A 112,707-nucleotide genomic window follows, 5' to 3' on the forward strand; every position below is an offset into this window, starting at 1 on the left:
CGAAGACATCGCCCGACTCGATGCGCTGGAATCCGGCAAGCCGATCGCCCAGGCGCGCGGCGAGATCGGCGGCGCCATCGACATCTGGCGCTATGCCGCCTCGCTCGCCCGCACGCTGCACGGCGAGAGCTACGCCAATCTCGGCGACGCCATGCTGGGCGTCGTCCTGCGCGAGCCGATCGGCGTCGTCTCGATCATCACCCCGTGGAATTTCCCGTTCTTGATCGTCAGCCAGAAACTGCCCTTCGCGCTCGCCGCCGGCTGCACCGCGGTGGTCAAGCCGAGCGAAATGACCTCGGCCTCGACCTTCGTGCTCGGCGACATCCTGATGCAGGCCGGCCTGCCCGCGGGCGTCGTCAACATCCTGGCCGGCCTCGGCGCCGATGTCGGGGGGCCGATGGTCAGCCATCCGCTGGTGGAAATGGTGTCGTTCACCGGCTCTACCCGCGTCGGCAAGATGACCATGGCTTCCGCCGCGCAGTCGCTGAAGAAAGTCTCGATGGAGCTCGGCGGCAAGAACGGCCAGATCGTCTTCCCCGATGCCGATCTCGAGGCGGCCGCTGACGCAGCAGTGTTCGGCGGCTTCTTCAACGCCGGCGAATGCTGCAATGCCGGCAGTCGGCTGATCGTGCATGAAGCCATCGCCGACGATTTCCTCGCCACTGTCAAGGCCCTGACCGCCAAGGTAACGGTCGGCGACCCACTCGACGACCGAACCAAGGTTGGCGCGATGATTTCCGCCGACCATCTGACCAAGGTGGCGGATTACGTCGTGGCGGCAGCAAAAGACGGCAGCAATGTCTATAGCGGTGGCGGCCAATTGGCGTCCAATGCCGGCCACTACCTCGATCCGACCATCATCCGCGGCGTTACCGAAGACATGGCTATTGCGCGCGAGGAAGTGTTCGGCCCGGTGCTCTCCGTGCTGACTTTTGGATCGATTGAAAAGGCGTTGCACATCGCCAACAACACGCCCTATGGTCTGTCGGCAGGGGTGTGGAGCGCCAGCATCGACACTTGTATGTCGGTGGCGCGTGGTGTGCGTTCGGGGACCGTTTGGGTGAACACATTCATGGAAGGCTTTCCCGAGTTGCCATTCGGGGGCTACAAGCAGTCCGGCATCGGACGCGAACTCGGCAAACGCGCTGTCGAAGATTATACCGAGGAAAAGACAATCCAGTTTCATCGCGGCCAGCGCACCGGTTGGTGGGTCGGCTGAGTTTGGAAGAACCCGGTGGGCTTCCACCGGTCATGTAATGCAACAAGGGAGGTAGAACATGTTGCGCAAACTGCTTATCGGAACGGCTCTGGCGACGGCCTTTGCTTTCTCGGCCCATGCCGAGGACGTCAAGGAAGTGCAGATGCTGCATTGGTGGACGTCGGGCGGCGAAGCGGCTGCTCTCAACGTCCTCAAGGGCGACCTTGCCAAGGAAGGCTATGCCTGGAAGGACGTGCCGGTGGCCGGTGGTGGCGGCGACGCCGCCATGACTGCGCTGAAGGCGATGGTCGCGGCCGGCAATTACCCGACCGCGTCGCAGATGCTCGGCTACACCGTGCTCGACTATGCGGCGGCCGGCGTCATGGGCGACCTGACCGAGACGGCGAAGAAGGAAGGCTGGGACAAGTCGGTTCCGGCAGCCCTGCAGAAGTTCTCCGTCTATGACGGCAAGTGGGTCGCTGCTCCAGTCAACGTCCACTCCGTCAACTGGCTGTGGATCAACAAGGCGGTGATGGACAAGATCGGCGGCACCGAGCCAAAGACCTTCGACGACTTCGTCGCCCTGCTCGACAAAGCCAAGGCGGCTGGCGTCATTCCGCTCGCCCTTGGCGGCCAGAACTGGCAGGAAGCCACCATGTTCGACTCGGTTGTGCTGTCGACCGGCGGACCTGAGTTCTACAAGAAGGCCTTCAACGACCTCGACGACGAGTCCCTCAAGTCGGACACGATGAAGAAGTCGTTCGACAACCTCGCCAAGCTCGTCACCTATGTCGACCCGAACTTCTCGGGCCGCGACTGGAACCTTGCCACCGCCATGGTCATCAAGGGCGATGCCCTGGTGCAGGTGATGGGTGACTGGGCCAAGGGCGAGTTCAACGCCGCCAAGAAAACGCCGGGCACCGACTTCCTGTGCTATCGCTTCCCGGGCACGGAAGGCTCGGTGGTCTACAACTCCGACATGTTCGGCATGTTCAACGTTCCGGAGGACCGCAAGGCCGCCCAGGTCGCGTTGGCTACCGCCACCCTGTCGAAGAGCTTCCAGTCGGCCTTCAACGTCGTCAAGGGTTCGGTTCCCGCCCGTACCGACGTTCCGGACACCGACTTCGACGCGTGCGGCAAGAAGGGCATCGCCGACCTGAAGGCTGCCAACGAAGGCGGCACACTGTTCGGCTCGCTTGCCCAGGGCTATGGCGCGCCTCCGGCGGTCGCCAATGCCTACAAGGACGTCGTTTCGAAGTTCGTCCACGGTCAGATCAAGACCTCGGACGAAGCCGTGACCGAACTGGTCAAGGCAATCGACGACGCCAAGTAAGCGCTGGCCAGAAACACACCTTCCCCGCTTCGGCGGGGAAGGTGTCACCTAAGGATTGGCCAGCTGGCGCAATTCCAGGAAAAGTGTGAGCGGTTTTCCGGCCGGAATTGCGTAAAAGAAAGAGTTAGAGAGGTTCGCCGTTTCCGTGAAACGGTGAAAGCACTCTTGAACACCATGCCGACCAGAGACCCGTATGCACGGGGCCGCCTTGCCGCCTGACGGCAGAGCACGGACGACCCGAACGGGAGGAGCCTCATGAGCAGTGTAGCGACGACCCAGATCAAGCTGACACCCGAGCGGTCTCGCCCCTCCGTGCGCGCGCGACTGCAGGACGCGCTGCCGAAGATCGTGCTGGCGCCGAGCTTCGCCATCACCATCGTCTTCGTCTATGGCTTCATCCTGTGGACAGTCTATCTGTCCTTCACCAATTCCAAGACCTTCCCGTCCTATGTCATTACCGGACCACGCGCGTATCTACGGCTGTGGGGCTGGACGTTCGACTCCGACCCGCCATCGAGCTGGTACACGTCGATCGTCAATATGGGCATTTTTGGCTTTCTCTACATCGCCATCTGCCTGGCGCTCGGCCTGTTCCTGGCCATCCTGCTCGACCAGAAGATTCGCGGCGAAGGCGTGTTGCGGCCGATCTATCTCTACCCGATGGCGCTGTCCTTCATCGTCACCGGCGTCGCCTGGAAATGGTTCCTCGACCCCGGCCTCGGTCTTGAGCAGACCTTGCATCAGTGGGGCTGGACGAGCTTCCATTTCGACTGGATCAAGAACAAGGATTTCGTCATCTACACGGTGGTCATTGCCGGCGTCTGGCAGGCCTCCGGCTTCATCATGGCGATGTTCCTGGCCGGCCTGCGTGGCATTGACGGCGAGATCATGAAGGCGGCGCAGATCGACGGTGCCACCACCTTCCAGCTCTACCGCCGCATCGTCATTCCGCTGCTGCGGCCAATCTTCCTGTCGGCCTTCATCGTGCTCGCGCACCTTGCCATCAAGTCCTACGATCTCGTGGTGGCGCTGACCAGCGGCGGCCCCGGTGGCTCGGCCTGGCTGCCGTCCAACTTCATGTATGAGTACACCTTCAAGCGCAACGAAATGGCCGTCGGCTCGGCCAGTGCCGTGATCATGCTGATGACCATCGTTGCCATCATCGTGCCTTATCTCTATTCGGAACTCAGGGAGAAGCCGCGATGAGCGCTGTCGCCACCCCTGCCCGCCCCGCTGCTTCCCAAAAGGCCTCCGGCGGCATGAGCACCAAGACCCTCAACCGCATCGTCATCTACGGGCTTCTGGCGCTGTTTGCGCTGTTTTATCTGATGCCGCTGTTCGTCATGCTGGTGACCTCGTTCAAGACCATGGACGAGATCCAGAACGGCAACATGCTGGCGTTGCCCACGGCGCCGACCTTCGACCCGTGGCTGAAGGCCTGGGGCGAGACCTGCGTCGGCCTCACCTGCGCCGGCATCAAGGGCTATTTCTGGAACTCGATCAAGATGGTGGTTCCAGCCGTACTGATCTCGACCATGCTCGGCGCGCTCAACGGCTACGTCTTGACCAAATGGCGTTTTCGCGGCGCCACGCTGGTGTTCGGGCTGATGCTGTTTGCCTGCTTCATTCCGTTCCAGTCGGTGCTGCTGCCGATGGCGACCATCCTCGGCAGCCTGGGACGTTTCGGCGTGAAGCTGCAGAATGCGACGGGTACGAGTTTCGGTCTCGGCAATCCGACGGTCAACCTGGTCTTCGTCCATGTCGTCTACGGCATCGGCTTCACTACACTGTTTTTCCGCAACTATTACGAGGCATTCCCGAACGAGCTGATCAAGGCCGCACAGGTCGACGGCGCCTCCTTCTTCCAGATCTTCCGCCGCATCATGCTGCCGAACTCGATGCCGATCTTCGTCGTCACCGTCATCTACCAGTTCACCAACATCTGGAACGACTTCCTGTTCGCTTCGGCTTACGCCGGCACAGGCGACTCCATGCCGATGACGGTGGCGCTCAACAACGTCGTCAACACCTCGACCGGCGTCGTCGAATACAACGTCAACATGGCGGCCGCGATGATCGCGGCTCTGCCCACCCTGATCGTCTATGTCGTCGCCGGCCGCTATTTCGTGCGCGGGCTGATGGCTGGCGCGGTCAAGGGCTGATCAATTCGGAAGGAACGACCATGGCTTTTCTGGAAATTGATGGGCTGAAGAAGCGCTTCGGGAATGTCGAGATCCTGAAGGGCATCGATGTCGAGCTCGAAAAGGGCGGCTTCCTGGTGCTGGTCGGCCCGTCCGGCTGCGGCAAGTCCACCTTGCTCAACACGATTGCCGGCCTGGAGCAGATCACCGAGGGCGAAATCCGCGTCGACGGCCGCGCCATCAACGATCTGCACCCATCCAAGCGCGACATCGCCATGGTGTTCCAGAGCTATGCGCTCTATCCGAACATGACGGTGGCCGGAAACATCTCCTTCGGCATGGAGATGCGCGGCGTGCCGGCCGACGAACGCCAAAAGGCGATCGACAAGGTGGCCAAGGTCCTGCAGATCGGCCACCTCCTGCAGCGCAAGCCGAGCCAGCTTTCCGGCGGCCAGCGCCAGCGCGTCGCCATGGGCCGGGCGCTGGTGCGCGACCCCAAGCTGTTCCTGTTCGACGAGCCTTTGTCCAACCTCGACGCCAAATTGCGCGTTGACATGCGCATCGAGATCAAGCGCCTGCATGCCACCACCGGCACAACCATCGTCTACGTCACCCACGACCAGATCGAGGCGATGACGCTGGCTACCAAGATCGCCGTCATGCGCGACGGCGAGGTGCAGCAGTTCGGCACCCCGGCCGAGATCTACAACAACCCGACCAATTTGTTCGTCGCCGACTTCATGGGTTCGCCAGCGATGAACCTGATCCCGGCGACCATTGCCACGTCGGGCAATGCGCTGTCCGTCGTGTTGGAGCGCGAGGCGCGCGAGCCGATCACGCTGCCGATGGCCAACGCGCCGGCGGGTCTTTCGGCATTCCAGGGCAAGCCGATCATCTTCGGCGTGCGCCCGGAAGCGCTGACCGATCCGGAAGGCGCGGAACGCAACGCCTCCAACATTGCCACTGCCGACCTGCACATCGAAGTGGTCGAGCCGGCAGGGTCCGACACGTTCGCGGTGACCAATCTCGGCGGCAAGGGCGTGGTGGCGCGGTTGCGGGCCGACGCCAACATCCAGCCGGGCACCAGCACGCCGCTCGCCTTCAACCTGACCAAGGCCGTGTTCTTCGATCCGGCGACCGAACACCGCATCCGCTGATCGAGATGGTCAGCCCCGATATCGTCATCATCGGCTCCGGCATCGGCGGCGCTACGATCGCTTCCGGCCTGGCCGGCAGCGGCGCCTCGGTCCTGATGCTGGAGCGCGGCGAGCCCTTGCCGGCAACGCCGCATGCCCGCGACACGCGCTCCATCTTCGTCGATGGCCACTACCGTCCGAAGGAGATGTGGCGCGAGCCCGGCGGCGGCGCCTTCAACCCCGGCAATTACTACTATGTCGGCGGCAATTCGAAATTCTACGGCGCGGTGCTGATCCGCTACCGCAAAGAGGATTTCGCCGCCATGGAGCACTTCGGTGGCGTCTCGCCGGCATGGCCGTTTTCCTACGATGAATTCGAGCCCTGGTATTCGAAAGCCGAGCAGCTGTTTCGCGTCCGCGGTTCACTCGGCGAGGACCCGACCGAACCGTTCCACTCCATCCCCTATGCCTTCAAGCCGGTGCCCGACGAGGCGCCGATTGCGCGCGCCCGCGCCGAGCTGAAGGGACTGGGCCTGCACCCCGCCTCGCTGCCGCTCGGCGTCGACATCGACACCTGGCTGAAAGAGGGCAAGACCGGCTGGGACGCATTCCCCAACACCGCCCAGGGCAAGGTCGATGCGCAGACCGGACCGCTGACGGCGGCACTCAAGGACAGCAATATCCGGCTCGAAACCGGCTGCCATGTCGAATATCTCGAAGCGTCGTCCGACGGCAAAAGCATCGCTGCCGTTCACTACCGTCAGAATGGCGAGCTGAAGAAAGTCGCGCCGAAGCTGGTCATCCTGTCCGCCGGCGCGGTCAATTCCGCCGTCATCCTGCTGCGCTCGCCTTCACCAGATGGCAAAGGCCTCGCCAACAGCTCCGACCAGGTCGGCCGCAATTTCATGAACCATAATTCGAGCGCCATGCTGGCGATCGATCCGCGCCGCAGGAACGACAGCGTCTACCAGAAGACGCTTATGCTGAATGACTACTATCTCTCCGACGGCAAAGGCGGCAAGCCGCTCGGCAACGTCCAACTGCTCGGCAAGATCGACGGCAACATGTTGAAGGCCAACGTCAAACGCGTGCCGAAATTCGCGCTCGATTACATGGCCGGTCGCGCCGTCGACTGGTATCTGATGTGCGAGGATCTGCCCGATCCGGAAAGCCGCATCATGGTCGACGGCAAGGACATCGTCATGCAATGGCGGCGCTCCAACATGCAGTCGCTGGACGGGCTGACCAAGGTGATGCGTGAGAACTTCCGCGCCTGCGGTTATCCCATCGTGCTGTCGCGTCCCTTCGACAAGCGCACGCCCTCGCACCAGTGCGGCACGGTGAAAATGGGCGATGACCCGGCGACGTCGCCGCTCGACCCTTTCTGCCGCGCCTTCGACCACCCGAACCTGTTCGTTGTCGACGCCAGTTTTTTGCCGAACTCTGCCGCCGTGAATCCGGCGCTGTCGATTGCGGCACAGGCGCTCCGCGTGGCCGAGCATATTCGCCGGACGGACCTCGCGGCATGACCCGCCCCGCAGCAATCGTCACCGGCGGTGCGCGCGGCATTGGGCTCGCCTGCGCCGAGGCGCTGGCCGGGGCCGGCTTCGACATTTTGATCGCCGACCTTGCCGAACAAGCGCCGGACGAACTGGCCGCCAACATCACCGCACGGGGTGCGGAGTTCGCCTATGTCCATTGTGATATCGCCAACCTCGAGGATCACACGGCCCTCGTCGACGCCGCCATACGTGCCTTCAGCCGCATCGACTGCCTCGTCAACAATGCCGGCATCGGCGCCGTGGTGCGCGGCGATCTGCTGGAGCTGAAGCCCGAGAATTTCGACCGTGCGCTGGACGTCAATCTGCGCGGCACAGTCTTCCTTAGCCAGGCCGTCGCCAAGGCGATGCTGGCGGCTCCCAGCAATCATCCGCGCTCGATCATCACCATCACCTCGGTCAGCGCCGATATGGCCTCGCCGGAACGCGCCGACTACTGCATCTCGAAAGCCGGCCTTTCGATGTGGGTGAAGAACCTGGCGCTACGGCTTGCGCCGGAAAACATCGGCGTGTTCGAACTGCGGCCGGGCATCATTCGCACCGACATGACCGCGAGCGTATCAGCTAAATACGACGCGCTTATCGACAGCGGCCTGGTGCCGGCAAAACGCTGGGGCGAAGCATCGGACATCGGCGCCGTGGTGGCGACGCTTGCCGCCGGCAAGCTCGGCTTTTCCACAGGCTCGATTATCAATGTCGACGGCGCGCTCTCCGTGCCTCGACTGTAGGTGGATAGAGTTATGACCGACTACATCATCGTAGGTGCCGGCCCGGCCGGCTGCGTTCTGGCCAACCGGCTGAGCGAGGATCCAGCGAATTCCGTGCTGCTGCTCGAGGCCGGCGGCAAGGACTGGCACCCCTACATCCACATGCCGGCGGGCTTTGCCAAGATGACCAAGGGCATCGCTTCCTGGGGCTGGTCGACTGTGCCGCAGAGGCACATGCAGGACCGCGTCTTCTGGTATACGCAGGCGAAGGTGGTCGGCGGCGGCTCGTCCATCAATGCCCAGATATACACGCGCGGCAACGCTCGCGACTACGACGCATGGGAGAAGGAAGAGGGCCTCGCGGGCTGGGGCTATCGCGACGTGCTGCCCTATTTCAAGCGCGCCGAGAACAACCAGCGCTTCGCCAACGATTTTCACGGCGACCAGGGGCCGCTCGGCGTGTCGAACCCGATTTCGCCGCTGCCGATTTGCGAGGCCTATTTCCGCGCCGGCCAAGAGATGGGCATCCCCTTCAACCCGGATTTCAACGGCGCTAGCCAGGAAGGCGTCGGCTACTACCAGCTGACCCAAAAGGACGCCCGGCGCTCATCCGCTTCGGTCGCCTATTTGAAGCCCATCCGCGCCCGCAAGAACCTGACGGTCCGAACCGATGTGCTGGTCACCCGCATCGTCGTCGAGAAAGGCCGCGCCATTGGCGTCGAGATCGTCGACAAACCCGGCGGCGAGAAGACCATCATGCGCGCCGAGCGCGAAGTGATCGTCTCGTCCGGCGCCATCGGTTCGCCGAAGCTGTTGATGCAGTCGGGCATCGGCCCGGCTGATCACCTGAAATCGGTCGGCGTGACGCCGGTGCATGATCTGCCCGGTGTCGGCTCCAACATGCAGGACCATCTCGATTTGTTCGTTATCGCCGAATGCACCGGCGACCACACCTATGACAACTACGCCAAGCTGCACCGCACCGCGTGGGCCGGCTTGCAGTATCTGCTGCTGAAGAAAGGGCCGGTCGCCTCCAGCCTGTTCGAGACCGGCGGCTTCTGGTACGCCGATCCGACCGCCGCCTCGCCCGACATCCAGTTTCATCTGGGACTCGGCTCCGGCATCGAGGCCGGCGTCGAGAGGTTGAAGAACCCCGGCGTGACCTTGAACTCGGCCTTCCTGCGCCCGCGCTCGCGCGGCACGGTGCGGCTGAGCAGCGCCGACCCGGCCGACCACCCGCTGATCGATCCCAACTATTGGTCGGACCCTTATGACCGCGCCATGTCGATCAAGGGCCTCAGGCTTGCGCGCGAGATCATGCGGCAGAAGGCGCTTGCACCTTACGTGTTGCGCGAGGTGCTGCCCGGACCATCGCTCGCCAGCGATGACGAGCTGATCGACTATGCCTGCCGCACCGCCAAGACCGACCATCACCCTGTGGGCACTTGCCGCATGGGCCATGACGATATGGCGGTGGTCACACCGGACCTGCGCCTGCGCGGCATCGAGGGCCTGCGCGTCTGCGATGCCTCGGTGATGCCGCGCGTGCCTTCCTCCAACACCAATGCGCCGACCATCATGGTCGGCGAAAAAGGCGCCGACATCATCCTCGGCCGCGAGCCGCTGCCGCCGGCGGTGTTCTCCGGCAATCGGGCCGCATAGCCACTTAGGAGAACCACCAATGATCAGACACTGCGTCTTCGTACGCTTCCGCGGCGATGTGCCCGCCACCGAGCGCACGGCAATCCACGCCGATCTCGAAGCACTGCGCTCCGTTGTCGACGGCATGGACACGGTCCATTTCAGCGTCAATGTCAGCCCGGAGCCGTTCGCGCGCGGCTTCAGCCATGCCTTCACCATCGACTTCCGCGATGCCGCCGACCGCGACGCCTATCTCGTGCATGAAGCGCATCAGCGCGCCGGCGCCCGATTGGTCGCAGCGCTCGAAGGCGGCACCGACGGGCTGATGGTGTTCGATCTCGACATTACGAAAAAGTGACCGCGCTTCTTTCGAAAGCCGGCTGACGCCTGTTCTCTTTTGCGCCCCAAGGAACATATCGTTCTCCGGGGGCGCTTAGGAGGAACGTCGTGGCTCTCACCGCGCAGCAGAAGAAAACCGTCCTCGCCTCCTTCCTCGGCTGGACGCTCGACGCTTTTGATTTCTTCCTTCTGACCTTCCTGCTCACCGATATCGCAGCCGAATTCAACACCGACGTCCCGGCAGTCTCCAAGGCGTTGTTCCTGACGCTGGCGACACGCTTCATCGGCGCCTTCTTCTTCGGCAGGCTGGCCGACAAATATGGGCGCAAGCCCATTCTGATGCTCAACATCGTCAGCTATTCGGTGATCGGCGCGCTGGCTGCCTTCTCGCCCAATCTCGGCATTTTCCTCGCGCTGCGCGCTCTGTTCGGCATCGCCATGGGCGGCGAATGGGGGTTGGGCAGTTCGCTCGCCATGGAGTCCATTCCGCCCAGTGCCCGCGGCATGGTCTCGGGCATCCTGCAATGCGGCTATCCCACCGGCTACCTTCTGGCGGCCGTGGTTTACGGCGTGCTCTACCAGCAGACGATCGGTGGTTACACGATCGGCTGGCGCGCCATGTTCCTGCTCTCCTTCCTGCCGGCACTGATCGTGCTCTTCATCCGCTCGCATGTGCCGGAATCGCCGGCCTTCGTCGAGGCGCAGAAATCCGTCAGACCTGGCCTTCTTGAAACGCTGCAGAAGCACTGGGGCGTCGCCGTCTATGCGGTCGTGCTGATGATGTTCTTCAATTTCTTCAGCCACGGCACGCAGGACCTCTACCCGACCTTCCTCAAGAAGCAGCATGGCTTCGACCCGCACACGGTGAGCTGGATCACCATCGTCGCCAATATCGGCGCCATCGTCGGCGGGTTGGCGTTCGGCGCACTGTCGGAGAAGATCGGCCGCGTCAACGCGATAACGCTCGCCTGCCTGATTGCCTTGCCCTCGATTCCGCTCTGGGCCTTCAGCTCGACACCGTTCATGCTGGCCATCGGCGCCTTCGTCATGCAGGTCGCGGTGCAGGGCGCCTGGGGAGTCATCCCGGTGCATCTTAACGAGCTGTCGCCCGGCGCCGTGCGGGCAACCTTGCCCGGCTTCATCTACCAGGCCGGCAATCTCGCGGCGTCCTATGGCGGTCCCTACCAGGCCGGCATCGCCGAGGCGTCTGGAGGCAGCTATGGCTACGCGCTGGCGCTGTTTGCCGGCGTGGTCGCCGTCTGCATCATCCTCGTCATCCGCTTCAGTCCGGAACGGCGCGGACAGGTGATGACGGTGCTCGGCTGAAGTATCAGAATCTCAGCCCAGCCTGAGGGCCACGACACCGGCGACGATGCTGAGCGCGGCGGCGCCGCGCCAGCCTGTCATCTTCTCGCCGAGCGCGAAAACCGAGATCATCATGGCAAACAGGATCGACGTCTCGCGCAACGACGCCACCGAGGCGATCGGCGCCTTGGTCATCGCCCACATGACGATCCAGTAGGCCGCGCCGCTGAGCACGCCGGTGAACAGGCCTGCCTTCCAGTCACGCGCCAGCACGGGCAGCGCCTTGGGCCCGCGAAAGATGAGGCACAGCACCAGCGCCCACGTGGCATCGCAGATGAACAGCCATGCGGCATAGCTCGTTGCCGTTGCGGCCAGCCGCGCGCCGCTGCCGTCGGAGAGCGTATAGCTGGATATGAAGATCGAAGTGCCGAGCGCAAAGCCGACCGCCCGCACATTGATCCGCTCCAGATGCGCGCCGCCGCGAAACGACATCACCAGCGTGCCGGCCGACAGCAGCAGGATGCCGAGGATGGCGAACGGCGCCGGCATCTCCTGCACCACGACAACGCCGCCGAGGGCGGTCAAAAGCGGCGCCGTGCCGCGCGCCAGCGGATAGGTCTGGGCGAAATCGCCGGCCTTGTAGGCGCCGATCAGGAAGGTCCGGTAGCCCATGTGAAAGAGCACCGAGGCGATGATAAAGGGCCATACCGCGGCCTTTGGAAACTCGACGAAGGGCAGCACGAACAGTGCGGCAAAACCCATGCCCAGCGTCATCAGCGTGATCGACAGGAAGCGATCGAGATGCACCTTGACCAGCGCGTTCCAGATCGCGTGCATGGCGGCGGCGGCAAGCACCGCGAAGAAGACGAAAAGCGTCATCGAGGGCTCACCGATCTCCCGAGCTCAAAGGCGTTTCGAGATCGATATCGATCCGGACCGGAAAATGGTCTGAAGCGATCTCGCCTATATCGGCACTGACCGAGCGCACACGGTCGGCGAACATACCGCCGACGAAGCAATGGTCGAGCCGGCGTTTTGCCACTTTCCTGTCGATCGTTTTCACATGGGTGTGGTAATCGGCAGCCGGCTCGCTAGCGACGGCAGCGGCATCAACAAAGCCGTCGAGATAGGCCGCCCCGCGATGATAGGGCGTGCTGCCGACGATGCGGCTGTATTCGGCGCTGCCAGGCTCCATGTTGAAATCGCCCATCCAGATCGCCGCCGTCGGGTTCTCCGGCTCGGCCTCGCCGCTGGTCCAGTTGCGCGAAGGCTCATCGTCCGCGCCGCTCCACGGGCCGCCCTCGGACGGCGCGCGGCGATGCTCGGCCAAGAGATAGTCGATCTGCTCCAGACGCTCCTCCGCCGCGATATGGGCGAGATGCAGCGACAGGACCCTTACCGGTCCAGCCGGCGTGCGGATCATGCATTCGAGCGCGGCGTTGCGCGTGTTGAGCGGCCGCAGCGTGCGGCGCATGGGCAGCGCGTGCAGCCGCGACCAGGCGATCGGCAGCTTCGACAGCAGCATGGTGCCGAACTGGCGGCGGCGGTTGACGACCCGGCCGTCGCGCTGCTCACTGGCGTCCATGTCGAAGGCCGGGCCATAGACCCAGTAATAGCTAGGCAGCAGCTTGGACAGGACCTCCGGCTGGTCGTCCTCATTGGTGCGCTGCCAATGCCGCTCGACCTCCTGCAGCGCGATGATATCGGCGCCGTCGACCAGCTTGGTGCAGCGCGAAAGATCGTACCGGCCATCGCCGCCGAACCCGTACTGGATGTTGTAGCTGACCAGCTTCATTGCTTATCCGGCTGAATTTCGCTTTGGCAGTAGCGGTTCGGCAGACGGGTTGCAATGTACCGGCACGACGGCGGAACTGGGCCAGCGTCTATGATGTGGTCAGCGGCTGGAACCGGCCCGCCGGCGATGCCGCCAGTTCGGCCCAGTCGATCTCTTCCTCCAGCCGGTGGTAGGCTTCGTCGCCGATCGTGCCGTTGCTGCGCAACTCCTCGAGCGTGTCGCGCTGGCGGTTGATGGCATAGAGGCGCAGCCGGTCGTATTCGGTCGCGGCCTGAGCGTCCTCCGGGTTTTCCGCAATCAGGCGCTGCGCTTCATACTGTTCGCGCACGACGGCGGCGGCCGCAGATGTCTTGCGGCTCAGCACGTCCAGTGCTGCCTGCATGATGGCGACGCGCGCCTGCGCCACCTCATTGTCGACGGTTCTATCGGGGTCGAAGTTGATCCAGCGCAGCAGCGGCTTCAGCGTCATGCCTTGCAGCACCAGCGTGCCCAGCACCACCGCGAAGGCGGCAAGCACGATCGGGTCGCGGCCGGGAAAATCGGCCGGCAGCGCAATGGCCACCACCAGCGTCACCAACCCACGCATGCCGCACCAGCCGACAATGACGGCGCCGCCGAACGTCGGCAATTCCCGCCTTGCCTCTTGGCTGCCGAAGCGGGCAAGCCACCGGATGATCGCGACGTAACTCGCCACCCAGACAAGGCGCGCGACGATAACGACGACCAGCACCGTTGCGGCGAAAAGGAATGCTTCGCCTTGCCCGTCGCCGGCCAGCCTGCCAACGATCGTGCGTGCCTGCAGGCCCATCAGCACGAAAGCCAGCACGTTGAGCACGAACACCGCCGACTCCCAGACCGAATAGGTGCTGACGCGGCGTCTCGCCGACGACTGGCGCGGCGCCCTGCGCGCAATGGTCATGGCATAGACGACGATGGTGATGATGGCGGAAAGGCCGAGCCTGTCGGCGATGATCCACACGGCGAAGGTTCCGGCAAACTGCACCACCGTGCTGCTCGCCGCATCCTCGATGCGGCCGAGCGCCAGCAGCGAGACGCGGCCAAACAGATAGCCCGCGATCACACTGCCGATCGTTGCCAGCAGGATCACCGGAACGGCGTTGCTGAGCATGATCGTGCCAAGCGCGGCCGAAACCGCCAGCCGGTAGATCAGCAGCGCCGTGGCATCGTTGAGCAGGCTCTCGCCCTGCAGGATGGCGGTGATGCGGTGCGGTACCTTGAACTGGCTGAGCACGGCGGATGCGGCCACCGCATCCGGTGGCGCGACGATGGCGCCAAGCGCGATTGCCGCCGCGATCGGCAGGCCGGCCATCTTCCAGCCGACCAAGGCAACCACCACGGTGGTGAAGACCACGGCGCCCAGCGCGAGCAACGCGAGCGACAGCCGGTAGCGCTTGAGGTCGCGCAGCGACGTGTCATAGGCGGCGTCGAGAAGCACCGGCGCGATGAACAGGGCAAGCGCCAGCTCCGGATCGATCTCGATCGTCGGCGCACCGGGTACGAAGGCAATCGCGACGCCGGCCAGAGCCAGCAGGGACGGATAGGGAATTTCCAGCCGCCGCGACAGCGCCGTCAGCGCGACGGCAGCCAGAAGCAGGATGAGGGTAAGTTCGAATAGCGCCATGGCCCATCGTAGCGGCGAAGCGGCATCATGGGCAGTGGCTGGATGGCAAGATGCTGTTGATTATCCAGCACTCGGGGTCCGGCAATGATACGGCCGTTCATCGCGCCAGCTCTAATCGACCGCCTCGGTCGCGCCAAAATGCTGCTTGCTAGTGCAGCACCAGCATATCGCTTGATGAGAACGATATGTCGGCCTTCTCGCCGACCGCGGGCGGTGGCGTTGCCGGGCTGTTGAAGGTGTCGAGCGACACTGTGTTGCCGCCGATGCCGACGCGAACGCGAATGACTGAGCCGAGGAAGTGCACTTCGGAGATTTCGCCCGACAGGCTTGAATCGCGCCCGGGTTGGCGTCCGAGCGAAATCGCCTCCGGTCGCAGCGCCAGCGACAGCGTGTCACCGGACTTCGAGCCGTTGAGCTTGCCCATTAGCGAGACTTCCTGCGTGTTGACGCGCACCTTGCCGGACGCGGCATCGGTGACAGTGCCTTCGAGCACGTTCAGCGTGCCGACGAAATTGGCGACGAACTTGGTCGCCGGCCGGTTGTAGATCTCGAACGGGGTGCCGACCTGCTCGGCCTTGCCGCCATACATCACCGCGATGCGGTCCGAGATCGACAGCGCCTCTTCCTGGTCATGTGTGACGAAGATGGTAGTGATGCCGAGCTTCTTCTGGATCGAGCGGATTTCCTCGCGCAGCGAGACGCGCACCTTGGCGTCGAGCGCCGACAGCGGCTCGTCGAGCAAAAGCAGCTTCGGCTTCGGCGCGATGGCGCGGGCCAGCGCGATGCGCTGTTGCTGGCCGCCGGAGAGCTGGTAGGGATAGCGGTCGGCCATCTGCGGCAGCTTGATGATGTCGAGCATCTCGGCCACGCGTCTGTCGATGTCCGCCTTGGGCATGCCGGCGACCTTCAGGCCAAAGCCGATGTTTTGCGCCACCGTCAGGTTGGGGAACAGCGCATAGGCTTGGAACACCATGCCGACATTGCGCTGGTTGGGCTTTAGCCTCGTGATGTCCTTGCCTGCGACGACGATCTTGCCCGCCGACGGCTCTTCGAAACCGGCGACCATGCGCAGCACGGTGGTCTTGCCGCAACCCGATGGCCCAAGGAAGGAAACGAACTCGCCCGGCTCGACATCAAGATTGAAATCTTCGACCACGGTGGTGGCGCCGAAGGATTTTCGCACATGCTGGATGGAGAGGAATGGTTCGGCCATGGCTTTTTCTTTCGATCAGTACTTTGTCGATCAGTTCGGGCGGTTCGCCGATCTCGGCGCGAAACGGGACAGGATCTGGATCAGCGACATACAGCCCCAGGTGATGGCGAAGGCGATGATGGCAAGCGCCGCCGGCTCATAGGCGCGGTTGGCGCCAACGTTTTGCAGATAGGGGCCGAAGGCGGGCCGGTTGAGCAAGCTGGCCATGGTGAATTCGCCAATGACGATGGCGAAGGTAAGGAAGGCGCCCGACAGCACGGCGATCAGCACATTGGGCAGGATCACACGACCAATGATCGTGCCCCAACCGGCGCCAAGGATCTGCGCCGCTTCGGTCAGCGTCCTGACGTCGATGGTGCGCAGTCCGGTATCGACCGCGCGATACATGTAGGGCAGCGCCAGCATTGCATAGCCGATGACCAGCAAGGCATTTGTGCCCATGTCGGTCGCCAGGAACGGCAGCGGCGAATTCGAACCGTACATCCTGATATAGCCGAAGACGATGACGATGGCGGGAATGACCAGCGGCAGCAGCGTGATGAACTCTACGATCGGCCGCAGTTGCGGCAGGCGCAGTCGAATCCAGTAGGCGGCGGGCACCACGATCAACACGCCCAGAATGATGGTGAAGATGGCGGCAAGCACTGAGTAGCCAAAGGTCGCCTGAAAACGAGGGTCGCCAAGCACGATCTGATAGGCGTCGAAGGAATAAGCGCCGCGCCGCATGCGCAAGGAAAATTCCACCGTCGCGATCAGCGGAATGAAGAAATAGGCCGCGCCCAGCCCGAAGACGACCCAGGCCCAGAATTTTCCGGACTTCATTTCAGCCACCTCTCCGAGCGCGTCCGGAACCAAATGTAGAAGACATTGGCCAGCCCGGTGATGACGATCATGCCGAAGGCGATCGCATAGCCGAGATGGGCATTGTGCAGCACGTCACCGCGTATCTGCGCATAGAGCAGGATCGGTACGATGTTGAGTGAAGAGCCGGTCAGCGCATAGGCGGTGGCGATGGCGCCGAAGGCATTGGCGAAGAGCAGGATGACCGTGCCGAGGAAACTCGGCCAGATCACCGGGATGACCACCATGCGCCAGTATTGCGTCTGGGTGGCGCCAAGCGTCGCCGCAGCCTCGCCCCACTCCTTCTTCAAGCCGTCGATCGCCGGCGTGATGATGACCACCATTAGGGGAATCTGGAAATAGACATAGGTCAGCGTCAGGCCCCAGAACGATAGGATGTTGAAGCCGTGCGCATAAATGTTGAGGCCGAACACGGTGTTGAGCAGCACCGTGGCGAGACCGAGGCGTCCGAGCGTGGCGATGAAGGCGAAGGCCAGCGGTACGCCGGCGAAATTGGAAGCCACGCCGGAGAATGTCAGCGTCGCCGAACGTATCCACTCCGGCAGGCCGCCGCGCACGATGGCGATGGCGATGCCGAGACCTGCGAAGGCGCCGATCAGCGACGAGGAAAGGCTGACCTTGAGCGAGATCCAGTAGGCGGCGACAATCGATGGCTGCGCCAGTGCTGCTATGTTTTCGAACGTGAATTCGCCGGCATCGTTCTGGAATGCACCCAGCATCAGATAGAGCGTGGGTAGGATCAGGAACATGATGGCGAAGATGAAGAATGGCGCAACGCCGAGCCATTGCGTCGGCAGTCGCATTGCACGCGCCTCGCTGGGGGGCGCGGTCTTCCCGGCAACTGCGTGATCGGAAAGCGAGATATCTGTCATGCGCCGGCTACCGTCTCCGAGGAACACCGGGCGGCCGCGAGGCCGCCCGGTTGGTTTCAAGCCTTACTTGACGTTGGCGCCGACGACGGCATCCCAGTTCTTGGTGACGGCTTCCTTTGCCTTGCCCTGCTCGTCCAGCGTCGGGAACACCGCGGCAGCGTAAGCCTCGGCCGGCGGCAGCTTGGCCATCACGTCCGCCGGGAGCTTGCCGTTCTTGGCAAGATCGTTGAAGCGGATCGGGTGGCAATAGCCCTTCAGCCAGCCGATCTGGCCTTCGTCGGAGTAGAGATACTCCAGCCAGAGCTTGGCAGCGTTCGGATGCGGTGCGAAAGCACTGATCGCCTGCACATAGACGCCGGCAACGACACCGGTCTTGGGCACGACGACGTCGACGGGCGGATTGCCCTTCAGCGTGTCGCGACCGGCAAGTGCATTGTAATCCCAGGTCACCAGGATCGGCGTCTGGCCTTGTGCCAGGGTCGCCGGTTTGCCGATGACCGGCACGAAATTGCCGGCGGCGTTAAGCTTCTTGAAGAAGTCGAGACCAGCAGTGCCAGCAGCTTCGCCGGCAGCCGCACCACCGGAAATGCCGGCCGCGTAGACGGCCTGGATGGCCTGGTTCGAGGCGCGCGGGTCGCCGGCAAGCGCCACGGTGTTGGCGAATTCCGGCTTCAGCAGGTCAGCCCAGTCAGCAGGCGCTTCCTTGACGAGGTCCTTGTTCACCAGGAAGGATAGCACGCCATAGTAGTCGCCGGTCCAGTAACCATCGGCATCCTTGGCGCTGTCGGGGATCGAGTCCCAGGTCGACACTTTGTAGGGCTGGATCAGGCCGTCAGCCTTGGCGGTCGGGCCGAAGGACAGGCCAACGTCGATGACGTCGGGCGCCTGCGGGCCCTTGTTGTCCTTGTTGGCCTTGATCGCCTCGACCTCGTCGCCGGAGCCGGCATCGGGGTTGAGTTCGTTGATGGTGATCTCAGGATACTTTGCCTTGAAGCCGTCGATGACGGCGCCGTAGCCGCACCAGTCATGCGGCAGCGCGATGGTCGTGAGCTGGCCTTCCTTCTTCGCAGCGGCAACCAGTTCATCCATGGACTGGGCCGACGAGATAGCAGAGGTCGCCATGAGGGCGACGGCCGAAAGGGAAAGCACTTTCCCTGTGAACTTGAACATGTGTTCTCTCCGTTGAACTGGCGTCCTGGACGCCTGCGATGCGGTATCGGTTTCATATGACAGCCAGATGAAAGCTTTTTGAAACTGGCCCCCGGCGGTACGAAAAGTTAACTCTTTTTAACCGGCTGTAGCAATTAGCCTCGACTTAATTTCCCGGCTAATGGTTTATTGCCTTGCTTTTTGCCCCCTTGCCCTTCCTTTCCCTTCGTTTTTAGATCACGTCCGGCGCAGAAACCGCCTCAGACAGTGCCGGCGATAGTGTTCTCGAGCAGCGTCAGCGCCGCCTTTTTGGTCAGCCTGACCGGGTTGCCGCCGGCGGTCGGATCGACCACCGCCATGTCGGCGATCAGCCCTTTGCGCTTCTTGTCCATGTCGAGCCCCTTGATCAGATCGGGCAGCGCATGCGGCACCTTCAATTCCTTGCGCAGCTTGATGATCGCTTTGGCAAAGCCGTCGAAGCCACCCTTGATGCCGCAATAGGCAGCGAGCCGGGCAATCCGCTCCTCGATGGAGTCGCGATTGAAGGCCAAGACATAGGGCATGAACACCGCATTCGTCATGCCGTGATGGGTGTCGTAGAGCGCGCCGATCGGATGCGACAGCGAGTGGATGGCGCCAAGACCCTTCTGGAAGGCGGCAGCACCCATGGCGGCCGCACTCATCATGTGGGCGCGCGCGACAAGGTCCTTGCCGTTGGCGTAGGCCTTGGGCAGGTTCTCGAACACCAGGCGCACACCTTCCACCGCAATGCCGTCGGCCATCGGGTGATAGCCCGGCGCGCAATAGGCTTCGAGGCAGTGCGCCAGCGCATCCATACCGGTGCCGGCGGTGATGAAGCCGGGCATGCCGACCGACAGTTCCGGATCGGCAATGACGATTGCCGGCAAAAGCTTCGGATGGAAGATCACCTTCTTAGTGTGCGTCGCCTCATTGGTGATGACGCCGGCACGCCCGACTTCCGAGCCTGTGCCGGCAGTGGTCGGCACGGCTATGATCGGCGCGATGGCATCCGAATTGGCGCGCGTCCACCAGTCGCCGACATCCTCAAAGTCCCAGATCGGCCGCGTCTGGCCAGCCTGGAACGCGATCAGCTTGCCGAGATCGAGCGCTGAACCGCCGCCGAAGGCGATGACGCCGTCATGCTTGCCCTTCTTGAACACGGCGATCCCGGCGGTGAGGTTGGAATCGACCGGGTTCGGCTTCACCTCGGAGAACACGCCATAGGATACCTTGGCGTCGTCGAGGATTTTCAGCGTCGAAGCGACGACCGGCAGTTTCGCCAACCCCGGATCGGTGACGAAAAGCGGCCGCTTAATGCCGGTGGCCGCGAGCACCTCAGGCAGTTCCTTGATGCGCCCGGCACCGAAGCGGACGGTGGTCGGGTAGTTCCATTTGGAGATCAGCTTGGACATGTCTTGTCTTTCAAAAAATCAGATGGCTTCGCGCAGATGGAAGGATTTCGGCCGGGTCAGATTGTCGTAGCCGAGCGCCGAAAGGGCGACGCCTTTGCCGGTGTCCTTGACGCCGGTCCAGACCAGCGCCGGATCGAGGTAGTCGCAGCGGTTCATGAACACGGTGCCGGTCTCGACGCGGTCGCCGATCGCCACCGCATGCTCGATATCGCCGGTCCAGATCGAAGCGGTCAGCCCGTAGGGGCTGTCGTTCATCAGCGCGATCGCCTCCTCGTCGTTACGCACCTTCATGATGCCGACGATCGGGCCAAAACTTTCCTCGCGCATGACGCTCATCTGGTGGTCGACGCCGGTCAGCACTTCCGGCGCCAGATAGGGCGAGCCGGCCTTGTCGTTAGCCACCTTCATACTGATGTGTGCGATTGCACCCTTGCGCAGCGCCTCGACCTTCTGCTCGCGGATCAGGTCGGCAAAGCGCGCCTGCGCCATCGGCCCCATTGTCGTCGCCTGTTCCAGCGGATTGCCGACGACATAATTCTTCGTCTCGGCGATGAAACCTTCGACGAACTGGTCGTAGACCTTCTCATGCACATAGACGCGCTCGATGCCGCAGCAGCACTGGCCGGAATTGTAGAAGGCGCCGTCGACCAGATTGGCCACCGCATGGTCGAGCTTGGCGTCGGGCAGCACATAGGCCGGATCCTTGCCGCCGAGTTCGAGCCCGAGCGTCATGAAGGTGCCGGCCGCCGCCTTCTCGATGGCGCGGCCGCCGCCGACCGAACCGGTGAAATTGACATGGTCGATCTTGCCCGAGCCGAGCAGCTTCTCAGTCTGGGCATGGTTCAGCACGACATTCTGGAACACGCCCTTGGGCAGCCCAACCTTGTCGAACGCCTGCTGGAACCGTTCGCCGACCAGCAGCGTCTGCGCCGCATGTTTGAGGATAACAGTATTGCCGGCCATCAGTGCCGTCACGATGGTGTTGACGGCGGTCAGATAGGGATAGTTCCACGGCGCGATCACCATGACGACGCCGAGCGGATCCTTCTTCACATAGCGTCGGAAGCCGCCCTTCGGGTTGGATGCCGGCACGGATTTCAGCGCGGCTTCAGCGATCTCGACCATGTAATTGGTGCGTTCCCTGACGCCGCCGAACTCGCCGCCATAGCGCACCGGTCGCCCCATCTGCCAGGCGATCTCCGGCACGATCTCGTCGGTCATCGCGACCAGCGCTTCGAGCATCGCCAGCATAAATTTGCCGCGCTCGACGATCGGCTTCAGCGCCCACTTCTCCTGCGCCGCTTTGGCGCGCTCGACCGCGGCATTGATCGCCTGGTCGGTCGCGATCGGTCGCTCGGCATAGATCGAACCATCGATGGGCGATTTGAGTTTTACGGTTTCCAAAGGATGCTCCAGTTTAGCAGGCTAGCGTACGCAGATGGCCGTTGCGGCCATAGCGAAGGATGGGCTCGTCACGCGTCACCAGAACCATGTCCAACGCTCTCGCACTTGCCATCAGTATCCGATCCATGGGATCACCATGAGGCGGACCGGGCAGGTTGGATGACGCAATCAGAATGGCTGGTGAGATAGCGCTGAGCTTTGCCGACATTCGGTCGATGAAACGCTCCACGAAGTCGAGTGGCGTCAATGGCAGATTGAGCCGGCCCTTGGCTACGCCGATTCCGATCTCCCATGCCGACATCGGCGAAAGATACAGACGGCCGTCATAGGCCGCTTCCGAAATCTCCCGGCTTGCGTGCGGATCGATCAGACTATCGTTGGCGACAAAGATCATCGCACATGTATCCAGAAGCAGGTTTGGCCCTTCGCTCATTTACTCACCGCAAGTTTGCCGTCACGCGCGTCAGCCTCACCGCCCAGATAGCCCCGGTCCCATGGCTCGTCATCGAAAGGTTTAGTGATATCAAATCCGGCTTCGATTGTTATCAGGCCCTTCATGAAACCAAAACCGGGGTGGCGATCCGCGCGCGCCTCCTTTGGCGCGGCAGGCACGCTACCACTGGGCGGCGCCGAAATGGGCACTTTGCGAACGCGGCGAAATACCAATTTCCCACTCCCTATATTGACGGATTCGGTCTCGAACCCAGCCTCAAGCCACTCCCTTGTCATGGGATTGTTGCTCGGATTGTTGCTCCACCATGCAGGGTATTGCTTCGATGCGGGCAGCGGCAGATTGAGCACTCTCTCGATTTCGGCGAATGACATCGGAATGCGATCGACATTTTGGGCAATGAGAAAGTCCTTGAGCGGCGCATATTTGGACATTGCAAACTCCTCAATGTAGCGCACTGCAGTTTACAGGTACCATATGGTACTAACTTCACTACATTGTCAACATTAAAGCTGTATAAAGTTTTAATACCGCTCGAACCCCCTGTGCAGTTCCCAATCCGTAATGCGGCGGTCGTATTCGAACTGCTCCCACTTTGCGGTGTGGACATAATGTTCGAGCACATCGTCGCCGAGCGCCTGCTTCAACATCTTCGACTTGGCCAGCGTCTCGGTGGCGTCGCGCAGCGTCTTCGGGATCTCCGGCAGGCGCGAGGCCTGGTAGGCATCGCCGACGAACGGCTTCTGCAGTTCGAGCTTCTCGTCGATGCCGGCAAGGCCGGCGGCGATCAGCGCCGCGAAAGCGAGATAGGGGTTCAGGTCGGCGCCGCCGATGCGGCATTCCATGCGGATGCCCTTGGTGCCCTCACCGCACAGGCGGAAGCCGGCGGTGCGGTTGTCCTCGCTCCACATGATCTTGGTCGGTGCGAAGGTGCCGGCCTGGAAGCGCTTGTAGGAGTTGATGTAGGGCGCCAGGAACCAGGTAAACTCCCTGGCATATTTCAGTTGCCCAGCCGCCCATTGCTGGCCAAGCGTGGACAAAGTCCAGTCCGCCTTCTTGTCGAAGAACAATGGCGTCTTGCCATCGGCGCTCCACAGCGAATTGTGGATGTGGCTGGAATTACCGGCGAGCCCGTAATTGTATTTCGACATGAAGGAAATCGACTTGCCTTCGGACTCGGCAATCTCCTTGGCGCCGTTCTTCAGGATGACGTGGCGGTCCGCCATGTCGAGCGCCTCGGCATAGCGCACATTGATCTCTTCCTGCCCCGGGCCCCATTCGCCCTTGGAGTTTTCGATCGGAATGCCCGCCGCTTCCATCTCGTTGCGAAGCCGGCGCATGACGCCTTCTTCCTTGGTGGTGATGCCGATCTGGTAGTCGCCGATATAGGGCGACGCGGTGTCGAGCCCCTGCCAGTGCTTCTTGCGGGCGGAATCATAGGTCTCGTTGAACAGGTAGAATTCGAGCTCGGAGGCGAAGTAGCCGATATAGCCGCGTTCGGTGAGCCGCTTGACCTGCTTTTTCAGCATCGCGCGCGGCGAATGCGGAAGGTCGTCATGGGTGTGGTGGTCGAGCACGTCGCAGATCACCAGCGCGGTCTTTTCCAGCCACGGAATCCGCCGCAGCGTGGCAAGGTCCGGCTTCATGACGAAGTCGCCATAGCCCTTCGACCAGCTTGCCGCCTTGTAGCCCGGCACCGGCTCCATATCGATGTCGGCGGCGAGCAGATAGTTGCAGCCATGCGTCTCGTCATGAGCAGAATCCACAAAGTACTGCGCCAGGAAACGCTTTCCCGCGAGCCGCCCCTGCATGTCGACGATGCAGGCCAGCACCGTGTCGATCTCGCCATTGGAGACCGCTTTCTTCAACTGATCGAACGAGAAATTTCCGGCCATTCCTTTGGCACTCCAGTGCTTGGTCGTTGAGGACGAAACCATAGCCGGCTGCACGCCGGCCATGGCCATGATGGTGACGTCAGTGGCCGGTTTCGCCGACAGCCTGTTCGGCAGCCTTGATCGCTGCCTGACGCGCCGCGATGATGTCGCCCAGCGGCGGGCCCTGGAAGCGATTGCGCTCGAAGGCGAACCAGACAATCGCCGTCAGGATGAAGAAGCCGACGGTGATGTACAGCGCCCAGTCGTTCGGCGGCTGGATGCCGATGATGAAGATCAGGATCATCGACACGATCGAGAGAACGCCGAACAGCATGAAGATGCCACGGCCCAGGTTCCACGGTCCCATCTTGTCCCACTTCGGCGTGCCCCAGGCCAGCATGCCGAGCACGATCGGCACGGTGAAGGACAGGAACAGGAAGATGACGGTGCAGGACACGACGATGGTGTAGGCCGAAGTACCGGCGACCGAAACCAGCGTCGAACCCCAGACGAACAGCACCGACAGGACCGACGCCGTCCAGATCGCCGCCACCGGCGTGCGATAGGTCGGGCTGACCTTGGCCAGTGCCGACGAGCCCGGCAGGCCGCCGTCACGCGAGAAGGCAAAGATCATGCGCGAAGCCGAGGTGACGGTTGCGAGGCCGCACAACAGCTGGGCGATGAACACGACGAGGTAGACGAACTCCTTGAGGCCGGGACTGACGCGCTGGTCGAAGGCCCAGAAGAACACGTTCCAACCCTGCTTGGCGGCGTCGTCCATGTTGGGGATCATCAGCACGAAGGCGGCCAGGAACAAATAGCCGAAGACCGCCGACCAGATAACCGACATCACCATCGCACGCGGCACCGATGAGGCCGCCTTGATGGTTTCCTCGGAAGTGTGTGCCGAAGCATCGTAGCCGGTGATGGTGTAGATCGGCAGCAGAAGGCCGAGAGCGAACACCCAGGCGTTCGAGACGGACGGCCAGACGCTGGCGCCGGCCTCACCCGAGTAGTTGTGGAAGGTGAAGAGCCGGCTGAAATCCCAGGTCTCGGCGGAGAACAGGCAGACGACAGCAATCAGGATCGAGCCGAAGAAGATCAGGTAACCCGAAAAGTCGGTCAACTTCGCAGTCAGCTTGATGCCGAGATGGTTGATCAGCGCTTGGGCGCCGGTGATGATGACCAGGAAGATCATCTGATTGGTCAGCGTACCCTCGATGCCGAGCGTCGGCCCGAAGGCGCCGATGAAGAACGTCCAGGTGCCGACATTGATGGCGCCGAGCACGGTGATCAGGCCGAGCAGGTTGAGCCAGGCCGTCACCCAGCCAGTGCCGCGATTGCCGAGGATCGAACCCCAGTGATAGAGGCCGCCGGCCGTCGGATAGGCCGAGCTGATCTGCGACATGGCGACCGCGAAGGTCAGCGAGACGAAGCAGCCGACCAGCCAGCCGATGCCGATGCCGATGCCACCGGCGCCCGACGTTGCCTGCGCCAGCGAATTGATGCCGCCCGACAGGATGCAGATGATGGAGAAGGAAACGGCGAAGTTGGAGAAGCGGCTTAGCCGCCGCTCAAGTTCCTGGGCGTAGCCCATGGAATGGAGGTGCTTTACGTCTTCCGCCTTGTCTGTGTCTGAATAACCCGGTGCTGCCATTGTAGTCCCCTTTGCGTTCTTAGCTGGCCGGCCCTGCCCCGGTCGGCTTGCGCCGGCCGGAGCATCTAGTCTTTGCTGTTAGCCTGCCGTCTGGCCGACGGCTGCTTCCGCGGCCGCGATCTCGGCAGCGCGGCGAGCAATGTCGGCGCCGATCGGCGGGCCCTTGAAGCGGCGCGATTCGATGCCGAACCACAGCACCACGAGCAGAACGATCAGGCCGATGGCATAGTTGATCAGGATATCGAAGGGCGGCTGGATGCCGGCATACATCAGCACCAGAACGCCAAGCACCGTGATGACGGCGAACGGCTTGGACCAGATGCCGAGGCGGAACGGGCCGAATTCGGTCCAGCTCTTGCCCTCGGCAAGCAGGCCGGCGGCCACGGGCATAGCGTAGGACACGTAGAGGAACAATGCACAGCCGGCCGCCAGTGCGGCAAAAGCCGGCGAGTACAATGTCGCTGCGACCGCGAGCACCGCTCCGAGCCAGATTGCCGCCACCGGCGTGCGCCATGTCGGGCTGACGGTTTTCCACACCGACGAACCGGGCAGGCCGCCGTCACGCGCGAAGGCAAAGATCATGCGCGAGGTCGACGTCAGTCCGGCGAGAGCGCAGATGAAGTTCGCCAGCACGATTGCGATGGCAATGATGCTCTTCAGCAGGAATGGTGCCGGCAGGTTGTTGAAGAGATTGAACCAGGCATTGGCGCCATCCTTGGCCGTCGCTGCCAGATCGGGGCTGGCCAGTACGAACGAAACGGCCATGACGAAGCCGAACACCAGCGACCACAGGACCGAATGGATCATGCCGCGCGGCACCGCCACGCGGGCATTGTGGGTCTCTTCGGACGTGTGGGCCGAAGCGTCGAAGCCGGTGATGGTGTAGAGTGGGTAGAGCAGGCCGATCAGGAAGGCGACGAGTGCCGTCCGTGCGGTCGGAACGTAGCCTGCGCCTGGATCACCGGTGTTGTTGACGAAGGTGGTGAGCCGCGAGAAATCCCAGCTTGCGCCCCAGATCAGGAACATCGCGGTCAACACGACGGCGACGACCAGAATGAGGTAGCCCGAGAAATCCGTCAGCATGGTGGTGAGCCTGATACCGAAATGGTTGATCAGCGCCTGTGCGACCGTGATGATCACAACGCCGATCACCTGCTCCTGATAGCCCCACGCGGAGACGTCGTTGCCGAACACGCCGGACCAGACAAGGTCCTTGAACAGCGCGTAGACGCCGACATTGACCGAGGCGACGACGAAGACCAGGCCGAGCAAGTTGATCCAGGCCGTGGCCCAGCCCCAGCCGCGCCCGCCGAGAATTGACGACCAGTGGTAGAGACCGCCGGCCGTTGGGTAGGCCGAGCCGATCTGGCCAAGGGACGCGGCAACGACAAGTGCAAAGACGCCGCCGATGACCCAGCCGACAGTCGCCTCGAAGCCGCTGCCGGTCGCCATGGCCAGCGGGAAGGACGTGATGCCGCCCGCCAGAATACAAATGATCGAAAAGGAAATTGCGAAATTCGAGAAGCCGCTCATGCGGCGAGCCAACTCCTGGGCATAGCCCATGCTATGGAGGGTTTTTACATCCTCCGATCTTTCAGCGTCTGATTTGTCCGGTCCTGCCATTTTCGTCCCCTGTTTTTCTAGCTGGCCGATTGAACTGACTTTCCCATTGCGTGTCGCCGGGAACCCTTGGCCTCCTCGGGTTCCAGGTCAGAAAAAATGCCCGTGAGCAGATCCGCCCATTTCCGCTGCCCGGTCTCGCCGGAGATCTCGTCGTTGCGGATTTCGATCATTGCGCAGGCAAGGCCGCGCGAGCGTGCATGGCGCTCCAAAGTGAAATAGACGCGGTCGGCCGGCGAATAGGGCTCGTTGATGCCGACACTGACGCCGGAGAGCCGCTGCAGCGCCGCTATCAGCGGCGACGCCAGCCGGCGGTCGTCATCATGGATGATGCCGATATGCCAGGGCCGCTTCTTGCCCTTGTAGACGGGGGTGAAGGAATGCACCGACACCAGACGGGTCTCCTGCCCACGCGCCTGCCGGTCGTCGATGATCGATGCGATCGTGTCGTGGAACGGCCGCCACGACAAAGCGATGCGCTCGGCGCGCTCACTGTCCGACAGGCCGGCATTGCCCGGAATGGCCGTCGTCTCGCTGACCGGCGGCACCAGGTCCGGTGCGTCGAGCGGACGGTTGCAGTCGATTATCAGGCGCGAGATGCGGGTTTCGATGAGCGTCGCATCGAGGGCGGTCGCGATGCGGCGCGCCACCGGCAGCGCGCCGGGGTCCCAGGCGATGTGGCGGGAGAGGTCCTCGGCCGGCAGGCCAAGCGTGCCGAATTCGGACGGCAGGAAGTTGGAAGCGTGGTCGCAGGTCAGCACGAAAGGGCTGGACCCGCCGGGGTTCGTCACCCCTACGGTATCAGACGATGCAAGGCTGGCGGGCCGTGCTCTCTCCATAGTCTGCCGTCCCCTGGGGAGCGCTGTATCTTATGTTACGTATTTTGCCTCATTGCGTCCCTGTGGATGATTTCATACAGTTTGTCCGGCTTTGTCAAACGCGATTTCGGGGAAGCGGTCTGGACGGGCTCAGGGGTGGGGAAAACGATGATTTCCAGCATTGCCGAACTGATTTCGGACCGCATCGGCACGATGCCGGCCGGCGAGCGCCGCGCCGCGCAGACACTGATTGCGAACTATCCGCTGATCGGGCTGAAGACGGTCGCCGAGTTCTCGACCGCCGCCGGCGTATCGTCGCCGACCATCCTGCGCTTTGTCTCCAGGCTGGGGTTCCAGAACTATCCCGAATTCCAGTCGGCGCTGCAGGACGAACTGGCGGCGCAATTGCAGTCGCCGGCATCGCGCACGCTCAACCCGGCCTCCCCAAGCGGTGCAGTATCGCCAATGCTGGAGGCGACGCTGGACAATATGCGCGAGACCTTCAGGCATCTCTCCGACAGACAGCTTGCCGACATCGCCGCAAGGCTTGCCGACCGGCGCGGCAAGACATTCCTGATCGGCGGCCGCTTCACCGATCCGTTGGCACGCTACATGGCCGCCCATCTCGCCATCATCCAGCCCGATGTCTATCACCTTGCCGGCCAGGAGAGCATCTGGCGCGACCGGCTGATCGACATGGGCAAGCGCGACGTGCTGGTGATCTTCGACATCAGGCGCTATCAGGACAGTCTGGTCCGCTTTGCCCAGACCGCGCATCAGCGCGGCGTTCAGATCGTGCTGTTCACCGACCAGTGGCTATCGCCGATCGCCCGCTTCGCCCGCCATGTCATTGCCGGACGCACCGCCGTGCCTTCGGCGTGGGACTCTTCGGCCGCTCTGTTCGTTGTCGCCGAGACGCTGATCGGCGCCGTCACGAGGCAGCTCGAGGCCGACAGCGCCAGGCGCATCCGCGACCTCGAAAGCCTGCGCTGACACGTTCAATCCCGCCGCAGGTGCGCAAAATTACGCAGATTTAATGTGCATGGAAGCGGCAGAATTGCCATAAAGCCATGATATTGCGGCGGCTTCGCACATACCGGGTGCGTCGCTGCGCGTTTTTTTGCTTGGCGAAACCCGTAGACGTTTTGCCAACCGGAGTGTCGATGGTCGCCTGGAAACAGATCGTTTTTGCGCTTGTGATCCTGGTCGCGGCTGTCCTCGCCTGGGCGCGATTCTTCCCGGGCGCGCCGGAGGTTCTGGCACGCTGGGGCATCGACTGGACCTATGCTTCGGCGCCCGCCACAACCGGCGCGGTCGACACGACGAAACAGGCAGGCGGTCGCAACGCTGCCGGCCGGCCGGCAAATGTCGTTGCCTTGCCGGCGGGCACGGCCACCATCAACGATCGCCTGCAGGCGATCGGCACCGGCCGCGCCAATGCCTCGGTGACGGTCAACCCGTACAGCTCCGGCCGGCTGGTTGAATTCCTCGTCCAGTCCGGTACCCGCGTCGACAAGGGGCAGATCATCGCTGTTCTCGATTCCGAGACCGAGGTGATCTCGCAGGATCGTGCCAAGCTCGCCTTGCAGGATGCCCAGGACAAGCTCGAGCGGGTGAAATCATTGAGGGCCTCCAACGCCGCGACCCCGGTCGCCGTCGCCGATGCCCAAGTGGTGCTGGCCGGCGCCAAACTGGCGCTGCAGGATGCCGAACTCGCCTTGCAGCGTCGTTCGATCGTCGCCCCTATCGCCGGCACGGTCGGCATCCTGCCGATATCGGCCGGCAATTACGTCACCAGCCAGTCGGCGATCGCCACGCTTGACGACCGCTCCTCCATCCTGGTCGATTTCCTGGTGCCCGAGCGCTTCGCCGCCGCCGTCAAGGTCGGCGCGCAACTGTCGGCGACGCCGATCGCCAATCCGAGCAAGGCCTATACCGGCACTGTGTCGGCCATCGACAACCACATCGACGAAAAGAGCCGCACCCTGCTGGTCAAGGCTGCAATCGCCAATCCGGCGGATTCGCTGCGCGCCGGCATGTCGTTCGGCATCACCATGCGCTTCCCCGGCGACACCTATCCGGCCGTCAGCCCGCTGGCAATCCTGTGGGGTTCCGACGGCGCCTATGTCTGGCAGATCGAGGACGGCAAGGCCAGGCGCGTTCCCGTGCGCATCATCCAGCGCAACACCGAGACGGTGCTGATCGACGCCGAGATCGAGGATGGCGACATGGTTGTGACCGAGGGCACCCAGAGCGTCAGCGAAGGCGGCGCGGTCCGCATCGCCGGCCAGGATCAGCGGGCCGCGGACGCGGCCGAAGGCTCATGACCGCGCCTGTCAGCACCGCCAGCGAAACCGGCTTCACCGCTCTCTTCATCCGCAGGCCGGTCATGGCCTTCGTGCTGAACACGCTGATCGCAGTGGCCGGCCTTGCCGCTTTCTACGGCGTCGAAATCCGCGAACTGCCCGATGTCGACCGCGCCGTGGTCACCGTGTCGACGGCCTTCGAGGGTGCCGCCGCCGAAACCGTCGACCGTGAACTGACCGACACCATCGAGGGCGCGGTCGCCCGCGTCTCCGGCGTCAAGTCGATCTCGTCGACCTCTTCCTTCGGCCAGAGCCGCGTCACCATCGAGTTCAACGATGGCGTCGATTTGAACGTCGCCGCTTCCGACGTGCGCGACGCGGTCGGCCGTGTCGCCAACATGATACCGGAGACCGCCGATCCGCCGCGCATCGTCAAGGCCGATGCCAATTCCGATGCCGTGATGCGACTGGCCGTCACCTCCGACACCATGTCGGTGCAGGACATGACGGTGATCGTCCAGGACCAGATCGAGGACGAACTGGCTGCCGTGCCTGGCGTCGCCGACGTTCAGGTCTATGGCGACCGCGACAAGATCTTCCGCATCGATGTCGACCAGAACAAGCTCGCCAGCCTCGGCTTCACTGTCGCCGATCTGAGGGCAGCGCTTGCCTCGGTCGCTTTCGATTCACCAGCCGGTTCGATCACCACCACCAACCAGGATCTCATCGTCCGCACCACGGCCGATGTGACGACGCCGGAAGAATTCGAAAACATCATCATCGGCGGCACGACGCGCATCCGCGACGTCGCCACCGTCACGCTCGGTCCCGACATCGGCCAGACCTCGTTGCGCTCCGACGGCAAGACCGGCATTGGCCTTGGCATCATCCGTCAGGCGGAATCGAACACGCTGGATATTTCCACCGGAGTGAAAGCAGCCGTCGCCAAGCTGCAGGAAAACCTGCCCAAGGGCATGTCGATCAAGATCACCAGCGACGACGCAGTCTTCGTCAACGGCGCCGTGCACGAGGTCGAGATCGCGCTCGGCCTGTCGATCTCCATGGTGCTGATCGTCATCTACATCTTCCTGCTCGACTGGCGCGCGACGCTGATCCCTGGTCTGTCAATGCCGGTCGCCATGATCGGCACCATCGCCGCCATCTATCTCGCAGGCTTCTCCATCAACATTCTGACGCTTCTGGCGCTGGTGCTGGCGACCGGCCTTGTCGTCGACGACGCCATCGTCGTTTTGGAAAACATCGTGCGACGGCGCAACGAAGGCATGGGGCCTCGTGCCGCCGCCGTGCTCGGCGCCCAAGAAGTGTTCTTCGCAGTCATCGCCACGACGCTGACGCTCGTTGCCGTTTTCGTGCCGATCTCCTTCCTGCCGGGACAGACCGGCGGCCTGTTTCGCGAATTCGGCTTCGTCCTCGCCATGTCGGTGCTGCTCTCCTGCGTGGTGGCGCTGACGCTGTGCCCGATGCTGGCCTCGCGCATGTTGACCGGCGCATCGCTCCACCATGAAGGCGGTCACGGCATTGGCGCGCGCGTCGGTGGCGCGCTGAACGCGGCCTACAAGCGCGCCTTGCATGCCTGCCTCGGCGCGCCGTGGATCGTGCTGCTGGTTGCGGTGCTGTTTGCGGGCGTCGCCTTCAGCCTGTTCGGCACCATCCGCCAGGAACTGACGCCGAGCGAGGACCGCGCCGTCGTGCTGTTGCGCATCAACGCGCCGCAAGGCGTCAGCCTCGATTACACCACGCAGCAGATGCAGAAGATCGAGCGGCTGATCCAGCCGCTGCGCGATTCCGGCGAGATCGTCTCGACCTTCGAAAACGCCGGCCAGAACGGCGCCTACAATTCCGGCTTCATGGTGATGACGCTGGCGCCGTGGGACGAGCGCACGCGCAGCCAGCAGGAGATCATGGCGCAGATAAGCCAGCTGACCCGGCAGGTGCCATCCGTGCGCATCTTCCCGGTGCAGGCCAATAGCCTCGGCATTCGCGGCGCCGGCAACGGCCTGCAATTCGCGCTGGTCGGCAACGACCGCAAGGCGCTCGGCGACGCGGCGGTGAAGATCATCGCCCGGATGCAGGCCGATCCGCGCTTCCAGACGCCGCGGCTTTCCATCGACCCGACGCAGCCGCAGCTGGCGGTGGCCATAGACCGCGAGCGCGCCTCCGATCTCGGCATCGACATATCAGGGCTCGCCAACACCTTGCAGGCGATGCTCGACGGCAACGATGTCGTCGATGTCTACATCGCCGACCGCAGCTATGGCGTGAAGCTGGTCTCGACCACCAACCCGATCAATGATCCGACCGATCTGGAAAACATCTTCCTGAAGACCGCCGACGGCCGCTTCGTGCCAATGTCGACCATCGCCACGCTGACCGAGCGCGCCGTGCCGCCGTCGCTGACCCGCGAACAGCAGCAGCCTTCGGTGGCGATCACCTCGAACCTGAACGGCAATTTCGCACTGGGTGACGCGCTCGGCGTTGCCGAGCAGATCGCCGCCCCGCTGCTGCCGCCGGGCAGCCGCGTCCTGCCGCTGGCCGAAGCCGCGACGCTCGGCGAGACCAACAGCGCCATGATCACCATTTTCGGCTTCGCGCTGGTCATCATCCTCCTGGTGCTTGCCGCCCAGTTCGAAAGCTTCGTCAGCGCCGTCATCATCATGGCGACGGTCCCGCTCGGCCTTGCCTGCGCAATCTTTGCGCTGCTTTTGTCAGGCACCAGCCTCAATGCCTACAGCCAGATCGGCCTCGTGCTTCTGGTCGGCGTCATGGCCAAGAACGGCATCCTCATCGTCGAATTCGCCAACCAGCTGCGCGACCGCGGCCTCGGCGTGCGCGAGGCGATCGAGCAGGCCTCGATCATCCGCCTGCGGCCGGTGATGATGACGATGATCTGCACCATCCTCGGCGGGGTCCCGCTGGTGCTGGCCGCCGGCGCCGGTGCCGAAGCGCGCATCGCGCTCGGCTGGGTCATCGTCGGCGGGCTGGGTCTCGCCACCGTCTCGACGCTGTTCCTGACCCCGGTCGCCTACCTCCTGCTCGGCCGCTTCGTGACGCCGAAGGCGCATGAGGAAGCGAGGCTGAAGCGGGAGCTTGAGGAAGCGGCGTACGCCAATGTCGAGCCGGCGGAGTAGCTCCGCTTACCCTCCCCCTTGTGGGGAGGGTCGGACCGCGGGTCCGGGGTGGGGGTGCAGCGCCAACTAACGTCGGTCCAGCGCTCCCGCGAATAACAGAGGTGGAGCCAAGACCCCCACCCCGACGAACGAGCAAAATTGCTCTTTCGTCGACCCTCCCCACAAGGGGGAGGGTAGAAAGTCACGGCCTAATAAACACCTTCCCGTTCGGCTTGGCCAGCTCCGCCGGGGCCTTCGCCATCGCCTCATCCAGCGGTAGCACCGCCGTCACGTCGGTTGACCAGCGCCCATCCGAAAAGCGCTTCTGTGCTTCCATGATCGCCGGGCCGCGCTTGTCGCGGAACTGGCGCATCCATTCGACCAGCCAGAAGCCTTCAATGTGCTTTTGTTGGAAGATCATCTGGCCGGGCTCACGGATGACAGTGGTGTCCGGATCGAGCCGTCCATAGATGATCCAGCGCGAGCGCTTCGGCATGGCGTCGAAGATCGCCGAGGCCACCGGCCCGGTCACGGCATCGAGGAAGATGCGCGGCTGCTCGGCCTTGACCACATCGCGTAGTGCTGCCTTGAAATCCGGCGCCTTCTCGTTGAGCACATGGGCAGCCCCGATCTCCTTCAACAGCGGAATCTGCTCGTCGCGGCGCACGGTGACGATCGGCCGGAACCCAGCCTCCTTGGCGAGACCCGCGATCAGCTTGCAAAGCTGGCTGGCGCCGGCGGTCATGATGAAGGCTTTTTCGCCCGTCTGCTTGACGATGTCGAACATGGCGAGCGCCGTGAGCGGGTTGACGATCATCGCCGCGCCATCCTCGTCGCGGACCGTGTCGAGCAGCGGAATGCAGCCGGCAGCTTCGGCAACTGCATAGTCCGCCCACGCGCCCCAATTGGTGACGCCGGTGGTGAAGGCGATGCGCTTGCCGATCAGGCTTTTCGCATAGGGCTCGTCGCCGCTGGCAACGACCGTGCCGACACCCTCGAAGCCGGCCGGCTGGCCCTTGGCGCGCGGCTGACCGTACTGGCCCTTGATGAACATGACGTCGGACGGGTTGATCGAGGCGAGGCTGACCTTGATCAGCACCTGGCTCGGTCCGGGCGTCGGCACGCCGATGCTGCCCAGCGTGAGATACGGCTCCATCGCCTCCAGCACGCTGCCGGAGGGCGTCCTGGTGTAGCCGTCGCCGATCAGCAGCAGTGCTCTCATGTCTGAAGGTATCGCCATGGCGGGGCTCCTCAACGTTTGAGGATGAGCTTGCCGGATGCGCCACGGCCAAGCACGCGCGTCAGCACGGCGGCGGCATCGGCCAGCGGATAAGTGCCTTCGATGACCGGCCAAACCTTGCCGGCGAGATGCCAGCCGACCAGTTCCTTCAGATTGTCGGCATGGACGAGCTGGCCGAGCGGCGCGAAATCGCGGGCGATAATGGCCTTCATCCGCTCAGACCTTTTCCTGCGTGTATTTCCTGAGCTCCGTACGCGCCACCTGCCGGCGGTGCACGGCGTCCGGCCCGTCGGCGAGGCGCAGGGTTCGCAGATGCGTCCATGAGCGTGCCAGCGGCGTGTCCTGGCTGATGCCTTGCGCCCCGAACATCTGCACGGCCTCGTCGGTGACCTTGAGCGCGACGCGCGGTGCGATGACCTTGATCTGGCTGATCCAGGGCGCGGCTGCGCGCGCATCGCCTTGGTCGATCATCCACGCCGCCTTGAGGCAGAGCAGCCGCGCCATCTCGATCTCCATGCGGCATTCGGCGATGATGTCGAAATTGGCGCCGAGCTTGGCCAAGGGCTGGCCGAAGGCCTCGCGGCGCACCGAGCGCTGGCACAGCAGCTCCAGCGCCATTTCGGCCTGGCCGATGGCGCGCATGCAATGGTGGATGCGGCCGGGGCCAAGCCGCCCCTGGGCGATCTCGAACCCCCTGCCCTCGCCGAGGATCAGGTTTCCGGTCGGCACCCTGACATTGTCGAAGCGAAGATGCATGTGGCCATGCGGCGCGTCGTCGTCGCCATAGACCTGCATCGGCCGCAGCTTGGTCACGCCCTTGGTGCCGGACGGCACCAGGATCATCGAATGGCGGCGGTGCTGCGTCTCGGCTTCGCCGGTGCGAACCATGACAATGTAGATGGCGCAGCGCGGGTCCCCGGCCCCCGACGCCCACCATTTCTCGCCGTTGAGTACATAGTCGCCGCCTTGCTTTTCGCAGCGCATGGCGATGTTGGTGGCGTCGGAGGAGGCGACATCCGGCTCCGTCATCAGATAGGCCGAGCGGATTTTCCCCTCGAGCAGCGGCGCCAGCCATGCCTGCTTGTGGTCCTCCGAGCCATAGCGCTCCAGCACCTCCATATTGCCGGTGTCGGGCGCTGAGCAATTGAAGGTCTCCGCGCCGAGATGCGCCTTGCCCATCTCCTCGGCCAGATAGGCATATTCGACGGTTGACAGCCCATAGCCGCGCTCGGAGCCGGTCAGCCAGAAATTCCACAGGCCGCGATCCTTGGCCGTTTTCTTCAACCCTTCGAGGATTTCGGTCTGCCGCGCGGTATAGACCCAGCGGTCGCCGCCCTTGCCGACCTCGCTCAAAAACTCATGATCGAGCGGCATGATCTCGTCGCGCACCATAGCGGCGACGCGGGCGTGGATCGGCTTCAGCCGCTCGGTCATGCCGAGATTGATGTCCGCCATCGGTCTCCAACCCTTTCACGCATCCAGGCACTTTACCCGTGGCAAGGATGACCGTACTTCGGTTAGCCTTGTCAACGCGAGCCCTTTCGCCCCGGACCGTGAGCAGAAAGGCGCGGAGGAATTGCGATGAGCTATCTGGAAGAACTGTTCTCAGTCGCGGGTAAGACCGCGCTGGTAACGGGAGCCGCGACCGGCATCGGCCGCATGGTTGCGACCGCTTTGGTCCAGGCCGGCGCTACCGTGATGATCGCCTCGCGCAAGGGCAAGGATTGCATCAAGGTCGCCGCTGAGTTGAACGGGCTCGGCGGCTCCGGCAGTGCCGAAGGTTTCGCCGGTGACGTCTCGAGCGAAGCCGGCATTGCCGCGCTGGTCAGCGAGGTCAAGGCGCGCACCGAGAAGCTGCACATTCTGGTCAACAATGCCGGCATATCCTGGGGTGCCTCCCTGGAGGATTTTCCCTATAGCGGCTGGGCCAAGGTGTTCGCCGTCAACGTCACCGCCGTCTTCCATCTGACGCGCGAATTGCTGCCGCTGCTGGAAGCCGCCGCGAGCGATGCCGATCCGGCCCGCGTCATCAATCTGGGCTCGGTGATGGGCACGCAGCCGCTGGCCGACGACGCCTATTCCTATACCGCGTCCAAAGGCGCCGTTCACCACCTGACGCGCACGCTGGCGATCGAGCTCGCGGCGCGGCGCATCACCGTCAACGCCTTCGCGCCCGGCCCCTTCCAGAGCCGGATGACCGCCTTTGCCACCGGCACCGAAGAAAAGGCCAGACATGTCGGCAGCCATGTGCCGATCGGACGTATCGGCGTGGCGGATGACATCGGCGGCGCAACGCTCTATTTGTGCAGCCGCGCCGGCTCCTATGTCACCGGCGCCATCCTGCCGATCGACGGCGGGCAGTCGGTGCAGCATGGGCTGACACTGTTCAAGGAATGAGCCGCGGTCGGCGGCAAGGGGAGGACACCGCAGTGGAACCGATCAGTCTCGATGTGCTTCTGGCCAACGTCGGCAAGGAAGTCGGCGTCTCGCCATGGCGCGAGGTCACACAGACCATGATCGACCAGTTCGCCGACGCCACCGACGACCACCAGTTCATCCATTGCGACCCCGAGCGGGCCAAAAACGAGACGCCGTTCGGCGGCACCATCGCGCATGGCTTCCTGTCGTTGTCGCTGCTCTCGGCGATGACCTTCGAGACCATGCCGCCGCTGGAAAAGGGCAAGATGGGCGTCAACCACGGTTTCGATTCGCTGCGCTTCCTGGCGCCGGTGAAGACCGGCGCGCGCATCCGCACCCGCTTCGTGCTGGCCGACGTCAAGGTCAGGCCGTCGGGCTGGGTGCAGACGGCGCATGACGTGACCATCGAGATCGAAGGCTCGAAGAAGCCGGCGCTGACCGCGCGCTGGCTGACGCTGACGCTGATCGAGCGTGAGCCGGAGACCGCATGAGCGACGCCAATACGCTCGACCAGACAGCGCTAGCCCCTTACCTCGAGGCGCACATCCCTGGTTTTGCACGGCTTTCCGCAATCGAAAAATTCAAATCCGGCCAGTCGAACCCGACCTATCTGCTGACCGCGGCCAGCGGCCGCTATGTCCTGCGCGCCAAGCCGCCGGGCCAGTTGCTGAAATCGGCGCATCAGGTCGACCGCGAATTCACGGTCATGAAGGCGCTGGCCGGCACCGCCGTGCCGGTGCCGGCGATGCTGCATCTGTCGGCGGAGGCGACGCCGATCGGCCGCATGTTCTACGTCATGGATTTTCTCGACGGCCGCATCTTCTGGGATCCGGCAGTGCCGGAGGCCGCTGGCAACGATGAGCGCGCCGCCCTCTACGATGCCATGAACGCCACCCTGGCCGCCCTGCACGACGTCGATGTCGAGGCGGTCGGGCTCGGCGATTTCGGCAAACCCGGCAATTACTTCGAACGCCAGCTGGCACGCTGGACCAGCCAGTACCGCGCCTCGGAGACCGGCACGGTCGCCGACATGGACCTGCTGATCGCGTGGCTGGAGACGCATATTCCGGCCGATGACGGCCGAAAATCTCTCGTGCATGGCGACTACCGGCTGGACAACATGATCTTCGCGCACAATGAGCCGAAAGTGCTGGCCGTGCTCGACTGGGAACTGTCGACACTCGGCGATCCCTTCGCCGACATCGCCTATCAATGCATGCAATGGCGCCTGCCGCACGCCTCGGGCTTTCGCGGTCTTGGCGGCGTCGACCGCGCCGCCCTCGGCCTTCCTTCCGAGGACGCGTACGTCGCCGCCTATTGCCGGCGGCGCGGGCTGGGCGGCATCGACAATTGGAGCTTCTTCCTCGCCTTCTCCTTCTTCCGCTTGGCGGCCATCTGTCAGGGCGTCTACAAACGGGCGCTCGACGGCAACGCCTCCAATCCCGAAAAGGCCAGGACCTATGGCGAAGCGGTGAAGCTGCTGTCGCACCTTGCCGCCAAGCTGATCGACCGAACCTGAGTAGACAATGAGATAGTGTGGTCGGCGCGATTTGATGACAGATCGGATCAGTTCCGTTCCCCGACCGGGGAGCAAGCCCACACGGAGGCGGTGGCAACCGGCCTGGAAACAGGACGCAAACCGATCACCGTCTGTAGACAGAGCATGATGCCGAAAAGTGTGAAGCGGTTTTCGGACGACATCATGCTCTATCTATTTGATTTAGAGCCGGATTCAGATTCAGGTCAATTCGACCTGAAATCATCCGGCTCTAGCGCGCATCGCTGGAAATGAACTTCATGTGCCGGCTGACTTGCAGGGCGATGTAGACGACCAGCGAGCATCCGATCGGAAACACGATCTCAATGAGGCCGGTGGCGACAGCCTGCGGCAATGCCAGCGCAATGTCCTTGGCTGCGGCGGTCTCGATCGTCAGCGCCGTGATCCCGCCGCCGAACACCGCGCCGGCCAAGGCACCCGCCAGCATGAAATGCAGCGAGCGAGGTTTTTCCTTGGATGCCAGCGAAGCCAGCATCCAGCCCAGCAAGCCATACTCGATCGCCCGCAACATACCGAGCGTGGTGAGCGACAGGATCACGGGCTTTGCCGATACATCAAGCGCGCTCACCATCACCTTTTGCGTACCTTTGGCGATGCCCATGGCCAGCGGCCCCGAGATCATGGCGATAAGGCCGCCAAGCGAGGCTCGCACCTTGGTGATCGCCGTGCCGAGGCTGACGCCGGCGCAGACGAAGAATGACCAGGTCACGCCTTGCGCCAAGTCGATCAGAACCTGGGTTGGCGCCGGGTGCGAACCTGCCGCAAATCCGGCAGTCAGAATAAGCGCTTCCATGGCGAAGCCGATTGCGATCGCCAGCCATGCGACTATCACGACTCGCCTGAGCGCCAGCCTGGCGCCATGAGAAAGTGGATGTGCGCCCGGCAGCCCGGACGAAAGCTCTATCGCAGCCATAGAGGCCCCCCAAAACCGAAATTTCTTGCAGAGCCGCCAGATAGGCTTTGTTTGTAACGGTCCGATGTTGCCTGCGAGCGCCCATGTTACACATGCTGTGACATAGATGCTGGCGAAATAGACCAGAACGGACACGACTATTCGAGAGAAAGCTTGAGGTCGCTTTTTGATGTCCCTGGCAGCGCCCTTGCCCGTTTCCGTACAGCGTATATATTTAGCCATGCACAACCAACCAAAGGCACCGGGTCTTGCCACTGAGCGTCCAGAAACGCCGCGAAAAACAAAAAGCCGAACTGCGTTCCGAATTGCTCGACGCAGCCCACAAGCTCGTCAAGGAAGAAGGCTATGAAGGGCTGACCATCCGCAAGTTGGCCAAGCGGGTCGGCTATGCTCCGATGTCGGTCTATTCCTACTTCGCCGACAAGCAGGACATCCTGTTTGCGCTGGCCGAGGATGCCTTCGAAACACTTGCCCGCCGCATCGAGGAGCATCCTTCCGACGATCCGATCGAGGCCTTGCGTGCGGTGATGACCGAATATGCTGCCTTCGGGCTCGGCAATCCCAACGAATACCGCACCGTGTTCATGACCGAAAAGACCAAGCTGCCGGAAGGCAGAAGCTATGAGGACATGGAAGAGGCCAACCCGGCGATGAAAGCGCTGATATCCAGGGTCGAGGCCTGCGTTGCCGCAGGCAAGCTGCAGGGCGATCCGCGCGCCATCGCCACCATGCTTTGGGCAGTCGGCCACGGCACCATCTCGCTTTTGATCACGTTCCCGTTCTACCCCTTCGGGGATCCGCAGGCTTTCGTGACGCGGATGTGCGATTTCACACTCGCCACGCTCAGCACTCAGAATGTGCCGCCGCTGACCGAGACCCCGGTCGACTGCTGAGCATCCCCGCCCCTCCAATTCAACGTCCGGCCTGACAGCTTCGGCTGTGTCAGTGCGCCGCAATTTTCGGCGTTCAAAAAGATTTTTCGTACGCGTACGTTTTCCGACTTGAAAACCCATCTCGGTGGGCGTATGTGTACGTTGTATCGTACATGTACGAAAAGAATTTAACCGATGGAGACAGACATGAACAAGACCCTTCTCGCTCTCGCCACCGTGCTGGCTCTCTCCAGCTCGGCTTTCGCCGCCAACAACACACACTCGACCAAGCAGGCCCCCGCCGCCACCTGCGTCGACACCACGACCAATGCCAAGCTCGATTGCGCCGTGACCGGCTCGGTCGAAAAGTCCGACGTCAAGGCCAAGAGCCCGCGTCTCGGCATCGAGATCAACCCATGGATCGTGCCGAGCACGTTCTAAGTTGATCGGGCTCGACCACAGCACAACGATTAATTTAAGGGCGGCAGGATAATCCCGGCCGCCCGTTTTTTCCTCAGCGCCCCCATTTTCTCAGCGCAAGCTGGGCTTCTCCGAGTTCAAACCTGGCGTAGCCGAACGGTTATTTCTTGCGCGGTTTGCGACCCGGCGCCGTCTTGGCCTTGCCGGGTCTTGCCGGCGCGCCTGGGATGGCGGTCGAGGTGATCGACAACGGATCGCTGGCCGGAAACGTGTCCTCGAGGCCTTCCTCGAGTTCCTCTTCGGCAGTCACCTCGTGATGCTGCTCATGTTCGAGTGAGCGCACGGCGGACGTCTTGCCAGCTGACTTCGGCGGCGCTTTCGACGGCATCGTATGTTCTCCCTGATGGGGGAAGCAGAACGGCTTGACCCGTCAAACGTTCCTACGCCGCCGCGTCGCTGGCTGCTTCCGACAGGAAAGTAAAGACATAGTCCGAGAAGGAACGCCAGCACTCGACCCGGAAAGCGTCGGCTGCCGTGCGCAACAGCAGGATTTCGCACTTGCCGAGAATGGTGCGCGACGCCGCGCCCACCGGAAAAGCCTCGAGCGACAAATCCTGCGGGCAGCCTGCATTGATCGCGGCGGCAGCCGCCGGGCCGGTGACGGCGAAGGCGACGTTGCGGTGCGAGATGCCGACCGCCGAATGCAATGCGGCAACCCCAGCACGATCGGCCAGCGGATCCTTGCCAGCCTCATCGATGACCAGCCACTCGTCAGGGCCAAGCCACAGCGCCGTGCGCCCTGTCTTCGACGCCGAAGTTTTCGGCTGCTTCGGCAAGGTCAGGCCGAGCGCCTTCGACAGCGCCGCGACGGAAGCCTCCGGCGCGCGCAGCGACATGCGCTCCGCCGGCGGCAGCACCTCAACCTTGACATCCGTTGCGGAAACGACGCGTCCAGCCAGGGCCGGGCGGCGCTCGACGGACGGCGCTGCAGCTGGGGCCGTCTTCTTTGCAGCAGCCTTAGCCATTGAGGCGCCCTCCCGTCTCGTCGAAGAACACCATGCCGGTAACCTCCACTTCGATCACCCCGTTCGGCATCGGCACATAGAGCGTGTCGCCCATCCGGTCGCGGCCGCCGGCAACCAGCGCCAGCGCGATCGAGCGACCGCAATTTTCCGACCAGTAGCTGGATGTGACGTGACCGATCATCTTCATCGGGATCGCCTGCTTCGGGTCAGCGACGATCTGCGCGCCTTCCTCAAGCACCACTTTCGGGTCCTTGGTCTTCAAGCCGACCAGCTGCTTGCGGCCCTTGGCGACCAGATCGGGCCGCGTCAGGCCGCGGATGCCGACGAAGTCGGTCTTCTTCTTGCCGACCGCCCAGTCGAGCCCGGCATCGTTCGGCGTCACCGTGCCGTCCGTGTCCTGGCCGACGATGATGTAGCCCTTTTCGGCGCGCAGCACGTGCATCGCCTCGGTGCCGTAAGCAGTCGCGCCATGCTTTTGGCCTTCGGCCCACAGCGCTTCCCAAACGGCCTGCCCGTAGTCTGCCGGCACATTGACCTCGAAGCCGCGCTCGCCGGTGAACGACATGCGAAACAGCCTGGTCGGCACGCCGCAGATCTTGCCTTCGCGCACCGACATATGCGGCAGCGCCTCGTCCGACATGTCGACGCCTTCGACCAGCGGCGCAATGATGTCTCGCGACTTCGGCCCCTGCACGGCGATGACCGCCCATTGTTCGGTGATCGACGTCAGCCAGACATTGAGATGCGGGAACTCGGTCTGGAGATAATCCTCCATGTGGTTCATGACGCGCGGCGCGCCACCCGTTGTCGTCGTCACATGGAAACGATCCGGCGCCAGTCGGCCGACGACGCCGTCATCATAGATGAAGCCGTCCTCGCGCAGCATGATGCCATAGCGGCAGCGGCCGGGCTCAAGCTTCTCCCATGGATTGGTATAGAGCAGTTCCATGAACCTGGCCGCATCCGGTCCGACCACTTCGATCTTGCCCAGTGTCGAGGCATCGAACAGGCCGGCATTGGTGCGCACAGCGACGCATTCGCGGTCGACCGCCTTGTGCATGTCCTCGCCGGGTTTGGGGAAATACCAGGCGCGCTTCCACTGGCCGACATCCTCGAACACCGCGCCTTGAGCTTCCGCCCAGGGATGGATCGCGGTCTTCCGTGTCGGGTCGAACAGCGGACCGCGCGAATGGCTGACGATCGCGCCGAAAGTGACAGGCGTATAGGGCGCGCGGAACGTGGTCAGCCCGACCTCGGGGATCGGCTTGCCAAGCGTCTCGGCGGCAATCGCCAGGCCGTGCATGTTGGAGGTCTTGCCCTGGTCGGTCGCCATGCCGTTGGTGGTGAAGCGCTTGACGTGCTCGATCGAGCGCATGCCTTCATGCACCGCCTGGCGGATGTCCTTGGCGGTGACGTCGTTCTGAAAATCGACGAAGGCCTTGACCGTCTTGTCCGGCCCGGCGCCGGGCGCCGCGCCCAGCATGCCGCGCGACCAGCTTTCCGACGCGTCGACCTTCGGCTTAACGCCCTTGGCCACTTTGCCGTCCGCATCCTTCGCCGCCTTGGCGCCGGCCGCATAGGCTTCGTCGATCGACGCCGACAGCCCATCGGTGCCGTTGCAGGCGCCGACCGAAACGCAGTCCTGCGCATAGATGCCCGGCACGAAGCGCTTGGTCTCGTCATCGAAGGCGACCTTGCCGCGCGACTGTGAGAACAAATGCACCGACGGCGTCCAGCCGGCCGACATCAGGATGGCGTCGACCGGAATGGTGCGCTCGCCGCCCCCATTCTTCGGCTGCACCGTCATCGAGGTCACGCGCAACTTGCCGCCGGCGCGGATCACCGCGCGGCCGAAATTGACCTCGATCCCGAGCGCCCTCGCCTCCTCGATCACAGGTCCGGTCGGATGGTCGCGCAGGTCGACGATCGCCGCCACGTTGACGCCGGCCTTCTTCAGGTCGATCACGGCGGAGTAGGCCGAGTCATTTGCGGTGTAGACGCCGACATTTTTGCCGACCGCGACACCGTACTGGTTGAGATAAGTCCGCGCCGCCGAGGCCAGCATGATGCCGGGCCGGTCATTGTCGGCAAACGCCATATGGCGTTCGATGGCGCCGGTCGCCAGCACCACGCGCTTGGCGCGTACCTGCCATAGGCGCTCGCGCGGCAAATCGTGGCCGGGGTTTTGCAGATGGTCGCTGACCCGCTCGACCAGGCCGACGAAGTTCTGCGCGTAGTAGCCGAACGCCGTCGTCCGCGACAAAACGCGGACATTGTCCAGGGCGGTGAGCTTGGCCACCGCGCCTTGCGCCCAGGCATAACCGTCCTGGCCGTCGATCTTCGCCCCGCTCTCGAAGCGCAGGCTGCCGCCGAAGCTGGCCTGTTCATCGGCGAGGATGACACGCGCGCCGGTTTCGGCAGCGGCGAGCGCTGCCGCAATGCCGGCCGCACCGCCGCCTAGCACCAGTACGTCGCAATGCGCATAGCGCGACGAATAATGGTCGGGATCTGGCTTGTCAGGCGAAACGCCGAGGCCGGCCGCGGCGCGGATCTTCGGCTCGTAGAGGCTCTTCCAGGCCGCCTTCGGCCACATGAAGGTCTTGTAGTAGAAACCGGCCGAAAACAGCGGCGATGCAATGTCGTTGACCGCGCCGACGTCGAAGGCGAGCGACGGCCAGCGGTTTTGCGAGTTGGCGACGAGCCCGTCATAGAGCTCCTGCACCGTGGCGCGGATGTTGGGCGCCTTGCGTGCCGCGTCGCGCTTGACCTCGACCAGCGCGTTGGGCTCTTCCGCTCCGGCCGACAGGAAGCCGCGCGGACGGTGATACTTGAACGAACGTCCCACCAAATGCACGCCATTGGCAAGCAGCGCCGAGGCCAGCGTGTCACCTTCGATGCCGGTGTAAGACTGGCCGTCGAAAGAGAACCGCGCGGTCTTCGCCTGGCTGAGACGGCCGGCGCTCGGAATGCGGAACGCGCCGCTCATTTGGAAGCCATTTCGTTGGAGTTTTTGGGCAGCTTGGACGGTTTCGGCTCGCCGGCTTTGTAAGTCATGACGAACTTGTCGGTGACGGTGTCGCGCACCGCATTGAAGAAGCGTGCGCAGCCATGGATGTGGCGCCAGCGCTCATAGATGATGCCCTTGGGGTTCGAGCGGATGAAGAAGAACTTTTCAAAATCGTCGTCGCTCTCGCCCGCCATGTTGGCCGAACGCGCAATATGCGCCTCGCCGGCGTTACGGAACTCGAGCTCCGGGCGCTCTTCCTCGCAATAGGGGCAGCGGATGAGAAGCATTATCGTTCGTTCCTACAATTCGCCGTGGCCGACATGCGCGCCGGCCGGTTGGTTGCAAAGCCTCTGGCCCATCGCCGCAAAAGGCGCGACGAGCCGAATGCGCTCCTCTACACTTGCGGCGGGGCGAAACAGCTCGCGATACGCCATGTTGCCGATCGTGAGCTGAAACGGATCGGTCGTCACGATGACGCTGCGCGGCTCGAATGTGTCGTCCTCGCCGAGATCGGAGGGCCTGTTCTCCATGAAGATGACCACCTTCTGGCCACCACTCCACACGCATCCCAGAATGCCGGCGTCGATCGAAAACGGCCAATTGGCTTCGTTGCCGGCGCGGCTGATCGGCTGCGTCCGCACTTCGTCCGGTGACGGAAAGTGGAACAGGTCCTGCTCCCCCGCCAGCACCAGCGGCACCGCTACAGCCAACTCCACCATCATCAGTGCGCCACCGCCGCCGCCGCTGCCTCGTCGATGAGGCGACCGGTGCGGAAGCGCTCGATGGTGAAGGGCGCGTTGATAGGATGCGGATCGTCCTTGGCAATCGTGTGGGCAAAGACATGGCCTGAGCCGGGCGTTGCCTTGAAGCCGCCCGTGCCCCAGCCGCAATTGACGTAAAGGCCGGGCACCGGCGTCTTGGCCAGGATCGGCGAACGGTCGGGCGTCACGTCGACGATGCCGCCCCACGAGCGCAGCATCTTCATGCGGGTGAAGATCGGGAACATCTCGCAGATGGCGTCGAGCGTGTGCTGCAGGATATGCAGGCCGCCGGTCTGTGAATAGGAGACATACTGGTCGGTGCCGGCGCCGATCACCAGCTCGCCCTTGTCGGACTGCGAGATATAAGCGTGCACCGTGTTCGACATAACCACGCACGGCACCACCGGCTTGACCGGCTCCGACACCAACGCCTGCAGGGGATAGCTTTCCAGCGGCATGCGCACGCCGGCCATGTTCATGATCACCGAGGAGTGGCCTGCAGCCACCACGCCGACCTTCTTGGCGCCGATGAAGCCGCGCGTCGTGTCGACGCCCATGACCGCGCCATTGGCCGCCCGCTTGACGCCGGTGACCTCGCAATTCTGGATGATGTGCACGCCGCGCGCCGAAGCGCCGCGCGCATAGCCCCAGGCCACCGCATCGTGACGCGCCGTGCCGCCTCGCCGCTGCAAGGCGGCGCCGACAACGGGATAGCGCGCCTGCCTGGAAATGTTGAGCGGCGGGCAGAATTCCTTCGCCTGCTCAGGCGTCAGCCATTCATTGTCGATGCCGTTGAGACGGTTGGCATGGACATGGCGCTTCAGCACCTGGATGTCGTGCACATTGTGCGCCAGCATCATGACGCCGCGCGCCGAATACATGACGTTGTAGTTGAGTTCCTGGGAGAGCCCATCCCACAGCTTCAGCGCATGGTCGTAAATGCCGGCGCTCTCGTCATAGAGATAGTTGGAGCGGATGATGGTGGTGTTGCGCCCGGTGTTGCCGCCGCCTAGCCAGCCCTTTTCCAGCACCGCGACATTGGTGATGCCGTGCACGGTGGCGAGATAGTAGGCGGTGGCCAGGCCATGACCGCCGGCGCCGACGATGATGACGTCATATTCCTTCTTCGGTTCCGGCGAGGACCATTGTTCCTCCCAGCCCTTGTGGCCGCGCATGGCCTCGCGGGCGATGGCGAATACCGAATATTTTTTCAACGTTCCAGCCTCGCAAATGGCGGTGGGGTATTTTACGCAGCCCCGGCGCGCGAGGTGTATCACTAGCGAAACGGCGCTTCCACCCTTGCGCTGTTTGCGACGGCGCTTGCCGTTTTGCGCCGCGGTGGAAAAGACCTGCCCGGGCTGGCAGGCATGGCTGCGTTCGGACACACTGGCGATCGCGAGACTCTGGAGGACGGATATGGGCAACGCCTGGTGGAATCTGACGTTGCGTTTCCTGCTGGAACTTGCCGCCTTGCTTGGCCTCGGCTTTGCCGGCTGGAGCCTCTCCGGCGGATGGTGGCGCTGGGTCCTCGCCTTGGCCTTGCCGTTCATTGCAGCTGCGCTGTGGGGAACCTTCGCGGTGCGCGGCGACCCGAGCCGGTCCGGACGCGCGCCGGTTCCTGTACCAGGCGCAGTCAGGCTGGTGCTTGAACTGGCCATCCTGTTTGGCGGTGCAGCCGGATTCTATGCCGCCGGTCACACAACCACGGGCGTTGTCATCACGCTGCTCATCGCCATCAGCTACGCATTTTCGCTCGATCGCCTCGGCTGGCTGCTGAAGCAATAGTCCGGCGCGCGGCGCTTGTGCCGCTGCGAAGCCATTCAGCAAGTCGAGCACGTATCGGGTGGCTAGCACCGTCCCGAACTGCGATCAACATCCCGGTTGCCGGCACAGCCGGCGCGATGAAAGGATGTAAAAAATGTTCGCACTCACCAATAAAATAGCGATCGTCACCGGCGCCAGTTCCGGCATCGGCCGCGCCACCGCAAAACTCTTCGCCGAAGAAGGCGCCAGGGTCGTCATCGCCGCCCGCCGCCAGGCCGAACTCGATGCGCTGGTCGTCGAAATCGAGGACGCCGACGGCACGGCAGTCGCGCTTGCCGGCGATGTCCGCGACGAAGCCTATGCAAAAGCCCTCGTCGATCTCGCCGTCGAAAAATTCGGCGGGCTCGATATCGCCTTCAACAATGTCGGCTCCGTCGGAACGATGGGTCCGATTTCGGAACTGTCGCTGGACGGATGGCGCGAGACGCTCGACGCCAATCTGACCAGCGCCTTTCTCGGCGCGAAATACCAGGTGCCGGCGATGGTCGAACGCGGCGGCGGATCGCTGATCTTCACCTCGACCTTCGTCGGTCACACAGTCGGCATGCCGGGCATGACCAGCTATGCCGCCAGCAAGGCCGGACTGATCGGCCTGACGCAGGTGCTGGCCGCCGAATACGGCCCCAGGGGCGTGCGGGTCAACGCGCTGATGCCGGGTGGCACCGACACGCCGTCGGCAACATTCAAGACGCCGGAATCACGCGCTTTCGTGGAAAACCTGCATGCCTTGAAACGTGTGGCTGTGCCTGAAGAGATCGCCCGCGCTGCGCTCTTCCTGGCATCGGATGCGTCGAGCTTCACCACAGGATCGGCGCTGTTTGCCGATGGCGGCGTCTCGATCACCCGGACGTGAAGCATTTCGCGGGTCATCGCCCGCGCCGATCAGCCATAGAACCCGAAACCGGACTTGCTTTTTCCTCGCGATTTGGCGATTCGGTTTCGGGTGAGGAGGACGGACATGCTGCTGATCAGGACCTATGTCGCCCAGAGCGCAATCGAAGGCGTCGGCGTGTTCGCCGCCGAGCCGATCAGGAAGGGCGCCTCGATCTGGCGGCTCGATCCGGATTTCGACCGGCTGATCCCGATGGACAAATACGAGGCGGCGCCGCCGCACCTCAAGGAATTGCTCGACCGCTATGCCTATCCGAGCCCCGACCGTCCCGGCTTCATGGTCTATGAAGTCGATAATGGCCGCTTCATGAACCACGCCGAGCGGCCGAACACGGATTTTTCGCAATATGGCGGCGCCACCGCCACTCGAGATATATCAGCCGGCGAGGAAATTACCTGCGATTACGGCGAATTCTTCGAGGATTTCGCACGGCTCCATCTGGCCAGCGCCTAGTTGGCGCCCTATCTCGGGGCTGCCGTGGCAAATTGGCGGTTGTCCTTCATTCCAGTGTGGACAGCGCGGCCTGATTCTGCTATCAGCCGCCACAATTCGTGGTGTAAAGCGCCGCGGAGGCATGTGGCTATGGCCACTTGCCTGTTGATATCAAACCCGAAAGACAGGATTGCCCGTGCAGGTACTCGTCCGCGACAATAACGTTGATCAGGCGCTTCGCGCTCTCAAGAAGAAGATGCAGCGCGAAGGCATTTTCCGCGAAATGAAGATGCGCGGCCATTACGAGAAGCCTTCCGAGAAGCGCGCCCGTGAAAAGGCCGAAGCCGTTCGCCGCGCCCGCAAGCTGGCCCGCAAGCGCGCCCAGCGCGAAGGCCTGCTGCCGATGACGCCGCGCCCGGTTGCTGCCGGCGCCGCCGGTGGTCCTGGTGGTGCTCCGCGTCCGCCGCGGTTCTGACGCCAATTTTTCGTCCTTTTCGAAGGATACTCTGAGGTGGCGCGATGCGGAATCGCCGCCACCTTTTTGTTTGGAGCGCCGCCATTCTGTTGGAGGCCGTTCCCTTGAACGCGCAAACGGCGTTCTAGATTTTGTTACGAGAATCTGTGACCCGGCCCGGAGGGGGACCTGGACGGCGAGGCTGAAGTGAGGACAGGGCAGACATGAACGCAATCGGCGTAGAGCGCAGAACCACAATGCGCGGTTTGGCCCTGGCGGCAGCCCTGATGTCCGGCCTGGTGCTTGCCAGTTGCCAGAGCGTTCCGACCGGCGAATTCAACAACATCGACAAGGCGCAAGGCTCAAGCGAGAACATCTCCTCGCTGTCGGCGGTGATCCAGCGCAATCCGCAGGATCCGGAAGGCTACAATGTGCGCGGCTCGGCCTATGGCCGTGGCGGCCAGTACCAGGCGGCGCTGAAGGATTTCGACACCGCCATCCAGCTCAACCCGAATTTCTACCAGGCCTATTCGAACCGGGCACTGATCCAGCGCTTCCTCGGCAACCAGGCGGCCGCCCTTGCCGACTACAACCGCTCGATCCAGATCAATGCAAATTATGACGCCGCCTATATCGGCCGCGGCAACCTCTATCGCAAGGCCGGCCAGACCCAGCAGGCCTTCAACGATTTCCAGAAGGCGATCCAGCTCGACACCACGGATGCCCGCGCCTATCACAATCGCGGCCTGATCTATCAAAGCCAGGGCCAGCACAAGTTTGCCATCGAGGATTTCTCGACCGCCATCTCCCTGGCGCCGGACGCGGCCGAACCCTATAACGGCCGCGGCCTCTCCTATCTCGCCATGAATGACGAGGACAACGCCTTCTCCGACTTCAACATGGCCATCAAGCTCGACGGCAAGAACGCCGAAGCCTGGTCCAACCAGGCCCTGATCTACGAGCGCCGCGGCGACAAGGTCAAGGCCTCGAAGGCCTACCGCGAAGCCGTCCATCTCGACCCGACCTACCAGCCGGCCAAGGACGGCCTGTCGCGCACATCGGGCGCCACCGCCGGCTGAGATGCAGCCGGCGCGCCGCCATCGGCGGCCTTTTATAACAACGTTCTATTCCTGATGCAGTGCGCCGCGTGAGCGGTTTCTCCCAAGGGAAAGCGCAGAGCGCTTCCCCTTGAGATTGCGTATCCAGAAAACCCCACTATCACCCAATCTTAACCACCGGGGGCAAAGCGTTAACCCCTGCCTTGATCGCGCCAAGTTTTCAGCGGAACGCTCCGGGCCATTCAACCGTTGTTGAAGGCATTTTCGAAAGGACTGACCCATGATCAAGAAAATCATCTGTGCCGCGGCACTTGCCACGACGCTGCTTGCCGTTCCCGCCAGCGCCGGCAAGCTTCAGCTCGGCACGCTCGATTGCACCATCGACGGCGGCGTCGGTTACGTCATCACGTCGAACAAGGGCGTCGACTGCACGTTCCGCCCTTATCACCATGGGCCGTCCGAGAAATACACGGGGATGATCTCCAAGCTCGGCGTCGATCTCGGCCAGACGCATCAGGGCCAGCTGGTGTGGGCGGTTCTGGCCGCCACCCGCGGCCATGACGAGGGCGACCTTGCCGGCCATTATTACGGCGTCAACGCCGAGGCGAGCGTGGTGACCGGCGGCGGCGCCAATCTGCTGGTCGGCGGGCTGGACGGCGCCTTTGTGCTGGAGCCGCTCAGCGTCCAGGCGCAGACCGGCGTCAATGTAGCGGTCGCCGTGACCTCCCTGGAGCTGATCCACTCGTTCAAATAAGCATCGGCAAATAAGGATCGACTGATCCCTCTACGCGCGGCGCGGAACAGGTTACTGTTTCGCGCCGCATGCTTTTTGGGGGATCCGCCGTGCTGAAACCAGCCATCGCCGCCGCTATCACCATCATCTGTACCCCAGGCCCAAGCGCAAGGCCAGGGTATCGAACTCGGTGTGCTCGATTGCGCCATCGGCGGCGGCACCGGCTTCATCTTCGGCTCCAGCAAGGATCTGAGCTGCACCTTCACGCCGGCCGACAAGAGCTTTTCGCCGGAAGCCTATTTCGGCGCCGTCAACAAATACGGGCTCGACATCGGCACCACCAAGCAGACCGTCATGCAATGGCTGGTGCTGACGCCGCTGAGGAACATCTATGCGCCCGGCGCGTTGGCCGGCGACTATATCGGCGCCAGCGCCGAAGTGACCGCGGCGGTCGGCGCCGGCGCCAATCTCCTGGTCGGCGGCTCCTCGCAGGCCTTCACCCTGCAGCCGCTCAGCCTGCAGACGCAGACCGGTATCAACATTGCGATCGGCGTCAGCCAGTTTCAGCTGCGCAGCATTGAGAACTGACCGGCGCATCAAGCGGAGAGGCTTCCGGCCAATCTCGACCGTTTGCACTTCGATAAAAAGCCACTTGAGCTCAACTGCGCTTGAGGTTTTACAACTCGCCTGACTGAAACAGCGCGCATGGCCCCGCCGGAAAGCCCGACTGGCTTCTGGCGCCATGCGCCGGCATCGAGATATGCAAAGGCAGGGTAAAAGAATGACTGGAATCACCAGCAACAAGGTCGACTGGCGGGCATTGTGGGCAAGCGGCGACCTCGCGCGCTTCTGCTTCATCAGCCTCGGCATCCTGCTGCACGCCACCAACGAGACGATGGTGGCGACGGTCATGCCGGCCATGGTCGGGGACCTCGCCGGTGTGCAGTTCGTCGGCTGGTCGCTGGCCGTCTACGAGCTCGGCGCCATTGTCGCCGGCGCAGCGGCCGGGCGGCTGGTCAGCTATGTCGCTCTACGCTCCAACGTCACGGTCGCCGCCCTGCTCTATGCCGTGGGCGCACTGATCTGCGCCACCGCGCCGTCCATGCCGGTGTTTCTTGGCGGCCGTCTGGTCGAGGGTCTCGGCGGCGGTGCGCTGGTGTCGCTGGCCTTCGTCTCGGTCGAGCGGCTGTTTAACCGCAGCATCTGGCCACAGCTGTTCGGCATCATGTCGGCGATCTGGGGCGTCGCCGCCTTCAGCGGCCCGATGCTCGGCGCGATCATGGTCGAGCTCCTGTCCTGGCGCTGGGCCTTCGGCGTCTTCGTGCTGGGTGGCATCGCCATGGCATCGGCAAGCTTCATCGTCCTGAACACGCCGGAAGCGACGAAGCCGCAAGCCGCCGCCGGCACCTCGCCGCCCTTCCCCTTTGCAGCACTTGGCTGCCTCGCCATCGCCGTCGTGCTGATCGCCACCGCAGGCGTCGACGTCGCCTTGCTGCGCTCGTCGCTGCTGCTGGTCCTCGGCCTCGCCGGCCTGGCGCTGTTCGTTTTCGTTGACGCCATGAAGCCGCAATCGCGACTGTTCCCGTCGGGCCTGTTCTCATGGCGCTCGCCGGTCGGCAGCGGCATGAGCATGGTTGCCGCCTTCTCGGTGGCGACAGTCTCTTTTTCCATCTACGGGCCGCTTCTGCTTACCACGCTGCACGGCATCCCGATCCTGACCACAGGCTACATCATCGCCGCCGAATCGATCGCCTGGTCAATCCTGTCGATCGCCGTCGCCAATGCGCCGCTGCAGCGCGAACGGCAGATCCTCGTTATCGGCGCGCTGATGATTGCAGCCGGCCTCGCCGGTTTCGCCTATGCCATCCCCGCCGGCTCGATCCCGGTGATCCTGCTCTGCGCTTTGTTGCAAGGCGGTGGCTTCGGCATGTCATGGCCCTTCCTGACCCGCATCATCGTCGCCTCGGCCCGCAACGGCGAGCAGACGATCGCCTCGGCCGCCGTGCCGACCATGCAGCGCATCGGCTACGCCGTGGGCGCCGCCATGGCCGGCATCATCGCCAATGCCAGCGGCTTTTCGGACGGGCTGAACCGCGAGGCAGCAGCGCACGTCGCCGGCTGGCTGTACCTGGCCTTCGTGCCACTTGGCATTGTCGGTTGCCTGGCGGCGTTGAAGATGGCTTTGGCGGCACGCCGGCCGCAATTGGCGACAGGCTGAGGGCACGGCGGATGGAGAATTTGGCGACAGCATTCCGCCGGCGCTGTCGGCGTCAAATGCCCTCGACCACAAGGCTGCTTGCAAGACCATGGCCCGTGCCTGATTGCGGACCGGCGGCCGCTCAGGCTTGCAAACGCTCGGCGATGAGCGCGGCGAGCCGCGCCGCCACCTCGTCCTTGCCCATCTCAGGCCATTCCTCGACGCCGTCCTTCGAGACGATGCGCACCTTGTTGCGGTCGCCGCCCATGACGCCGGTGGGGCCGACGCCGCTTTCACGCGAGACATCGTTGGCGACAATGAAATCGGCGCCCTTCTTCTTCAGCTTGGCCTCGGCGTTGGCAATCAGGTCCTGCGTCTCGGCGGCGAAGCCGACAACCAGCCCCGGCCGTTGCCCGTGATGACCAACACCGGCGAGAATGTCGGGGTTTTCGATCATCTGCAGCGCCGGTGGGCCCTGGCCCGCCACCTTCTTGATCTTCTCGCCGGCCGTGCCAGCGGTGCGCCAGTCGGCGACGGCAGCTACGAAGACCGCAGCGTCCGCCGGCAACAACTGTTCGACGGCCGCCTTCATCTCGGCCGCGGTCTCGACATGTGTCGTCACAACGCCGGCCGGATCGGCAATGCTGACCGGACCGGAGATCAGGCGTACATCCGCGCCCAGTCTTGCCAGCGCTGCCGCAATCGCATGGCCCTGCTTGCCCGAAGAGCGGTTGGCGATGTAGCGCACCGGGTCGATCGGCTCATGCGTCGGCCCCGAGGTGACGATGATCCTGCGGCCGGCCAGCGGCTTCGGCCTGCTGTCGAGCTGTGCCTCGATCACTGCCACGATCTCCAGCGGCTCGGCCATGCGGCCCTCGCCCGCCTCGTTGCTTTCCGCCATCTCGCCCTTGGCCGGGCCGACGAAGGCGATGCCATCCTTGGCGAGCGTCGCCCGGTTGCGGCTCGTCGCGGCATGCGACCACATTTTCGGGTTCATCGCCGGCGCCATCAGCACCTTCTTGTCGGTGGCGAGCAGCACCGTCGAGGCCAGATCGTTGGCATGGCCGTTGGCGAGCTTGGCCATCAGATCGGCAGTGGCCGGCGCCACCACCAAGAGGTCGGCCTCGCGCGACAGCCTGATATGGCCGACATCGTGCTCGTCATTGCGGTCGAACAGTTCGGTGAAGACATGGTCGGCCGAAAGCGCGCCGACCGAAAGCGTGGTGACGAATTCCTGCGCGGCCGATGTCATCACCACGCGCACGCCAGCACCGCGCTCGCGCAGCCGGCGGATCAGGTCGAGCGCCTTGTAGGCGGCGATGCCGCCGCCGATGATCAGCAGGATGCGCTTGCCGTCGAGGGTTTTTTGCGTTTTTGTGGATTGACCTCGCTGGGGCAGATCGATGTCAAAACCTCCATGAGGCTCAACCAAGCGGCGGATTGTTGCATAGAGGGTTTCGCTCGCGGGCATGCCGGCTTCCGCCGTCAGCACGCTCTTGGCAAGCGCATCACGCGCCTCTTCCTCCATCGACACCCCGCGCGCCGCAGCGCGCTCACGCAATTTCTGCTTCACGTCGTCAGCTAGATTGCGGACAGTAATGGTGCCCATGACTTGCTCCGCGACATCAATAGCGCGACTGCAACGCTAGCACCACCGTTGCTAGCGTTGCAAGCGATCAGAGCAGCTTCCACGCGATGTAAACCAGCGTCAGCGCGATCACCCACACCGCCAGCCGGCCCGAGCGGGTGTAACGGGCTTCGGCCTTGCCGATGGCGCGCGATGTCGCCTCGTCGAAGCGGAGGCCGTGCTCCGCCATAAAATCGATCTCGCGTGACAGCCGCTCGGTGCGAGCGGCAAGGTCCGGCGCCTGGCGGGCGAGCGCCAGCAGCGCCTTGGCGCCGTCGCGCGCGTCCATCAGCAGGCCGCTCGGCCCGAGATTGCCGGCGATCCACTGGCCGACCACCGGCTCGGCCGTCTTCCACATGTTGAAGGCCGGGTCGAGCGTACGCGCGACGCCCTCCACCACCACCATGGTCTTCTGCAACAGGATCAGTTCCGACCGCGTGGCCATATCGAACAGTTCGGTGACCTCGAAGAGCAGCGTCAAAAGCTTGGCCATCGAAATGGTCTCGGCCGGCTGGCCGTGGATCGGCTCGCCGATGGCGCGGATCGCCTGCGCGAAAGCCGCGACATTGTGCTGGCGCGGCACGTAGCCGGCCTCGAAATGCACCTCGGCGACGCGCAAATAGTCGCGGGTGATGAAGCCGTAGAGGATTTCGGCGAGGAACCGGCGCTCCTTCTTGCCGAGCCGTCCGGCAATGCCGAGATCGACGGCGACGATATTGCCATTGGCCTCGACGAACAGATTGCCTGGATGCATGTCGGCATGGAAGAAGCCGTCCCGCAGCGTGTGACGCAGGAACGACTGGATCAGGTTGGTGGCGATCGCCTTCAGATCGTGCCCCGCCGCAGCGAGGCCGGCGATGTCGTTCATCTTGACGCCGTCGACCCATTCCATGGTCAGCACATCGCGCCCGGTGCGCTCCCAGTCGACGGACGGCACGCGGAAGCCCGGATCGTCCTTGGTGTTTTCGCCCAGTTCCGAAAGTGCGGCCGCCTCGAGGCGAAGATCCATCTCGATCTTGGTGGTCTGCGCCAGCGTCTCGGTCACCTCGACCGGCCGCAGCCGGCGCGACGACGGGATGTATTTCTCCTGCAGCCGGGCGGCGAGGAAATAGCTTTCGAGATCCTGAAAGAAGCGGCGGCGCACGCCAGGCCGGATCACCTTCACCGCCACCTTGGTATCGACACCGTCATGCATGGCCTGCGCGGGATGGACCTGGGCGATGGAGGCCGCCGCGACCGGCCCGCCGAACTGCGTATAGAGTTCGCCGATCTTGCGCCCGAGCGACCCCTCGATCGCCGCCACCGCTTCCGCCTGCGAAAAAGTGTGCATCTTGTCCTGCAGCATGGCGAGGTCGAGCGCCATGTCGTTGCCGACGACATCGGGCCGCGTCGCCAGGAACTGGCCGAGCTTGACATAAGAGGGTCCGAGCCGGACCACCGCCTTGGCCAGCCGGTCGCTGCGCTCATAAGCGAGCGCGCGGCGGCGGGTGAACAGCCGGGCCATGCGCCAGCCGAATTTCGGCAGGCCGCTGAGTTCGTCCCCCGGCAGTGCTGCGATCACGCCCTCGCGGACCAGCACCCAGCCGGCCCGCGCGAGCCGAAAGGCGGCGCCGACGCTGCTCATCGTCTACCCTGCTGCTGCAAACTGTCCGGCCTCAAAGCTTCCAGCCCGAATGAAGCGCTGCGATGCCGCCGGAATAGTTGCGGAAAGACACGCGCTCGAAGCCGGCGCGGGTGATCATGGCAGCAAAATTCTGTTGGTTGGGAAATTTGCGGATCGATTCGACCAGATAGGAATAGGGCTCGCCGTCGCCCGTCACCATCTTGCCGATCTGCGGAATGGCGTTGAACGACCAGGCTTCGTAGACCTTGTCGAGCAGCGGCATCTCGACCTCGGAAAACTCCAGGCACAGGAACCGTCCGCCGGGCTTCAGCACGCGAAAGGCTTCCGTCAGCGCGACATCGATGCGCGGCACGTTGCGGATGCCGAATGCGATGGTGTAGGCGTCGAAGGTGCTATCGGTGAAAGGCAGTTCCTCGGCATTGGCCTCGACGAAATCGGTATTCCCGGACAGGCCCTTCTTTTCCGCCCGGTCGCGGCCGACGCTGAGCATCGAGCCGTTGACGTCGAGCACCGTGGCATGCGTGTTGCCATGGCTGGCGTCGACGATGCGGAAGGCGATGTCGCCGGTGCCGCCCGCCACGTCGAGCACTTTCCAGCCCGGACGTTTCGGCGGATTGAGCCATGTCACCATGGCATCCTTCCACAGCCGGTGCAGCCCGGCCGACATCAGGTCGTTCATCAGGTCGTAGCGGTTCGCCACCTTGTGGAAAACCTCATTGACCAGAGGCTGCTTGTCGCCTGGCCCTACCTTCTTGAAACCATAGGAGGTTTCCATGCCGCCCGCGGCCGTGGTTCTCTCAACTGACATTATTTTGATCCGTCATAAAACCGGCGGGACCATAGCCGATCGATGGTGCGGGCGCTATTGTTTAAGGCGCGGTGTTCGGCCGCGCTTCCAGGTGGTGGGCTTTACGGCCTGGACTGATGAGACGGGATAACTGCATGCCTTTGAAAGCAGAACTGCACTGCCACATCGAGGGGGCAGCGGCGCCCGAACTCGTCATCCGTCAGGCGCAGAAATACGGCAAGGACACCTCGCTTTATATCCAGAACGGCTCCTTCGTCTGGCATGATTTCACCTCGTTCCTGGCGGCTTATGATTTTTCCGCCGACCTGTTCCGCACCGAGGAGGATTATGCCCGCCTCGCCGACCATTATCTGACCAGCCTTGCCCGCGACGGCGCCATCTATTCCGAGGTCTTCACCTCGCCCGACCATGCCGTCAGGGCCGGCCTGTCGCCCAAGGCCTATACCGATGCGCTCGGCGAAGGCATGCTGCGCGCCAAAGCCAAGACCGGCATCGAGGGCCGCATGATCGTCACCGGCGTACGCCATGTCGGCGTCGAGTCGATCGAGCAGGCGGCGCGCTTTGCGGCGCGCTGCGGAAATCCGCTGGTCACCGGCTTCGGCGTCGCCGGCGACGAGCGCATGGGCGAGATGGAGGATTATGTAAGGGCCTTCGAGATCGCCCGCGAAGCCGGCCTTGGCATCACCATCCATGCCGGCGAGTTGACCGGGTGGGAGACGGTGCAGGCCGCACTCGACCACATCCGCCCGTCGCGCATCGGCCATGGCGTGCGCGCCATCGAAAACCCCGATCTGGTGCGGCGCATCGCCGATGAGGGCATCGTGCTGGAATGCTGCCCCGGCTCCAACATCGCGCTCAAGGTCTACGACAGTTTCGCCGATCACCCTTTCCCTGCGCTGCAGGCAGCCGGCTGCAAGGTGACGCTGAATTCTGACGACCCGCCCTATTTCTGGACTTCGCTGAAGCGCGAATACGACATCGCCGCCGAGCATTTCGCCATGAACGAAAAGGCGCTGGCCGCCATCACCCGAACCGCGATCGAGGCGGCTTTCGTCGACAGGAAGACGAAAAGCGCGCTGCTTGCCCGGCTCGATGCGAAGAGGTGAATGGTGAATGGTGAATGGTGAATGGTGAATGGTGAATGGTGAATGGTGAATGGTGAATGGTTTGCCGGCTCTTCGGCCTGTCAACCGCAATGATCGATCCATCGGGACTCGCAAACCTGCTCACTATTCACTATTCACTATTCACCATTCACTGGAGCAACCCATGCAGGGCGTCACCGTCGTCGACCACCCGCTTGTCCAGCACAAGCTCACCATCATGCGCAAGAAGGAGACGTCGACCGCCGGTTTCCGGCGGCTGCTGCGCGAGATCTCGCTCCTGCTCGGCTACGAGGTCACCCGCAACCTCGAACTGACGACGACGACCATCGAAACGCCGATGGAAACCATGGAAGCGCCGACGCTGGAGGGCAAGAAGCTGGTCTTCGCCTCGGTGCTGCGCGCCGGCAATGGCCTGCTCGAAGGCCTGCTCGACCTGGTCCCGGCGGCCCGCGTCGCGCATGTCGGCCTCTACCGCGATCACGAAACGCTGGAGGCGGTGGAATATTTCTTCAAGGCGCCGAGCGATCTCGCCGACCGGCTGGTGATCGTCGTCGATCCGATGCTGGCGACCGCGAACTCGGCCATCGCGGCCATCGACAAGCTGAAGGAGCGCGGCGCCACCAACATCCGTTTCCTTTGCCTGCTGGCGGCGCCAGAAGGCATCGAGCGCTTCACCAAGGCGCATCCGGATGTTCCCGTGTTCACCGCTTCCATCGACCGCCAGCTCAACGAGAAGGGCTACATCATGCCCGGCCTCGGCGATGCCGGCGACCGCATGTACGGAACCAAATGACGGCGGCTGGCAAGGCCAGCTGACATCCAGTCGTTTACCGCCCGTTTACGCAAAGCCGCGGTTTCGGGTTGGCGTTAAAGCGGCACACACCATACGTGGGCAAGAATGGGCCTTCACGAAGGTCCATTCATGCTGCGCAAGCTTGTCATTCTGGGCGTGTTCGCCGGAACGTCGGCATCGATCCCGATCGTCTATCAGTCGAATCCGCAGATTCTCGACAACCTGTTGAAGTCGACCGTCGCCGGCAAGCCGTCCGCGCAGCCTCAGCCCGAACTGAACATGGCCTCGGTTCCCGGCAAGCCGGCCGCACCGCTGCCCACTGGGCGCAAAGTATTGGTGGCGGCTGACGAGCGCGGCCATTTCACCTCCGCCTTCAAGCTCAACGGCCGCCAGGTCGACGGCATGATCGACACCGGCGCCACTTTGGTCGCCATCAACACCTCGACGGCGCGCCGCATCGGCATCTCGCTCAACCCGTCGGACTTCAACCAGCAGGTCAACACCGCCAATGGCGCGATCAGGGCCGCCGTGGTCAACATCGATCGCCTGCAGATCGGCAAGATCAGCGTCGACAACGTCCAGGCGGTAGTGCTCGACGACAAGGCTCTGCGCACCAACCTCATTGGCATGAGCTTTTTGCAGCGGCTGGCAAAATACCAGGTCGAAAACGGCACACTGTTGCTGGTGCAGTAGCGCGTTCCGCTACCCGCGCGGCAGCACGCGCCGGATGACAGTCTTGTCGGCGGCTGGTTTCGACGCCCCGATCGTATAGGCCGAAAGCACGGCGGCTGCGGCCGCTTCGGCCTCCACTTGCGTGCGGGCGTGGACCAGCGCCAGCGGCTCGCCGGCCCGCACCTCGGCGCCGAGCGGCAGCAGCCTGGTGATGCCGACCGCATGGTCGATCCTGTCGTCCGGCCGCGTGCGCCCGCCACCGAGCCCGACCACGGCAAGGCCGATATCGCGGGTGGCAATAGCGGTGGCAAAACCGTTGCCTGTCGCCTTGACCGCAAACTCCACCGCCGCTTTCGGCAGGTATTTTTCCGGCTTCTCGACGAAATCGGCGGGACCGCCAAGGGCTGCGACCATACGCGCGAAGGCGGCTGCCGCGCGGCCGCCGGCCAGCGTCTCGGCCGCGCGCCTGAGACCGTCCTGATTGGACGACGCCAGCCCTGCCGATTGCAGCATCTCGGCGGCCAGCGCCAGCGTCACATCCTCCAGTCGCTTGTCGCGGAACCTTCCGGTGAGGAAATCGACGGCGTTGCGCACCTCGACCGCGTTGCCGGCCGCCGACGCCAGCGGCTCGTTCATACCGGTGACCAGCGCCGAGGCCTTCAGGCCGGCGCCGTTGGCGATCTCGACCAGGCTGTTGGCCAGTGCTGTCGCGTCGCGCGACTTCTCCATGAAGGCGCCATTGCCGACCTTGACGTCGAGCACCAGCGACCGCAGGCCGGCCGCGAGTTTCTTCGACAGGATAGAGGCAGTGATCAGCGGCACCGATTCCACCGTTCCGGTCACATCGCGGATCGCATAGAGGCGACGGTCGGCGGGCGCGAGATCGGCGGTCTGTCCGATGATGGCACAGCCGGTCTCGAGCACCGTCTTGCGGAAGCGCGCGATATCCGGCTGGCTGATATAGCCCGGGATGGCGTCCATCTTGTCCAGCGTGCCGCCGGTATGCCCAAGGCCCCTGCCGGAGATCATCGGCACATAGGCGCCGCAAGCGGCGACGATCGGCGCCAGCATCAGCGAGACATTGTCGCCGACGCCGCCGGTCGAATGTTTGTCGGTGACCGGACCCGGCAGGTCCGACCAGTCGAGCACATCGCCGGAATCGCGCATGGCGAGCGTCAGCGCCACCGCCTCGTCGCGGTTCATGCCGTTGAAGAACACCGCCATGGCAAAGGCGCCGACCTGGCCGTCCGAGACGCTGCCCGAAGTGACGCCGGCGACAAAGGCCGAAATCTCCTGCGCGGACAGTTTCTGGCCGTCGCGCTTGCGGCGGATGATTTCCTGCGGAAGCATCAGGTGCCCTTTGGCTCCGGCAACCCATCCTGGAACACATGCGCAAGGATCGTCGCCAGCCGTGCGCCGCCGATCGGCGCCATGTCCTTGGTCTCCTGGTGCGACAGTTCCGCCCCGGTCATCCCGGCGGCGAGATTGGTGATCACCGAACAGGCGGCTACGCGAAGCCCAAAGAAGCGGGCGAGAATGACCTCCGGTACGGTCGACATCCCTACCGCTTTGGCGCCCATGACGCGGGCCATGCGGATTTCAGCAGGGGTTTCGAAACACGGACCGGAAAACCACATATAGACGCCCTTGTGCAGCGCCGTCCCTGTCGCCTTCGCCGCCCGTTCGATCGCCGCGCGCAGGCCGGCATCATAGGCTTCGGTCAGGCCGACGAAGCGGCGGTCGCTAGGCTCGCCGATCAGCGGGTTGGAGCCGGAGAAATTGATGTGGTCGGTGATCAGCATCACCGATCCAGGCAGCATGTCGGGATCGACCGAGCCGGCGGCATTGGTAAGGATCAGCTTGGTGATGCCGATGCCGGCAAGCACCTCCAGCGCCGGCCGCATCGCCGCAGCAACGCCGTGCTCGTAATAATGGGCGCGGCCGGACAGCATCAGCACCGGCGTGCCGGCGAAAAGCCCCGCGACCACCTCGCCGGCATGGCCAGTCACCCCGCTGCGGGGGAAACCCGGCAGGTCGGCATAAGAGATGCGCACGGCATTTTCGACCTGGTCGACAAGCCCGCCAAGGCCCGACCCCAGCACCATCGCCGTTGTCGGCGCCAACCCGTCCAGCCTTTCAACGAGGTGGTCCAGAGCTTCCTTCATATCAGCCAACTCTCACTTCAAAATGTCGCCACGAAACCCGTAGGGCAGCATGTCGCCCATGGTCACGGTCTCGACCACGCCGGTGTTGTCGCAAAGATAGAGCTTTGTGTCCGGCCGGCAGAATTCCGCCAGCCTTTGCCGGCAGCCGCCACAGGGCGAGCATTTGGCCATGCGCGAGGCAATGACGGCGATTTCCACAATCTTGCCGCCGCCGCCCATGATGTAATGGCCGAGCGCCGTGGTCTCGGCGCACCAGCCTTCCGGATAGGACGCGACCTCGATGTTGGCGCCGGTGAAGACACGGCCGTCTTCGGTGCGCAACGCCGCACCCACCGGAAACTTCGAATAGGGCGCGTAGGCCTTGGCCATGGCCTCCTGCGCGGCTTCGAACAGATCATGCGACATCTAGACGTTCTCTCCGACGATCGTGGTCAAAACCCGGCGCTTTGCGTTTTCCTGGCGCCTTCGAGCACCAGCCGCATGTTCGACACAGTGCTCCTGGGCGCCCGGATCACCGTTCCTTGACATAAGGCACGCCGCCGGCGCGCGGCGGGATCGCCTTGCCGATGAAGCCGGCAAGCAGGATCACGGTCAGCACATAGGGCAGCGCCTGCATGAACTGCACCGGCACCTTGCCGATCAACGGCAGCGGCGAACCCTGCAGGCGGATCGCCGCCGCGTCGAGGAAGCCGAACAGAAGACAGGCGAACATGGCGTTCACCGGTCGCCATTTGGCAAAGATCAGCGCCGCCAGTGCGATGTAGCCCTTGCCCGCGGTCATGTCCTTCACGAAGCCGCCATTCTGCACCATCGAGAGGTAGGCGCCGGCAATGCCGGTCAGCACACCGGTGCAGATCAGGGCCCGGTAGCGCAGCCAGGCGACCGAGATGCCGGCGGTGTCGACGGCGGCCGGGTTCTCGCCGACGGCGCGTAGGCGCAGGCCGAAGCGGGTGCGAAACAACACCCACCAGGTGAACGGCACCATGGCGAAAGCGAGATAGACCAGGATCGAATGGCCAGAGAGCAGCTCGGAATAGATCGGCCCTATGATCGGCACGTCGTGGATCGCGGCAGCACCAGGCAGAGTGATGGCCTCGAAACGCTCGCCCGGCTGCAGCGCCGGCGTTCGCCCGCCCTGCTGGAACCAGGCTTGGCCCAGAATGATGGTCGAGCCGGCGGCGACGAAGTTGATGGCCACACCGGAGACGATCTGGTTGCCGCGATGGGTGATCGAGGCGAAGCCGTGCACCAGGGCAAACGCGACCGACATCACGATCGCCATGCCGAGACCGAGGAAGGCCGAATGGAAGACCGAAGCGGCGGCCGCACCTGCAAAGGCGCCGACCAGCATCTTGCCTTCCAGCCCGATGTCGAAAACGCCTGCGCGTTCCGAATAGAGGCCGGCGAGGCAAGCGAGTAGCAGCGGCACCGACAGGCGTATGGTCGAGTCCAGGATCTGCACGATGGCGATGAAGACGTCCATCTCAGGCGCCCTTCCCTTTGACCGCTTCGATGCCGACCGACCTTGGACTGAACGAGGCGAACAGCGCCTGGACGTAGGGCCGGAACATGTGCTCCAGCGCACCGGCAAACAGGATGACCAGGCCCTGGATGATGACGATCATGTCGCGGGAAATCGCCGGCATTTCGAAGGCAAGTTCGGCGCCGCCCTGGTAGAGCATGCCGAACAGGATCGCCGCCAGCACGATGCCGACCGGATGCAGTCGGCCCATCAGCGCCACGGCGATGCCGACGAAGCCGGCGCCGGAGACGAAATCGATCGCCACATTGTGCTGGTCGCCCATCACCGGGTTCAGCGTCATCATGCCGGCCAGCGCGCCCGAAATCATCATCGCGATGATGATGATGCGGGTCTCCGAAATGCCGGCATAGCGCGCCGCTTTCGGGCTGTGGCCATAGGTGCGCATCTCGTAGCCGAGCTTGGTGCGCCAGATCAGCAGCCAGACCAGGAATGCCATGAGCAGCGCCAGCAGGAAGCAGATGTTGAACGGCGCCGAGCGGATCTTGGCGCCGAACAGTTCGATGATCCAGTTGAGTTTGGGCAGTTCGGCGCCGGCGAGGAAGTTGCGCGTCTGCGGCGCCTGCGACGCCGCCGGCTTCAACGGCCCAACCAGGAGGTAGACCATGATCGAGGCCGCGATGAAGTTGAACATGATGGTGGTGATGACGATGTGCGACCCGCGCTTGGCCTGCAGATAGGCCGGGATCAGCGCCCACAGCGCACCGACGGCGGCTCCGGCGACGATCGCCAGCGGAAAGGTCAGCCACCACGGCAGCACAGTGTCGAAGGCGAGGCAGACCACGCCCACGCCAAGGCCGGCAATATAGGCCTGGCCCTCGGTCCCGATGTTGAACAGGCCGCAATGCGCGGCCACCGCCACCGACAGGCCGGTGAAGATGAAGGTGGTGGCATAGAACAGCGTGAAGGCAATGCCGGTTCCCTTGCCGAAAGCGCCCTCGACCAGGATGACGGCGGCACGAAACGGGTTTTCGCCGACCAGCATGACGACGAAACCGGCAACGATGAAAGCCACCGACAGATTGATCAACGGGATCAGCCCATAATCGGCCCAGGCCGGCAGTTTGGCGTAAGGCGTGCTCACTCTGCCGCCTCCTGGCGATCGATGCCTGCCATCAGCAGGCCAAGCTCGCCCTCGGTCGCCTCCGGGCCACGTTCGCCGACGATGCGCCCGGCAAACATCACCAGGATGCGGTCGGACAGCGAACGGATCTCGTCGAGCTCGACCGACACCACCAGCACCGCCTTGCCCTGGTCGCGCATGGCAATCAGCCGCTTGTGGATGAATTCTATGGCGCCGACATCGACGCCGCGCGTCGGCTGGCCGACGATCAGAACACCGGGATCCTGCTCCATTTCTCGCGCCAGCACGATCTTCTGCTGGTTGCCGCCGGAGAAATTCGCCGTCTTCAGACGCGGATTGCCGGGACGGATGTCGTATTTCTCGATCTTGTCCTTGGCATCGGTCATGATGGCGTCGATGTTGAGGAACGGCCCTTTGAGGTAGCGCGGGTCGTCATGGTAGCCGAGGATCGAATTCTCGTTCTCCTCGAAGGCCAGCACCAGGCCGACATGATGGCGGTCCTCCGGCACATGGGCGAGCCCACGGTCGCGCAACTCGCCGGGATCGGCGGCCCCGGTCAGGTCGATCGGCTTGCCATCGAGCATCACCGAGCCGGAAACCGCGCGCCTGATGCCGGAAATCGCCTCGAGCAGTTCGGACTGGCCGTTGCCGGCGACACCGGCAATGCCGACGATCTCGCCGGCGCGGATATCGAAGGAGATGTCGTCGACCATGGTGACGCCGCGCTGGTCTTTCACCGTCAGGTTCTTGACGGCGAGCTTGACCGCGCCGGCCTCCGTCTCGCCCTTTTCGACCCGCAGCAGCACGCGCCGCCCGACCATCAGTTCGGCCAGTTCGCCGACTGTCGTCTTGCTGGTCTCGCGCGTCGCCACCATCGTGCCCTGGCGCATGACCGAGACATTGTCGGTGATGGCCATGATCTCGCGCAGCTTGTGGGTGATCAGCACCACCGTTTTGCCCTGGTCCTTCAATTGCCTGAGGATGCGAAACAGATGGTCGGCCTCGGCCGGCGTCAACACGCCCGTCGGCTCGTCGAGAATCAGGATCTCGGCGCCGCGATAAAGCGCCTTCAGGATTTCGACACGCTGCTGCAGGCCGACCGGCAATTCCTCGATGATGGCGTCGGGATCGACTTCCAGCCCGTATTCGCGCTCGAGCCGCTCCAGTTCGGAGCGCGCCTTGGCGATGCTCTTTTTCAACAGCGCATCGCTTTCGGCGCCGAGGATGATGTTTTCCAGCACGGTGAAATTGTCGACCAGCATGAAGTGCTGGTGCACCATGCCAATGCCGAGCGCGATGGCGTCGTTGGAAGTCTTGATAGACGCCGGCTTGCCGCCGACGCGGATCTCGCCGCTGTCGGCCTGGTAGAAGCCGTAGAGGATCGACATCAGCGTCGACTTGCCGGCGCCGTTCTCGCCGACGATGCCGTGGATGGTGCCGCGTGCGATCTCCAGATTGATGTCGCGATTGGCGCGAACGGCGCCAAAACTCTTGTTGATGCCGATCAGTTCGATTGCGGCTTGCGCCATGCAGCCTGTCCCACTCTTATTTTTTTATCGCTTGGTCAAAACGCCTAGCATGATGCCCCACCCGTGCCAATTGGCGGCGCAGTGGCCACTCTCGACAAATCCCGGTGCGCTTGTCAATTTCGAACGTGGCCGCAGATCTTCACATTCACTAATATGCAAGGCTCAACAGTCGCATCATGCTGCAACCGCGTGCACCAGGACCTGAGGAGTTTTGAATGATCATGCCTGTCGACCGGCTGACGACGCTGGAAATCCGCGCCGCCGAGCAGGAAAAGACCATCGAGGAACTGTCGGGCCAGATCGCCGAACAGTGGACGGCGATCGAACGCATGCAGCGCAAGCTCGATGCCCTGACCGGGCGCTTCATGGCGCTGGAGGAACAATCGGCACCCGACGTGCCGATAACCAAACCGCCGCACTGGTAGCAAGGAGAAGCCTATGGCCAGTGAAAGCGATCGCGTTGCGCGGGCGGGCGATTATGTGCTTGGCCTGATGAACGATCGCGACCGCGAACGTGCCGAGCGCGACCTGGAGATCGATCCGGCCTTCCGCGACACGGTGATGCGGCTGGCCGAGCGCATGCATGTCTTCGACCGCACGGGGCGGCCCTCGGGCGACGGCGATCGCTGGCGGCTGATCTCGCAACGCATCGCCGAACTGCCGCAGATGCGTGTGGTCGGCCACGACGAAGCGAAGCCGGTGATCGGCAGACTGGAGCGGAAGCCCTATGGCGTCGGCGTGCATTCGCTCGGTGGCCGACGCGGCGCCGTCATCGCCATCGCGCTGATCATGGTATTCGCGCTGGGTTATCTCGTCGGACAGCTATAGGCCGAGTTCGCGCGACATCAGCAGCATCGGGGAGCCGTCCTGCTCAAACGACTCGACCACTGCCCAACCGAGCCCGGCATAGAAGTCTCGCGCCACCCACGTATAGAGGTAGGTCCTCTCCACACCGATCGCGGTTGCATGCGCTTCGATGGCTGCAACCAGCGCGCGGCCGATCCCTTTGCCGCGGTGGTCGCTATCGACGACCAATCCCGCCAGCCAAGGCGTCAGCTCATGCGCGGGTTCAATTTCGTGGCGAACCAGCAGGCAGGTCCCGACCGGGACCTCCCCTATCCGCGCCACAAGCGCCGCCTCGAAGCCATCTCCATTGAGCAACTCGCGAAGCCCGGCGACGTCCTCATTCAGCGTTCTTGCGCTGCCCTCGAAAAAGGCGGCGATGCGCAGTCGCGCCACTGCATCAACATCGCGTTCGGTCATCGGTCCGATGGTCGGCTTCACTCTCGCCTCTCAAGTTGCGGCCCCCGTCAAAACCCAAAAACAAAACCGCCGGACTCTCGCCCGGCGGTTTCAACTCTAATGGATACAGATCAATACGGGCAGGCGTTGTCGGCGGTATAGTCGTGCACCTGGATCGTGCCGGCGATGATGTCGGCCTTGGCCTTTTCGACGGCAGCCTTCATTTCGTCGGTGACCAGCGCCTTGTTGTTGTCGTCCATGGCGTAGTCGACACCGCCTTCCTTGAGGCCGAGATTTTGCAGGCCGCCTTTGAAGGTGCCGTTCTTGCCGTCCATGAAGGCGGTGTAGACGGCCACGTCGACGCGCTTCAGCATCGAGGTCAGCACCTTGCCGGGCTGCAGGCCGTTCTGGTTGGAATCGACGCCGATGCCGAGCTTGCCGGCATCCGCCGCCGCCTGCAGCACGCCGACGCCGGTGCCGCCGGCCGCGGCATAGACGACGTCGGAGCCCTGGTCGATCTGCGTCTTGGCGATCTCGCCGCCCTTGGCCGGATCGTTCCACGCCGCGGGCGTGTCACCGGTCATGTTCTGGATGACATCGGTCGCACCGGCCGCCTTGGCGCCGCCGACATAGCCGCATTCGAACTTGCGGATCAGCGGAATGTCCATGCCGCCGATGAAGGAGACCTTCTTGGACTTCGAGGCCATCGCCGCCAGGATGCCGACGAGATAGGAGCCTTCGTTTTCCTTGAAGACCAGCGAGCGGACATTGGGCATATCGACGGCATCGTCGATGATGGCGAAGTTGAGATCGGGATATTCCTTCGCGACCACCTTCAGCGCATCTTCCCAGGCAAAGCCGGCCATGACGATCGGGTTGCGGCCGTCCTCGGCGAAGCGGCGCAGCGCCTGCTCGCGTTGCGAGGCGTTCGACACTTCGAACTCGACATAGGCGGTGCCGGTCTCGGTCTTGAACTTTTCGGCGCCGTGATAGGCAGCCTCGTTGAAGGATTTGTCGAACTTGCCGCCGAGATCGTAGAGGATGGCCGGCTGGACATCCGCGGCGAAAGCCGGAAGAACCATTGCGGTTGCGGCCAGGAGGCCGAGAACGATACGTTTCATGTGATCCACACCCTGTCGGTTATTTTTTTCCGTTACGCGCCGTCCGCCTGCCCGGTTCTCCGGCAGGCATGCGGCATCAGCCAGGAGTGTACTCCCCTCCCGCTCTAGGCAATCTGGCACGGCCCGAAACAAAATTCACGCGGAATTTTGACCTTTTGGAAAAGCATGCCCCCCGTTGGAAAAACATGCCCAATGCGGTGACAGCTGTGGACGATTGCCGCGTTGTCGTCGCAAGTCCGCCGGCACAACCCATCAGCCCGGCGCGAATTCTCCGCCGCGCCGCCGGCGCCGGTAGCCGATCGCATAGAGGATGAAGGCAAGCACCGCGAACACGGCAAACCCCGGCTGGGCAAGCACCCAGGCGATGCCGCCATCCCATATCACCGGATTGACCTTGGCGCGCACGAAGGTCTCGAAGGCCGCGCGGGTGTCGGGCGAAACCGCCAGCCAGCTCGAATTCAGCGGCGTCATGACCAATGCGGAAGCCGCCACCGAGCGCGTCGCGTCGAGCACGGCCATGATGACGGCGACCGAGAGTGCGATCATGGCCGCGAGGCGAAACAAAAAACGCAACATCGAAAAATCTTCCCCGATCCTCAAGTTCCTCCCGAGGACCTTCCGGTCAAGGCGAGGAATAGAATGCGCACGCCCGGCGTGCAATCACCATACACGAATTTGAAGCCTATCGCCCGCCTATATGGCCACCTTTCGGCTCCGCCGATGGACGAGCCAGACGCCAAGGACGCCGCCGCCAATGGCCCCGACCACCAGCCCGGCAAGGCCGATGAACACCGCGAAGTAGCCGCAGCCGCCTTCGAAACAGCTGATGTCGGTGGCTTCGGCGATCCCCGCGCCGAGCGCGAAGCCGGCGACGGCGCCGACGACGGCGCCGAGGGTGATGCCGGCCAGCGCGGCGACGATCGAACTAAAGGCTGACGGTGCCTGCGCTTCCGGCCTTGCATAAAAGGCCTTGGCCTCGTCGCGGCGGCGCAGCAGGTAAATGCAAAACAGGCCGATGACGATTTCGGTGGCGGCGATCGCAAGCTCCCTGGCGGAGACGGTGAAATCGGGCACGGTCAGCGCATAGACCTGCTCGGCCAGCCGCCAGGCGATGGTGGTGATCTGCCAGATGGTGAAATGACGCGGAAAGCGCGCGGAACGGCTTAAGGCGAGGCCGAGCAGATAAAGCCCCCACACGATGGTGACGATGTCGAAGGCCAGTCCGCCAAGCACGAAATAGAAGACCCTGTCCGGTAGGCCGGAACTCTCGAACAGCCACCGCGCCGAGACCAGCCAGTAGACCGACCATGCCATCACGAAGAGGAGCCAGACCACGGGCACGAAGGACAGCCCGCTGTCCGGACGCCCTGCGGGCGTCAGCCCGCCTGGCATGCCTCCGGCCGGCGTTCCGCTGGCCGGCTGTTCATTGCTCGATGTCATGTCGGACGATGCCCCCCGCAAAGCCTCCGCCGCACTCGACAGGTGGCGAGGGGCGAAGTCAAGCGCGGCCGGCCCTGCCGCCTTGCCCGTGCACACCATTCAGAACCGAAGCGCCTTAGAAGCGGAGCCGTTCAACGCCCCGCGAAACGATGCATGGCCGGCAAAGCGAATAGACTGCCGTTATGGCTTGGCATTCGGCGCCGGATCGACTAGATGAGCCCCGCGCCTGTTTGATTGACGGGCGCCGGGAAGGGCATCCGCTGGTTGGCGGTGTCCATCAAGCGGGTCTTCCCGCAAATCCCAAAGGGATGCATCTCCCCAACCCGCGTGGCAAAACCGGCCGGCGCGAATGCAAGGACGGAGAGGTGGCCGAGTGGTTGAAGGCGCACGCCTGGAAAGTGTGTTTACGGGAGACCGTAACGCGGGTTCGAATCCCGCTCTCTCCGCCATTATCAAGCCAATGAAACCGCCTGCGATTTCCCACCCAGCGGGTGCGGCTGACTTTATTTCACATGCTCGCCCTGGGTTCATGGCGGATTGCGGCTTGCTCGCGAAGCCAGGCGCAGAAATGCCGCGGAGCCATGCGGCGGTCGTCGTCACCTGGTCCGCCAGAGTTTCAAAGGCGTAGCGCCGAACCTCTGTCTTCACTCTTCGTGCCCCATCTGTCACCGTCGCAACCAACGCGGTAGTGCCGCCTGGTGCGATCTCAGGTCGCAGATGAGGTAATTCCATGAATTATAACGATATCGACCTCAATCTATTGCGGGTCTTTGACGTGATGATGCGGGAAAGGAGCGTCACGCGGGCGGCTACCGAATTAGGCAGAACACAATCCGCTGTAAGCCACTCCCTGTCGAAGCTTCGGTATCTATTGCAGGATGAATTGTTCACCAGAGATGGCGGCGAGATGCGGCCGACTCCCCGGGCAGTTGAGCTGCTGTCGAATATTTCCGCCGCACTCGCAACGATCCGCGCATCGATCGACCGGCATCAGATCTTCAATCCAGCAACGACGCGGCGCAACTTTCGCGTTGGACTTACAGATTATCATGCCATGGTTTTCATCCCGGGCCTCATTCGAGAATTTTCCAGGCAAGCTCCTGGCGCGACGCTGAACGTCATTCCCGCAAACGGACCCGAAATCGGTTCATCGGTCTATCTGAGACAAGTTGACTGCGCGCTGACGGGAGCAGCGATACGCGACGACCCAGGTCTCTTGAAGGTGGAGCTTGGCCAGGACCGATTGTTTTGCGCAGTGTGGAGCGGAAGCAAGATCGCCAGAAGCGCAATGACGCTGGAAACCTATCTGGCCAGTTCCCACCTCCAGATTTCCGCAGATGGCCTGGCGGAAGGCCTCGCGGATGCCGCCCTCAAACAGATGGGTCTTCGCCGCAATGTCGTTGCGACCATCTCGAACTATCCGGTGCTGCCCTGGGCGCTTCGCGGCACTGAACTGATTACCCATTGCGGTGATGCCATCCTGCAAATGCTGGATGAGAGGAGTGAGGTGACGTTGGTCCCGCCACCCCTTCCGATAGCGAATGTGAATGCCTGGCTTATTGTTCACCGCCAGATGGCGAATGACCCGGGAACCAGGTGGCTCCGGGAAATCATCGTGGGAATCTACAACGAATCGCGGAGCAAGAGACACCAAGGCACCGTCGGAGCACCGGGGTCGGCCGTAAAATAGGTCGCGCGCGCTGCTTCACCACTCAACCGCTTTTCAGCTGGGAGTGCTTCGCAACTATGAGCAGCGCTCATTTTCACCATGAGAACAATCGATTTGACGAATACTTGGGCTGGAGAGCACATTCCCTTCAACAATAACAGGGGAATGCCGAAATGAGATCAACGTTCAAGGGCCTACTTGCCCTCGCCATCGCGTGCACCGCCTCCTCGGCGTGGTCCGCAACCCTCGATAATGTCAAGAAAAATGGCGTGCTGACCTGTGGCACGAATTCGGCCACGGCTGGCTTCAGCCTTCCCGACAATGAAGGCAAATGGACCGGATTTGTCGTCGATTATTGTCGCGCCGTGGCCGCTGCCGTGCTCGGGGACGCGCAAAAGGTCAAGTTCATCCCATTGACGCCAAAGGATCGCTTCACCGCCTTGCAGTCGGGAGAGATCGACATTCTCGCCCACAACGCAACCTGGACATCGTCCCGCGATACGTCGCTAGGCATACTGTTTGCCGGCACGTATTTCTATGACGGCCAGGGGTTCATGGTGCGCAAGGCGGACAATATCACGTCAGCCAAGGGACTTGACGGCGCATCGATATGCGTCACCCAGGGCACCACGACCGAGTTGAACCTTGCCGACTATTTTCGCTCGCAGTCGATCAAGTACACGACGGTTGGTTTCGCAGACGAGGAAGCTGTAGTGAAGGCTTATGAGGAGGGACGTTGCGACGTCTTGTCCGCAGACACCTCCACCTTGAACGCGTCGCGGCTTCGCATGGCCAAGCCGGACGACAGCATTGTTCTTCCCGAGCTGATCTCCAAGGAGCCGCTTGGCCCGGCCGTGCGGCAGGGTGACGACCAGTGGCTCAATGTGGCGAAGTGGACGCTCTACGTCATGGTGGCCGCGGAGGAATACGGGGTCACCTCCAAGAACGTCGATGCCATGAAATCGTCGGACAACCCCAGCATCCGCCGCTTGCTTGGCGTGGACGGCAGCATAGGCAAGGACATCGGGCTCGGCGATAACTGGCCGGTCGAGGTGATCAAGCAGGTCGGCAATTACGGCGAAGTGTTTGATCGCAATGTCGGCAAGGATTCGCCGCTGAAAATGGAGCGCGGCATGAACGCGCTCTGGAACCAAGGCGGCGTTCAATACGCTCCGCCGATCCGCTAACGCATGTCGCTCAAAAATGGCCCCGGTTTTGAGACACGACATGCATAACGAAGACCCTAAAGCGCGTCGCCTGAGTCCGTTCAATGGCGACGCGCTTTAGGCAAAGGCATGGTTGCAAGGCGCTGGCGTGTTACCGTCAGCGCCTTGCACGGACCCGATAGGAACAGCCCATGTCCCATTTGTCGCTTCCCGCGCCGTCGCGCAGGAGGTTGTCGCTGCACGATACGAAGGTGCGGGGCATCTTCTACCAGCTCTTGCTCGCCGGCTGCCTGCTGGCCTTGGCCCTGGGCATCGGCATGCAGACTGCATCGAATATGCGGGTCCGGGGGATTCCGCTCTCATTCGACTTTTGGAATGAGTCTGCCGGCTTCGACATCAATCAAACCCTGATACCGTACGATGCATTGTCCAGCTACGGTCAGGCGTTCTGGGTGGGAGTGGCCAACACCCTCTACGTCAGTCTCCTCGCAATCCTGTTTGCGACCTTGCTTGGCTTCGTCATCGGCGTTGCCCGCCTGTCGCCGAACTGGATCGTTTCGAAGGTGGCGACCGCCTATGTCGAGCTTGTGCGCAATGTTCCGTTATTGCTGCAGCTGCTGTTCTGGTACAACGCCGTCCTCAAGCCGTTGCCCTCGCCGAAGGCGTCCATCGCCATTCCCGGCGGCATCTACCTCAACAATCGCGGCCTCATCGTTCCGGAGATTCATCTGCATCCGGGAGCGGGGCTGGTGGGCTTGGCATTCGTTGCGGCCATTTCCTGCTGCGTTGCATTCTGGTTTCGCGCCAGGAGCGTCCAGAGACGGACGGGCAGGCAGCTGCCGGTGCTTCTGGTCAGTCTGGCGACCTTGATAGGATTTCCGTTGGTCCTTTTCCTGGCGGCTGGCGAGCCGGTCTCGTTCGTCGCCCCGCAGCTACGGGGTTTCAATTTTCAAGGCGGGCATCAGCTCTATCCGGAGTTTGCCGCTCTCCTGATCGGTCTGTCGGTCTACACCGGTTCATACATCGCCGAGATCGTGCGAGGTGGAATCCAGGCAGTGCCAAAGGGCCAGACCGAGGCTGCGCATGCGCTGGGGCTGGCGCCGGGCAAGACGCTTCGTCTGGTCGTCGTTCCCCAGGCGCTGCGCATCATCATTCCCCCTTTGACAAGCCAGTATCTCAATCTCATCAAGAACTCGTCGCTTGCCGTGTTCATCGGCTATCCCGACCTCGTTCAGATCTTTGCAGGCACGGTGCTCAACCAGACCGGAGCCGCCGTCCAGGTCATGGCGATTACCCTGTCGGTCTATCTCGTTATCTCCCTTGCCACGTCATTGGCCATGAACGCGTGTAACCGACATTTTGCAATCGTTGAAAGGTGACGGATGAGCGATCAGTCCATGCGTTCGCCAGTTGACGTCAGCGCGCTCATACCAGCCATGGCGCCTCCCGCGGACGTTCGACCGGGTCCAGTGAGCTGGATGAAAAAGAACCTGTTTTCGACGCCGTCTTCAGGCGCGCTGACAATATGCTTTGTCCTCCTAGCCGCGTGGCTGCTGCATCACTTCCTGAGCTTTGCGATCTTCAACGCGGTCTGGAGCGGCGGCCATGAAGCTTGCCGTGCGAACAGCCAGGGGGCTTGCTGGCCTTTCATCGCCGAGAAGTTCGACTACCTGCGATACGGCGCGTATCCGGTTTCCGAGCGGTGGCGCGTGGACCTTGCGCAGGCGATCGGCGCCATCCTCATCGTTTGGCTCCTGTGGACGAAGGCTCCGCGGCGCAAAGTGGCGGCGTTGCTGTTCTTCCTCGTCTACCCCGTGGCCGCGTTCGTTCTCGTGCGCGGCGTTGCCTGGCTTCATTTGCCTGTCATCGATACGACGCTCTGGGGCGGTCTCTTGATCACGTTGCTGATGTCGATCGTGGGTATCGTCTTCTCGCTACCGATCGGGGTTATCCTGGCGCTTGGGCGCAGGTCGGAACTCCCTTTCGTCAAGACGGTTTGCGTCACGTTCATCGAAGTCGTCCGCGGCGTGCCGTTTATCACAGTGTTGTTCATGGCGAACTTCATGATGCCGCTCTTCGTCCCGGATTATCTGACACCTGATCGTCTGTTGCGCCCGCTCATCGCGATAGCGTTGTTCTCGTCCGCCTATATGGCCGAGGTCGTGAGAGCCGGCCTTCAGGCGATCCCGAAGGGCCAACACGAAGCGGCCAAGGCGCTCGGGATCGGCTACTTCGACATGATGCGCCTGATCGTCCTCCCTCAGGCGTTGACGATCGTCATACCGAGTATCGTCTCGACCTTCATCGGTCTGTTCAAAGACACGACTCTGGTCGCCGTCGTCGGCATCGCGGATTTTCTGAAGGCCGTCGAAACGGCGCGCGTCGATCCGAACTGGGCAGGCCCGACGATCTCATCAACCGGCTACCTCTTTGCGGGGCTGGTCTACTGGAGCTTTTGCTTCGGCATGTCGCGTTACTCGCAATCTATGGAGCGCCAATTGGCGCGTGGCCACAAATCCTAGGAGGCGCTGATGATGCCGCAAGCAATGCCCGCGGCAAGGTGACTATCAAATGGCTTGTGCAGACACGCCCGCATCGGCGCTTGGGCAACGACATATCGCGGGAATAGATTTCGACCAGATCCACGACCGTCAGCAGTTCGGATCCGTCAAATGGGCCAACCAGTGGGACGAGTTCTCTCCCCAGGTCGAGGGCCAGGACCTGCTGTCGCTGTGGACGGCGGATATGGACTTCCGCGCTCCGGAAACCGTCATCGCGCGACTGCGCGAGGCCGCGGAGCATGGCATTTACGGCTACACACGCCGCGATCCGCGCCACTATGAGATCGTGCAATCGTGGTTCGCGCACCGGCACAACTGGTCGCCGAAACTGGAGAACTTGCTTCCCGCGCCGGCGATCATGCCGTCCGTGGCTGCGATACTGCGAACCTTCACCAAGCCCGGTGACTGCGTCATTGTGCAGTCGCCCGTGTACTCGCCCTATTTCGAAGTGGTTCAGGGAAACGGCCGCGTTCTCCTTACGAACCGGCTGAGGCTGCAGAACAACAGATATGAGCTCGATCTCGAGGATTTCGAGAAACTGGCGGCCGGCGGCGCCAAGGCATTCCTGCTGTGCAATCCTCACAACCCTGCCGGAATGGCCTGGACACGCGAAGAATTGGCGGCGCTCAACGACATCTGCGAGCGTCATGGAATCCTGGTGATATCCGACGACATTCACTGCGACATAAGGTTGTCGGATCGTCCTCACATCGTCTTCTCCTCCATCTCGGAAGATGCTGCGGAGAAATCGTTCATCTGCACCGCTCCAACGAAGACTTTCAATCTTGCCGGGGTTCCTTCGGCAACGATTTCGGTAGCCAGCAAAAAGCGCCGCGAGGCGCTTCTTGCCGCAATGCAGGCGTCATTCATGGTGAATGCGAACTTTTTCGGCCGCCTGGCCCTGGAGGTTGCTTACAGCAGCGGCGCGCCGTGGCTCGACCAACTCACGCGCTACATCGCCGGCAACATCGATCTGGTTTGCGAGTTCGCCGGTGAACACCTTCCAGGCATCACGCCCATGCGGCCCGACGCATCGTTTCTGGTGTGGTTGGATGCGTGCGCGCTCGATCGCCGAGTGGGTGGAATTCAGAAATTCTTTGTCGATCGGGCCGGGGTTAATCTCTATGACGGCCGCGTCTATGGGCCTGGCGGCGAAGGCTTCATCCGCCTGAATGTCGGCTGCCCGCGTCCCCTGTTGCGCCAAGGGCTGGAGCGCATGTCCAGCGCGCTGGCATCCCTGTGATCGAGCGCCAGGGTGCTTCGGATTCGAGCCTGGTACTTGATGCCGGCAGCCGGTAAGGAAACGTCCGAGGGCCGACGAGCCAGGTGGCCCGCAAGTCCGGATTCCATAGCCGTGCCGGACACAACCCTCAAGCCAAAGTCGACATGTCCAGCTTGATCGCCGCTACCATTTCACAGCGAACCCGAGCTTGGCGCCCAGGGCGTGGCTATCGCCAAAATCCTTGAGGCTTGTCCGCGCTGTCCCTTCTCCGAAGACGGCGTAGCGGCCGTCCGCCCAGCTCAGCGAGCCACCAAGGCCGACACCGCCCCACAGCGCCTGATTTTCGCTGACCAGCTTCGTGCCAGACACATCGACATCATTTCCGTCGAGGAAGTCGTAGTAAAGGTTGCCGAGCCCATAGATGTGCGTGCGGCTGACTTGCCCCGCATCGTCCACCCACTGGTCTTCATAGTCCGCGGAGAGGCCGAGGCGGCCAACGAGGCTGTTGCTGCTGCCGGGCGACACGACGGCGCCAAACGGGTCGGTGAACGTGTCGAAGTCGACCGACGAATAGACAAGCTGGGCTTGGGGCGTCAGCGACCAGTTGCCGTTGAGGGCGATCTTCTGTCCGGTCTCGATGCTCAGCCCGTAGCCGAAACCGTTGTTGCCGTCCGCAAGCGTGGTGCCCAGCGTGGCCGACCGGATGTCACTGTCATACCATGTCGCCTCGGCCTGCGCGTCGACGTAGAAGCCACCGCTGCCGAACCAGGTGAGCGTGCTGCCGACGCCGTAGCCGGTGGCAGCGATCGACCCTGCCCCGAAGATCGAGGAGACGTCCGACGACGCGGTTCCGTAGTGGGCCGTAATCCCTCCGATCAGGGTACCGGCGTCGCTTTCGTGCAGCAGGCCATCGACGCCGGCCTGCAGCTTCCAGGTGGTCACATCATAGTTCGTGCCGGAGGTCGACGTCTCAGGCTTGATCTCGGCATGGGCAGCTTCGATGCGCGCCCATATCGCCTTGCCGTCGACCGAGCCCTGGCCTGGCAGGTCCGCACCTTGCGGCGTAGCACCCTCGCCCCACGACCGATTGCCAATGCGTTGCTGCATGGTGCCCAGTTCATTGAAGGCCTGCAGCACCCCTTCATAGGCCTCGTACAGAGGCACGCCGGGCGAATAGAGCGGCTGCGGATCGGGATCGCCGTTGACCAGGGCCGAGCGCAGATACCAATCGCCATCGGCCGGTGTGCTGACGCCGTTCTTGTAGAGCCTGTATGCGTAGGCGCCCGCGACGACCGCTGCATCGCCTTCGAAGGTATAATTGCCGTCGAGCGAGAAGCTGCCGTTCGAGACGCCGCCGACGTCGACGATCTTGATGCCTCCGACCGTTTGGGCGCCCGACCCGCCGAAATTGACGACCTGAAGGGTACCCGTCCCTGACGTGTTGCCGGCGATCACCAGCATGTCTGTCGGCGAACCGTCACCACCGAGCGCAGCGTTGAGAACGACGGCGCCGCTATTGCCGACATAGTCGCCGCTTACGGTAAGTGTGTCGCCTGGGACGCCACCCGCGATGCGCACCGTTCCGGCGTTGCTCAGCCCCGCAATCGTCTGGGACGTGCCGGCAAGATCGAGCGTGGCGCCCGAGGCGACGGAAAACTGCGAGGAGGAACTGAACGCGTTCGCAGCGCCCGCGGCAAGCGTGCCGCCGCTGACCGCAGTGGCGCCGGTAAAGCCTGAGTTGTCCAACGCAAGCAGCAGCGTGCCTTGGCCGTCCTTGATGAACGTACCGGCGCCCGAGAGCACGCCGGCATAGCTGGCGGAGGCGACTTGGTCGAATGTGAAGGAGGCGCCGGCGCCGATCGCGACATCGCCACCGAAGCGCTCGGCCGCCGAGACGAGGCCGCCTTGATTGACGGTCCAGTCCAGCAGCGACGTGCCTGACAGCGTCAGCACGCCGGCGCCATCCTTCATCATTGCGCCGGTGCCGGAGATATCGCCGGCGAAGCTGGCGTCCGCCGCCTGGTCGAACACGACAGTGCCGGAATTGCCGATGTCACCACGAATCGAGGTTGCATCGCCGACCAGCGTGCCAGCGCTGACCAACGTGTTGCCGCCATAGCTGTTCGTTCCCGTAAGCGTCAGCGTGCCGGCGCCGGTCTTGGCAAGGCTGCCAGCGCCAGAGATCGCACCGGACAAGGTCAGGTCGGCCACAGTGTCGAAGGTGCCGCCGGCCGACGAAAGCGTGACGTCGCGCGCCGAGCTGAACGCCGCTGTGTTGCGCAGCGTCCCGCCGGAGAGCGTCAGGCCGCCAGCGGCAACGCCGAGATTGTTGTCGGCTGAAACAGATAGCACGCCGCCCAGGACGGTGGTGCCGCCCGTGTAGGTGTTGGCGCCGGACAGCACCAGCGTGCCCGCATCGGTCTTGGTCAGGCTGCTGGTCCCGGTTAGCACGGAGGCGATGGTGGCGGTGTAACCTGCTCCGGCCACCGTGCCGTCGCCGACCCGAATGATGCTCTCGCCGCCAGCGCCATCAAGCGTGATGGCGTCGCCTTCGATGCGGTAGCCATCGGCGGCGAATTGCATGCCCGTAATCGCAAGCGCGCCGGCGCTGCCGTCGGCGATGACGGTGCCGCCGAGCGTCTGGAAGATGGCGAAGCCGGGCTGCGGCTTCATCGCGCCAGTTACCAGGCCGGTGCTCGTCGTCCAGTTCAGGCTTGTCGCCGTCCACGTGCCGTTGCCGCCGTCGACCAGATCATTGTTGGCATTGCCGGCCGCGTCACCATCCCAGAAGAGCAAGTCGGTGCCGACGCTGCTGACGAGATTGACCTGGTTGGCGACGGAGGTCTGCACCGTCAGGTCGGCGGCCGTGACACCGGCCGGCAGATTGCCGAGCTCGAGACCATTGTCGGTGAGTGCGCCGCCATAATTGATTAGCCGGTAGACGCCAGGCCCGAAGCCGCCGACATCGGTGATGTTGAGGCTGCCGTCCAGCGTCAGCGCGCCGGTCACCTCGATCAGGTCGTTGACACCGCCGCCGACAATGGCCGCCTGGCCGAGCTCGTAGTCGAGCATAGAACCGGAGCTCAGGCTGAGCGATCCGACCGTAAGCGTGCCAGGGCTGGACCCCGGCGCCAGCACACCGCCATCGGCGACGATCACCGCGCCGCCGATCGAGCCGGAGCCGCCCAGCGTGCCGCCGCTGTTGACCGTCGTTTCGGTGCTGCCGAGCGAGCCCTCGACGATAAGCTTGCCGCTGTCGACGGTGGTGCGGCCGGAATAGGTACTGTCGCCCTTGAGCACCAGGGTGCCGGCGCCCTCCTTGTAGACGCCGCCCACGCCGGTCAGCTCGCCATTCGCGGTCAGCGTCGTACCCGCCGCCGCGCGGAAGTAGCCATAGGCGGAAGTGAGCTTGACATCGCGGCTCATGGCGAAGCTTGCTGTCGTGCCGAGTTCGCCGCCGTCGAGTGTCAGCAGGCCCGTAGCGGCACCCAGATTCTGGTCCGACGCGACCGAGATGCTTTTGCCGGTCCCGACCTTGGTGCCGCCGCTGTGGGTGTTGGCACCGGTCAGCGTCAGCGTGCCGAAGCCTCCGATGTCGACGCTGCCCGAGCCGGAGATATTTCCGCCGAAGGTGTGGGGGCCGAGGTCGAGAAACGAGACAGCGCCGTTGTCCAGGATGTCGCCACGGATCGCCACGGTGTTGCCGGCAAGCGTTCCTGCATTGACGATGTTGCCACCCGTATAGCTGTTGGCCAAATTGGTGACGTTGAGCGTGCCGGCGCCGCTCTTGACCAGTGTGCCGGTGCCGGTCACCTGGCCTGACACGTCCAACTGCGTGCCTGCCACCGTGTCGAACCCGCCGGTCGAATTGATCAGGACATTGCGATTGGTGGCGAAGCTGGTGGTCGTGCGCAACGTGCCGCCGTCGAAGGTCAAGCCGCCCGAGAGGGCGCCCAGATTGTTGTCACTCGAAATTTGCAGGGTCCCGCCGGACAAGGTCCAAGGCGTGACGGCAGTTGTCGTCCCCGTTAGGGTCCAGGTGCTGTTTCCGGTTTTCTCGTAGAACCCAAACCCGTCATATTTGGCGCCAGCGCCGATCTGCGACACACCGAAACTGGCGCTGATATCGCCACCCAGCTTGAATGTATCCGCGGCGCTGAAAGCGACCACATTGCCTGTGATGGTGGAGCCGGCCTGAATCTCCAGCGAATTGACACCGCCGGTGAACTGGATGGCTTTGCCGGCTGCCGGCGTTCCGCCACCGGTGCCGACGGCACCGCCGCTGATCGTACCCGCATTGATGACCGCGATGTTGGCGCCCTTGATCCCTGCGGCGCCATCGCCGCCTGCCAAGGAGCCCTGACCGCCACTGCCGCCAACGATCGTCGCACCTAGCTTGTTGATGACGGTTCCACCTGAAAGCAGCAGAACAGCGGCGCCACCGTCCCCACCGCCGCCGAGAACTGTTCTTCCACCGGCACCCCCGAGCAGATTCCCGCTGTTCTGGATTGTCCCGCCGCCCATCAGGACGATGGCAGCTGCGCCGCCGCCAGCACCTGCTTGGACCCCAATTGTGGAAAGACTCGTGCCGCCGGTAACGCTGCCGCCCGCCTCTACAAACACGTTTGCGGACGAGAATATGCCGACGCCGCCGCCACCGCTGCCGCTGTTGCCATTGGTCCCACCTCGGCCGCCAGTGCCACCACTCACCGATCCTGTGCCAGTGACTGTAACGTCGGCCGTGGCACTGACGCCCACACCGCCACCGCCACCGCCGCCGCTCCTGACGACGCCATTCGTGCCAGGGGAGCCCAAAGCGCCGGCCCCGCCGCTGATGCTGGTTGCAATGGTCCCGTCTGTCGAGATGACCAGACCCGTAGCACCAGTGGCACCGGCAACGCCATTTGGGTTGTTGGCTGTCCCACTTACCGCTCCCGATCCTCCTGGCGCCCCGTCACCCGTCGTGAGGTCAATGCCGCCACCACCGCCACCAGCGGTCGCGCCATTGGCGGCATTCTGACCCGTGGCACTCGCGAGCGCGCCGTCAACGCCACCTTGTCCAGCGCCTGCGCTGCTGCCATTGCCGCCATCGGCCCGAGCTGGCGCGGCGCTCAGCGCAAGGGCAACAGTTAGGATCGTCAAGGCGGAAGTGCCGGAGCGAAGCGACACGACTTGCGGCAAGCGCGCGAGATGCAAAACCCAAAACCCATCACGCGCAATCCGCTCCGCCATGCCTAAGCTCCCTGATTCCTGAGTGCGCGAAGGCAGCATGAAAGCTATTCGCCCGCAAGAAGTTTATAGTCGTGAGAGCTACCAAGAAGCTAACGGTGATCAGTAAAATGAAGTCTGCGACTTTTGAGCGACAGAAAATAGTCAATATTAGATATAGCTTATTAAACAGAGACCTTACGGAATCGCGAGAACAATCTCGCTGCATGAATTTATGCGGAAACGTTCGGACCTCCTGGGCCCAGCCGATCCCATCGGGCGGAGGTGAGTTTCGCCTCTACGGGGGCGATGAGGCGCTAGGCTGCCCCTTGGGCGACCCTCACTATCCTGCAAGAAGTGATTCTGTAATCGACTCCCACTCTGCGTCTAGCTTGCCAGTTGCCACAGGCTGCCCGGCGCGGCGGTACCAGTAGGCTGCATTAGAAAGGTCGCCTTCTTTGCGGTGCAGATAGGCATGAACCCATACAGAGGCCGGATCAGATTCGTTGGCCTGCACACACTCATGCGCCCGCTCCCAATCGCCCTGTCTATCCCACCATAGAGCGTGGAGCGCCATCCCAAGATTCGCCGGGGGCTCTACACCCTGAAGGGTCGCACGGAACTCGTCGATGTCCATAGTTACCTCGCCTCTGGCTACGCCGGTCCTGTCCCGTTCCGTGCAACGAAATGCGCCCTCTGCCGGTGATTTGCTCTGTCGACTTTAGCAATGGCTCTGGCGATCTTTAGCGGAAACGGGGTTTTCGCTCGGCAAAGGCCGCATCAAGGGCTTCCAATTGACGAATGCTCGTTGCAGGGCTGCTTCCTGCTTCTAAGCTTCATGGACGGCAGAAGCTGCCACGGAAGCCAAAGGCGCTTCCAGGCTCCATGTTATGCCATGCGGACCGTGTTCGAGAATTCCCTGCCCACTGACCGCTGCGGGCGCAACCCGCTTCAGCACAACGGTTCCAAAGCCACCTTGTCCGACAGTCTGAACCTGCGGACCATCGGATTCGGCCCAGGTGAGGTGAAAGAGCCTCGAAGCACCGGAACCGGTGATGCCCCATGTGACCGAAATCCGGCCCTTGTCCCCTGAGAGCACGCCGTATTTGGCCGAGTTGGTCGCCAGTTCGTGGAAGGCAATCCCGAGATACTGAACTGCGTTGGGACTGAGCACCAATGATGGGCCCGACATTTCGATCACATCCCCCCGCGGGAAAGGCTCGACCTGGGCCGCCAAGAGGTCGCTGATCGTGGCACCCTTCCAATCCGCCGAAACAAGCAGGTCGTGAGATCGCGACAACGCCATGATGCGCTCGCGCACCTGGGTTTCAAAGTGTTTTGGCGTCTCCGATCGCTTGTTGGTCTCCCGGATCATCGACAGGATGACCGAATACTGGTTTTTCACCCGGTGGTTGACCTCGCGCATCAGCATGCGGATGCGGTATTCATTCTCCTTCGCCGACGTGATGTCTCGCGCTATCTTCGATGCGCCGGTGATCTGCCCGGTTGCGTTACGCACGGGCGATATCGTCAGCGAAACCGGAACCAGGCTGCCATCCTTGCGCAGGCGGGTCGTTTCGAATGGTTCGACGCGCTCGCCGCGGCGAATGCGTTGGAGGATGCGGGGTTCCTCGTCCTGATGGTCTTCGGGGATCAGCATGGTCACCGACCGGCCAATCGCTTCGTCGGCGGTATAGCCGAAAAGCCGTTCGGCGCCGTGGTTCCAGCTTTTTATGATGGTGTTGAGATCCTTGCTGACGATAGCGTCAAATGAGGATTCCACGATCGCTGACAGGTGCTGCCTGGTTTCTTCGGCACGCTGGCGGTCCGTCAGGTCCAGCAGCATGTTGACGGCGCCAATCAGAGCGCCGTGCTCGTCCCGCAGCGGTGTCGGGTAGGGCAGGAACGGAAAAAACGATCCATCGGGACGCTGCGCAACAGCTTGCTGATTGCGGACCGGCCTGTTCTCCTTGAGCGCGATGGCCATCGGGCATTCATCGTGCGGCAATTCCTTGCCGTCGGCAGTGAACAGCTTGAACGTCACGCACCATTTATCCTTGCCGATTTCAGGCTCCCTGCCTGCCAGATCGGCCGCGGCGCGGTTGTAGTAGGTGATCGTCCCATCCTGATCGGTCGTGTAGATGGCGACGGGTAGGCCGTCGAGTATCTGGTGATAGGTACTGTCATGCTGCCTGAGCTCCGAGCGGGTGTGTACCAAGTCGGTTACATCGACCGTGAAGCACCGGGTGTTGATCAGCTTGCCGTCCCGGAAATGTCCGCTTGAGGTGACTTCGACGTGCTTGATCGATCCATCGCTGGCCCTCAATCGCGCCGGATATCTTACGATCTTCTCGCCATTGGCAAGGCGACCCAAAATGTCCTCTATGACGTCCCGGTCGGGATAGAACTCGGCGATGTGGCAACCGAGGTAGTCCTCTGCGGGATAGCCGAGAAGGTTGAGCTCAGCCTGGTTGGCATGCACGATCACGCCGTCTGCGTTCACCAGATGCAGGGCAACGGCGCCGTTTTCGAAGAAATCCTTGTAATCGAAATCCAGACCGTCATTGCTGGACACCCCCGGGTTTTCGAAGGCGACAACATTCGCCTGTGTTGCTTCATGCATCCCAAACACCTTGTTCAGTCCAACCAAATATAATGCGGCTTGGATCACTTGGTTCCCATCGCTCGGGATCTCGACCCGCTGCGTACGGGAACCGGACCCTAAAAGGGTCGTAGCCTCGACTCGTCTTCCATCTACAAACGTGCGATCATCCGCGCATGGGCAAACCCTTGGTCCTTGTCGTCGACGACGAAGCCTTGATAGCACTGGATATGGAGTCCACTCTTTCGGAGGCGGGCTTTGCCGTGGCATTGGCGGCGACATGTTCCCAGGCGAAACGTTTTCTTGCGGACCATACCCCCGCCGCAGCGATCCTGGACGTCAGGCTGTCGGACGGCGAGGCTGTTGACGCGGCAAAAACCTTGGCAGGGCGGGCGGTTCCTTTCATCGTCTATTCCGGCCTGGGGCTCGAGGAAACCCCCGAAGCGTTCTCGTCTGGCGTAAGAGTGATGAAACCCGCCGGACCTGCAGAGGTGGTCCGGGCTCTCAAAGCGATGACCGCCGGGCAGCAGAAGGCGACGGGATAGCCGTGCTCTGAGCACCTTTGGTCTAAATTAGCCAGGCGCTGCCGGAGCAGCTGCCGCGCCTCACGGAGCAGCGAATTGCGGCCGGTGCCGATCAGGCGAACAAGGTCGCGCCCGTGATCCTCGGTGATGCCGGTCTCCCTGGCAATTGACAGCACCAGTGCTTCTTCCCTTCCACATTCTTAGGGTCGTGCCTTGCCTGTGCTGATCATGCCTTCTCCATCGGCTCAACGCCAAGATCTGCGAGAGACTCATTCCTCGACGCACGGTCAACCTCTTTGTGCCGCGTTTGAGCGGCGGAGATAGCGGCTCAATTTGCATTACCCGGATCCATCCTGGCACAGCCAAGAGGCCGGTCCGTTCGCACGATAATGCGCCCCGCGCAGGGACGGCGCCAGCATGGGCCAGATCGACCAGGCAGATTGAGCAGTCCTATGTCTCTCCGAACTCGGTTTCGTTTCTTGACGTCGGGTGCCGCTCATAGTCAACGGGCGGCGGCAGGAGCACGACTTCGGTCTCCTTGCGGCCGAACTCCCTGCCGATCTGGAACGCTGCATAGATCGCGCCAAGGCGGATAAGGAATCTAAGCATGGGGGGTCTCCTTCGATGTTAGGAACCGCAAGGCCGCGAGATTGTTCCATGGCTTGCGAGTGGGGGACGATCTTGCCGTCTCACCAGGCATTCCAGCGCCGGCGCGGCAATCTGAGACATGGCGGTGCGGCTAGGCTGTTGCGGCCGTTGCCTGGGCCGGGATCCGTTTTCGAGGGGCCGGACGGCGTCGATCGCGGCGTTTCGAAACGACTTTGAGGGGAACGGCCGGCGCTGGAGAAAGTGCGCCAAGCACAGCGTTGACCATGCCGTGCGCTACGAAATCGGCGCTGATGTCGGCGGCCAAAGCTTGCCTTTCTTGCCCGACATCGCCCTGCTCCGCGTCTGACCAGAACACAATCCCAATTCTCAAACCTGCCTTGGCGCGCTTCAGTCTCCGGACCAGAAAGCGGGCATGCTTGAGCGAATCCCGGTTCAGGAAACCGACCACGACGGTGTCGATCGCCTCTAGTTCGAGACGACGAATACCTGCCGGCTCCATATCGACAAAACTGGCCTTCGCCACCGTCGCACCTTGCACCTCCAGCACCTGAGCGAGCATGGCGGCAGCGGCATCGTCGAGTTCGCCGCGACCGCCGGCACAAAGCACCGACATGTCCTTGCCGTCGGGCAGCTCGATCTCTTCCTCTTCGACGCCATCTGTTTCCCTGATCGCGCTCCCTTCCGCGGTGGTTGCCGGCGCGTCTTCCTCGCTTGCCTCTTCCTGTGCATCGTCGGCAAGATTTGCCACAAGAATTTGGGCGCTCGCCGCCACCTGCCTTCGCTGTTGATCGCCCATCACGCCACGCATGCGGTCCTGCTCGCCCAACAGGAGAGCAGGAATGGCGACAGTGTCGTAGAAATCGATCAGGTACTTCTCCTCGAGGATCTCCTCGGCATGGTCAGTGGCCTCGTCGGGATCGCCGGCCAGGAGCCGTTGATAGAGCCGGGCGTGAGCTTCAAGGACGGGCTCGTTGCCAAACAGGACGTCGAGAAATTCGAACTGCGGAACATGTCGCCCGAGGACGACGAGGCAAACTGTCAGCGGCGTCGAAAGGACCAGGCCGAGCGGCCCCCACAACCATGTCCAGAAAATTGCCGCAACGATGATTGCCAAAGGAGAAAGTCCCGTGCGCGAGCCATAGAGCCACGGTTCGATGACGTTGCCGGTTACCAATTCCATGACGACAAACAGTGCGGCGGTCCACAGCACCAGCGACCAGCCGGGCGCAACCGCCAAGGCCAGAAACAAGGGCAGCAGCATGCCGATAACAGGGCCGATATAGGGAACGAAGCGCAGCGCCAGTGCCAGCAACCCCCACAGCAGCGCGTTGGGAATGCCGAGCACCCAAAGGCCAATTGCGATTGGTATCGCGTAGACGATGTTGACCACCAATTGCATGATCAGATAACGGCCAACCCGTTTGCCGGCATCCTGCAATGCCTGCGTTGTGCGATGGAGGTCGCCATAGCCGACGAGGCGGATAAACCGGTCGCGCAGATCCTCGCGCTCAAGCAACATGAAGATGACGACGATGATGATCAGGCCAGCTGATGCCAGCGGGCTGATCAACGGTCCGATGATGTTCTGCAATACCTCCAGAGGTCTCTCGCGGGCGACGATCTCGACGGGAACAGGCTCGCGCCGGGGCTTGTCGGCCGCAGGCGGCGCCACATCCTGCTTGTCGATCTCCTGACCGACACGCTCGATCACCCCGCTCAGCCTGGCAATTATGCCGCCACCAACGCCCGTCTCCTTGAGGGAACGCACCTTGGTCAGAATGTTTGTCTGGTAGACGGAAATGTTCTGAGCAAGCTCGCTTACCTGGGTCGCAACAATGAAGCTGAACAGGCCCAGGGCCGCGAATGCGCCAATCACGCTCAGAAGCACTGCGGGCAGCCGAGGCAAGCCGACACGCTTCAGTGCGGAGACCATCGGCACCAGAGCAAAGGTCAAAAGCAGCGCGATGGCAATGGGAAGGAACACCTCACGACCGAAATACAGCGCAGCTACTGTCGTGACGATGGTTGCCACGGTAGGCAGAGCTGTGCGCGGATGGGCATTGCCTGCCGCAAGAATCCGTCCTAGCCCCCGCTCGGACGATGAGATGTCGTTTCGACGATTGGCAGCCACGTGATTCCCCCCGTTTCCTAGCGATAGTTAGACCCATTCGCCTGCCGGGCAATGTTTAGCAGGGCCGAATACATACGTTTTGCGGTTTTGCGCCCTGGGCGCTGTGCTCTGACGGTTCAGTCGATATCGTCGGAGCCGCAAATCTGTGGTAAAGCCGCCGCCCAACCAACCAAAGGACGACATCTGTGAGCGAACCGACTGTGGCCGAAGCGACCGAAAGTATCTATGCCTCGCTGCGGGCGGACAATGCCGACATCGACGCCCATATCGCGACGCTCAAGGCTGCGCTGACACGAGAGGGCGCAAAACAGGCGGTGTTCGATCCGGCAAAATTGGCGCAGAACAACCGCTCGGGCCGTAAGTTGATGCAGGCTTATTTTCGCCAGCGCGGCGTGAGCGTGAGGTTTTCGGACCAGTAGCGCGCTGCAGCTTGGGGAACGGCGTCCCAACGGACGGTCCGTATCTCGCCCGCTCCGCCCTGCGGTGGACTTTCGTCAATCCTAGGCGAATGCCCGCATTGCCCTGCCCAGGTCGGTGTCGCCCCCTGCCCCTGCAGCTCTTGACGGAAACCGGTGCCTCCTGTTTGAGGTGGACCAGGACGTTTGCTGCATGGGGAGATGGGCAAGGTGGGCAAACAGTGAAGCGCGTTCTTCAGATGCTTGCCGCGGCGATCATCGCGTCCGGGGCGACCGGCTGCACGACCATTTCCTACTACGCGCAGTCGTTGCAGGGTCACGCGCAGATCATGGCCGCCCGCAAAAATATTGGAAAACTCATCCGTGATCCTTCGACGCCTGAGGCATTGCGCGCCAAATTGACGTCGGCCAGCGCCATAAGACGGTTTGCGACAGATGAACTGGCACTGCCCGAAAACAACAGCTATCGCAGCTATGTCGACATCCATCGCGACGCCGTGACCTGGGCCGTTTTTGCCGCGCCGCAATTCTCGCTGGCGCCACGAACATGGTGCTTTCCGGTTTTCGGCTGCGTTCCATACCGGGGTTACTTCTCCCGGAAATCCGCGACTGAGAACGCAGTCGAACTTCAAAGGCAGGGCCTGGACGTCTATGTCTCGGGCGTCACCGCCTATTCCACGCTTGGCTGGTCCAGTGACCCGCTGCTGAGCACCATGCTGCGTCAGGACGACACCTATCTCGCCAGCCTTGTTTTTCATGAGCTGGCGCATCAGCGCCTCTATGTGGATGGCGATTCCGCATTCAACGAGGCGTTCGCCGTTGCCGTCGAAACCAGCGGCGTCAGGAAATGGCTCCGCGCCGCCGGCGACCGGGCCGGATTGCGCCGCTACGAAGCCGATCGCAAGCGCAGCGCCGATTTTCTTGGACTGGTGGCGAAGACGCGCGACGAGTTAAGGCAGGTCTATGGTAGTCCCCGCACCCCGGAAAAGATGGCGGCCGCCAAGGCAGCAACCATCGACCGGTTGCGGATGCGCTATCGGCGGATGCGCGACAGGCACTGGGCGGGATACCGGGGATACGACGCCTGGTTCGCTGCCCCGATCAACAACGCCAAGCTCGCCGCAACTTCTGTCTACGGTGAACAGGTTCCGGCCTTTCTTCGCTTGTTCGACCTGTGTTCCGGCGACTATCCGAGGTTTTACGCTTCTGTCCGGCGGATCGCGGATTTGCCCAAATCGTCCCGCGCCGAAGCGCTCAAGGCTGCCGACACGTGCAATTGACTTGAACAAGCACAGGCAGGTCCTGACGATCACCCCAGCGACAGTTCCTTCGTCTGGTGTCTCAAAACGAGGCCGACCGCGCCCAGCAAGGCATCGTTCTCGGTGTGCCTGCCAACGATGATGCGCGTGCGCAGCGCGGGAGCGACATCCCGGGACTTGATCAGCGTGTGGCGTTCATAGGACGCGATCAGCGGCGTCAGCAGAATGTCGCCTGCCAGGGCCATGTGGCCGCCGATGATGATAAGCGGCGGGTTGAGCACTGAGCCGATGAGGCCGAGACCCCGACCGGCGATCTCGGCGGTATCCTCGATCATCCGCAACGCCCTGACGTCGCCCTGCTCGGCCATGGCGATGACATCGTCCATGGTGACTTGCCGCCCAACGACACGCGAAATCTGTTCCAGCGGCCGGGTAAAACTCGCGTAGAGCTCCAGGCAGCCGCGATTGCCGCAGCGGCAAAGGTCGCCGCCGGGATCGATGCTGATGTGCCCGAATTCGCCGGCGCCGCCGGCGACGCCCGTCACCAGCCGGCCATGCTGGACAATGGCCCCGCCGACACCCAGATCGATCTTGAACAGCACGAAATCGTCCTGGCCGACGGCCGCACCCCACATCAGCTCGGCAATGGCCGCGCAGTTGCTCTCGTTGTCGGCGAAGATCGGCTGTTCCAGAACGGGGCCGAACACATCTCGTATGTTGACGCCGGCCCATGTTGGAACCATGCTGGCGCGCAGCACCACTCCATCGCGGCTGACAGGACCGGAGACGGAGACACCAACCCCCAGGAGCCCCGCCACCGGCAGACCGTTTTCCCTGTAAGATTGGGCAATTGCCGATTTGACCGCCTGGGCCGCCTGTTGCGGCTGGTAGTCCAGCGCCATTGGAATATTTTGTTCGGCAATGACGGAATGCGAGACATCGGCGACGATGAGCCGTATCTGCTGAAGAGCCAGGTGAATGCCGACGCAGGTGCCCGCTGTCGGATTGAGCGTCACCGCCGCGGCTGGCCTGCCGATGCCTCTGATGCCGTCGCGGCTGGTCGGGGCTTCGATCACCATTCCAGACTTTTTCAAGCCGTTAAGCGCGGTTGACACCGTCGAGCGCGCCAGACCGGTGGCGCGTGCGATCTGCAACGCGGAGAGTGCGCCGCGCTCGCTCAGGCAGCGCACGATCATGCTCTCCGGCGACGCGGAGGGTCTGTCGATCAGCCAGGTTCTAAGCGAAGGTTTTGTCATGGCTCAACATAAACATCGTTGACTGATAGCTCCAATATGTCATCTTGGAAAGAACTCGAGATTGACGCATCTCGCTGGCGGCGGCTTCAAACCGCGGCCATAAGCGGTCGAGACGAACCGTGCAACACGATATGGGAGTGAAACGATGAAGTCCGTCATGACCGCGCTTGCGGCCGCTGCTGCGTGCACATTTTTCGCCGGAACAGCCTTCGCCGAGCCCAAGACCAACCTTTTGCACCAATGGGCGACCGGATCGGACGCCCAGGCGATCGCCAAGCTCGGCGAGATGTTCACCGCCAAGGGCGGCAAATGGGAACAGACCTCGATCGCCGGCCACACCGCCAATACGCTGGCCAAGCTGCGCGCCGACGTGATCGCCGGCAATGCCCCGCCTGCCGTGCAGCTCAAGGGCCCTGAGATCGCCGAATGGAACGAGACCGGCATGACCGCCGATCTCGACGAGTTGGCGGCCTCGGAAGGGTGGGAGAAAGTGGTGGCGCCGGAATTGCTTCCGGTGATGAAGCCGACCGGCAAATGGGTCGCCGCGCCCATGAACATCCACCGCATCAACTGGCTCTGGGCCTCGCCCAAGGTCATGCAGGCGGCCGGCGTGGCGGAAATGCCGAAGACCTGGGCCGAGTTCAATGCGGCCTGCGACAAGATCGTCGCCACAGGCAAGATCTGCATCTCGCATTCGACCGCCGACTGGACGGATTCGACGGTGTTCGAGGTCGTGCTCTACGGCCAGGACATCGATCTCTACCGCAAGGCCTTCGTCGAAGGCGATGTCGAGTCCATGCGCAGCCCGGGGATGGTCAAGGCCTTCACGCAGATGCGCCTGATGACGAGCAAATACATGGATCCGGGCATGGTCGGCCGCGACTGGGATTCGATGTCGGCGCTGGTCGGCAAGGGCGACGCGGCGTTCCACATCATGGGCGACTGGACGATCGGCCTTTTGACCGCCGCCGGCTTCAAGGAAGGCACCGACTATGTCTGCGCCCAGGCGCCGACCGATTGGGGCAAACCCGGCTTCATCCTCAACTCGGACTCGGTCGTGTTCTTCAAGCAGAAGGACCAGGATTACATCGACGGCCAGAAGCTGCTGGCCAGCCTGATCCTGTCGCCCGACTTCCAGACGGTCTTCAACCAGGCCAAGGGCTCGATCCCCGCACGCCTGGATATCGATCTGTCGAAGGGCTTCAATCCGTGCCAGCAGCTCTCGCAGAAGGATCTGCAGGCTTCGATCAAGGAGGGCACGCTGGTCCGCTCGATGGCGCACAACATGACCATCCCGCAGAAGATGCGCGGCGCGATCATGGACTCCATTACCGAGTTCGTGGCGACGCCGGACATGTCGCCCGAGGATGGCGCCAATGCGATGGCCGACGCGGCGGAAGCACAGAAATAGACGAGAATGGCCGGGCGCCATCCGCACCCGGCCGTCCGCCATCCCGGTCCCGCGCTCCGCCAGTCCTGTGCTCTGCCAATCTCCGTGCTCTGAATGTCAAATCACGACCTGATCCTGTCGGTCCCGACGCCCGCCCGCCCCTGGCGCGAGCGGCTGGGCTCCGCGATGCCCTTGCTGGTGCTCGGCCCCTCTCTCGTGGCGAGCTTCGTCTACGTCTTCGTGTTCACCGGCTGGACGCTCTATATCTCGCTGTCCAACTCCTCGCTGCTGCCGACCTACGGCTTCGTCGGCCTCGAGAACTACGCGTCGCTGTGGGCGAACCGGCGCTGGAACATCGCCTACAACAACCTGTTTTTCTTCAGCGCTTTCTACATCGTCGGCTCGATGGCGGTGGGACTGCTGCTGGCGATCCTGATCGACCAGCGCGTGCGCGGCGAAGCGGCCTGGCGCACGATCTTCCTCTATCCGCTGGCCGTCTCCTTCATCGTCACCGGCACGGTCTGGAGCTGGCTCTACAATCCGACCGACGGCATCCAGGCCATGGTGCGCGGTTTCGGCTGGGCGAGCTTCAGTTTCGCACTCGCCAGCGACCGGCACTATGCGATCTACGCGGTGATCATCACCGGTGTCTGGCAGGCCTCGGGCTTTGCCATGGCGCTGTTCCTGGCCGGCCTGCGCTCGGTGGATCAGGACCTCGTCAAGGCCGCGCAGATCGACGGCGCATCGACGTTCCGCATTTATCGCAAGGTGCTTCTGCCAACCATTGCGCCGATCTTCCTGGCGGTCGCCGTCATCCAGATCCAGTTCGCCATCAAGACCTTCGACCTCGTGGCGGCCCTGACCAAAGGCGGCCCGGGGATCTCGACCACCTTCCCCGCCATCTACGTCTATGACCTGATGTTCCAACGCGGCCAGATCGGCGAAGGTGCGGCCGCCGCCATCATGATGCTTGCCGCTGTTGCCGTGGTGCTGGTGCCCTATTCATTCTGGGTGGTCTGGCGCCGGCGCAAGGAAGCCGGCCATGGCTGACGTCTCCCTGGACCAGTCGCTCGACCGTCGCGCTGCCGCAGTCGCGTCGCGCCGGCATTTTCTCACCCGCTTCGCCATCTATGGGCTGCTGGTCGTCTTCGCGGCGATCTACCTGGTCCCGTTGCTGGTGGTGGTGCTGAATTCATTCCGCGACCAGCAGGAGATCGCGCGCAACGGGTTGATCTCGCTGCCGCGCAGCTTCCGCCTCGATGCCTGGGGCCAGGCCTGGAGCACCTATTGCATCGGCGGCACCTGCGAGGGCATGCAGCGCAACTTCTACAACTCCCTGAAGATGACGATCCCGGCCACGATCATCTCGACGGCGGTCGGCGCGATGAACGGTTACATCCTGTCGAAATGGCGCTTCAGAGGTTCGGAAGCTTTGTTCACCTGCATGCTGCTCGGCGTCTTCATTCCGGGCCAGATTTCGTTGATGCCGTGGGCGTTCATCCTCGGCAATCTCGGCCTCAGCAATTCGGTCTACGGGCTCGTCCTCATCCACGTTATCCAGGGCATTTCGTTCACCACTTTGTTTTGCCGCAACTACTACGTCAGCATCCCCGACGACCTGATCAAGGCGGCGCGCATCGACGGCGCCGGCTTCTGGCGCATCTTCCGCAAGATCATTCTGCCGCTCTCCTCGCCGATCCTGATCGTCACGGTGATCTGGCAGTTCACCGGCATCTGGAACGAATATCTGTTCGGCGTCGTCTTCACCTCCGGGCAGCAACAGCCGATCACGGCAGCGCTCGTCGCGCTGACGGCAAGCGGCACCAATGTGCGCGCCTACGATGTCATGAGCGCCGCCGTGCTGATCGGCGCGCTGCCGCCGCTGCTGATCTATCTCTTCGGCGGCAAGTATTTCGTTCGTGGCCTGACCCAAGGGGCGATCAAGTGAGGCGCCGTCAAGTGAGGCGCGATCCAGTGAGCGGAGCCTGTCTCCTGTCGCCGATCGTCCCGTCCGCCAAGAAGGGCATCGCATGTCGACATTGACCATCCGATCGCTGCGCAAGAACTTCGGCGCGGCCGAGGTGCTGAAGGGCATCGATCTCGAAGCGCGGAACGGCGAGTTCATCGCGCTGGTCGGACCGTCCGGCTGCGGCAAGTCCACTCTGCTAGCGATGATCGCCGGGCTCGAATCTGTTACCTCCGGCGAGATCCGCATCGACGGAAGGCTGGTCAATTCGGTGCCGCCGAAGGACCGCGACATCGCCATGGTGTTCCAGTCCTACGCGCTCTACCCGACGATGACGGTGCGCGAGAACATCACCTTCGGCATGGAAAGCCGCCGCGTCCCGAAGCCGCAGCAGGACGAGGCCGTCAGTCGAGTTGCTGCCTTCCTGCAGATCGAACCGCTGCTTGGCCGCAAGCCCGGACAGCTCTCGGGCGGCCAGCGCCAGCGCGTCGCCATGGGCCGGGCGCTCGTGCGTGATCCCAAACTGTTCCTGTTCGACGAGCCGCTTTCCAATCTCGATGCCAAGCTGCGGGTCGACATGCGCACCGAAATCAAGAAGCTGCATCACCGCGTCGGCAAGACCACGGTTTACGTCACCCACGACCAGGTCGAGGCGATGACGCTGGCGTCGCGCATCGCCGTGATGCATCAGGGCGAGGTCCAGCAATTCGACGATCCGGCCACGATCTACAACCGTCCGGCCAACATGTTCGTCGCCGGCTTCATGGGCTCGCCGGCGATGAATTTTTTGGCCGCGGAACTGAGCCAGGAAGGCGGTCGCGCCACTGTTGTGTTGCAGACCGCCGACGGCAAGACGGCCAGCCTGCCGATGGTCCAGGCGCTCCCATCCGACACGCCGCGACAGCTCGTGCTCGGCATCCGTCCCGAGCATATCTACCGCTTCGATCCCGACCTTGCGCGCCGCAAGCCGGGCATCGCGCAGATCAATGCAGTGGTCGAACTGGTCGAGCCGACAGGCGCGGAGACCATGGCCGTCCTGCGCCTGGGCGGCAAGGAGATCACCGGCCGTTTCGACCCCGACGGCACGCCGCTTATGGGCGAGACGGTGACGCTCGGCATCGACATGGCGCGGGCGTGCCTGTTCGACCCGACGACCCAACGCCTGATCTGACCCGATCTGACCGAAGCTTGATCTGAAAAGAGTTCCGCCTTGTCCTTCGCCACCTATCCGAGCCTGTCCGAGCGTGTCGTGCTGATCACCGGCGGTGCGTCGGGCATCGGCGCCGACACGGTCCGCGCCTTCGCCGCCAATGGCGCACGAGTGGCGTTTCTTGATCTGCAGCAGGAGGCCGGCGAGCAGCTTGCCCGCGACCTCGCCGCCACGGCAGCGCATCCGCCCCTGTTCCTGCGCTGCGACGTGACCGATATCCCTGCGCTGCAGGCCGCGATCGGCACGGTGCGCGACCGCCTAGGGCCTGTCGCGGTGCTGGTCAACAACGCCGCCGATGACAATCGCCTCTCCGTCGCCGACGTGACGCAGGAATATTGGGACCACGCCCAGGATGTGAACCTCAGGCACCACTTCTTTGCCGCTCAGGCCGTGCATCCGCACATGAAGGAAGTGGGCTTTGGTTCGATCGTCAATTTTTCCTCGATCGCCTGGCGTTTCGGCGCGTCAGAGATGGCGCCCTATGCGGCGGCCAAGGCTGCGGTGGTCGGGCTGACCTTCGCGCTGGCGCGGGCGTTTGGCCCCGACAACATCCGCGTCAACGCCATCGAGCCGGGCGCCGTCATCACCGACCGGCAGCGGGAGCTTTGGTACAAGACCCAAGGTTCGGTCGACCAGGTCGTGCAGCGCCAGGTGATCCGCAAGGTTCTGCTCGGCGAGGAGATCGCGCGCACGGTGCTGTTCCTCGCCGCCGACGACAGCCGCATGATCACCAAGCAGTCGATCACCGTGGATGCCGGCCTGAGATGACCACACCTGACTCAAAGGATCGCTTCATGCTCGAGGTCGGCCTGAACCCCTACGGCCTGACCTATCATCTCGGCCTCCAGGGCCGCGGCACGCCACGCGCCAATCCTAGACCTGCGGGGCTCGAAGGTTTCATCGCGCTCGCGACCGATCTCGGCGCGCGCGTGCTGGAGATCTGGGTGCCATGGCTGAGCGAGCTTTCCGACGACGCGGTGATCGCGCTGCGCGAACGGCTCGCCGGCCTTGGCATCACGCCGGTCGTCAGCGGCGGCCTGCTGGTGGGCGAACCGCTCGACGATGCGTTTCGGGCCGCGCGCCTGCTCAAGGCCAAAATCATCCGGACGGCGCTGACGCCGGTTCTCTGCGGCGACCGCAACGCCGCCGGCGCAAAATGGAGCGAGTACGTCGGCATCATTCGGGGGCGATTGGTGGAATGGGGTCCCCGCGCGAATACCGAAGGGTATGTCCTTGCGATCGAAAACCACCAGGACTTTACCAGCCGGGAACTCGTCGATTTCTGCGCCCTCGGTGGTGACAGTGTGGGCGTGACCTTCGACACCGGCAACACGTTCCCGGTCGGCGAAGCGCCGCTCGATTTTACGAAGGTGATCGCCCCCTATGTCCGCCATGTCCACCTCAAGGATTACCGCGTGCAGTTCACGACCGAAGGTTACCGGCTGATCCGCTGCGCTATCGGTGACGGTGCTGTGCCGTTCGCCGAGCTGTTTGCAATTCTTGCCCAGCACCATGATCGCCTGACCGCCGTCCTCGAACCGGGCGCATTGGAGGCGCGGCATGTCCGCTATCTCAGCGACGACTGGTGGCGCGGCTATCCCCCGAAGACGGCACGCGAATTTGCCGCCTGCCTGGCGGCCGCGCAGCGCAACCGGCTGCCCGACGATGCCGACTACCGCACGCCTTGGGAGCGCGAAGCCGACGTCTCACTGGTTTCCTATGAGCTCGACATGATCCGGCGCAGCGCCGCCAACATGCGCAAATTTGGTTTGATGGAGAATATCCGATGACGGCACGTGAACTCGATGGATTGACCGCCTTCGTAACCGGCTCCGGCCGCGGCCTCGGCCGCGTGATGGCCGAGCGCCTGGCGGAACTCGGCGCCAATGTCGCGATCCACGACATGGACGAAACGGCGCCGGCCAAATACGGCGAGTTCGCCAATCTCGGCGAAGTGGTCGAGCGCCTGAAGCGGCATGGGACGAAGGTCACGTCGGTGACCGGCAACATTGGCGACCAGAAGGCGGTGGCCGAGATGAAGCGCAGGATCGAGGCCGATCTCGGCGACGTCCATGTGCTGGTCAATTGCGCTGGCGGCGACATCGGCGCCAAGGGCGGCAAGCCGAACCCGAACAACGCCCTCGACATCGAACTGGACGACATCCGCGTGCTCACCGAGAACAATCTGATCGGCACGATGCTGGTCTGCCAGGCCTTCGTGCCGCCGATGAAGCAGCGCGGCGGCGGCTCCGTCATCAACATCGCCTCCGCGGCGGCACATCTCGGCTGCTCGCCCGAGGTCGTTTACTCCACCTTGAAGGCCGCGGTCGTGCATTACACGCGCTGTCTCGCCAAGGAACTGATCGACGACGGCGTGCGCATCAATGCGGTCAGCCCAGGCGCCACGAAGACGGCACGTTTCCAGGCGACCCGCGTGGTCGATCCCGAGCGCATGGACTCGAGCAGGAAATCGCTGAACCGCTATGCCGAGCCCGAAGAGATCGCCGAGGCGGTGGCGTTTCTGGCTGGCCCGCGGGCGCGGTTTATCAATGGGCAGGTGCTCCGCGTCGATGGCGGGTTTACGATCTTTCCGGGGTGATGGGGCGGGCCTCGAATTTCAATTTCGGGGCCGAAAGCGGAAGGTCCGTTGTCGGGATTCCTGGGTCAAATTGCCCCCTCACGCCTCGAGCTTTTCGCAGCGTCAAAACGGCTGTGGAGGGATTGGCAGGCTATACCGCTGACGAAGCGCACATGTGACCCACCGAGGATAAGTAACCCCGCTTGGTCACGCGGGCGCTGCCGACCGGTTGGTCGAAACTGGCGCTGGTACTCGCTATTCACGAAATTGCCGATCACCCTGACGAGGTCCACTAAGCAATGGTGAACGTCATTTCTGAAGTCGCAAGCAACTCGGCCGCCCTACTCCATTGAGGTCAGCCATGCCTTCGCGGAGCCGACGCAATCTCTGCTGGAGCCTGCATGCTTCTTCAGGCGCAAGCGCTGTGTCTCAGTGCGGCATGAATCCTTTTCTCAGCCAAGCCAATATCTTGCTCCCATTGAGGACCCTGCGGACACGTCCGGCGGCCCAGCCAGCCTGCATGGTGGCGCCGGTGTGGCAACTGCAGACGATCTCATGCAACTGCCAATCGGAGAGTTCGAAGAAGCGTCTGGCTTCCCCGTAGGTATCCGATTGCATGCCCGATGCACGCAGCAGTGGATCGTCAAAGGCGACACTGATCGCCGATCCGACCGCGCGCGCTTCTCCGCGGACAGAGGGATGCAGATGCTCAGTCCCGGTGAGAGCCACAAGGGAGCGCGTCGGATTTCGATAGAGCAGTTCCGCCCACCGCTCTATCCGTTGCGTCCTTGTAGCCAGCAGAGCCGGCGATAGTGGACTGATGTCCGCGACTGACTGGAGTTGATCGAGTGTCTGGTGCTTCATGACTGCCTCCTGTTGGTCGTTCCAATCCCAAGGCCTTTGCTGCAGGATTGGCTCACACGCTAAGCCGCCTCGTAAAGGAGCGGCGGCCGATCAGGTGTTGCCACCAATCGCCCACAGGCACCACGCGGCGGCATCTGCAGCGACCCCAACTGCATTCCTTCGCCAATGTTCCAGCGGGATGAAAAAAACTGTGCGGCCGGCCGACCCGACGGACCCGGCTGGCGCACGCAGGATCCTGAACTGCTGGACGATGATGACGCAGGCCTGGAAAGGCGGCTAGGTTGGACCTTGCTTTTCAGGCTTGACCATGATGTTTCACTACCCGCTCGGTCATCGCGGGAAGGCCAGGAGCAGAGCCGCTGGCGGCAACGATGAGTTGCGGACGGGGTCGGGCGGTGGAGGACGACGCCCTTGGGCCGCCAGGTCACTGAAGGACCAACCGAAGCGGCGCTTCGGGCGAGGAACGGCGGCAAGGCCTCTTTGACCGGCATGGGGCGCATTGCTGACCGGCAGATTTTCGGCCGACAGCAGACCCTCTGCTGCTTGGGTACCCAGCACGCAAGCTGACATGTGAGACCTCGGTGCGAAGGCAGGGACCAGACCCACTGCGAGCGTACGTGTTGGTTCGCATGTTGGCGCTGAAGCGCCTTATCGTTCAGCCTCGCGGCACATAGATCATATGAACCGTATCGTCATCGATCAATGTGCTCGACACCAGTTGCAGCGGAGGCCTTGCCTCGTGGAAGAAAGGCTTGCCCTTGCCGAGCACGAACGGCCTCACGTGCAGGTGATATTCCTCGATCAGGCCCAGCCCGGTCATAAGACCGGCCAGTTCCGGACCGGAAACGCTCAGGATACCCTCCGTGCGGGCCGCGATCTCGCGAATCTGCGTTTCAATATCGCCGGAGATGAGGGTGGCGTTCGGGCCGACCCGTGAAAGTGTGCGCGAAACGACCCATTTGGGCAGCTTGCGCCAGAGTGTCGCGAACTGGCGAAGCGAAGCATCCCATTCCGCGCGATCATCGTCCCAATAGCGCATGACCTCGTACATCCGGCGGCCATACACAGCGCCGGCATGGTTGCGAATCGTCTCGATCCAGTACTCGAAGTGCTTCTGGCTTGGTGCGCCCATGACCAGATTTCCGGCAAGGTCATCGACATAGCCATCGATGGAAACGTTCATTCCCGAGATAAGTTTGGCCATAAGCAGCGCCTTCACATAAGTCGGCTCACGGATTAACCGCTTGTAATTTGCAAGCAGTCAGACGCTATAGCAACTGATTGCAAGTCGCAAGCAGCATGGAAGGAAGCGTTCGTTCCGCAAACGAGCCCTGCCTTGTCCCATCAACCCTGCATCCCGGCTATCGCCCTCTACGCCTGCCTTCCCGAATCAAGCTGCACCCCAAGTCGCTCGTTCCGTCTCCACCGCACCACGGCGCGATAGCTGGTATGATCGACAGGCACGTGAAGGACGAAACGGTCGGGGATTGCGATATCGGCCTTCACCCGCAGCTCCGCACCGTGAGCGTGCTGGTTGCAAACCAGACAATTGATACTGGCGTCGCCAACGCGGATTGTCGCTTCCTTCAGAACAAGATCACGGATATGCGACCGTCGCTCTATCGGTGGGTCAGCCGGCATTGCCTTATCCCTCTGATTTGACGACCTGAAACTCTTCTGAACCCGGAATGAAAAGCGCACTACCGGCCCAGCGGTTGCCTCGAAAGACTGACGAGCTCGGCTTCGTCGACCACGCCGGCCATATAGTTCGCGATAATCCGGGATGCGATGGCGTCGCGTGCTTCGGGCGACTGACCGTCGCGCTTAAGCTGCTCGAATACACGGCCCAACAGCTCGAGTTCGGATGGCTGCAAAACGCCGGCCTCCGTGGCTTTGCGTCGAATGGGCATTTGTGATCCTCCACTGCGGTCAACAACATACGACCGCGGCAGGGAAACTCAACTCACCTGTCGAGGGCGCCGCGCAGGCGGCGCCGACCACAAATCCCGTTTACCCGAGCGGGGAGTTTTTCACTCAAAGCCACAGTGATCTGGCGTCCATACAAAGCCCGCCAGCAAAGCCGGCGGGCGCAATAGTCATAAGATACGCCGCTAGAACCAGCTTCGGTCGCGTTCGTGGCTTTGCCCGAGCAGCATGCCGATCAACAACCCGGCAATGCCGCCAAGCACGAAAGCGCTGCTGATGGTGCCGGGATTTTGCTGGACGGCTTCGGACACCGTCTGCGCCTGCGATCTCAGCTGCTGCGTTGCCCGTGCCGCGCGCTCGGTCGCGCTGCCATACCAGCCGCCGGCTTCGCCAACGGCATCTTCTGCGCGCTCGGCAAGCGTCCGGTTGATCTTGCTGATCTCGCGCTTCAGCGATGCGACCTGCTTCTCCAGGGCCTCCTGGGCATCTCGGGCGGAAATCTTCGGGGTGTCCTTCGGGGTGTCCTTCGGGGTGTCGTTCTCGGCCATGGCTGTTCCTTTCGTTGAGGCAGGGGGAACGGCCAACGGACAAGGATGGTTCCGCTGCCTGCCGTCACGGTCATTCGCCGGGCCGGCCGCCAACTTTGGGAACACTCTCCCGATCCAACGGTTGTGGCTGATGGAGGGCACGCATTTGTCGAATCGATCGAGCCATACTGAAACGCTGCGGACGGTCTCCGACCTGCTCCACCGCGCCCGCCGTGTCATTCGCGACGGCGGCCATGCGGCGGCGATGTTCGAAATAGACACGCTGCTGCAGGTCGCACAAACAGAGGTTGCGCGCCGCCTCGAACGCAACGATCGCTGAACCTCGATAGGCCACCGCGGGCGGTGTTCATTTGCGGGCGGCGAAGGCCTCGTTTCCCTTTGCGATGGACTTGCAAGGCGCCCATCGAGCGGGTCGCCGTCCGCGCCACGCGTCGACATCGCAAAGGCGCAAAAGCCGAGGATGAGGGGCCATCATCGCGGCATCGGCCCTCCCGGTTATAACGCTTGGGCGGCGGAACAAAGCTTGGCCGCACTGGTTAGGCTCACAGCACGATGTGTGCCCCAACGAGGATCTCTGTCCATGAAAACACGTGTTCTTCTAGCTTCGCTGGCCACCGCCACAGCCATGGTCTTCGCCCTGCCCGCCTTCGCCGCCGACAGTGCTCAGGACTTTGTCGACAAGGCTGCCATCGGCGGCCTGTTCGAAGTGGACTCCAGCAAGATCGCAGAAGGCAAGGCCCAGGATCAAGGCGTCAAGGATTTCGCCAAGAAGATGATCGACGATCACGGCGCCGCCAACGCCAAGCTTGCGACCATCGCCGGCGAACAGAAGCTGAAAGTGCCGACGGAGCTGGACGCCAAGCACAAGGCCGATCTGGAGGCTCTGCAGAATGCCAACGATGCCGTCGACAAGCCCTATGTCCAGATGCAGCGCGATGCGCATTCGGAGGCGGTCACGCTGTTCGAGAGCTATGCCAAGGACGGCGACAACGCGCAGTTGAAGACCTTCGCCTCCGAGACCTTGCCGACGCTCAAAATGCATCAGGAAATGGTCGAGAAGATCGCTTCCACCGACAATGCATCGTCGACCACCAGCTCCACCACCCCGGCCGTGAGCACGACCGAAACCACCAATCCGGCCGCCCCGGTCCCGGGTGCCAACAGCTTCACCGAGGATCAGGCGAAGAGCCGCATTCAGGATGCCGGCTTCTCCGGCGTGTCCAAGCTGACCAAAGACGACCAGGGCATCTGGCGCGGTCAGGCCACCAAGGATGGCAAGACCACGACCGTGGCGCTCGATTATCAGGGCAACGTCGTTGCCGGCGCCAACTGAACCTCTGAACCAGATCGAGGAGATCAAGACCATGAAAACCGTAACAGGACTTTTCGACAACTACGATGATGCCTCCGATGCCGTCGGCGAACTGGAGGCAATCGGCGTGCCGCAGGCCGACATCAGCATCGTCGCCAACAATTCGGACGACTGGTACGACGATGGCGACACCTCCAACGCCGCCGAGGATGCAGCCGGCGGCGCCGGTCTCGGAGCCGTCATTGGCGGCGCCGGCGGGCTTCTGACAGGGCTCGGCATCATGGCCATTCCGGGCGTCGGTCCGGTCGTGGCCGCAGGATGGCTGGCCGCCACCGCGGTCGGCGCCGTTGGCGGCGCGGTCGTCGGTGGCGCTGCCGGCGGCATCGTCGGGGCGCTGACCGAGTTAGGCGTCCCCGAAAGGGATGCGCATGTCTATGCGGAGGGCGTTCGCCGCGGTGGCACGATGGTGACCGCCAGGGTCAGTGACGAACTCGCCGACGAGGCCGAGCGTATTCTTGGCGAATCCAACTCGGTCGATCTGCAAGACCGCCGACGCGCCTATGAAGCCGGTGGCTGGACCGGCTTCGATGCCAATGCCGACCCCTACACCGACATCGAGGCCGAGCGCGACAAAACGCGCAACGCCAGCCCACTCTGATCATCGAGCCCCGTCGCCGCACGGCGGCGGGGCCGAAGGTGCTGTCGGCGCAGCAAGCGGCGTTCAAATTCGGCCATAAGGGGCGGTTCTCTTCGGACCTGCCCCTTTTCGCTGTTGCCTTGGCTTGACCGGCTCTTGCCGTGTTAGCATCGAGCCAGCGAAACCAGCCCCAGGAAGGCATGAGCCCGTCCCCGCAACTGATTGCCGAATGGCCGTTGTCGCCGTCAGCGACACTCGGGTCCGCCGTGCGCTCCAAGGGGATCGAACGTGAAGTCAGAGCCCGCCTGCCATGGGCAGTCAGGAAGCACGTCAAGGCCGAGACGGGGCGCATCGCATTGCGAATGTCGAGATCCGAAGCGGAAGCGTTCAAGGCCGCCTCTGCCAGTATCTCCAAAACACTGGAGGGAGTGGAGGCGCTGCCTGTGCTTCCACGCGAGGTCGAGGATATCCTTACGATCTCTTCGCGCGAGCGCCACAAATGGCTCAAGGACGGTCGGCTGCAAAGCACCGGCACACGCACGGTCAAGATGCGTGGGCGATCAAAGTCTGTCACCTTCCACGTTTTCGACCCACGCCACATCGAGGACGTCCTGGACCGCGATCTGGCAACCGTGTGGAGAGAGCAGGATGTCCAGGAAGTCGCCGAGAACAGGCGGCGCGGCGCGGGCAAGGCCGCGTTGACGCGCGCGGGAAAGGGCACCGACCAGGCTCGCACTGCGAGGAAGGCCCGGGACACGGACGGCCCGGCGCCCGGATTGAAGGGCTGGGATGCGTTCGAGGACGAAGGCCTGCTGCGATAATGATGCTGGCGCTTGCCCTTGTATTTTGGGCGTGTGCGGGGCGAGCCTCAGCCTCAGCGCATCAATCCCGCTGCCCGCAGCGCGTCCTCGATGACCTTGGTAATCCCGCCCGCCGGACCGCCTGGCGGATTGACAGGCTCCGGGGCCGGATCGACACGGACGGCTCGCGGTTTTTCCTTCGGCGAGAAAGGCTGCAATGCAGTGCCTGAAGCGGCCTCGGCTTTCGCCGTGCGTCGTACCTCTGGCTTCGTCAGCCCCCAGAAACGGGCGATGTGGCGCGTCGAGGAAATCCCGACATCCAACATGAACGGCCCTGCTTTGCCGAGAGCATTGTCGCCGCTCGCCTGCAATGGTGTGCCATGGCCCATGCCGGCAATGCTGTATGCCTCGACCACGTCGCGGCCTTTGCCATCGGACCAGACTTTTCGGCTCTGACCGTCGACCTTTTCCGTGCGTGTCGGTGCTTGAGCGAGGCCGTGCACGCCCTGCCATTGCGCCAGCACCGCGTCGGCATTGGAAGGCACCACGGTCGTATCGGCCGAGCCCTGCCAGACCGAAATCCTCGGCCACGGCCCCTTGTGCGGCGAGGCCTCCCGCAACAGACGCTGCAGCTCGGATCTGGACGGTCCGCCATGGCCACGCATGCGGTCGAAGGCTTCGGGGATGGTCGAGGCGCTGCCATAGGCAAGCCCGGCAATGATCGCGCCACCGGCAAACACGTCCGGGTAGGTCGCCAACATCACCGCCGCCATGGCGCCGCCAGCGGAAAGGCCGGTGACGAATATCCGCTTGCGGTCGAGACCGTGAGTGACCACGGCCGCCTCGATCATCTGGCGGATGGACAGCGCCTCGCCGCTGTCGCGGCTTATATCGCCTGGCACGAACCAGTTGAAGCAAAGATTGGCGTTGTTGGCGCGCTGCTGCTCGGGGAAAAGCACGGCAAAACCCTGCTCGTCGGCAAGTTCGGTCCAGCCGGAACCATGGTCGTACGCGGCGGCAGTCTGGGTACAGCCATGCAGCACCACGACCAGCGCTGCCTCCTTCGGCAGGTTTTCAGGGAGATAAAACCGCGCGCGGAAGGCGCCGGGATTGGACCCGAACCCTGTCATCTCGGACAGGTGGTCGTCCTTGCTCAGCCCTGCACCGGCTGGCCGGCGGCGCATCGCGCTCAGCCGGGCGATCGTATCGGATATGTCTCGCAAATCGGTATCCTTGCGCGCCGGAATGGGCAGACTCGTGCACACAACGCACACGCAGCAATATCGCTGCTGCACTGCACAATAACAAGCGGCACGGCCGATTAAATGACCGGTGGATCAAAGGATCCGCTGCACAGCTTGTAACGACGAGCGCAATTTTGCCCCGGCTGACCTCTGGTCAGTCAGCCGGTCGAGGGCGGCAGGCGCTGGCTCACCAGCGCTGATGCACGTAGGGCTTGATGTGCTCATCGTAGACCGCCTTCACCTTGGCCATCAACTCGGAGGATAACGGCGCAAGCTCAGCCGCTTCCGCATTGGAAACCGCCTGCGTCGGATTGCGGGCGCCGGGGATGACAACCGTCACCGCGTTGAACATCAGGATCCAGCGCAGCGCGAATTTCGCCATGGTGGTGTCGCCTGACACCAGCGGCCGCACCTTCTCGACCGCCGCCAGCCCGACGTCAAAGGGCACGCCCGAAAACGTCTCGCCGACATCGAAGGCTTCGCCATTGCGGTTGAACAGGCGATGGTCGGTGGTCTCGAACTTGGTGTCCGCCCTGAACTTGCCGGACAACAGGCCGCTGGCCAGCGGCACGCGGGCGATGACGGCGACATCGTTCTTTTTCGCCTGGTCGAAGAACAGCTCGGCCGGGCGCTGGCGGAAGGCGTTGAAGATGATCTGCACGCTGACGACGCCGGGATATTGCATCGCCTTCAGCGCCTCTTCGACACGCTCGACGCTGACGCCGTAATTGCGGATCTTGCCCTGCTCCACCAAACGGTCGAGACGCTCGAACACCTCCGGGTGGTAGTAAAGATCGGTCGGCGGGCAATGCAGCTGCACCAGGTCGAGCGTGTCGGTCTCGAGGTATTTCAGGCTGCGGTCGATCCAGCCGTTGAGGTTCTCGACGCTGTAGCCTTCGACGGTCTGCTTCGGCAGCCGCCGTCCGGCCTTTGTGGCGATGAACGGGCGCGCGCCACCGCGTTCCTTAATCACCCGTGCGATCAGCTTTTCCGAACGGCCGTCGCCATAGACGTCGGCGGTGTCGAGGAAGCTGACGCCGGCATCGAGCGCGGCATGCAGGGCTGCGACCGCATCGTCATCATTGACCTCGCCCCAGGCGGCGCCGATCGCCCACGCGCCGAAGCCGATCTCGCTGACTGATCTGCCGGTACGGCCAAATTTCCGTGAATGCATCTCGCTGTTCCTGATTTGCGGCTTCGCCGGCAATGCCGGCTCCATGATTGCGATTTTTCCGGGAGCCTCATACCGCATGGCAACGCGATTGACATCCCTCTTCCCTGGATTTACCAGATTACAGGGTTGTATGACAACGGGGTAAGACTGCAACAGTGGGAGCCGGGAGGAACATTTCGCTGATGCACGAACTCTATCTCGGCGGGGTCGCCGGATGAGCAGTCCGTCAACCGTGGTTGGCCCCCTAATCGTGAACAGCCTTGTTGCGCAGATCCTCGAAGCGGGCATAGCTTTTGGTCAGATGGCTGCGCATGGCGCGCCGCGCGGCATTGACGTCCCTGGCTTCGATTGCCCCGAGAATGGCGCGATGCTCGCGCTGCATGCGGTCGAGATATTTTTCCCGCTCAGCCTCCGTCATCCGGTCGAGCCGCGTCCAATGGCGCGGGACCATGGCGCTGCCGAACGTGTCGAACAACCGGGTGAAATTCGGGTTCTGCGTCGCAGCGAGAATGGCGCGGTGGAAGCCGAAATCCTCTTCCGAGCCGGAGCCGCCGGCACGCACCGCCGCTTCCAGCGCATCGAGCCGCGCGCTCATCTGCTGGAGCGCCGCCTCGCTGCGCCGCTCGGCGGCAAGGCCGGTCGCTTCGACCTCGATGCCCATGCGCAGTTCGAGCACGCGCAGCACCTCGTCGATCGATTCGAGATCGTCGGGCAGCACGGAAAACGTCTTCGGCGGCGGATCCTTGGCGACGAAGGCGCCGAGCCCCTGGCGCGTGGTAATCAGCCCGCGCGCACGCAGCGCCGCCAGCGCCTCGCGCACCACGGTGCGGCTGACGCCTGTGGCAGCAACAATCTCCTGCTCGGTCGGCAGCCGCTGCCCCGGCGCAAGGTCACCGGATTCGATCTGCGCAATCAGCGTGTTGACCAGACCCGTCCGCAGGTTGGGCGCCTGCGGTATGGCGTCGAAAGTCATGGGCTCCGCCATCGGTGGCACTCCGGTTCGATTCTTGTTCAAAGAATTGCATCGACGGGTGCCCGCCGCAAGGTGACGAAAGTTCGGCCCGCTGGCACGAGCCATGGGAGGATTGCATGAAAGAACGCATCGGCTTCATCGGCCTGGGCAGCATGGGCGCCGGCATGGCCGACAATCTGCTGCGCAAAGGCTGGCCGCTGACGGTGCATGTCCACCGCAGCCGCACCGCAGCCGACCGGCTGATTGCGGCCGGTGCCACTGAAGCGGCCAGCCCGCGCGACCTCGCCGCTGCCTGCGACATCGTCATCCTGTGCGTCACCGGCTCGCGCGAGGTCGAGGCACTGGTCAAGGGCCCGGACGGACTGGCCTCGGCCAAGACGCCGCTGCTGATCATCGACTGCTCGACCTCCAACCCGTCATCGACGACAGCGCTTGCCGCCGACCTCGCGGAGCAGGGCATGACGCTGATCGACGCGCCGCTGGCGCGCACGCCCAAGGAAGCCGCCGAAGGCAAACTCGACGTCATGGTCGGCGGTGCGGCCGAAGTGGTCGCCCGCGCACGCCCGGTGCTCGAAGCCTTTGCCGCGCGCGTCGTTCCCACCGGCCCGACCGGCAGCGGCCACACCATGAAGCTGCTCAACAATTTCGTCTCGATGGGCTATTCCGCCATCTATTCCGAAGCGCTGACGCTGGGCGCCAAAGCCGGCCTGACGCCGCAGGTCTTCAACAGCGTCATCTCCGGCAGCCGCATGGATTGCGGCTTCTACCAGGCCTTCTTCGATTTCATCCTCAACCGCAACGAAAACGCCCAACGCTTCGCAATCGTCAACGCGCTGAAAGACATGACCTACCTCGCCTCCTTCGCGCAATCAGCCGGCGTGGCCAACCCGATCGGCGCTGCGGTGCGCAATGGCTTTGCCACGGCGGTCACCACCGGCCACGGCGAGAAATTCGTGCCGGCGCTGTCGGATATTGTTGCGGGGTTGAACGGGGTGTCGCTGGTGGAGGCGACATCACCGGGCCAATAGAAAACGGGTGGATTCGGGCGCAAGCCAACGGTCCCTACATCCTGTAGCCCTTGGCGTGAAATCCGAGCGGCTCAACGGAGCCGCCCGGAAGCTTAAAGCATATGAAGGCGAAAGGGGTTTGAAACCGCGATTGACAAATTGCAAGGCGTCGAACGCGGAACTAGCGATGGAGGACGTAATTCTGGCGAATGTCCCTAACCAACGGCTCGATCTCATTTAGGGTATAGAATCGGACATGGTGGCGGTCCATTTGCTCCGCAATCATGTTTACGAATTCCGCATCCTGTGCCTGCGCATCGTCCCCGACCACCACTAAGCGAGCAGGTCGATCAAGGGCGGTTTCTTGGTAAAGAAGTTCGCCTTCTATCATATGCGGGCTGACGCGGTTGAGCGCCTTATCCGGGTCACCCGCAAGCGACACGGCGTCAATCAGATTGAAGGCTCCATTCTGATAGGCAAAGGGAACCTCGATCTTTACGCCTCCGGAAAGATGGACGGGGTCAGGCTTCACGAGGAAGTCTTCGACGCCATTAGAACGAAAAGCTTGCGCCAGTTTTGTCGACAGCCTTTGGCCGCGCGGCGAGCTGGGTACCTCACCAACCAGCTTTTCGAACAGTTCGCTGACAAGCTTCTCGGGGTCTTTAACCAACACAGATCGAACCGGGGACAGGCGAACCTTCCCAGACCTGAGCCCTATAAATTTCTCGATCTTTTCCCTGTCCCAGCCGTTACCAAATTCATACCGCAATCGACCTTCCATCGATTCTTTCAGGTGCTGAAAATGGTTACCGAGATGGATTTTGAACGCCTGCTCGGCGCGGCGCGGGCTATGGCTAAACTTCACAAAAACCGAAGCATGAGCGAACACAATGACGCCAATGTTCACAAACTCAGCCCGCTCCGGGAACTCTGAGTATTGAACGAGCGAAAAATAGCCTTGTGACTCTCGGATCATTTTACCAACCCCGGGATTTCCGGTTCATCCACCAATCGCCCTGAGATCGTGTTCACCACATATTGGCCGCGCTCACAAATCAAATCGACCAGCGAGAGCGCGGCGTTGGGGCCAAAGCCCCATTGTGCAGGAATAGAATTAACGACTTCAACCACGAAATCGCGCTTTAATTGAGACAGCTTCTCGACGGCGCGCTTGACTGACTTCGCGTCGATATATGGATCGAAGGCCGGAAACTTACCATATACATTTGGGTCTAGGACCCATGCCTCAGGGGCCGGCCCCATAGGAAAATCAACGTCATTCCCAATAAAACAGCTTGAATGATCGATGGGCACAAGATCGTATTTACGACGCCCCTCAGCCTTCACATAAAGTAGGTTGTCGGCGTTGTCTTGTCCATCAAAAAACCGGTCCCAATTGCGGACCCACGTATCGAAAACAACCAGCAACGCCACGTCACCAGGCTCTCGGAGACGAGACAAAAAAGTGTCTCCTCCGTCGTGTGGGGTTCCATCAACGGCGCGTGAAAAGAACATGGGCGGCACCATGCGCGCCCCATTCCTTTCCATAGTCAGGTCTATTTGACAGTCGTGGACTATGGCAAACGGCGGCACCTTGAGGCCAAGCCAAGAAGCCAATTCTCCAGACACCAATTCCGACACAAGTATCGCAGAACCCATCGGATTTCCCATCGATTTGAGAAATCCCTCGCCTGAATCTGTGTCCACCCGGATCGGGCTGGTGCTTGAACCAAACGACTCTATTTCCCGACGCACCTCCGCCGGCTGACATACCGCCCCACATGCAAGAGCCATGATGCTCCACCCATCCCAATTCGGATTGCATACATCGCATCCCGAACGGAATCGAGTCTTGGGTACACGAAGTATAACATACTGCTTTGTTTTGGTTAGTTTGTTGATAGGTCAGGCATTGGCCAGTCGCGTCTATGATAGCTGCTTCGGCGCGTTGCGTATGGCGAGTAGCTTCTTATCCTCAGTCTCACCTGTCGCCAGTGCGGGTGCTTATCGGTCATGATAATGCGTGAGGATGCATGGACCGTTTGCCTGAGAAGGTTCGCGGTTTCAGTGAGCATCCATCATGGCCGTCGATGTGTTCGAAATGAGCGCGCATCCCATTGTTGCTTTCGCGGTGTGCACGGACAGCGCCATGGCACTCTGGGCAACGCTTCGGAATTTTGGGATTTAGACCAAGCGCTTGGTCGATCGTGAGGTACGACCAACCATCGACTACCTTCATTTCGCAGGCATCCATTTCCATCCGACGAATATGGCATTCAACGCCGGACATTCAAAGGCGGAAATTCGACCGTCAGCCCGCCCGCGCACAGCCTTCCGCAATCTCGAATGCGCAGCGGAGACGCTGCCCCTCGCGCCCGTGATGCCGACTCCGCAGCCGCATCGCTCTCGAGCAGACCTGGCGCACCTCCAAGCACCCGCCTAGCGAACAGCCATCCATCCGTGTCAAACCGCAATATCGGTCGAGCGCGAAATGCCCTGACGCGCCTATCTGGTGTCGCCACGCAGGACGAGACGTTTGATGACGCCACTTGAAAACTACCATGCCCGGATGCGGCGGGTGCTGGATCATATCGACCAGCATCTCGACGACGATCTGGGCCTGGAAGCGTTGAGCGGCGTTGCGGCGTTCTCGAAATTCCATTTTCACCGGCAGTTCACGTCCACCTTCGGGGTGTCCGTGCATCGCTATGTCCAGCTCGCCCGCCTGAAACGCGCTTCGTACCGGTTGGCCGAGAGCGACGCCCACAGCGTCACCGACATAGCGATGGATGCCGGCTACGACGCACCGGATGCCTTCGCCCGCGCTTTTCGGCAGCGGTTCGGACAATCGCCTTCGTCGTTCCGGAAGTCTCCCGACTGGGGGGCGTGGCTCATGGCCTTCGGGCCGCTCGACAAAGCAAGGACCACGCTCATGCAGATAATTCTTGAACCCGGCGACGTGATGATCCGGGATGTGCCGCCCACGCCGGTGGCGATCCTGGAGCATCGCGGCGATCGGGCGACGCTTCCTGACACCATCCAGCGCTTCATCGCCTGGCGAAAGGCGGCCGGCCTCTCGCCCGAGACAAGCTCGACCTTCAACATCTTCCGTTCCGAAAGGGAGCCGGCGAACCCGGCCGACTACAGCATGGACATCTGCGCCGGAACCGAGCTGCCGGTAGAGGATGGGCCGATCGAGGGCGCGCAGATGAAGGCCGGCGTGATCCCCGGCGGACGCTGCGCGGTGCTGCGCTACCCCGGCAACACCAACAATCTCGAGCCGGCAGCGCTCTACCTCTACCGCGAATGGCTTCCGGCCAGCGGCGAGGAGGCGCGCGACTTTCCGATCTATTGCCAGCGACACTTTTCGTCGAATGGACCGGTGCGCGAGGTGGTGCTTGAGCTGTTTCTGCCGCTGAAATAGCGCGGTGGGGTGGCGGCCTATCTCCGGCCCTGAGCTGGTTGAGCCGACGACCGAGTGAAATCTGATATGGCGCTCCCCACTCCGTCTCGGCTTCGCCGAGCCACCTCTACCCCCACATTCGTGGGGGAGAGGAAACCCAAGCTTTTGAAGGGCTGCGATCTCGGAGATTGGCATTTCCTCATCCCCCATGAAATGGGGGGTCCGAAGGACGGGCGAGACCCGTGGCTCGCCCCGGCAAGGTGGCTCGGCGAAGCCGAGACGGAGTGGGGGTCAGCGCCGCCATAGGCGATTGGCCCAGCGCGCGGACAAGGCGAGGCTATCCCTAAGCCTGCCCGCGCACAGCCTTCCGCAACCGCGAATGCCGTACCGGAGACGCTGCCTCGGGCCCCGGCGCTTTCTCCGCAGCTTCCCCCTCATGCAACCCCACCCGCAGCGCCGCGCCCGCCAGATGGTCGCGCATCGCGGCTTGCGCCCCTTCGGCGTCGCCGGCACGGATCGCTCTCAGGATGCGCTCATGTTCGCCGAGCGTGATGCGGGCCATGTCGTCCGACTTTTGCTGGTTGCCGGCGGCGAGAATGCTTTCGCGCACCCGCTCGGACACGAAGACCAGGAATTGGCCCATGTAGGAATTCCGCGTCGCCTCGGCGACGGTGCGGTGGAATTCGAGGTCGCTGCGCAGCCAGGCGACGCTGCCATAGGGGGCGGCGCGCATGCCGGACAGCGCATCGCCCATGGCTTTGAGATCGGCGTCGCTGCGCCGTTTTGCGGCAAGGGCCGCCGCCTGCACTTCGAGGATGCCACGCAGTTCGAACAGATTGCGAAACGAGTCGGCGCGCTGCAGCGTCTCATGGTCGATGGTCAGCACCGTCGGGTTGTTGCTCTCGACCACGAAGG

At 62.9% G+C, this 112,707-nt stretch carries 106 protein-coding genes, 1 tRNA gene and 1 pseudogene (2 of these 108 running past the window's edge); 53 read left to right on the plus strand and 55 right to left on the minus strand.

The features are described 5' to 3' along the window. The 10 genes from ACYG9Z_RS08415 to ACYG9Z_RS08460 form a co-directional block, all read left to right on the plus strand. A protein-coding gene (locus ACYG9Z_RS08415) for an aldehyde dehydrogenase family protein (RefSeq protein WP_023751345.1) crosses the window boundary here: on the plus strand, positions 1–1,219 show its 3' portion. Its footprint begins 293 nt before the window's first position; the window shows 1,219 of its 1,512 coding nt (coding positions 294–1,512); its start codon lies off the left edge, out of view; the stop codon is at positions 1,217–1,219. A gap of 58 nt (positions 1,220–1,277) precedes the next feature. After that, positions 1,278–2,531 carry an ABC transporter substrate-binding protein gene (locus tag ACYG9Z_RS08420; protein ID WP_031243986.1) on the plus strand — a complete coding sequence of 418 codons (1,254 nt, stop codon included), beginning with the start codon at positions 1,278–1,280 and terminating at the stop codon, positions 2,529–2,531. Between the two features lie 255 nt (positions 2,532–2,786). Continuing rightward, positions 2,787–3,737 carry a carbohydrate ABC transporter permease gene (locus ACYG9Z_RS08425; RefSeq protein ID WP_023671182.1) on the plus strand — a complete coding sequence of 317 codons (951 nt, stop codon included), beginning with the start codon at positions 2,787–2,789 and terminating at the stop codon, positions 3,735–3,737. Further along, complete coding sequence (locus ACYG9Z_RS08430) at positions 3,734–4,693, plus strand: carbohydrate ABC transporter permease (protein ID WP_023671181.1); 960 nt, start codon at positions 3,734–3,736, stop codon at positions 4,691–4,693. The genes ACYG9Z_RS08425 and ACYG9Z_RS08430 overlap by 4 nt, the downstream gene beginning before the upstream one ends. Before the next feature lie 20 nt (positions 4,694–4,713). Further along, positions 4,714–5,829, plus strand: coding sequence for an ABC transporter ATP-binding protein (locus ACYG9Z_RS08435; RefSeq protein ID WP_023671180.1), 1,116 nt, complete (start codon positions 4,714–4,716; stop codon positions 5,827–5,829). A gap of 5 nt (positions 5,830–5,834) precedes the next feature. Further along, positions 5,835–7,337 carry a GMC oxidoreductase gene (locus ACYG9Z_RS08440; protein WP_023751347.1) on the plus strand — a complete coding sequence of 501 codons (1,503 nt, stop codon included), beginning with the start codon at positions 5,835–5,837 and terminating at the stop codon, positions 7,335–7,337. Next, on the plus strand, positions 7,334–8,095 hold the full coding sequence (locus ACYG9Z_RS08445) for a 3-ketoacyl-ACP reductase (RefSeq protein WP_023725201.1): 762 nt from the start codon (positions 7,334–7,336) through the stop codon (positions 8,093–8,095). Before ACYG9Z_RS08440 ends, ACYG9Z_RS08445 begins: the two co-directional genes overlap by 4 nt. Positions 8,096–8,107: 12 nt before the next feature. After that, complete coding sequence (locus tag ACYG9Z_RS08450; protein WP_023691834.1) at positions 8,108–9,736, plus strand: GMC family oxidoreductase; 1,629 nt, start codon at positions 8,108–8,110, stop codon at positions 9,734–9,736. A gap of 19 nt (positions 9,737–9,755) precedes the next feature. Continuing rightward, entirely contained in the window at positions 9,756–10,073 is a 318-nt protein-coding gene (locus tag ACYG9Z_RS08455) for a Dabb family protein (RefSeq protein ID WP_023725202.1), read from the plus strand. An 89-nt stretch (positions 10,074–10,162) separates the two neighbouring features. Further along, positions 10,163–11,380, plus strand: a complete 1,218-nt coding sequence (locus ACYG9Z_RS08460) for an MFS transporter (protein WP_023725203.1) — start codon at positions 10,163–10,165, stop codon at positions 11,378–11,380. Between the two features lie 12 nt (positions 11,381–11,392). Here ACYG9Z_RS08460 and ACYG9Z_RS08465 read toward each other — a convergent pair whose 3' ends face one another. From ACYG9Z_RS08465 to ACYG9Z_RS08535, 15 genes are all read right to left on the minus strand, one after another. Next, positions 11,393–12,238, minus strand: coding sequence for an EamA family transporter (locus tag ACYG9Z_RS08465; protein ID WP_023683217.1), 846 nt, complete (start codon positions 12,236–12,238; stop codon positions 11,393–11,395). Between the two features lie 7 nt (positions 12,239–12,245). Next, on the minus strand, positions 12,246–13,154 hold the full coding sequence (locus ACYG9Z_RS08470) for an endonuclease/exonuclease/phosphatase family protein (RefSeq protein WP_023751348.1): 909 nt from the start codon (positions 13,152–13,154) through the stop codon (positions 12,246–12,248). 88 nt (positions 13,155–13,242) lie between these two features. Beyond that, positions 13,243–14,796 (minus strand): cation:proton antiporter, encoded by a 1,554-nt coding sequence (locus ACYG9Z_RS08475; RefSeq protein WP_023704038.1) that lies wholly within the window; start codon positions 14,794–14,796, stop codon positions 13,243–13,245. A 148-nt stretch (positions 14,797–14,944) separates the two neighbouring features. Beyond that, positions 14,945–16,009, minus strand: a complete 1,065-nt coding sequence (locus ACYG9Z_RS08480; protein WP_023701013.1) for an ABC transporter ATP-binding protein — start codon at positions 16,007–16,009, stop codon at positions 14,945–14,947. A gap of 30 nt (positions 16,010–16,039) precedes the next feature. Further along, entirely contained in the window at positions 16,040–16,831 is a 792-nt protein-coding gene (locus ACYG9Z_RS08485; RefSeq protein ID WP_023671171.1) for an ABC transporter permease, read from the minus strand. Next, positions 16,828–17,742: an ABC transporter permease gene (locus ACYG9Z_RS08490; protein ID WP_023671170.1), complete on the minus strand. Its 915-nt coding sequence runs from the start codon at positions 17,740–17,742 to the stop codon at positions 16,828–16,830. Before ACYG9Z_RS08490 ends, ACYG9Z_RS08485 begins: the two co-directional genes overlap by 4 nt. A 63-nt stretch (positions 17,743–17,805) precedes the next feature. Beyond that, positions 17,806–18,912, minus strand: coding sequence for an ABC transporter substrate-binding protein (locus ACYG9Z_RS08495; protein ID WP_023671169.1), 1,107 nt, complete (start codon positions 18,910–18,912; stop codon positions 17,806–17,808). Positions 18,913–19,151: 239 nt separating this feature from the next. Next, complete coding sequence (locus tag ACYG9Z_RS08500; protein WP_023683212.1) at positions 19,152–20,324, minus strand: iron-containing alcohol dehydrogenase; 1,173 nt, start codon at positions 20,322–20,324, stop codon at positions 19,152–19,154. A gap of 18 nt (positions 20,325–20,342) precedes the next feature. Further along, on the minus strand, positions 20,343–21,728 hold the full coding sequence (locus tag ACYG9Z_RS08505; protein WP_023751349.1) for an aldehyde dehydrogenase family protein: 1,386 nt from the start codon (positions 21,726–21,728) through the stop codon (positions 20,343–20,345). A gap of 13 nt (positions 21,729–21,741) precedes the next feature. Further along, the gene (locus ACYG9Z_RS08510) at positions 21,742–22,161 is read right to left on the minus strand and encodes a type II toxin-antitoxin system VapC family toxin (RefSeq protein WP_031197611.1); all 420 of its coding nucleotides are present in this window, start codon (positions 22,159–22,161) and stop codon (positions 21,742–21,744) included. Further along, complete coding sequence (locus ACYG9Z_RS08515) at positions 22,158–22,613, minus strand: DUF7662 domain-containing protein (RefSeq protein ID WP_023683210.1); 456 nt, start codon at positions 22,611–22,613, stop codon at positions 22,158–22,160. The genes ACYG9Z_RS08510 and ACYG9Z_RS08515 overlap by 4 nt, the downstream gene beginning before the upstream one ends. 90 nt (positions 22,614–22,703) lie before the next feature. Next, positions 22,704–24,074, minus strand: a complete 1,371-nt coding sequence (locus ACYG9Z_RS08520; RefSeq protein WP_023671164.1) for a glutamine synthetase family protein — start codon at positions 24,072–24,074, stop codon at positions 22,704–22,706. A 79-nt stretch (positions 24,075–24,153) separates the two neighbouring features. Next, positions 24,154–25,710: an amino acid permease gene (locus ACYG9Z_RS08525; RefSeq protein WP_023671163.1), complete on the minus strand. Its 1,557-nt coding sequence runs from the start codon at positions 25,708–25,710 to the stop codon at positions 24,154–24,156. 78 nt (positions 25,711–25,788) lie between these two features. Then, complete coding sequence (locus ACYG9Z_RS08530; protein WP_023683209.1) at positions 25,789–27,333, minus strand: amino acid permease; 1,545 nt, start codon at positions 27,331–27,333, stop codon at positions 25,789–25,791. A 17-nt stretch (positions 27,334–27,350) separates the two neighbouring features. Continuing rightward, entirely contained in the window at positions 27,351–28,169 is an 819-nt protein-coding gene (locus tag ACYG9Z_RS08535) for an N-formylglutamate amidohydrolase (protein WP_023751350.1), read from the minus strand. 147 nt (positions 28,170–28,316) lie between these two features. Between ACYG9Z_RS08535 and ACYG9Z_RS08540 the strand changes: the two genes are divergently transcribed. The 3 genes from ACYG9Z_RS08540 (at position 28,317) to ACYG9Z_RS08550 (ending at position 33,603) form a co-directional block, all read left to right on the plus strand. After that, positions 28,317–29,141 carry a MurR/RpiR family transcriptional regulator gene (locus ACYG9Z_RS08540; RefSeq protein WP_023671160.1) on the plus strand — a complete coding sequence of 275 codons (825 nt, stop codon included), beginning with the start codon at positions 28,317–28,319 and terminating at the stop codon, positions 29,139–29,141. Between the two features lie 170 nt (positions 29,142–29,311). Beyond that, positions 29,312–30,475: an efflux RND transporter periplasmic adaptor subunit gene (locus tag ACYG9Z_RS08545; RefSeq protein ID WP_023751351.1), complete on the plus strand. Its 1,164-nt coding sequence runs from the start codon at positions 29,312–29,314 to the stop codon at positions 30,473–30,475. After that, positions 30,472–33,603 (plus strand): efflux RND transporter permease subunit, encoded by a 3,132-nt coding sequence (locus tag ACYG9Z_RS08550; RefSeq protein WP_023671158.1) that lies wholly within the window; start codon positions 30,472–30,474, stop codon positions 33,601–33,603. Before ACYG9Z_RS08545 ends, ACYG9Z_RS08550 begins: the two co-directional genes overlap by 4 nt. A 181-nt stretch (positions 33,604–33,784) precedes the next feature. Here ACYG9Z_RS08550 and ACYG9Z_RS08555 read toward each other — a convergent pair whose 3' ends face one another. From ACYG9Z_RS08555 to ACYG9Z_RS08565, 3 genes are read right to left on the minus strand one after another with little or no spacing between them, the layout of a single operon-like run. Further along, on the minus strand, positions 33,785–34,822 hold the full coding sequence (locus ACYG9Z_RS08555) for a zinc-binding dehydrogenase (protein ID WP_023686449.1): 1,038 nt from the start codon (positions 34,820–34,822) through the stop codon (positions 33,785–33,787). An 11-nt stretch (positions 34,823–34,833) separates the two neighbouring features. After that, a complete protein-coding gene (locus ACYG9Z_RS08560; RefSeq protein WP_084558271.1) occupies positions 34,834–35,136 on the minus strand; it encodes a zinc-binding dehydrogenase in 303 nt (100 codons plus the stop codon). Beyond that, positions 35,039–36,277 (minus strand): acyl-CoA dehydrogenase family protein, encoded by a 1,239-nt coding sequence (locus tag ACYG9Z_RS08565; protein ID WP_023751352.1) that lies wholly within the window; start codon positions 36,275–36,277, stop codon positions 35,039–35,041. The genes ACYG9Z_RS08560 and ACYG9Z_RS08565 overlap by 98 nt, the downstream gene beginning before the upstream one ends. Positions 36,278–36,403: 126 nt before the next feature. Here ACYG9Z_RS08565 and ACYG9Z_RS08570 point away from each other — a divergent pair, with 126 nt between their 5' ends. From ACYG9Z_RS08570 to ACYG9Z_RS08580, 3 genes are read left to right on the plus strand one after another with little or no spacing between them, the layout of a single operon-like run. After that, the gene (locus ACYG9Z_RS08570) at positions 36,404–37,219 is read left to right on the plus strand and encodes an SDR family oxidoreductase (RefSeq protein ID WP_023695624.1); all 816 of its coding nucleotides are present in this window, start codon (positions 36,404–36,406) and stop codon (positions 37,217–37,219) included. Next, on the plus strand, positions 37,216–37,731 hold the full coding sequence (locus ACYG9Z_RS08575) for a MaoC family dehydratase (RefSeq protein WP_280938669.1): 516 nt from the start codon (positions 37,216–37,218) through the stop codon (positions 37,729–37,731). The genes ACYG9Z_RS08570 and ACYG9Z_RS08575 overlap by 4 nt, the downstream gene beginning before the upstream one ends. Next, entirely contained in the window at positions 37,728–38,759 is a 1,032-nt protein-coding gene (locus tag ACYG9Z_RS08580) for a phosphotransferase family protein (protein WP_023728438.1), read from the plus strand. The genes ACYG9Z_RS08575 and ACYG9Z_RS08580 overlap by 4 nt, the downstream gene beginning before the upstream one ends. 250 nt (positions 38,760–39,009) lie before the next feature. Here ACYG9Z_RS08580 and ACYG9Z_RS08585 read toward each other — a convergent pair whose 3' ends face one another. Beyond that, the gene (locus tag ACYG9Z_RS08585) at positions 39,010–39,966 is read right to left on the minus strand and encodes a hypothetical protein (RefSeq protein ID WP_156931481.1); all 957 of its coding nucleotides are present in this window, start codon (positions 39,964–39,966) and stop codon (positions 39,010–39,012) included. On the opposite strand from ACYG9Z_RS08585, the gene ACYG9Z_RS08590 reads away from it, so the two are divergent. Together ACYG9Z_RS08590 and ACYG9Z_RS08595 are read left to right on the plus strand one after the other, a co-directional pair. Then, a complete protein-coding gene (locus tag ACYG9Z_RS08590) occupies positions 39,960–40,604 on the plus strand; it encodes a TetR/AcrR family transcriptional regulator (RefSeq protein WP_023671149.1) in 645 nt (214 codons plus the stop codon). The genes ACYG9Z_RS08585 and ACYG9Z_RS08590 overlap by 7 nt on opposite strands. Positions 40,605–40,790: 186 nt before the next feature. Further along, positions 40,791–41,024, plus strand: coding sequence for a DUF680 domain-containing protein (locus ACYG9Z_RS08595; RefSeq protein ID WP_023751354.1), 234 nt, complete (start codon positions 40,791–40,793; stop codon positions 41,022–41,024). Between the two features lie 139 nt (positions 41,025–41,163). Here ACYG9Z_RS08595 and ACYG9Z_RS08600 read toward each other — a convergent pair whose 3' ends face one another. The 6 genes from ACYG9Z_RS08600 to ACYG9Z_RS08625 are packed head-to-tail and all read right to left on the minus strand — an operon-like array spanning position 41,164 to position 47,010. Continuing rightward, the gene (locus ACYG9Z_RS08600) at positions 41,164–41,391 is read right to left on the minus strand and encodes a hypothetical protein (RefSeq protein ID WP_023683199.1); all 228 of its coding nucleotides are present in this window, start codon (positions 41,389–41,391) and stop codon (positions 41,164–41,166) included. A 52-nt stretch (positions 41,392–41,443) separates the two neighbouring features. Beyond that, positions 41,444–42,028, minus strand: a complete 585-nt coding sequence (locus ACYG9Z_RS08605) for a sarcosine oxidase subunit gamma (protein WP_023683198.1) — start codon at positions 42,026–42,028, stop codon at positions 41,444–41,446. Beyond that, complete coding sequence (locus ACYG9Z_RS08610) at positions 42,021–45,014, minus strand: sarcosine oxidase subunit alpha (RefSeq protein WP_023751355.1); 2,994 nt, start codon at positions 45,012–45,014, stop codon at positions 42,021–42,023. The genes ACYG9Z_RS08605 and ACYG9Z_RS08610 overlap by 8 nt, the downstream gene beginning before the upstream one ends. Beyond that, complete coding sequence (locus ACYG9Z_RS08615) at positions 45,011–45,322, minus strand: sarcosine oxidase subunit delta (protein WP_023683197.1); 312 nt, start codon at positions 45,320–45,322, stop codon at positions 45,011–45,013. Before ACYG9Z_RS08615 ends, ACYG9Z_RS08610 begins: the two co-directional genes overlap by 4 nt. Positions 45,323–45,334: 12 nt before the next feature. Further along, positions 45,335–45,757, minus strand: a complete 423-nt coding sequence (locus ACYG9Z_RS08620; protein WP_023671143.1) for a hypothetical protein — start codon at positions 45,755–45,757, stop codon at positions 45,335–45,337. Continuing rightward, positions 45,757–47,010, minus strand: a complete 1,254-nt coding sequence (locus tag ACYG9Z_RS08625; RefSeq protein ID WP_023683196.1) for a sarcosine oxidase subunit beta — start codon at positions 47,008–47,010, stop codon at positions 45,757–45,759. Before ACYG9Z_RS08625 ends, ACYG9Z_RS08620 begins: the two co-directional genes overlap by 1 nt. A 202-nt stretch (positions 47,011–47,212) precedes the next feature. On the opposite strand from ACYG9Z_RS08625, the gene ACYG9Z_RS08630 reads away from it, so the two are divergent. From ACYG9Z_RS08630 to ACYG9Z_RS08665, 8 genes and pseudogenes are all read left to right on the plus strand, one after another. After that, positions 47,213–47,581 carry a YrdB family protein gene (locus ACYG9Z_RS08630; protein WP_023683195.1) on the plus strand — a complete coding sequence of 123 codons (369 nt, stop codon included), beginning with the start codon at positions 47,213–47,215 and terminating at the stop codon, positions 47,579–47,581. A gap of 133 nt (positions 47,582–47,714) precedes the next feature. After that, positions 47,715–48,473 (plus strand): SDR family oxidoreductase, encoded by a 759-nt coding sequence (locus tag ACYG9Z_RS08635; protein WP_023671140.1) that lies wholly within the window; start codon positions 47,715–47,717, stop codon positions 48,471–48,473. Positions 48,474–48,578: 105 nt separating this feature from the next. Continuing rightward, positions 48,579–48,965: an SET domain-containing protein gene (locus ACYG9Z_RS08640; protein WP_023671139.1), complete on the plus strand. Its 387-nt coding sequence runs from the start codon at positions 48,579–48,581 to the stop codon at positions 48,963–48,965. Between the two features lie 175 nt (positions 48,966–49,140). After that, positions 49,141–49,419 (plus strand): 30S ribosomal protein S21, encoded by a 279-nt coding sequence (gene rpsU / locus ACYG9Z_RS08645; RefSeq protein ID WP_023671138.1) that lies wholly within the window; start codon positions 49,141–49,143, stop codon positions 49,417–49,419. A 203-nt stretch (positions 49,420–49,622) separates the two neighbouring features. Beyond that, on the plus strand, positions 49,623–50,477 hold the full coding sequence (locus ACYG9Z_RS08650; protein WP_023700994.1) for a tetratricopeptide repeat protein: 855 nt from the start codon (positions 49,623–49,625) through the stop codon (positions 50,475–50,477). Positions 50,478–50,736: 259 nt separating this feature from the next. After that, positions 50,737–51,210: a DUF992 domain-containing protein gene (locus ACYG9Z_RS08655; RefSeq protein ID WP_023671136.1), complete on the plus strand. Its 474-nt coding sequence runs from the start codon at positions 50,737–50,739 to the stop codon at positions 51,208–51,210. Positions 51,211–51,299: 89 nt separating this feature from the next. After that, positions 51,300–51,777, plus strand: a pseudogene (locus tag ACYG9Z_RS08660) (DUF992 domain-containing protein). 193 nt (positions 51,778–51,970) lie between these two features. Further along, positions 51,971–53,407 carry an MFS transporter gene (locus ACYG9Z_RS08665; protein ID WP_023737608.1) on the plus strand — a complete coding sequence of 479 codons (1,437 nt, stop codon included), beginning with the start codon at positions 51,971–51,973 and terminating at the stop codon, positions 53,405–53,407. A gap of 121 nt (positions 53,408–53,528) precedes the next feature. On the opposite strand, the gene coaBC is transcribed toward ACYG9Z_RS08665, so the two are convergent. The 3 genes from coaBC to ubiE all read right to left on the minus strand — a co-directional run bounded on the left by coaBC (position 53,529) and on the right by ubiE (position 57,445). Then, entirely contained in the window at positions 53,529–54,995 is a 1,467-nt protein-coding gene (gene coaBC, locus ACYG9Z_RS08670; RefSeq protein WP_023751356.1) for a bifunctional phosphopantothenoylcysteine decarboxylase/phosphopantothenate--cysteine ligase CoaBC, read from the minus strand. Positions 54,996–55,062: 67 nt separating this feature from the next. Further along, a complete protein-coding gene (gene ubiB, locus ACYG9Z_RS08675; RefSeq protein WP_023749085.1) occupies positions 55,063–56,637 on the minus strand; it encodes a 2-polyprenylphenol 6-hydroxylase in 1,575 nt (524 codons plus the stop codon). Between the two features lie 31 nt (positions 56,638–56,668). Then, a complete protein-coding gene (gene ubiE / locus ACYG9Z_RS08680; protein WP_023737606.1) occupies positions 56,669–57,445 on the minus strand; it encodes a bifunctional demethylmenaquinone methyltransferase/2-methoxy-6-polyprenyl-1,4-benzoquinol methylase UbiE in 777 nt (258 codons plus the stop codon). A 134-nt stretch (positions 57,446–57,579) separates the two neighbouring features. On the opposite strand from ubiE, the gene ACYG9Z_RS08685 reads away from it, so the two are divergent. The 3 genes from ACYG9Z_RS08685 (at position 57,580) to ACYG9Z_RS08695 (ending at position 60,037) form a co-directional block, all read left to right on the plus strand. Next, entirely contained in the window at positions 57,580–58,551 is a 972-nt protein-coding gene (locus tag ACYG9Z_RS08685) for an adenosine deaminase (protein WP_023695615.1), read from the plus strand. A gap of 163 nt (positions 58,552–58,714) precedes the next feature. Beyond that, positions 58,715–59,344 (plus strand): uracil phosphoribosyltransferase, encoded by a 630-nt coding sequence (gene upp / locus ACYG9Z_RS08690; protein WP_023671129.1) that lies wholly within the window; start codon positions 58,715–58,717, stop codon positions 59,342–59,344. Positions 59,345–59,473: 129 nt separating this feature from the next. Further along, positions 59,474–60,037, plus strand: a complete 564-nt coding sequence (locus ACYG9Z_RS08695) for a TIGR02281 family clan AA aspartic protease (RefSeq protein ID WP_023695614.1) — start codon at positions 59,474–59,476, stop codon at positions 60,035–60,037. Positions 60,038–60,046: 9 nt separating this feature from the next. Here ACYG9Z_RS08695 and deoA read toward each other — a convergent pair whose 3' ends face one another. From deoA to ACYG9Z_RS08725, 6 genes are all read right to left on the minus strand, one after another. Further along, the gene (gene deoA, locus ACYG9Z_RS08700; protein WP_023733522.1) at positions 60,047–61,366 is read right to left on the minus strand and encodes a thymidine phosphorylase; all 1,320 of its coding nucleotides are present in this window, start codon (positions 61,364–61,366) and stop codon (positions 60,047–60,049) included. Beyond that, positions 61,366–62,181 (minus strand): purine-nucleoside phosphorylase, encoded by an 816-nt coding sequence (locus ACYG9Z_RS08705; protein ID WP_023735052.1) that lies wholly within the window; start codon positions 62,179–62,181, stop codon positions 61,366–61,368. Before ACYG9Z_RS08705 ends, deoA begins: the two co-directional genes overlap by 1 nt. Before the next feature lie 12 nt (positions 62,182–62,193). Further along, positions 62,194–62,586: a cytidine deaminase gene (cdd, locus tag ACYG9Z_RS08710; RefSeq protein WP_023683183.1), complete on the minus strand. Its 393-nt coding sequence runs from the start codon at positions 62,584–62,586 to the stop codon at positions 62,194–62,196. A 106-nt stretch (positions 62,587–62,692) separates the two neighbouring features. Continuing rightward, on the minus strand, positions 62,693–63,664 hold the full coding sequence (locus ACYG9Z_RS08715; RefSeq protein ID WP_023683182.1) for an ABC transporter permease: 972 nt from the start codon (positions 63,662–63,664) through the stop codon (positions 62,693–62,695). Position 63,665: 1 nt separating this feature from the next. Then, on the minus strand, positions 63,666–64,805 hold the full coding sequence (locus tag ACYG9Z_RS08720; protein WP_023686470.1) for an ABC transporter permease: 1,140 nt from the start codon (positions 64,803–64,805) through the stop codon (positions 63,666–63,668). Further along, the gene (locus ACYG9Z_RS08725; RefSeq protein WP_023714064.1) at positions 64,802–66,334 is read right to left on the minus strand and encodes an ABC transporter ATP-binding protein; all 1,533 of its coding nucleotides are present in this window, start codon (positions 66,332–66,334) and stop codon (positions 64,802–64,804) included. The genes ACYG9Z_RS08720 and ACYG9Z_RS08725 overlap by 4 nt, the downstream gene beginning before the upstream one ends. Positions 66,335–66,552: 218 nt before the next feature. On the opposite strand from ACYG9Z_RS08725, the gene ACYG9Z_RS08730 reads away from it, so the two are divergent. Next, positions 66,553–66,759 (plus strand): SlyX family protein, encoded by a 207-nt coding sequence (locus ACYG9Z_RS08730; RefSeq protein WP_196813821.1) that lies wholly within the window; start codon positions 66,553–66,555, stop codon positions 66,757–66,759. A 13-nt stretch (positions 66,760–66,772) separates the two neighbouring features. Continuing rightward, a complete protein-coding gene (locus tag ACYG9Z_RS08735) occupies positions 66,773–67,162 on the plus strand; it encodes a hypothetical protein (RefSeq protein ID WP_023751357.1) in 390 nt (129 codons plus the stop codon). Here ACYG9Z_RS08735 and ACYG9Z_RS08740 read toward each other — a convergent pair. The 4 genes from ACYG9Z_RS08740 to ACYG9Z_RS08755 all read right to left on the minus strand — a co-directional run bounded on the left by ACYG9Z_RS08740 (position 67,157) and on the right by ACYG9Z_RS08755 (position 70,137). Beyond that, entirely contained in the window at positions 67,157–67,618 is a 462-nt protein-coding gene (locus tag ACYG9Z_RS08740) for a GNAT family N-acetyltransferase (protein ID WP_023683178.1), read from the minus strand. The two genes, ACYG9Z_RS08735 and ACYG9Z_RS08740, sit on opposite strands and share 6 nt — an antisense overlap. An 89-nt stretch (positions 67,619–67,707) precedes the next feature. Next, positions 67,708–68,697, minus strand: a complete 990-nt coding sequence (locus ACYG9Z_RS08745; protein WP_023683177.1) for a BMP family lipoprotein — start codon at positions 68,695–68,697, stop codon at positions 67,708–67,710. 252 nt (positions 68,698–68,949) lie between these two features. Beyond that, positions 68,950–69,273, minus strand: a complete 324-nt coding sequence (locus ACYG9Z_RS08750; RefSeq protein ID WP_023744152.1) for a hypothetical protein — start codon at positions 69,271–69,273, stop codon at positions 68,950–68,952. Between the two features lie 117 nt (positions 69,274–69,390). Next, positions 69,391–70,137, minus strand: coding sequence for a hypothetical protein (locus ACYG9Z_RS08755; RefSeq protein WP_023751358.1), 747 nt, complete (start codon positions 70,135–70,137; stop codon positions 69,391–69,393). A 359-nt stretch (positions 70,138–70,496) separates the two neighbouring features. Between ACYG9Z_RS08755 and ACYG9Z_RS08760 the strand changes: the two genes are divergently transcribed. The 6 genes from ACYG9Z_RS08760 to ACYG9Z_RS08785 all read left to right on the plus strand — a co-directional run bounded on the left by ACYG9Z_RS08760 (position 70,497) and on the right by ACYG9Z_RS08785 (position 76,776). Further along, positions 70,497–70,586, plus strand: a tRNA-Ser gene (locus ACYG9Z_RS08760). A gap of 281 nt (positions 70,587–70,867) precedes the next feature. Beyond that, positions 70,868–71,827: a LysR family transcriptional regulator gene (locus ACYG9Z_RS08765; RefSeq protein ID WP_023686474.1), complete on the plus strand. Its 960-nt coding sequence runs from the start codon at positions 70,868–70,870 to the stop codon at positions 71,825–71,827. Positions 71,828–71,979: 152 nt separating this feature from the next. Continuing rightward, positions 71,980–72,993, plus strand: a complete 1,014-nt coding sequence (locus tag ACYG9Z_RS08770; RefSeq protein WP_023686475.1) for an amino acid ABC transporter substrate-binding protein — start codon at positions 71,980–71,982, stop codon at positions 72,991–72,993. A gap of 170 nt (positions 72,994–73,163) precedes the next feature. Further along, the gene (locus ACYG9Z_RS08775; protein ID WP_023733528.1) at positions 73,164–74,351 is read left to right on the plus strand and encodes an amino acid ABC transporter permease; all 1,188 of its coding nucleotides are present in this window, start codon (positions 73,164–73,166) and stop codon (positions 74,349–74,351) included. Positions 74,352–74,369: 18 nt separating this feature from the next. Beyond that, a complete protein-coding gene (locus ACYG9Z_RS08780) occupies positions 74,370–75,494 on the plus strand; it encodes an amino acid ABC transporter permease (protein ID WP_031243988.1) in 1,125 nt (374 codons plus the stop codon). Positions 75,495–75,543: 49 nt separating this feature from the next. Beyond that, the gene (locus ACYG9Z_RS08785; protein ID WP_050586810.1) at positions 75,544–76,776 is read left to right on the plus strand and encodes a MalY/PatB family protein; all 1,233 of its coding nucleotides are present in this window, start codon (positions 75,544–75,546) and stop codon (positions 76,774–76,776) included. Between the two features lie 162 nt (positions 76,777–76,938). Here ACYG9Z_RS08785 and ACYG9Z_RS08790 read toward each other — a convergent pair whose 3' ends face one another. From ACYG9Z_RS08790 to ACYG9Z_RS08800, 3 genes are all read right to left on the minus strand, one after another. Then, positions 76,939–81,897 carry an autotransporter outer membrane beta-barrel domain-containing protein gene (locus tag ACYG9Z_RS08790; protein ID WP_460223153.1) on the minus strand — a complete coding sequence of 1,653 codons (4,959 nt, stop codon included), beginning with the start codon at positions 81,895–81,897 and terminating at the stop codon, positions 76,939–76,941. Positions 81,898–82,306: 409 nt separating this feature from the next. After that, positions 82,307–82,600 (minus strand): hypothetical protein, encoded by a 294-nt coding sequence (locus ACYG9Z_RS08795; RefSeq protein WP_023704064.1) that lies wholly within the window; start codon positions 82,598–82,600, stop codon positions 82,307–82,309. A 192-nt stretch (positions 82,601–82,792) separates the two neighbouring features. Further along, positions 82,793–84,586, minus strand: coding sequence for a PAS domain S-box protein (locus tag ACYG9Z_RS08800; protein WP_023751361.1), 1,794 nt, complete (start codon positions 84,584–84,586; stop codon positions 82,793–82,795). 155 nt (positions 84,587–84,741) lie between these two features. On the opposite strand from ACYG9Z_RS08800, the gene ACYG9Z_RS08805 reads away from it, so the two are divergent. Beyond that, positions 84,742–85,110: a response regulator gene (locus ACYG9Z_RS08805; RefSeq protein WP_023671108.1), complete on the plus strand. Its 369-nt coding sequence runs from the start codon at positions 84,742–84,744 to the stop codon at positions 85,108–85,110. 429 nt (positions 85,111–85,539) lie between these two features. Here ACYG9Z_RS08805 and ACYG9Z_RS08810 read toward each other — a convergent pair whose 3' ends face one another. Further along, positions 85,540–85,698 (minus strand): hypothetical protein, encoded by a 159-nt coding sequence (locus ACYG9Z_RS08810; protein WP_023726519.1) that lies wholly within the window; start codon positions 85,696–85,698, stop codon positions 85,540–85,542. A gap of 130 nt (positions 85,699–85,828) precedes the next feature. Beyond that, positions 85,829–87,829 (minus strand): AI-2E family transporter, encoded by a 2,001-nt coding sequence (locus ACYG9Z_RS08815; RefSeq protein WP_023726518.1) that lies wholly within the window; start codon positions 87,827–87,829, stop codon positions 85,829–85,831. Between the two features lie 185 nt (positions 87,830–88,014). Here ACYG9Z_RS08815 and ACYG9Z_RS08820 point away from each other — a divergent pair, with 185 nt between their 5' ends. Together ACYG9Z_RS08820 and ACYG9Z_RS08825 are read left to right on the plus strand one after the other, a co-directional pair. After that, a complete protein-coding gene (locus ACYG9Z_RS08820) occupies positions 88,015–88,248 on the plus strand; it encodes a hypothetical protein (protein ID WP_023671105.1) in 234 nt (77 codons plus the stop codon). Between the two features lie 236 nt (positions 88,249–88,484). Then, complete coding sequence (locus ACYG9Z_RS08825) at positions 88,485–89,525, plus strand: aminopeptidase (RefSeq protein WP_031243990.1); 1,041 nt, start codon at positions 88,485–88,487, stop codon at positions 89,523–89,525. A 29-nt stretch (positions 89,526–89,554) separates the two neighbouring features. On the opposite strand, the gene ACYG9Z_RS08830 is transcribed toward ACYG9Z_RS08825, so the two are convergent. Beyond that, entirely contained in the window at positions 89,555–90,760 is a 1,206-nt protein-coding gene (locus tag ACYG9Z_RS08830; protein WP_023751363.1) for an ROK family transcriptional regulator, read from the minus strand. A gap of 145 nt (positions 90,761–90,905) precedes the next feature. On the opposite strand from ACYG9Z_RS08830, the gene ACYG9Z_RS08835 reads away from it, so the two are divergent. From ACYG9Z_RS08835 to ACYG9Z_RS08865, 7 genes are all read left to right on the plus strand, one after another. Then, a complete protein-coding gene (locus ACYG9Z_RS08835; protein ID WP_023751364.1) occupies positions 90,906–92,171 on the plus strand; it encodes an ABC transporter substrate-binding protein in 1,266 nt (421 codons plus the stop codon). A 93-nt stretch (positions 92,172–92,264) separates the two neighbouring features. Then, positions 92,265–93,200: a carbohydrate ABC transporter permease gene (locus ACYG9Z_RS08840; RefSeq protein WP_023671101.1), complete on the plus strand. Its 936-nt coding sequence runs from the start codon at positions 92,265–92,267 to the stop codon at positions 93,198–93,200. Continuing rightward, on the plus strand, positions 93,193–94,098 hold the full coding sequence (locus ACYG9Z_RS08845; RefSeq protein ID WP_023671100.1) for a carbohydrate ABC transporter permease: 906 nt from the start codon (positions 93,193–93,195) through the stop codon (positions 94,096–94,098). Before ACYG9Z_RS08840 ends, ACYG9Z_RS08845 begins: the two co-directional genes overlap by 8 nt. Before the next feature lie 82 nt (positions 94,099–94,180). After that, positions 94,181–95,287 carry an ABC transporter ATP-binding protein gene (locus ACYG9Z_RS08850; RefSeq protein WP_023751365.1) on the plus strand — a complete coding sequence of 369 codons (1,107 nt, stop codon included), beginning with the start codon at positions 94,181–94,183 and terminating at the stop codon, positions 95,285–95,287. Between the two features lie 39 nt (positions 95,288–95,326). Further along, positions 95,327–96,094, plus strand: coding sequence for an SDR family NAD(P)-dependent oxidoreductase (locus tag ACYG9Z_RS08855; protein WP_023740891.1), 768 nt, complete (start codon positions 95,327–95,329; stop codon positions 96,092–96,094). 26 nt (positions 96,095–96,120) lie between these two features. Beyond that, positions 96,121–97,116 carry a sugar phosphate isomerase/epimerase family protein gene (locus tag ACYG9Z_RS08860; RefSeq protein ID WP_023751366.1) on the plus strand — a complete coding sequence of 332 codons (996 nt, stop codon included), beginning with the start codon at positions 96,121–96,123 and terminating at the stop codon, positions 97,114–97,116. Further along, a complete protein-coding gene (locus tag ACYG9Z_RS08865) occupies positions 97,113–97,925 on the plus strand; it encodes an SDR family NAD(P)-dependent oxidoreductase (protein WP_023751367.1) in 813 nt (270 codons plus the stop codon). The genes ACYG9Z_RS08860 and ACYG9Z_RS08865 overlap by 4 nt, the downstream gene beginning before the upstream one ends. Positions 97,926–98,333: 408 nt before the next feature. Here ACYG9Z_RS08865 and ACYG9Z_RS08870 read toward each other — a convergent pair whose 3' ends face one another. From ACYG9Z_RS08870 to ACYG9Z_RS08890, 5 genes are all read right to left on the minus strand, one after another. Further along, entirely contained in the window at positions 98,334–98,768 is a 435-nt protein-coding gene (locus ACYG9Z_RS08870; protein WP_023671095.1) for a hypothetical protein, read from the minus strand. 655 nt (positions 98,769–99,423) lie between these two features. Then, complete coding sequence (locus tag ACYG9Z_RS08875; protein WP_023683158.1) at positions 99,424–99,972, minus strand: dihydrofolate reductase family protein; 549 nt, start codon at positions 99,970–99,972, stop codon at positions 99,424–99,426. 167 nt (positions 99,973–100,139) lie between these two features. Further along, positions 100,140–100,409 carry a PilZ domain-containing protein gene (locus tag ACYG9Z_RS08880; protein ID WP_023726509.1) on the minus strand — a complete coding sequence of 90 codons (270 nt, stop codon included), beginning with the start codon at positions 100,407–100,409 and terminating at the stop codon, positions 100,140–100,142. Between the two features lie 59 nt (positions 100,410–100,468). Then, complete coding sequence (locus ACYG9Z_RS08885) at positions 100,469–100,678, minus strand: hypothetical protein (RefSeq protein ID WP_023671091.1); 210 nt, start codon at positions 100,676–100,678, stop codon at positions 100,469–100,471. 201 nt (positions 100,679–100,879) lie between these two features. After that, positions 100,880–101,242: a hypothetical protein gene (locus ACYG9Z_RS08890; protein ID WP_023683156.1), complete on the minus strand. Its 363-nt coding sequence runs from the start codon at positions 101,240–101,242 to the stop codon at positions 100,880–100,882. On the opposite strand from ACYG9Z_RS08890, the gene ACYG9Z_RS08895 reads away from it, so the two are divergent. From ACYG9Z_RS08895 to ACYG9Z_RS08910, 4 genes are all read left to right on the plus strand, one after another. Beyond that, positions 101,241–101,561, plus strand: coding sequence for a hypothetical protein (locus tag ACYG9Z_RS08895; protein ID WP_156931485.1), 321 nt, complete (start codon positions 101,241–101,243; stop codon positions 101,559–101,561). The genes ACYG9Z_RS08890 and ACYG9Z_RS08895 overlap by 2 nt on opposite strands. Positions 101,562–101,822: 261 nt before the next feature. Then, positions 101,823–102,575 carry a DUF4142 domain-containing protein gene (locus ACYG9Z_RS08900; protein ID WP_023683154.1) on the plus strand — a complete coding sequence of 251 codons (753 nt, stop codon included), beginning with the start codon at positions 101,823–101,825 and terminating at the stop codon, positions 102,573–102,575. A 31-nt stretch (positions 102,576–102,606) separates the two neighbouring features. Continuing rightward, the gene (locus ACYG9Z_RS08905) at positions 102,607–103,212 is read left to right on the plus strand and encodes a general stress protein (RefSeq protein WP_460223154.1); all 606 of its coding nucleotides are present in this window, start codon (positions 102,607–102,609) and stop codon (positions 103,210–103,212) included. Between the two features lie 179 nt (positions 103,213–103,391). Beyond that, positions 103,392–104,012 carry a hypothetical protein gene (locus tag ACYG9Z_RS08910; RefSeq protein ID WP_023714076.1) on the plus strand — a complete coding sequence of 207 codons (621 nt, stop codon included), beginning with the start codon at positions 103,392–103,394 and terminating at the stop codon, positions 104,010–104,012. Between the two features lie 53 nt (positions 104,013–104,065). Here ACYG9Z_RS08910 and ACYG9Z_RS08915 read toward each other — a convergent pair whose 3' ends face one another. The 3 genes from ACYG9Z_RS08915 to ACYG9Z_RS08925 all read right to left on the minus strand — a co-directional run bounded on the left by ACYG9Z_RS08915 (position 104,066) and on the right by ACYG9Z_RS08925 (position 107,394). Next, entirely contained in the window at positions 104,066–105,214 is a 1,149-nt protein-coding gene (locus ACYG9Z_RS08915) for an extracellular catalytic domain type 1 short-chain-length polyhydroxyalkanoate depolymerase (RefSeq protein ID WP_023714077.1), read from the minus strand. A gap of 208 nt (positions 105,215–105,422) precedes the next feature. After that, complete coding sequence (locus ACYG9Z_RS08920; protein WP_023751368.1) at positions 105,423–106,409, minus strand: aldo/keto reductase; 987 nt, start codon at positions 106,407–106,409, stop codon at positions 105,423–105,425. Between the two features lie 244 nt (positions 106,410–106,653). Further along, on the minus strand, positions 106,654–107,394 hold the full coding sequence (locus ACYG9Z_RS08925; protein ID WP_023710865.1) for a FadR/GntR family transcriptional regulator: 741 nt from the start codon (positions 107,392–107,394) through the stop codon (positions 106,654–106,656). Positions 107,395–107,396: 2 nt separating this feature from the next. Between ACYG9Z_RS08925 and ACYG9Z_RS08930 the strand changes: the two genes are divergently transcribed. Next, a complete protein-coding gene (locus ACYG9Z_RS08930; RefSeq protein WP_280790512.1) occupies positions 107,397–108,410 on the plus strand; it encodes an NAD(P)-dependent oxidoreductase in 1,014 nt (337 codons plus the stop codon). Between the two features lie 160 nt (positions 108,411–108,570). Here ACYG9Z_RS08930 and ACYG9Z_RS08935 read toward each other — a convergent pair whose 3' ends face one another. Both ACYG9Z_RS08935 and ACYG9Z_RS08940 read right to left on the minus strand, forming a co-directional pair. Then, positions 108,571–109,365 (minus strand): DUF3037 domain-containing protein, encoded by a 795-nt coding sequence (locus ACYG9Z_RS08935; protein WP_023735078.1) that lies wholly within the window; start codon positions 109,363–109,365, stop codon positions 108,571–108,573. Continuing rightward, positions 109,362–110,183: a HipA family kinase gene (locus tag ACYG9Z_RS08940; RefSeq protein WP_156931487.1), complete on the minus strand. Its 822-nt coding sequence runs from the start codon at positions 110,181–110,183 to the stop codon at positions 109,362–109,364. The genes ACYG9Z_RS08935 and ACYG9Z_RS08940 overlap by 4 nt, the downstream gene beginning before the upstream one ends. 745 nt (positions 110,184–110,928) lie before the next feature. Between ACYG9Z_RS08940 and ACYG9Z_RS08945 the strand changes: the two genes are divergently transcribed. After that, complete coding sequence (locus tag ACYG9Z_RS08945; RefSeq protein WP_031192922.1) at positions 110,929–111,813, plus strand: AraC family transcriptional regulator; 885 nt, start codon at positions 110,929–110,931, stop codon at positions 111,811–111,813. A 322-nt stretch (positions 111,814–112,135) separates the two neighbouring features. Here the strand turns inward: ACYG9Z_RS08945 and ACYG9Z_RS08950 are convergent, their stop codons facing one another. Further along, positions 112,136–112,707 carry the 3' portion of a FadR/GntR family transcriptional regulator gene (locus ACYG9Z_RS08950; RefSeq protein WP_023714083.1) on the minus strand. Its footprint extends 223 nt past the window's final position, so only the last 572 of its 795 coding nucleotides appear in the window; the start codon falls outside the window, past its right edge; its stop codon occupies positions 112,136–112,138.

The sequence above is a fragment of the Mesorhizobium sp. RSR380A genome (assembly GCF_054719385.1).

Bases quoted from the DNA above. Each gene is read 5' to 3' on its own strand.
- ACYG9Z_RS08420 (WP_031243986.1), top strand. From the start codon at position 1,278: ATGTTGCGCAAACTGCTTATCGGAACGGCTCTGGCGACGGCCTTTGCT.
- ACYG9Z_RS08425 (WP_023671182.1), top strand. From the start codon at position 2,787: ATGAGCAGTGTAGCGACGACCCAGATCAAGCTGACACCCGAGCGGTCT.
- ACYG9Z_RS08430 (WP_023671181.1), top strand. From the start codon at position 3,734: ATGAGCGCTGTCGCCACCCCTGCCCGCCCCGCTGCTTCCCAAAAGGCC.
- ACYG9Z_RS08435 (WP_023671180.1), top strand. From the start codon at position 4,714: ATGGCTTTTCTGGAAATTGATGGGCTGAAGAAGCGCTTCGGGAATGTC.
- ACYG9Z_RS08440 (WP_023751347.1), top strand. From the start codon at position 5,835: ATGGTCAGCCCCGATATCGTCATCATCGGCTCCGGCATCGGCGGCGCT.
- ACYG9Z_RS08445 (WP_023725201.1), top strand. From the start codon at position 7,334: ATGACCCGCCCCGCAGCAATCGTCACCGGCGGTGCGCGCGGCATTGGG.
- ACYG9Z_RS08450 (WP_023691834.1), top strand. From the start codon at position 8,108: ATGACCGACTACATCATCGTAGGTGCCGGCCCGGCCGGCTGCGTTCTG.
- ACYG9Z_RS08455 (WP_023725202.1), top strand. From the start codon at position 9,756: ATGATCAGACACTGCGTCTTCGTACGCTTCCGCGGCGATGTGCCCGCC.
- ACYG9Z_RS08465 (WP_023683217.1), bottom strand. From the start codon at position 12,238: ATGACGCTTTTCGTCTTCTTCGCGGTGCTTGCCGCCGCCGCCATGCAC.
- ACYG9Z_RS08470 (WP_023751348.1), bottom strand. From the start codon at position 13,154: ATGAAGCTGGTCAGCTACAACATCCAGTACGGGTTCGGCGGCGATGGC.
- ACYG9Z_RS08475 (WP_023704038.1), bottom strand. From the start codon at position 14,796: ATGGCGCTATTCGAACTTACCCTCATCCTGCTTCTGGCTGCCGTCGCG.
- ACYG9Z_RS08480 (WP_023701013.1), bottom strand. From the start codon at position 16,009: ATGGCCGAACCATTCCTCTCCATCCAGCATGTGCGAAAATCCTTCGGC.
- ACYG9Z_RS08485 (WP_023671171.1), bottom strand. From the start codon at position 16,831: ATGAAGTCCGGAAAATTCTGGGCCTGGGTCGTCTTCGGGCTGGGCGCG.
- ACYG9Z_RS08490 (WP_023671170.1), bottom strand. From the start codon at position 17,742: ATGACAGATATCTCGCTTTCCGATCACGCAGTTGCCGGGAAGACCGCG.
- ACYG9Z_RS08495 (WP_023671169.1), bottom strand. From the start codon at position 18,912: ATGTTCAAGTTCACAGGGAAAGTGCTTTCCCTTTCGGCCGTCGCCCTC.
- ACYG9Z_RS08500 (WP_023683212.1), bottom strand. From the start codon at position 20,324: ATGTCCAAGCTGATCTCCAAATGGAACTACCCGACCACCGTCCGCTTC.
- ACYG9Z_RS08510 (WP_031197611.1), bottom strand. From the start codon at position 22,161: ATGAGCGAAGGGCCAAACCTGCTTCTGGATACATGTGCGATGATCTTT.
- ACYG9Z_RS08515 (WP_023683210.1), bottom strand. From the start codon at position 22,613: ATGTCCAAATATGCGCCGCTCAAGGACTTTCTCATTGCCCAAAATGTC.
- ACYG9Z_RS08520 (WP_023671164.1), bottom strand. From the start codon at position 24,074: ATGGCCGGAAATTTCTCGTTCGATCAGTTGAAGAAAGCGGTCTCCAAT.
- ACYG9Z_RS08525 (WP_023671163.1), bottom strand. From the start codon at position 25,710: ATGGCAGCACCGGGTTATTCAGACACAGACAAGGCGGAAGACGTAAAG.
- ACYG9Z_RS08530 (WP_023683209.1), bottom strand. From the start codon at position 27,333: ATGGCAGGACCGGACAAATCAGACGCTGAAAGATCGGAGGATGTAAAA.
- ACYG9Z_RS08535 (WP_023751350.1), bottom strand. From the start codon at position 28,169: ATGGAGAGAGCACGGCCCGCCAGCCTTGCATCGTCTGATACCGTAGGG.
- ACYG9Z_RS08540 (WP_023671160.1), top strand. From the start codon at position 28,317: ATGATTTCCAGCATTGCCGAACTGATTTCGGACCGCATCGGCACGATG.
- ACYG9Z_RS08545 (WP_023751351.1), top strand. From the start codon at position 29,312: ATGGTCGCCTGGAAACAGATCGTTTTTGCGCTTGTGATCCTGGTCGCG.
- ACYG9Z_RS08550 (WP_023671158.1), top strand. From the start codon at position 30,472: ATGACCGCGCCTGTCAGCACCGCCAGCGAAACCGGCTTCACCGCTCTC.
- ACYG9Z_RS08555 (WP_023686449.1), bottom strand. From the start codon at position 34,822: ATGGCGATACCTTCAGACATGAGAGCACTGCTGCTGATCGGCGACGGC.
- ACYG9Z_RS08565 (WP_023751352.1), bottom strand. From the start codon at position 36,277: ATGGCGGACATCAATCTCGGCATGACCGAGCGGCTGAAGCCGATCCAC.
- ACYG9Z_RS08570 (WP_023695624.1), top strand. From the start codon at position 36,404: ATGAGCTATCTGGAAGAACTGTTCTCAGTCGCGGGTAAGACCGCGCTG.
- ACYG9Z_RS08575 (WP_280938669.1), top strand. From the start codon at position 37,216: ATGAGCCGCGGTCGGCGGCAAGGGGAGGACACCGCAGTGGAACCGATC.
- ACYG9Z_RS08580 (WP_023728438.1), top strand. From the start codon at position 37,728: ATGAGCGACGCCAATACGCTCGACCAGACAGCGCTAGCCCCTTACCTC.
- ACYG9Z_RS08595 (WP_023751354.1), top strand. From the start codon at position 40,791: ATGAACAAGACCCTTCTCGCTCTCGCCACCGTGCTGGCTCTCTCCAGC.
- ACYG9Z_RS08600 (WP_023683199.1), bottom strand. From the start codon at position 41,391: ATGCCGTCGAAAGCGCCGCCGAAGTCAGCTGGCAAGACGTCCGCCGTG.
- ACYG9Z_RS08605 (WP_023683198.1), bottom strand. From the start codon at position 42,028: ATGGCTAAGGCTGCTGCAAAGAAGACGGCCCCAGCTGCAGCGCCGTCC.
- ACYG9Z_RS08610 (WP_023751355.1), bottom strand. From the start codon at position 45,014: ATGAGCGGCGCGTTCCGCATTCCGAGCGCCGGCCGTCTCAGCCAGGCG.
- ACYG9Z_RS08615 (WP_023683197.1), bottom strand. From the start codon at position 45,322: ATGCTTCTCATCCGCTGCCCCTATTGCGAGGAAGAGCGCCCGGAGCTC.
- ACYG9Z_RS08620 (WP_023671143.1), bottom strand. From the start codon at position 45,757: ATGATGGTGGAGTTGGCTGTAGCGGTGCCGCTGGTGCTGGCGGGGGAG.
- ACYG9Z_RS08630 (WP_023683195.1), top strand. From the start codon at position 47,213: ATGGGCAACGCCTGGTGGAATCTGACGTTGCGTTTCCTGCTGGAACTT.
- ACYG9Z_RS08635 (WP_023671140.1), top strand. From the start codon at position 47,715: ATGTTCGCACTCACCAATAAAATAGCGATCGTCACCGGCGCCAGTTCC.
- ACYG9Z_RS08640 (WP_023671139.1), top strand. From the start codon at position 48,579: ATGCTGCTGATCAGGACCTATGTCGCCCAGAGCGCAATCGAAGGCGTC.
- ACYG9Z_RS08650 (WP_023700994.1), top strand. From the start codon at position 49,623: ATGAACGCAATCGGCGTAGAGCGCAGAACCACAATGCGCGGTTTGGCC.
- ACYG9Z_RS08655 (WP_023671136.1), top strand. From the start codon at position 50,737: ATGATCAAGAAAATCATCTGTGCCGCGGCACTTGCCACGACGCTGCTT.
- ACYG9Z_RS08665 (WP_023737608.1), top strand. From the start codon at position 51,971: ATGACTGGAATCACCAGCAACAAGGTCGACTGGCGGGCATTGTGGGCA.
- coaBC (WP_023751356.1), bottom strand. From the start codon at position 54,995: ATGGGCACCATTACTGTCCGCAATCTAGCTGACGACGTGAAGCAGAAA.
- ubiB (WP_023749085.1), bottom strand. From the start codon at position 56,637: ATGAGCAGCGTCGGCGCCGCCTTTCGGCTCGCGCGGGCCGGCTGGGTG.
- ubiE (WP_023737606.1), bottom strand. From the start codon at position 57,445: ATGTCAGTTGAGAGAACCACGGCCGCGGGCGGCATGGAAACCTCCTAT.
- ACYG9Z_RS08685 (WP_023695615.1), top strand. From the start codon at position 57,580: ATGCCTTTGAAAGCAGAACTGCACTGCCACATCGAGGGGGCAGCGGCG.
- upp (WP_023671129.1), top strand. From the start codon at position 58,715: ATGCAGGGCGTCACCGTCGTCGACCACCCGCTTGTCCAGCACAAGCTC.
- ACYG9Z_RS08695 (WP_023695614.1), top strand. From the start codon at position 59,474: ATGCTGCGCAAGCTTGTCATTCTGGGCGTGTTCGCCGGAACGTCGGCA.
- deoA (WP_023733522.1), bottom strand. From the start codon at position 61,366: ATGCTTCCGCAGGAAATCATCCGCCGCAAGCGCGACGGCCAGAAACTG.
- ACYG9Z_RS08705 (WP_023735052.1), bottom strand. From the start codon at position 62,181: ATGAAGGAAGCTCTGGACCACCTCGTTGAAAGGCTGGACGGGTTGGCG.
- cdd (WP_023683183.1), bottom strand. From the start codon at position 62,586: ATGTCGCATGATCTGTTCGAAGCCGCGCAGGAGGCCATGGCCAAGGCC.
- ACYG9Z_RS08715 (WP_023683182.1), bottom strand. From the start codon at position 63,664: ATGGACGTCTTCATCGCCATCGTGCAGATCCTGGACTCGACCATACGC.
- ACYG9Z_RS08725 (WP_023714064.1), bottom strand. From the start codon at position 66,334: ATGGCGCAAGCCGCAATCGAACTGATCGGCATCAACAAGAGTTTTGGC.
- ACYG9Z_RS08735 (WP_023751357.1), top strand. From the start codon at position 66,773: ATGGCCAGTGAAAGCGATCGCGTTGCGCGGGCGGGCGATTATGTGCTT.
- ACYG9Z_RS08745 (WP_023683177.1), bottom strand. From the start codon at position 68,697: ATGAAACGTATCGTTCTCGGCCTCCTGGCCGCAACCGCAATGGTTCTT.
- ACYG9Z_RS08750 (WP_023744152.1), bottom strand. From the start codon at position 69,273: ATGTTGCGTTTTTTGTTTCGCCTCGCGGCCATGATCGCACTCTCGGTC.
- ACYG9Z_RS08755 (WP_023751358.1), bottom strand. From the start codon at position 70,137: ATGACATCGAGCAATGAACAGCCGGCCAGCGGAACGCCGGCCGGAGGC.
- ACYG9Z_RS08765 (WP_023686474.1), top strand. From the start codon at position 70,868: ATGAATTATAACGATATCGACCTCAATCTATTGCGGGTCTTTGACGTG.
- ACYG9Z_RS08770 (WP_023686475.1), top strand. From the start codon at position 71,980: ATGAGATCAACGTTCAAGGGCCTACTTGCCCTCGCCATCGCGTGCACC.
- ACYG9Z_RS08775 (WP_023733528.1), top strand. From the start codon at position 73,164: ATGTCCCATTTGTCGCTTCCCGCGCCGTCGCGCAGGAGGTTGTCGCTG.
- ACYG9Z_RS08780 (WP_031243988.1), top strand. From the start codon at position 74,370: ATGCGTTCGCCAGTTGACGTCAGCGCGCTCATACCAGCCATGGCGCCT.
- ACYG9Z_RS08785 (WP_050586810.1), top strand. From the start codon at position 75,544: ATGGCTTGTGCAGACACGCCCGCATCGGCGCTTGGGCAACGACATATC.
- ACYG9Z_RS08795 (WP_023704064.1), bottom strand. From the start codon at position 82,600: ATGGACATCGACGAGTTCCGTGCGACCCTTCAGGGTGTAGAGCCCCCG.
- ACYG9Z_RS08800 (WP_023751361.1), bottom strand. From the start codon at position 84,586: ATGCATGAAGCAACACAGGCGAATGTTGTCGCCTTCGAAAACCCGGGG.
- ACYG9Z_RS08805 (WP_023671108.1), top strand. From the start codon at position 84,742: ATGGGCAAACCCTTGGTCCTTGTCGTCGACGACGAAGCCTTGATAGCA.
- ACYG9Z_RS08810 (WP_023726519.1), bottom strand. From the start codon at position 85,698: ATGCTTAGATTCCTTATCCGCCTTGGCGCGATCTATGCAGCGTTCCAG.
- ACYG9Z_RS08825 (WP_031243990.1), top strand. From the start codon at position 88,485: ATGCTTGCCGCGGCGATCATCGCGTCCGGGGCGACCGGCTGCACGACC.
- ACYG9Z_RS08830 (WP_023751363.1), bottom strand. From the start codon at position 90,760: ATGACAAAACCTTCGCTTAGAACCTGGCTGATCGACAGACCCTCCGCG.
- ACYG9Z_RS08835 (WP_023751364.1), top strand. From the start codon at position 90,906: ATGAAGTCCGTCATGACCGCGCTTGCGGCCGCTGCTGCGTGCACATTT.
- ACYG9Z_RS08840 (WP_023671101.1), top strand. From the start codon at position 92,265: ATGTCAAATCACGACCTGATCCTGTCGGTCCCGACGCCCGCCCGCCCC.
- ACYG9Z_RS08845 (WP_023671100.1), top strand. From the start codon at position 93,193: ATGGCTGACGTCTCCCTGGACCAGTCGCTCGACCGTCGCGCTGCCGCA.
- ACYG9Z_RS08850 (WP_023751365.1), top strand. From the start codon at position 94,181: ATGTCGACATTGACCATCCGATCGCTGCGCAAGAACTTCGGCGCGGCC.
- ACYG9Z_RS08860 (WP_023751366.1), top strand. From the start codon at position 96,121: ATGCTCGAGGTCGGCCTGAACCCCTACGGCCTGACCTATCATCTCGGC.
- ACYG9Z_RS08865 (WP_023751367.1), top strand. From the start codon at position 97,113: ATGACGGCACGTGAACTCGATGGATTGACCGCCTTCGTAACCGGCTCC.
- ACYG9Z_RS08870 (WP_023671095.1), bottom strand. From the start codon at position 98,768: ATGAAGCACCAGACACTCGATCAACTCCAGTCAGTCGCGGACATCAGT.
- ACYG9Z_RS08875 (WP_023683158.1), bottom strand. From the start codon at position 99,972: ATGGCCAAACTTATCTCGGGAATGAACGTTTCCATCGATGGCTATGTC.
- ACYG9Z_RS08880 (WP_023726509.1), bottom strand. From the start codon at position 100,409: ATGCCGGCTGACCCACCGATAGAGCGACGGTCGCATATCCGTGATCTT.
- ACYG9Z_RS08885 (WP_023671091.1), bottom strand. From the start codon at position 100,678: ATGCCCATTCGACGCAAAGCCACGGAGGCCGGCGTTTTGCAGCCATCC.
- ACYG9Z_RS08895 (WP_156931485.1), top strand. From the start codon at position 101,241: ATGGCTGTTCCTTTCGTTGAGGCAGGGGGAACGGCCAACGGACAAGGA.
- ACYG9Z_RS08890 (WP_023683156.1), bottom strand. From the start codon at position 101,242: ATGGCCGAGAACGACACCCCGAAGGACACCCCGAAGGACACCCCGAAG.
- ACYG9Z_RS08900 (WP_023683154.1), top strand. From the start codon at position 101,823: ATGAAAACACGTGTTCTTCTAGCTTCGCTGGCCACCGCCACAGCCATG.
- ACYG9Z_RS08905 (WP_460223154.1), top strand. From the start codon at position 102,607: ATGAAAACCGTAACAGGACTTTTCGACAACTACGATGATGCCTCCGAT.
- ACYG9Z_RS08910 (WP_023714076.1), top strand. From the start codon at position 103,392: ATGAGCCCGTCCCCGCAACTGATTGCCGAATGGCCGTTGTCGCCGTCA.
- ACYG9Z_RS08920 (WP_023751368.1), bottom strand. From the start codon at position 106,409: ATGCATTCACGGAAATTTGGCCGTACCGGCAGATCAGTCAGCGAGATC.
- ACYG9Z_RS08925 (WP_023710865.1), bottom strand. From the start codon at position 107,394: ATGGCGGAGCCCATGACTTTCGACGCCATACCGCAGGCGCCCAACCTG.
- ACYG9Z_RS08935 (WP_023735078.1), bottom strand. From the start codon at position 109,365: ATGATCCGAGAGTCACAAGGCTATTTTTCGCTCGTTCAATACTCAGAG.
- ACYG9Z_RS08940 (WP_156931487.1), bottom strand. From the start codon at position 110,183: ATGGCTCTTGCATGTGGGGCGGTATGTCAGCCGGCGGAGGTGCGTCGG.
- ACYG9Z_RS08945 (WP_031192922.1), top strand. From the start codon at position 110,929: ATGACGCCACTTGAAAACTACCATGCCCGGATGCGGCGGGTGCTGGAT.